General features: G+C 29.1%; 115 protein-coding genes and 2 pseudogenes (1 of these 117 running past the window's edge). 38 read left to right on the top strand and 79 right to left on the bottom strand.

What is annotated here, in order from left to right; genetic code table 11:
- From K354_RS0104695 to K354_RS0104670, 6 genes are all read left to right on the top strand, one after another.
- A protein-coding gene (locus K354_RS0104695; RefSeq protein ID WP_037940264.1) for a mechanosensitive ion channel family protein crosses the window boundary here: on the top strand, positions 1-20 show its 3' end. Its footprint begins 1057 nt before the window's first position; the window shows 20 of its 1077 coding nt (coding positions 1058-1077); its start codon lies beyond the left edge, outside the window; its stop codon occupies positions 18-20.
- 135 nt (positions 21-155) lie between these two features.
- Positions 156-362, top strand: a complete 207-nt coding sequence (locus tag K354_RS0104690; RefSeq protein ID WP_024954353.1) for a heavy-metal-associated domain-containing protein — start codon at positions 156-158, stop codon at positions 360-362.
- Positions 355-717, top strand: coding sequence for an ArsR/SmtB family transcription factor (locus K354_RS0104685; protein WP_024954352.1), 363 nt, complete (start codon positions 355-357; stop codon positions 715-717). The genes K354_RS0104690 and K354_RS0104685 overlap by 8 nt, the downstream gene beginning before the upstream one ends.
- Positions 699-2873 (top strand): heavy metal translocating P-type ATPase, encoded by a 2175-nt coding sequence (locus tag K354_RS0104680; RefSeq protein WP_024954351.1) that lies wholly within the window; start codon positions 699-701, stop codon positions 2871-2873. Before K354_RS0104685 ends, K354_RS0104680 begins: the two co-directional genes overlap by 19 nt.
- Positions 2874-2968: 95 nt before the next feature.
- Complete coding sequence (locus K354_RS0104675; protein WP_024954350.1) at positions 2969-3211, top strand: helix-turn-helix domain-containing protein; 243 nt, start codon at positions 2969-2971, stop codon at positions 3209-3211.
- A complete protein-coding gene (locus K354_RS0104670) occupies positions 3201-4358 on the top strand; it encodes a type II toxin-antitoxin system HipA family toxin (RefSeq protein WP_024954349.1) in 1158 nt (385 codons plus the stop codon). Before K354_RS0104675 ends, K354_RS0104670 begins: the two co-directional genes overlap by 11 nt.
- A 73-nt stretch (positions 4359-4431) precedes the next feature.
- On the opposite strand, the gene K354_RS0104665 is transcribed toward K354_RS0104670, so the two are convergent.
- The 6 genes from K354_RS0104665 to sodN form a co-directional block, all read right to left on the bottom strand.
- The gene (locus tag K354_RS0104665) at positions 4432-5379 is read right to left on the bottom strand and encodes a hypothetical protein (protein WP_024954348.1); all 948 of its coding nucleotides are present in this window, start codon (positions 5377-5379) and stop codon (positions 4432-4434) included.
- Entirely contained in the window at positions 5379-6530 is a 1152-nt protein-coding gene (locus K354_RS0104660; RefSeq protein WP_024954347.1) for a DUF3696 domain-containing protein, read from the bottom strand. The genes K354_RS0104665 and K354_RS0104660 overlap by 1 nt, the downstream gene beginning before the upstream one ends.
- The gene (locus K354_RS0104655) at positions 6531-7964 is read right to left on the bottom strand and encodes a DUF262 domain-containing protein (protein ID WP_024954346.1); all 1434 of its coding nucleotides are present in this window, start codon (positions 7962-7964) and stop codon (positions 6531-6533) included.
- Positions 7965-7973: 9 nt separating this feature from the next.
- On the bottom strand, positions 7974-9470 hold the full coding sequence (locus K354_RS0104650) for a phosphoadenosine phosphosulfate reductase domain-containing protein (protein ID WP_084607321.1): 1497 nt from the start codon (positions 9468-9470) through the stop codon (positions 7974-7976).
- A 243-nt stretch (positions 9471-9713) separates the two neighbouring features.
- Positions 9714-10007, bottom strand: coding sequence for a S24/S26 family peptidase (locus tag K354_RS0104645; protein WP_024954344.1), 294 nt, complete (start codon positions 10005-10007; stop codon positions 9714-9716).
- Positions 10004-10480 carry a superoxide dismutase, Ni gene (sodN, locus tag K354_RS0104640; protein ID WP_024954343.1) on the bottom strand — a complete coding sequence of 159 codons (477 nt, stop codon included), beginning with the start codon at positions 10478-10480 and terminating at the stop codon, positions 10004-10006. The genes K354_RS0104645 and sodN overlap by 4 nt, the downstream gene beginning before the upstream one ends.
- 223 nt (positions 10481-10703) lie before the next feature.
- Between sodN and der the strand changes: the two genes are divergently transcribed.
- From der to K354_RS0104615, 5 genes are read left to right on the top strand one after another with little or no spacing between them, the layout of a single operon-like run.
- Positions 10704-12101, top strand: a complete 1398-nt coding sequence (gene der, locus K354_RS0104635; protein WP_024954342.1) for a ribosome biogenesis GTPase Der — start codon at positions 10704-10706, stop codon at positions 12099-12101.
- Complete coding sequence (locus K354_RS0104630; RefSeq protein ID WP_024954341.1) at positions 12098-12607, top strand: shikimate kinase; 510 nt, start codon at positions 12098-12100, stop codon at positions 12605-12607. Before der ends, K354_RS0104630 begins: the two co-directional genes overlap by 4 nt.
- Complete coding sequence (trpS, locus tag K354_RS0104625) at positions 12604-13572, top strand: tryptophan--tRNA ligase (RefSeq protein ID WP_024954340.1); 969 nt, start codon at positions 12604-12606, stop codon at positions 13570-13572. Before K354_RS0104630 ends, trpS begins: the two co-directional genes overlap by 4 nt.
- 12 nt (positions 13573-13584) lie before the next feature.
- A complete protein-coding gene (gene serS / locus K354_RS0104620) occupies positions 13585-14823 on the top strand; it encodes a serine--tRNA ligase (RefSeq protein WP_024954339.1) in 1239 nt (412 codons plus the stop codon).
- Entirely contained in the window at positions 14823-17126 is a 2304-nt protein-coding gene (locus tag K354_RS0104615) for a tetratricopeptide repeat protein (RefSeq protein WP_024954338.1), read from the top strand. Before serS ends, K354_RS0104615 begins: the two co-directional genes overlap by 1 nt.
- 28 nt (positions 17127-17154) lie before the next feature.
- Here the strand turns inward: K354_RS0104615 and K354_RS0104610 are convergent, their stop codons facing one another.
- The 45 genes and pseudogenes from K354_RS0104610 to K354_RS0104390 form a co-directional block, all read right to left on the bottom strand.
- Positions 17155-18714, bottom strand: coding sequence for a 2-isopropylmalate synthase (locus tag K354_RS0104610; protein ID WP_024954337.1), 1560 nt, complete (start codon positions 18712-18714; stop codon positions 17155-17157).
- A gap of 269 nt (positions 18715-18983) precedes the next feature.
- Positions 18984-19682: a CDP-diacylglycerol--serine O-phosphatidyltransferase gene (pssA, locus tag K354_RS0104605; RefSeq protein ID WP_037940280.1), complete on the bottom strand. Its 699-nt coding sequence runs from the start codon at positions 19680-19682 to the stop codon at positions 18984-18986.
- 22 nt (positions 19683-19704) lie between these two features.
- Positions 19705-20361 (bottom strand): phosphatidylserine decarboxylase, encoded by a 657-nt coding sequence (locus tag K354_RS0104600; protein WP_024954335.1) that lies wholly within the window; start codon positions 20359-20361, stop codon positions 19705-19707.
- Complete coding sequence (gene ftsH / locus K354_RS0104595) at positions 20351-22333, bottom strand: ATP-dependent zinc metalloprotease FtsH (protein ID WP_024954334.1); 1983 nt, start codon at positions 22331-22333, stop codon at positions 20351-20353. The genes K354_RS0104600 and ftsH overlap by 11 nt, the downstream gene beginning before the upstream one ends.
- 3 nt (positions 22334-22336) lie before the next feature.
- Positions 22337-23161 (bottom strand): 50S ribosomal protein L11 methyltransferase, encoded by an 825-nt coding sequence (locus K354_RS0104590; RefSeq protein WP_024954333.1) that lies wholly within the window; start codon positions 23159-23161, stop codon positions 22337-22339.
- A gap of 6 nt (positions 23162-23167) precedes the next feature.
- Positions 23168-23533, bottom strand: coding sequence for a response regulator (locus K354_RS0104585; protein ID WP_024954332.1), 366 nt, complete (start codon positions 23531-23533; stop codon positions 23168-23170).
- A 67-nt stretch (positions 23534-23600) separates the two neighbouring features.
- Positions 23601-24317, bottom strand: coding sequence for a 1-(5-phosphoribosyl)-5-[(5-phosphoribosylamino)methylideneamino]imidazole-4-carboxamide isomerase (gene hisA / locus K354_RS0104580; protein ID WP_024954331.1), 717 nt, complete (start codon positions 24315-24317; stop codon positions 23601-23603).
- Positions 24318-24325: 8 nt separating this feature from the next.
- Positions 24326-24937, bottom strand: a complete 612-nt coding sequence (gene hisH, locus K354_RS0104575) for an imidazole glycerol phosphate synthase subunit HisH (protein ID WP_024954330.1) — start codon at positions 24935-24937, stop codon at positions 24326-24328.
- On the bottom strand, positions 24921-25841 hold the full coding sequence (locus tag K354_RS0104570; RefSeq protein WP_024954329.1) for a PDC sensor domain-containing protein: 921 nt from the start codon (positions 25839-25841) through the stop codon (positions 24921-24923). Before K354_RS0104570 ends, hisH begins: the two co-directional genes overlap by 17 nt.
- A gap of 70 nt (positions 25842-25911) precedes the next feature.
- Positions 25912-27642, bottom strand: coding sequence for a polysaccharide biosynthesis protein (locus tag K354_RS0104565; RefSeq protein WP_024954328.1), 1731 nt, complete (start codon positions 27640-27642; stop codon positions 25912-25914).
- Positions 27639-28589, bottom strand: a complete 951-nt coding sequence (locus K354_RS0104560; protein WP_024954327.1) for an MraY family glycosyltransferase — start codon at positions 28587-28589, stop codon at positions 27639-27641. The genes K354_RS0104565 and K354_RS0104560 overlap by 4 nt, the downstream gene beginning before the upstream one ends.
- A complete protein-coding gene (locus K354_RS0104555) occupies positions 28586-30706 on the bottom strand; it encodes an STT3 domain-containing protein (RefSeq protein ID WP_037940259.1) in 2121 nt (706 codons plus the stop codon). Before K354_RS0104555 ends, K354_RS0104560 begins: the two co-directional genes overlap by 4 nt.
- On the bottom strand, positions 30693-31562 hold the full coding sequence (locus K354_RS0104550; protein WP_024954325.1) for an NAD-dependent epimerase/dehydratase family protein: 870 nt from the start codon (positions 31560-31562) through the stop codon (positions 30693-30695). Before K354_RS0104550 ends, K354_RS0104555 begins: the two co-directional genes overlap by 14 nt.
- Positions 31559-32695 carry a glycosyltransferase family 4 protein gene (locus tag K354_RS0104545; protein WP_024954324.1) on the bottom strand — a complete coding sequence of 379 codons (1137 nt, stop codon included), beginning with the start codon at positions 32693-32695 and terminating at the stop codon, positions 31559-31561. The genes K354_RS0104550 and K354_RS0104545 overlap by 4 nt, the downstream gene beginning before the upstream one ends.
- Positions 32688-34586, bottom strand: a complete 1899-nt coding sequence (asnB, locus tag K354_RS0104540; RefSeq protein WP_024954323.1) for an asparagine synthase (glutamine-hydrolyzing) — start codon at positions 34584-34586, stop codon at positions 32688-32690. Before asnB (K354_RS0104540) ends, K354_RS0104545 begins: the two co-directional genes overlap by 8 nt.
- A gap of 199 nt (positions 34587-34785) precedes the next feature.
- Positions 34786-35739, bottom strand: a complete 954-nt coding sequence (locus tag K354_RS0104535) for a hypothetical protein (RefSeq protein WP_169733417.1) — start codon at positions 35737-35739, stop codon at positions 34786-34788.
- A 55-nt stretch (positions 35740-35794) separates the two neighbouring features.
- Positions 35795-37186, bottom strand: coding sequence for an MBOAT family O-acyltransferase (locus K354_RS0104530; protein WP_024954321.1), 1392 nt, complete (start codon positions 37184-37186; stop codon positions 35795-35797).
- Positions 37187-38404 carry a hypothetical protein gene (locus tag K354_RS0104525; protein ID WP_024954320.1) on the bottom strand — a complete coding sequence of 406 codons (1218 nt, stop codon included), beginning with the start codon at positions 38402-38404 and terminating at the stop codon, positions 37187-37189.
- Positions 38405-38410: 6 nt separating this feature from the next.
- Positions 38411-39466 carry an NAD-dependent epimerase/dehydratase family protein gene (locus K354_RS0104520; RefSeq protein ID WP_024954319.1) on the bottom strand — a complete coding sequence of 352 codons (1056 nt, stop codon included), beginning with the start codon at positions 39464-39466 and terminating at the stop codon, positions 38411-38413.
- A 15-nt stretch (positions 39467-39481) separates the two neighbouring features.
- Entirely contained in the window at positions 39482-40411 is a 930-nt protein-coding gene (locus K354_RS0104515; protein ID WP_024954318.1) for an NAD-dependent epimerase/dehydratase family protein, read from the bottom strand.
- Positions 40408-41352, bottom strand: coding sequence for an NAD-dependent epimerase/dehydratase family protein (locus tag K354_RS0104510; protein ID WP_024954317.1), 945 nt, complete (start codon positions 41350-41352; stop codon positions 40408-40410). The genes K354_RS0104515 and K354_RS0104510 overlap by 4 nt, the downstream gene beginning before the upstream one ends.
- Before the next feature lie 9 nt (positions 41353-41361).
- Positions 41362-43263 carry an asparagine synthase (glutamine-hydrolyzing) gene (asnB, locus tag K354_RS0104505; RefSeq protein WP_024954316.1) on the bottom strand — a complete coding sequence of 634 codons (1902 nt, stop codon included), beginning with the start codon at positions 43261-43263 and terminating at the stop codon, positions 41362-41364.
- 9 nt (positions 43264-43272) lie between these two features.
- Positions 43273-44064, bottom strand: a complete 792-nt coding sequence (locus K354_RS0104500; RefSeq protein WP_024954315.1) for a class I SAM-dependent methyltransferase — start codon at positions 44062-44064, stop codon at positions 43273-43275.
- 2 nt (positions 44065-44066) lie between these two features.
- Complete coding sequence (locus K354_RS0104495) at positions 44067-45320, bottom strand: hypothetical protein (RefSeq protein ID WP_024954314.1); 1254 nt, start codon at positions 45318-45320, stop codon at positions 44067-44069.
- Positions 45321-45325: 5 nt separating this feature from the next.
- Positions 45326-46447: a glycosyltransferase gene (locus K354_RS0104490; RefSeq protein WP_024954313.1), complete on the bottom strand. Its 1122-nt coding sequence runs from the start codon at positions 46445-46447 to the stop codon at positions 45326-45328.
- Positions 46444-47898 (bottom strand): lipopolysaccharide biosynthesis protein, encoded by a 1455-nt coding sequence (locus tag K354_RS0104485; RefSeq protein WP_024954312.1) that lies wholly within the window; start codon positions 47896-47898, stop codon positions 46444-46446. Before K354_RS0104485 ends, K354_RS0104490 begins: the two co-directional genes overlap by 4 nt.
- Entirely contained in the window at positions 47898-48584 is a 687-nt protein-coding gene (locus K354_RS0104480; protein ID WP_037940257.1) for a WbqC family protein, read from the bottom strand. The genes K354_RS0104485 and K354_RS0104480 overlap by 1 nt, the downstream gene beginning before the upstream one ends.
- Positions 48569-49108 (bottom strand): GNAT family N-acetyltransferase, encoded by a 540-nt coding sequence (locus K354_RS0104475; RefSeq protein WP_024954310.1) that lies wholly within the window; start codon positions 49106-49108, stop codon positions 48569-48571. Before K354_RS0104475 ends, K354_RS0104480 begins: the two co-directional genes overlap by 16 nt.
- Positions 49098-49823 (bottom strand): polysaccharide deacetylase family protein, encoded by a 726-nt coding sequence (locus K354_RS0104470; RefSeq protein ID WP_024954309.1) that lies wholly within the window; start codon positions 49821-49823, stop codon positions 49098-49100. Before K354_RS0104470 ends, K354_RS0104475 begins: the two co-directional genes overlap by 11 nt.
- The gene (locus K354_RS0104465) at positions 49820-50608 is read right to left on the bottom strand and encodes a methionyl-tRNA formyltransferase (RefSeq protein ID WP_024954308.1); all 789 of its coding nucleotides are present in this window, start codon (positions 50606-50608) and stop codon (positions 49820-49822) included. The genes K354_RS0104470 and K354_RS0104465 overlap by 4 nt, the downstream gene beginning before the upstream one ends.
- Positions 50601-52601 (bottom strand): asparagine synthase (glutamine-hydrolyzing), encoded by a 2001-nt coding sequence (gene asnB / locus K354_RS0104460; RefSeq protein ID WP_024954307.1) that lies wholly within the window; start codon positions 52599-52601, stop codon positions 50601-50603. Before asnB (K354_RS0104460) ends, K354_RS0104465 begins: the two co-directional genes overlap by 8 nt.
- Position 52602: 1 nt before the next feature.
- Positions 52603-53793 carry a DegT/DnrJ/EryC1/StrS family aminotransferase gene (locus tag K354_RS0104455; RefSeq protein WP_024954306.1) on the bottom strand — a complete coding sequence of 397 codons (1191 nt, stop codon included), beginning with the start codon at positions 53791-53793 and terminating at the stop codon, positions 52603-52605.
- A gap of 4 nt (positions 53794-53797) precedes the next feature.
- Positions 53798-54781 (bottom strand): NAD-dependent epimerase/dehydratase family protein, encoded by a 984-nt coding sequence (locus K354_RS0104450; protein WP_024954305.1) that lies wholly within the window; start codon positions 54779-54781, stop codon positions 53798-53800.
- A gap of 230 nt (positions 54782-55011) precedes the next feature.
- Positions 55012-56079 carry a non-hydrolyzing UDP-N-acetylglucosamine 2-epimerase gene (wecB, locus tag K354_RS0104445; protein ID WP_024954304.1) on the bottom strand — a complete coding sequence of 356 codons (1068 nt, stop codon included), beginning with the start codon at positions 56077-56079 and terminating at the stop codon, positions 55012-55014.
- Positions 56076-56336 carry a DegT/DnrJ/EryC1/StrS family aminotransferase gene (locus K354_RS0104440; protein WP_024954303.1) on the bottom strand — a complete coding sequence of 87 codons (261 nt, stop codon included), beginning with the start codon at positions 56334-56336 and terminating at the stop codon, positions 56076-56078. The genes wecB and K354_RS0104440 overlap by 4 nt, the downstream gene beginning before the upstream one ends.
- A gap of 2 nt (positions 56337-56338) precedes the next feature.
- The gene (locus tag K354_RS0104435) at positions 56339-56917 is read right to left on the bottom strand and encodes an acyltransferase (protein WP_024954302.1); all 579 of its coding nucleotides are present in this window, start codon (positions 56915-56917) and stop codon (positions 56339-56341) included.
- Positions 56917-57885, bottom strand: coding sequence for a Gfo/Idh/MocA family protein (locus tag K354_RS0104430; protein ID WP_024954301.1), 969 nt, complete (start codon positions 57883-57885; stop codon positions 56917-56919). Before K354_RS0104430 ends, K354_RS0104435 begins: the two co-directional genes overlap by 1 nt.
- A 1-nt stretch (position 57886) precedes the next feature.
- Positions 57887-59134 (bottom strand): Vi polysaccharide biosynthesis UDP-N-acetylglucosamine C-6 dehydrogenase TviB, encoded by a 1248-nt coding sequence (tviB, locus tag K354_RS0104425; RefSeq protein WP_024954300.1) that lies wholly within the window; start codon positions 59132-59134, stop codon positions 57887-57889.
- Between the two features lies 1 nt (position 59135).
- Entirely contained in the window at positions 59136-60461 is a 1326-nt protein-coding gene (locus K354_RS0104420; RefSeq protein ID WP_024954299.1) for a UDP-glucose dehydrogenase family protein, read from the bottom strand.
- Positions 60462-60638: 177 nt separating this feature from the next.
- A complete protein-coding gene (locus tag K354_RS0104415; protein ID WP_024954298.1) occupies positions 60639-61466 on the bottom strand; it encodes a DNA ligase in 828 nt (275 codons plus the stop codon).
- Between the two features lie 54 nt (positions 61467-61520).
- Entirely contained in the window at positions 61521-61772 is a 252-nt protein-coding gene (locus K354_RS0104410; protein WP_024954297.1) for a ComEA family DNA-binding protein, read from the bottom strand.
- Positions 61773-61837: 65 nt separating this feature from the next.
- Positions 61838-62645: pseudogene (gene galU, locus K354_RS13950) on the bottom strand (UTP--glucose-1-phosphate uridylyltransferase GalU).
- A complete protein-coding gene (locus tag K354_RS0104400; RefSeq protein ID WP_024954296.1) occupies positions 62632-63885 on the bottom strand; it encodes a glucose-6-phosphate isomerase in 1254 nt (417 codons plus the stop codon). Before K354_RS0104400 ends, galU begins: the two are co-directional and overlap by 14 nt.
- Positions 63882-64931, bottom strand: coding sequence for an NAD-dependent epimerase (locus K354_RS0104395; RefSeq protein ID WP_024954295.1), 1050 nt, complete (start codon positions 64929-64931; stop codon positions 63882-63884). Before K354_RS0104395 ends, K354_RS0104400 begins: the two co-directional genes overlap by 4 nt.
- Positions 64931-66298: a phosphomannomutase/phosphoglucomutase gene (locus K354_RS0104390; RefSeq protein WP_024954294.1), complete on the bottom strand. Its 1368-nt coding sequence runs from the start codon at positions 66296-66298 to the stop codon at positions 64931-64933. Before K354_RS0104390 ends, K354_RS0104395 begins: the two co-directional genes overlap by 1 nt.
- Positions 66299-66412: 114 nt before the next feature.
- On the opposite strand from K354_RS0104390, the gene K354_RS0104385 reads away from it, so the two are divergent.
- From K354_RS0104385 to rfbC, 15 genes are read left to right on the top strand one after another with little or no spacing between them, the layout of a single operon-like run.
- A complete protein-coding gene (locus K354_RS0104385; RefSeq protein ID WP_024954293.1) occupies positions 66413-67300 on the top strand; it encodes a lysophospholipid acyltransferase family protein in 888 nt (295 codons plus the stop codon).
- Positions 67297-68148 (top strand): ELM1/GtrOC1 family putative glycosyltransferase, encoded by an 852-nt coding sequence (locus K354_RS0104380; protein WP_024954292.1) that lies wholly within the window; start codon positions 67297-67299, stop codon positions 68146-68148. Before K354_RS0104385 ends, K354_RS0104380 begins: the two co-directional genes overlap by 4 nt.
- The gene (locus K354_RS13945) at positions 68145-69218 is read left to right on the top strand and encodes a glycosyltransferase family 4 protein (RefSeq protein ID WP_037940254.1); all 1074 of its coding nucleotides are present in this window, start codon (positions 68145-68147) and stop codon (positions 69216-69218) included. Before K354_RS0104380 ends, K354_RS13945 begins: the two co-directional genes overlap by 4 nt.
- 6 nt (positions 69219-69224) lie before the next feature.
- Complete coding sequence (locus tag K354_RS14600) at positions 69225-70190, top strand: glycosyltransferase family protein (protein ID WP_051505390.1); 966 nt, start codon at positions 69225-69227, stop codon at positions 70188-70190.
- Entirely contained in the window at positions 70183-71148 is a 966-nt protein-coding gene (locus K354_RS0104370) for a glycosyltransferase (protein ID WP_024954291.1), read from the top strand. Before K354_RS14600 ends, K354_RS0104370 begins: the two co-directional genes overlap by 8 nt.
- 2 nt (positions 71149-71150) lie before the next feature.
- The gene (locus K354_RS0104365) at positions 71151-72122 is read left to right on the top strand and encodes a glycosyltransferase family 9 protein (RefSeq protein WP_024954290.1); all 972 of its coding nucleotides are present in this window, start codon (positions 71151-71153) and stop codon (positions 72120-72122) included.
- Positions 72119-72634: a hypothetical protein gene (locus K354_RS0104360; protein ID WP_024954289.1), complete on the top strand. Its 516-nt coding sequence runs from the start codon at positions 72119-72121 to the stop codon at positions 72632-72634. Before K354_RS0104365 ends, K354_RS0104360 begins: the two co-directional genes overlap by 4 nt.
- Positions 72634-73827, top strand: coding sequence for an O-antigen ligase family protein (locus K354_RS0104355; protein ID WP_024954288.1), 1194 nt, complete (start codon positions 72634-72636; stop codon positions 73825-73827). Before K354_RS0104360 ends, K354_RS0104355 begins: the two co-directional genes overlap by 1 nt.
- Complete coding sequence (rfbD, locus tag K354_RS0104350; RefSeq protein WP_024954287.1) at positions 73824-74690, top strand: dTDP-4-dehydrorhamnose reductase; 867 nt, start codon at positions 73824-73826, stop codon at positions 74688-74690. Before K354_RS0104355 ends, rfbD begins: the two co-directional genes overlap by 4 nt.
- A complete protein-coding gene (gene rfbB / locus K354_RS0104345; protein WP_174377774.1) occupies positions 74690-75706 on the top strand; it encodes a dTDP-glucose 4,6-dehydratase in 1017 nt (338 codons plus the stop codon). Before rfbD ends, rfbB begins: the two co-directional genes overlap by 1 nt.
- Positions 75707-75850, top strand: a complete 144-nt coding sequence (locus K354_RS14965) for a hypothetical protein (protein WP_156928209.1) — start codon at positions 75707-75709, stop codon at positions 75848-75850.
- Positions 75840-76814, top strand: coding sequence for a glycosyltransferase family protein (locus K354_RS0104335; RefSeq protein ID WP_024954285.1), 975 nt, complete (start codon positions 75840-75842; stop codon positions 76812-76814). The genes K354_RS14965 and K354_RS0104335 overlap by 11 nt, the downstream gene beginning before the upstream one ends.
- Positions 76815-76874: 60 nt before the next feature.
- Positions 76875-77399 (top strand): CatB-related O-acetyltransferase, encoded by a 525-nt coding sequence (locus K354_RS15320; protein WP_037940276.1) that lies wholly within the window; start codon positions 76875-76877, stop codon positions 77397-77399.
- The gene (gene rfbA / locus K354_RS0104325; RefSeq protein ID WP_024954283.1) at positions 77396-78289 is read left to right on the top strand and encodes a glucose-1-phosphate thymidylyltransferase RfbA; all 894 of its coding nucleotides are present in this window, start codon (positions 77396-77398) and stop codon (positions 78287-78289) included. Before K354_RS15320 ends, rfbA begins: the two co-directional genes overlap by 4 nt.
- On the top strand, positions 78279-78830 hold the full coding sequence (gene rfbC / locus K354_RS0104320; RefSeq protein ID WP_024954282.1) for a dTDP-4-dehydrorhamnose 3,5-epimerase: 552 nt from the start codon (positions 78279-78281) through the stop codon (positions 78828-78830). Before rfbA ends, rfbC begins: the two co-directional genes overlap by 11 nt.
- Positions 78831-78837: 7 nt before the next feature.
- Here rfbC and K354_RS0104315 read toward each other — a convergent pair whose 3' ends face one another.
- The 6 genes from K354_RS0104315 to K354_RS0104285 all read right to left on the bottom strand — a co-directional run bounded on the left by K354_RS0104315 (position 78838) and on the right by K354_RS0104285 (position 84051).
- Positions 78838-79788 (bottom strand): glycosyltransferase family 9 protein, encoded by a 951-nt coding sequence (locus K354_RS0104315; protein WP_037940252.1) that lies wholly within the window; start codon positions 79786-79788, stop codon positions 78838-78840.
- Positions 79772-80338 (bottom strand): D-sedoheptulose 7-phosphate isomerase, encoded by a 567-nt coding sequence (gene gmhA, locus K354_RS0104310; protein ID WP_024954280.1) that lies wholly within the window; start codon positions 80336-80338, stop codon positions 79772-79774. Before gmhA ends, K354_RS0104315 begins: the two co-directional genes overlap by 17 nt.
- A gap of 76 nt (positions 80339-80414) precedes the next feature.
- Positions 80415-81830 (bottom strand): D-glycero-beta-D-manno-heptose-7-phosphate kinase, encoded by a 1416-nt coding sequence (rfaE1, locus tag K354_RS0104300; protein WP_024954279.1) that lies wholly within the window; start codon positions 81828-81830, stop codon positions 80415-80417.
- Positions 81823-82818, bottom strand: a complete 996-nt coding sequence (gene rfaD / locus K354_RS13935; protein WP_037940249.1) for an ADP-glyceromanno-heptose 6-epimerase — start codon at positions 82816-82818, stop codon at positions 81823-81825. The genes rfaE1 and rfaD overlap by 8 nt, the downstream gene beginning before the upstream one ends.
- Positions 82819-82826: 8 nt before the next feature.
- The gene (gene gmhB, locus K354_RS0104290) at positions 82827-83336 is read right to left on the bottom strand and encodes a D-glycero-beta-D-manno-heptose 1,7-bisphosphate 7-phosphatase (protein ID WP_024954278.1); all 510 of its coding nucleotides are present in this window, start codon (positions 83334-83336) and stop codon (positions 82827-82829) included.
- 13 nt (positions 83337-83349) lie between these two features.
- Complete coding sequence (locus K354_RS0104285) at positions 83350-84051, bottom strand: tetratricopeptide repeat protein (protein WP_084607317.1); 702 nt, start codon at positions 84049-84051, stop codon at positions 83350-83352.
- A gap of 139 nt (positions 84052-84190) precedes the next feature.
- Between K354_RS0104285 and K354_RS0104280 the strand changes: the two genes are divergently transcribed.
- Positions 84191-84487 (top strand): c-type cytochrome, encoded by a 297-nt coding sequence (locus K354_RS0104280; protein WP_024954276.1) that lies wholly within the window; start codon positions 84191-84193, stop codon positions 84485-84487.
- 4 nt (positions 84488-84491) lie between these two features.
- Here the strand turns inward: K354_RS0104280 and ccoS are convergent, their stop codons facing one another.
- Entirely contained in the window at positions 84492-84734 is a 243-nt protein-coding gene (gene ccoS / locus K354_RS0104275; RefSeq protein WP_024954275.1) for a cbb3-type cytochrome oxidase assembly protein CcoS, read from the bottom strand.
- 13 nt (positions 84735-84747) lie between these two features.
- Positions 84748-87123, bottom strand: coding sequence for a heavy metal translocating P-type ATPase (locus tag K354_RS13930; RefSeq protein WP_037940247.1), 2376 nt, complete (start codon positions 87121-87123; stop codon positions 84748-84750).
- A gap of 119 nt (positions 87124-87242) precedes the next feature.
- Here K354_RS13930 and K354_RS0104265 point away from each other — a divergent pair, with 119 nt between their 5' ends.
- The 4 genes from K354_RS0104265 (at position 87243) to K354_RS0104245 (ending at position 92265) form a co-directional block, all read left to right on the top strand.
- Complete coding sequence (locus K354_RS0104265) at positions 87243-87638, top strand: hypothetical protein (RefSeq protein WP_024954274.1); 396 nt, start codon at positions 87243-87245, stop codon at positions 87636-87638.
- A gap of 146 nt (positions 87639-87784) precedes the next feature.
- Complete coding sequence (gene rho / locus K354_RS0104260; protein ID WP_024954273.1) at positions 87785-89119, top strand: transcription termination factor Rho; 1335 nt, start codon at positions 87785-87787, stop codon at positions 89117-89119.
- A 186-nt stretch (positions 89120-89305) separates the two neighbouring features.
- Positions 89306-90982 (top strand): DNA polymerase III subunit gamma/tau, encoded by a 1677-nt coding sequence (locus K354_RS0104250; protein WP_024954272.1) that lies wholly within the window; start codon positions 89306-89308, stop codon positions 90980-90982.
- Positions 90983-91053: 71 nt separating this feature from the next.
- On the top strand, positions 91054-92265 hold the full coding sequence (locus K354_RS0104245; protein ID WP_024954271.1) for an esterase-like activity of phytase family protein: 1212 nt from the start codon (positions 91054-91056) through the stop codon (positions 92263-92265).
- 44 nt (positions 92266-92309) lie between these two features.
- Here K354_RS0104245 and K354_RS0104240 read toward each other — a convergent pair whose 3' ends face one another.
- Positions 92310-92633, bottom strand: a complete 324-nt coding sequence (locus K354_RS0104240; RefSeq protein WP_024954270.1) for a hypothetical protein — start codon at positions 92631-92633, stop codon at positions 92310-92312.
- A gap of 103 nt (positions 92634-92736) precedes the next feature.
- Positions 92737-93834 carry a peptide chain release factor 2 gene (prfB, locus tag K354_RS0104235; RefSeq protein ID WP_024954269.1) on the bottom strand — a complete coding sequence of 366 codons (1098 nt, stop codon included), beginning with the start codon at positions 93832-93834 and terminating at the stop codon, positions 92737-92739.
- Between the two features lie 54 nt (positions 93835-93888).
- Between prfB and panC the strand changes: the two genes are divergently transcribed.
- The 4 genes from panC to tilS are packed head-to-tail and all read left to right on the top strand — an operon-like array spanning position 93889 to position 97895.
- Complete coding sequence (gene panC / locus K354_RS0104230) at positions 93889-94710, top strand: pantoate--beta-alanine ligase (protein ID WP_024954268.1); 822 nt, start codon at positions 93889-93891, stop codon at positions 94708-94710.
- 1 nt (position 94711) lies between these two features.
- Positions 94712-95572 (top strand): DUF808 domain-containing protein, encoded by an 861-nt coding sequence (locus K354_RS0104225; RefSeq protein ID WP_024954267.1) that lies wholly within the window; start codon positions 94712-94714, stop codon positions 95570-95572.
- A 45-nt stretch (positions 95573-95617) separates the two neighbouring features.
- Positions 95618-96934, top strand: coding sequence for a 30S ribosomal protein S12 methylthiotransferase RimO (gene rimO / locus K354_RS0104220; RefSeq protein WP_024954266.1), 1317 nt, complete (start codon positions 95618-95620; stop codon positions 96932-96934).
- Positions 96906-97895, top strand: a complete 990-nt coding sequence (tilS, locus tag K354_RS0104215; RefSeq protein ID WP_024954265.1) for a tRNA lysidine(34) synthetase TilS — start codon at positions 96906-96908, stop codon at positions 97893-97895. The genes rimO and tilS overlap by 29 nt, the downstream gene beginning before the upstream one ends.
- Here tilS and K354_RS0104210 read toward each other — a convergent pair.
- The 7 genes from K354_RS0104210 to K354_RS0104180 form a co-directional block, all read right to left on the bottom strand.
- A complete protein-coding gene (locus tag K354_RS0104210; protein WP_024954264.1) occupies positions 97885-98415 on the bottom strand; it encodes a hypothetical protein in 531 nt (176 codons plus the stop codon). The two genes, tilS and K354_RS0104210, sit on opposite strands and share 11 nt — an antisense overlap.
- Positions 98415-98939: a hypothetical protein gene (locus K354_RS0104205; RefSeq protein ID WP_024954263.1), complete on the bottom strand. Its 525-nt coding sequence runs from the start codon at positions 98937-98939 to the stop codon at positions 98415-98417. Before K354_RS0104205 ends, K354_RS0104210 begins: the two co-directional genes overlap by 1 nt.
- Positions 98936-99988 carry a hypothetical protein gene (locus K354_RS0104200; protein WP_024954262.1) on the bottom strand — a complete coding sequence of 351 codons (1053 nt, stop codon included), beginning with the start codon at positions 99986-99988 and terminating at the stop codon, positions 98936-98938. The genes K354_RS0104205 and K354_RS0104200 overlap by 4 nt, the downstream gene beginning before the upstream one ends.
- A 77-nt stretch (positions 99989-100065) precedes the next feature.
- A complete protein-coding gene (locus K354_RS0104195; protein WP_024954261.1) occupies positions 100066-100518 on the bottom strand; it encodes a hypothetical protein in 453 nt (150 codons plus the stop codon).
- Entirely contained in the window at positions 100508-101095 is a 588-nt protein-coding gene (locus K354_RS0104190) for a lysophospholipid acyltransferase family protein (RefSeq protein WP_245600567.1), read from the bottom strand. The genes K354_RS0104195 and K354_RS0104190 overlap by 11 nt, the downstream gene beginning before the upstream one ends.
- Positions 101096-101126: 31 nt before the next feature.
- Positions 101127-102437, bottom strand: coding sequence for a tRNA (N6-isopentenyl adenosine(37)-C2)-methylthiotransferase MiaB (gene miaB, locus K354_RS0104185; protein ID WP_037940243.1), 1311 nt, complete (start codon positions 102435-102437; stop codon positions 101127-101129).
- 11 nt (positions 102438-102448) lie between these two features.
- Positions 102449-102691, bottom strand: a complete 243-nt coding sequence (locus K354_RS0104180; protein ID WP_024954258.1) for an HP0268 family nuclease — start codon at positions 102689-102691, stop codon at positions 102449-102451.
- A 318-nt stretch (positions 102692-103009) separates the two neighbouring features.
- Here K354_RS0104180 and nusA point away from each other — a divergent pair, with 318 nt between their 5' ends.
- Positions 103010-104125 (top strand): transcription termination factor NusA, encoded by a 1116-nt coding sequence (gene nusA, locus K354_RS0104175; RefSeq protein WP_024954257.1) that lies wholly within the window; start codon positions 103010-103012, stop codon positions 104123-104125.
- 42 nt (positions 104126-104167) lie between these two features.
- On the opposite strand, the gene K354_RS0104170 is transcribed toward nusA, so the two are convergent.
- The 6 genes from K354_RS0104170 to gap form a co-directional block, all read right to left on the bottom strand.
- Complete coding sequence (locus tag K354_RS0104170; protein ID WP_024954256.1) at positions 104168-104770, bottom strand: hypothetical protein; 603 nt, start codon at positions 104768-104770, stop codon at positions 104168-104170.
- 52 nt (positions 104771-104822) lie between these two features.
- Positions 104823-105788 (bottom strand): ABC transporter permease, encoded by a 966-nt coding sequence (locus K354_RS0104165; RefSeq protein ID WP_024954255.1) that lies wholly within the window; start codon positions 105786-105788, stop codon positions 104823-104825.
- Positions 105789-105868: 80 nt separating this feature from the next.
- Positions 105869-106693, bottom strand: a complete 825-nt coding sequence (gene fabI / locus K354_RS0104160; RefSeq protein WP_024954254.1) for an enoyl-ACP reductase FabI — start codon at positions 106691-106693, stop codon at positions 105869-105871.
- 21 nt (positions 106694-106714) lie between these two features.
- Positions 106715-107419, bottom strand: a complete 705-nt coding sequence (locus K354_RS0104155; RefSeq protein ID WP_024954253.1) for a triose-phosphate isomerase — start codon at positions 107417-107419, stop codon at positions 106715-106717.
- Positions 107419-108618 carry a phosphoglycerate kinase gene (locus K354_RS0104150; protein ID WP_024954252.1) on the bottom strand — a complete coding sequence of 400 codons (1200 nt, stop codon included), beginning with the start codon at positions 108616-108618 and terminating at the stop codon, positions 107419-107421. The genes K354_RS0104155 and K354_RS0104150 overlap by 1 nt, the downstream gene beginning before the upstream one ends.
- Before the next feature lie 8 nt (positions 108619-108626).
- Positions 108627-109625, bottom strand: a complete 999-nt coding sequence (gene gap, locus K354_RS0104145) for a type I glyceraldehyde-3-phosphate dehydrogenase (RefSeq protein ID WP_024954251.1) — start codon at positions 109623-109625, stop codon at positions 108627-108629.
- A 117-nt stretch (positions 109626-109742) separates the two neighbouring features.
- Between gap and nadD the strand changes: the two genes are divergently transcribed.
- A complete protein-coding gene (gene nadD, locus K354_RS0104140; RefSeq protein ID WP_024954250.1) occupies positions 109743-110627 on the top strand; it encodes a nicotinate (nicotinamide) nucleotide adenylyltransferase in 885 nt (294 codons plus the stop codon).
- Between the two features lie 22 nt (positions 110628-110649).
- Here the strand turns inward: nadD and K354_RS0104135 are convergent, their stop codons facing one another.
- The gene (locus K354_RS0104135; protein ID WP_024954249.1) at positions 110650-111675 is read right to left on the bottom strand and encodes a cytochrome-c peroxidase; all 1026 of its coding nucleotides are present in this window, start codon (positions 111673-111675) and stop codon (positions 110650-110652) included.
- 190 nt (positions 111676-111865) lie between these two features.
- Between K354_RS0104135 and K354_RS13925 the strand changes: the two genes are divergently transcribed.
- Positions 111866-112267, top strand: a complete 402-nt coding sequence (locus K354_RS13925) for a Fur family transcriptional regulator (protein ID WP_037940241.1) — start codon at positions 111866-111868, stop codon at positions 112265-112267.
- Between the two features lie 46 nt (positions 112268-112313).
- Here the strand turns inward: K354_RS13925 and argS are convergent, their stop codons facing one another.
- The 4 genes and pseudogenes from argS to K354_RS15090 form a co-directional block, all read right to left on the bottom strand.
- The gene (gene argS / locus K354_RS0104125) at positions 112314-113900 is read right to left on the bottom strand and encodes an arginine--tRNA ligase (protein WP_024954248.1); all 1587 of its coding nucleotides are present in this window, start codon (positions 113898-113900) and stop codon (positions 112314-112316) included.
- An 11-nt stretch (positions 113901-113911) separates the two neighbouring features.
- A complete protein-coding gene (gene tatA, locus K354_RS0104120) occupies positions 113912-114139 on the bottom strand; it encodes a twin-arginine translocase TatA/TatE family subunit (protein WP_024954247.1) in 228 nt (75 codons plus the stop codon).
- 89 nt (positions 114140-114228) lie between these two features.
- Positions 114229-114837, bottom strand: coding sequence for a guanylate kinase (gene gmk, locus K354_RS0104115; RefSeq protein WP_024954246.1), 609 nt, complete (start codon positions 114835-114837; stop codon positions 114229-114231).
- A gap of 48 nt (positions 114838-114885) precedes the next feature.
- Positions 114886-115343, bottom strand: a pseudogene (locus K354_RS15090) (hypothetical protein); the annotation flags it as partial.

The following is a 115343-nucleotide window of genomic DNA, read 5'->3' as shown; positions in this document are numbered from 1 at the left end:
CTGAAAATAAAATGATTTAACACATAAGAAGAATCTTTACATGTAAAGGTTCTTCTTCCCTCTTACTTTTGATTTGACTTCTCCTTTAACATATGATAAAATCTTCATATGTAAATTATTACATATGTTTTATTCTAAATTAAAGGAAACACCCAATGAAAAAAACGTTTAAAGCAGAAAATATTAACTGCATCAACTGTTCAAACCTTATTAAAAACTCACTTGAAGATGAATTTGGTGAGATTGAAGTAAACCTAGAAACAAGCCCAAAAGAAGTTACTGTTGAAATACCAGATGAGAAAAAAGAAGCTAGATTTATCAATGAGATGGCTGATATTGGATTTGATATTTTAGATGACTGAAAATCTTATTCGCTCTTGTTGTGAAGATGTAAGCTTCATACCAGATATCAAAAAAACACTTCCAAAAGAAAAAGAATTAGTCGATATCACATGCATATATAAGGCTTTGAGTGACCCTACTAGAGTAAAAATTCTTTTTGCTCTTTTAAAGTATGAGATATGTGTGGGAGAGATGGTTAATCTACTTGAACTCCCTCAATCTCACGTTTCTCATCAACTTAAAATTCTTAGAAAATACAACATAGTTACTTACAAAAAAGATAAAAAAATGTCCTTTTACAGGATAATAAATCCTCATGTAAAAGACCTTTTACAAATAGCATTAAAGAATGTACAATGTCAAAAGAAAAAATAAATCTAAACATATCAGGCATGACTTGTGTAAACTGTTCAAATGGAATAGAACGAGTAGTAAACAAAATGGAAGGTTTAGATAACTCTAAAGTAAACTTCACTTCTAATAGTGGGGAATTTACTATAGATACCCAACTTTTAGATAAAAACCAGCTCATAACAAAAATCAAAAAGCTAGGATATGGTGTAGAAGAAGATATACAAGCTTTAGAACTTGCAAAAAAACAGAGTTATATAAAACTAAAAAACCTCTTTTTAATCTCTGCTTTTATCACTACATGTATGTTTGTTTTGATGTTTTTCCCTATCAAAGACATCAATCCTTTTATTATCTTTGCTCTGGCTTCTATTGTACAATTTTACCCTGGAGGAAGATTTTATAGTCTTGCTTTTAAAGCTATTAGTCATAAAAACTATGACATGAATGTTTTAGTTGCCCTTGGAACAAGTGCCGCTTACTTTTACTCTGCTTTTGTGGTTCTTTTGCCAGACCTCTTCCCTGAACACCTCCGTTTTGTCTACTTCGATGGAGCAAGTGTTATCATCACTTTTATACTTCTTGGTCGTCTTTTAGAAGAGAGAAGTAAAGGTAAAGCAACTGATTTTTTGAAAAACCTTATGGATTTGGCTCCTTTGAATGCCAACCTCATAGATGAAAATGCAGAGATAAAATCAGTCCTTGCAAAAGATTTACATGTAAACGATATTGTGCTGATAAAACAAGGTGAAAAAGTCTCTACTGACGCGGTTATCATCGAGGGAAAAGCTGAAATCGATACTTCTATGATAACAGGTGAGCCAATGCCTGTTTATAAAACCATAGGCGATGAAGTCATAGCAGGAACCATAAACAAAACAGGCACTTTAAAAGTAAAAGTTTTAAAACAAAGCCACGATACAACACTGTCAAAAATCATCTCTTTGTTAAACGATGCGGGAAGCAAAAAACTTCCTATTGCAAGATTTGCAGACAAAGTAGCAAATATCTTTGTTCCTACTGTCATAGCTATCTCAATCATCACGTTTTTTGCTTGGTTCTTTATCGTTGGCGATACTTTGAGTGCTATCTTGGCTTCTATCTCTGTTCTTATCATCTCTTGTCCTTGTGCGCTTGGTCTTGCTACTCCAATTGCAATAGTGAGTTCAGTGGGAAAAGGTGCGCGAGAAGGTATCCTCATAAAAAATCCTGAAATCCTAGAAATCATCAAAGATATAAAATATGCTGTTTTTGATAAAACCGGAACTCTTACAAAAGGCGAAATCTCGGTAAAAGATATGTTTATCGATGAGCAATACCTTAGCATCATTGCATCAACTGAACTTCAAAGCGAACACCCAATCAGCCAAGCCATAGTCAAGTATGCAAAACAAAAAGAGATAAAACTAGACAAAAACATACAAGACTTACAAATCCTCGCAGGACTTGGAGTGAGTGCAGACTATGAAAATCAAAAAATCCTTGTAGGAAATCTCACTCTTTTAGAGAAAAACAATATCTCTATATCTCCTCAAATATTGGAGAGTTTTGAGGGTATCTTAAAACAAGGATATGGTGCAGTACTAGCGAGTATTGACTCTGTTTGTGTTGGAGTTATCTCTTTAGAAGATAGTTTAAAAGAGGGAGCAGAGCAACTCATAACTGACTTGAAAAAGAAAAACATCGTACCAATTTTACTCACAGGAGACAACGAAACAACAGCAAAAACACTCGCAAGTAAAATAGGGATTGAACTCGTTTACGCAGAAGTTTTACCAGATGAAAAGTACAAAGTCATCAAAGACTTACAAAATGATTCTAAAGTCATGTTTGTAGGAGATGGCATAAACGACAGCGTTTCTATAAAACAAGCTGACATTGGAGTGGCACTCAATAGCGGCTCAGACATAACCAAAGATGCAGGAGATATTATCCTCATGAACAATGAACTAAACTCAGTCATGAAAAGTATCAACCTCTCAGTCAAAACCATGAAAACCATCAAACAAAACCTCTTTTGGGCATTTTTCTACAATACTCTAGGAATCCCACTAGCAGCAGGTGTACTCTACCCAATCATAGGAGTCATGCTAAGCCCAATGTACGCAGGAATTGCTATGAGCTTTAGTTCTGTGAGTGTTGTTCTAAATTCGTTAAGACTGAAGTTTGCAAAGCTCTAATTTAAAGCCTTACATGTAAGGCTTTTTTGTACAAAATATTTGACATTTATATCTTTTTTATATAAAATGTACAAAATACTATACAAAGAAGAGTTATGGATACAAAAGATTTTGGAAAATACATCTCTAAACTTAGAAAAGATAAAAAGATTACACAAGAGCAGTTAGCTAAAGATTTAAATATATCAAGAGCAACTATAAGCTCACTTGAAAATGCAACAAGCTCTGATGTTGGAATCAAAAAAGTATTGCAAATAATCGATTATCTTGGTTTTGAGCTTACATGTAAAGAAAAATCTCCTTTCCCAACTTTTGAGGAACTAAAAGATGAGAGATAGTTTACATGTAAAAGTTTCAAATGAACAAGCAGGAACTCTCACTCTAGAAAATAGTGAATATGTATTTGATTATGCTACTCATGATAAAGAGAGTTTTGTATCTTTGAGTATGCCTGTTCGCACAAAGAGTTATGTAAACAACAAACTTCATCCCATATTTGAAATGCACCTACCTGAAGGCTACCTTCTTTCTATCATAAAAAAACACTTTTCTAAGATAGCTAAAACAGATGATTTTGGTTTACTAAAACTTATGGCAAGTAGCATCAATGGAAGAGTAAATTATGCATCAGATGCAAACGCTCAAGAAAAAACACTTAGTTTAGAAAATCTACTCCATCCTGAGAGTGAACATCTCTTTGATGAACTTGTAAGTAAGTTTGCGCTTAATTCTGCTTTGAGTGGGGTGCAACCAAAAGTTTTAGCAAAAGTAAAAGACAAAGTTACCATTCCTTTACAAGAGTACATAGTAAAGTCATGGGGAGAAGAGTACCCACACTTGGCTCTAAATGAGTACTATTGTATGAGTGTTGTAAAACTTGCAGGTATAGAAGTACCAGAGTTTTTTATCTCTGACGATAATCAGCTTTTTATTATGAAAAGATTTGATGTAAAAGAAGATGGAAGCTACATTGGTTTTGAAGATATGTGTGTACTCCAAGCAAAAAGTGCAGAAGATAAATACGAAGGCTCTTATGAACAAATAGCTAAAAGTATAAAAATATTTGTCAGCCCTAAACACAAAAAAAACTCTCTTTGTAATTTCTTTAAAATGATAGTGATAAATAATCTATTGCAAAATGGAGATGCCCATTTAAAAAACTTTGGCTTAGTTTACGAAGATATAACCAACATAAAAATAGCCCCAGCTTATGATGTGGTCTGTACAACTCTTTACATTAAAAACGACATCTCAGCTCTTTATCTTCTTGGAAGTAAAAAGTGGTGGAGTAGAAAATTTTTAATTCGATTTGCTAAGGAAAGTTGTGATTTGAGTACAAAAGAAGCAAATACTCTTTTTGATGAATGCTTAAATGCAATTGACCTCGTCAAAGAAAAAATAGAAAAAAGAATAGAAAGCGAAAAATCCTTACATGTAAAGGAATTTTTGGAAAAACTTAGAGAAAAGTTTGTGGTTTTACTATAAATAATTATTAAATTAAAAAGTTTAATGTTTAAACTAGTATTTGAAAATTTTTAGCAATAATTCTTATTTTTTATTAAACTTTTTTTTCATAATGAACAAAGCAAATATGATCTATTTCTCTTTCAAAATAAACTCTGTCATCTTTTTGAATCCATGTATGCCAATTAAGATTTACTCTTTTTCCTAAAAAGTTTTTTATACCAGAATGACTTCTTTTAAGATCATCAATTCTTGTTGAAGATTCTGGAGAATAATGTTTTTGACTTATTTCTTTAAAATCAATAGCTAATGGATTTCCACCATTTTTATCTACAAAATCATTAAGCCTTTGAACTTTATTTCTAAAATCTTTAGAATAACTATTTGTATAAGAATATCTATCTTTTAACGATTCAAGACAATGATCAGTTATTTTACAGTAAGAGAAGTTTTTATTTACAAAATCTTTATATTCAAACCAATTATCTATTTTATTTAATTCATTTAACTTTTTTTCTTTTTGATATATATATAGTTTTTTTATTGTTTCAGAATAAGGTACTAAATGAAAATTAGACAATATATATTCTTTACTATCACAAGAAATATTTATTTCTTCATTTAAAAATTGTTTTTTACTACATATATTATTAATCGTTAATATAGGACTTAAATAATACAAAGCACATGATAAAAATGTATAACAAATATCAGTTTGATCAACTTTTTCTTTACAATTATCAAATGCAAGTATTTCATCTTTCTCAAAAGAAGTATCTGTATCACTACAAAAAGGCTTTATTTTTGCCAATAAAGAAATTAATGATAACCTTGTATTAGAATCAAGATTTTTAATGTATTTATATAATGAATCACCTAAAACTCTTACGTTTGATAAATTTTGATTAATTATTAAGTCAATATTCTGTTTTTTTAAATTTATAAATAATTTTCCTAAGTTATCTAAAGCCTCAATTACATCTTTTTTACTTATTTCTTCATTTGGCTGATCAAAAGCATAATGATTAATAAATAAATACATTACATTAAATCCATTAAATCATTTTCATATTGATCAAAAAATCCTTTTGGCCATTCACTTAAATTACCATTTTTATCTATATTAATTTCTCGTATAGTATTTTGGCCTAATTTTTCGCCTTGTTCAAAGAAATTAAAAAGTACATTATTATTATCTATTGTTTTCTTTTTTATAGCTATTCTTATACCATTAATTATATGATCACTATGTGTCTCCAGAATAATTTTTAAACCTGCATTTGCCATTTCTGATAAAAATATCCCTAATCTTGATTGTGCTGATGGATGTAAATGAGCTTCAGGATTTTCTATTAAAATTGTTCCAATATTACTATTTAATTCTACTTCATGATGTAAATGACTCTCAGGTTCTTCAATAATGATAGTATCTGTCTCATCTAATACTTCTTTTTTATGTAACCTACTTAAACAGCTAACTATAATAGGTAAAACATAGCTAACTCCATAAGGCATATTAACAGGTGTTTTAAACCCTAGATTAGTGTCTTTTGTATTTCTGATTTTATACATAAATATATTTGCTTCATCAATTGACTTTGGTTCTATTTCAATATTTCCAAATATAAAAGACAATGTATTATTTAATGCTTCAACAAATGTTCCATTATTTATTTCTTTATTTAAAATAATACTTGTATACTCTCCAAATTTTCCAACTTTCATTTCTGAAAAATTTCCATCTGCATGATGATAATTTTTCGGCCCAAATCTATCAGCACTGATAAAGTCAAAGTTATATAAAAAACTAGTAGTTGTTTTCATAGATCTTTCTATTTCATTTGGAATTGATTTTATAATATTTAATTTATTACCTTTGGTTTGTCCTTTACATAAAAGTTCCCTAGTTGCATTATCATCATTATAAAAACTAAAAGACATTGTATCGTCTTCAAAACCTGCATATAAAACTTCTCCTACTGTTCCTAATTCACAATAGTAGTCATTTAAATATAAATACTTCATATTATCTAAACTAACACTATGAATATCATAAGATTGTTTCAGTAATAATAGAACTTGAATTACTGTAGATTTTCCTGCTCCATTTGCTCCAGCAAGAATTGTCAAGTTTTTAAACTCAACTTCTGTATCTTCAAAACATTTAAAGTTCTTAATAGCTAATTTTTTCATTTAATGTCCTATTGTCTCTTTGAAAATTTTATTTACTGCTTCAAATCTCCATTTTACATGATCAGTATTATTAGTTGCCTTTGATATCCATTCAATAAAATCATCATTTTTAAATAATTCAAAAAAACTATCAAAAATTTCGTTTTTATATTTTTCAATTTCTTCTACAGTATAATTGTCTAATGCACAATTTACAGTTTCAAATAAAGGTAAACTAATAGGCCATTTTTTCTTTTCATTTAAACTAAAAAACTTTCTAAATGATTTATCATTAAAAATGATATATGATTTTTTCATATTTTCATTGAATTTTTGAGTAATTTTATCTAATTTTAACTTTTCATTCTCATCTCTATCATTAATTTTATTTAACTTTTTCATAGCCTTATCTAAAAAATCATTCATATCATTTTTTAAATAATTCTCATATCCAAATAATTTAAATGCTAAATATCTTAATATCAAAGCCCTATCAGCCATTCTTTTTTCCATTGACTTATAATTCTTTTCTGAAATTGCTTTAATAAAATCTTCATCTTTAGATAATCTTCCCAATAGTCTAGTAGATGTGCCATCATTCATAGCATGTCTAATTTCTTGTGCACTTAAATTGGTTCCCAAAGTATTAATTCTAGTAAATATATTAAAAGCAACTTTATTTGAAGTTCCTGGATATACCATATTAAACAAAAGTGTATATTCTTCTATTCTTCTTTGATATTTACGATCCAACTCCATATATTTTTTACCTTCTAATTCTGTTAAATATTCCAATTGTTTTTTACCAGTTGGTGATTTTGATAAGGCAAACGTACCTTTAATAAAATTAATTATAGTACTTAATCTTTGAAGCCCATCAATTACATTCCATTTTCTTGGATTTCGTGCATCTATATAAAAAGCAGGTATGGGAATACGTATAAGGATTGATTCAATAAGTAGGCTTTTTTGTTGTCTACTCCATACTTCATTTCTCTGAAAATCTGGATTTAAATCTATCTCTTTATATTGATGTTTTTGGTAAACTTGATGAATTGTTAGATTTGTAGGTCTAATATCAATAGAATTAATATCATATCCATCACTAACTACTTCTTCCTCTTCCTCTTCCAATGAATTTGCATTATTAAATCCACAATCTTCCTGTACCCATTCTAAAGGTATTTTTTTTAGTAAAAAATCTGAGATAACTTGTGATTGTTCATCTAAACTTTTTACATTAAATTTTTCACAATTTTTTAAAAATCTATCATAAAATTCTTTTATATCACTAAATTCAGACAAAATCTCATCTTTATAATTTAATTCTATATCTAACTTATTTAAACTTTCTGCCATAAGCGTACCAAGATTTCGACCATATAATACAATAGCTTTTGCCTTAAGTGTACTAGCTTCATTAAACTTATTTTCATATTCAGGACTTAACAGCATATATAGCCTTTATATTTTATTTTGATTATAACAAAGAAAATCATATAATTTTATAAATACTTTTTTTGTATCTATTCGTTTTGCATTTTTCCATTCTTTTCTTATATGTTTTTCTTCATCTTTTGAAGGAAAGAACTTATTTGTGATTTTTTCTTTATTTATATTATATTGAACTGCAAAACGTTTTAATGTTAGAATCGAAAAATCTTTAGAAAAATTTTTTTTTAAAAGATTATTTTTATAATAAATTTTTGCGAGTTTAGATTTACCTTTTAAGTCCTTAATTGCATTAGTAAGTTCTATGTTTATATTATGTTTTCTAGCATATTTAAACGCTGTTAGTTCAATATCTCCTTCATCTAACCATCTTTTCTGAATTAATATAATTTCTTGTACAGTTATAATTTTTTCACTCAATCTGTCCTGCAAGTCTAGTAGTTGCTTAAATGATTTTTTTCTTAATTGAAGTTTTAAACCCTTAGGCATTGTCATTCCAAATTTAGGATTATCTTTTCCACCTTTATTATATAAATCTTTTACTTGTGTTCTATGGTTATAAACATCTCTTGTTTTCTCCCAACCTTGTTGAGTAAGATTCCAAAACCAATCTCTATACTCTTTATATAGTTCTACGTTGTTATAACCACTCTTCATAAGTCCATCAAGGCTTTTATCTGTATCACGAACCATATAACATTGCCAACAGCCAAAGCGAGATACACCACAGCCTAACTTACCATCATCTATATTTTTACCACCTGCGGCAACGAAAGAACATTCACTAGCATTTTTACCACTTGCATCACTATATAGTTGCCAAAGAAAATCAACATTTACTAAATCATTTGTTTGTTTAAAAAGATACTCCCAAACATCTTTTGTTGTCCAATCTTCAATAGGCATAAGATTACTAGCATTTGGATATCTATCATTGATCTTTAGATTTGTTCCTTTCACAGATAACTTTTCTATTCTTGTTGATCTACTAAAACTTTCATCTCTTCTTGTACCTATTACAGATATAAATTTGCCATCTGGAAAAATTTCTTTAATTTTTTTATCTATTGGATTTACTTTTAGTTTATCAGTACACCATCTAAAAGTATTTGATGGTGGTGGCATACCTACACCAAGAAATTGAACATTTAAAGTATCTTTTTGTTCAGGAAAAACTTCTTCTACGATTATAGGTAGATCATGTTTTAAAGCATATGATCTAACACTGTCAAGTGCTTTTTCTAAATGATCTAAAAGAGGTGGAAGTTCTGCTAAAGTATTGGAATTTATAACATAGATCTTTTTATCTAAATCTATATTTTTTTCTCTTAGTTGTAAAAGCATCTTACAAACCAAATAGACTACTGCTGTACTATCTTTACCACCACTAAAAGCTACACATAATGATCTAGGATCATTTAAATAGTAGTATTCTAACAATTCTATAGCAAGATTATTTATTGTTTTATTTGATTGTGTTGTGTTCATAGTCATTTTACATATTAACATAATTAGTATTTTATCTTTATAATAAAATATAGAAAAAAGTACGTTAATGGAAAATAGATTTTACATAAAAAACTGTGTCCGTAACGAGACAGTAAACACATTTATGAATAATGAAATTGTCATATTTTATGCGTAATAGTCGTAGTTAAAGTATTAGCTTAACTCGGCTTATGTTGTGTCTTGTTAATAATTAAAAATTTGCTTTTCAAAAAGTATATTATTTATTCGAATCCATCCCTATGCTTAATAAGAAAATTTTGGAACCCTAAAAAGTATTTTATAAGAGATTTCTTCAAGGGGTATAGTGCCAAACACTCTGCTATCTACACTATGGGGTGTTGTGCCTACTACAAAGACTTGGGAGTTTTCTATGGAGCGTACTTGTTTTATCATCACCCCTACTCCTTTACGAGTAAAGGTGACGATATCTTTTGGCTTTACATGTAAACCAAATTTTACTCGAATGCCAACGACTAAATCACCCTCTTTATACAAAGGGTAAAGTGAGTCGCCGACAATGCGAAAAAGCTTTATCATACAACAGGATAAACTACATCTTCATTTGGAAAGTATGGGCTTTTTGCTACTTTTGTTTCCACACCTTTTAGTGCCCAAAAGATTTCTGCAAACTTATTTACTTCAGCTAGAAAAGCCATCGCTTTTTCACGAGAAACGTGTTGTTTTGCAGCACCTCCAAGCACCATGATATTGTGTACAATGGTATGGAGTTCTGGGTATTTTTCTAATTGTGGACCTTTAATAAAATCTCCCCAAATAATACGGATTTCTTCTTTACATTTTATAGCTTCACTCTCTTTAACAGTTACATAACGTGCCATTGTGTTAAAATAACTAACATCATCACTCTTAGGAAGTGCAAGCATTTGATCGACCATACGAACAACACTTAAAGCTGCTATTTGAGCTACGATAGGATCATAGATACCACAAGGCACATCACAATGAGCATGTGCAACTTCAGGTTTAAATACATTTAACAATGATTTCATTAAAAATCCTTTCAAAATTTAGTAATATTTTATCATAGCAAAATAAAACTTGTGCAAAATTGACAAAATTTAGTTATCTTTTAAAAACTTCACCCTTTTTTTTCCCTAAATCTTCTCTCATTAAAGATACAGCAAATTAGTGCTATAATAGATACAAAAAATACACTCTTATATTAAAAGTACAAATTATTTATTACATGTAAAGAGATTTAAAAAGGCAGTTATGAAAACTATAGCATTTATAGGATTACCAAATGTTGGTAAGAGTTCTTTATTTAACAGGATAGCAAAAAAGCGTATTGCTATCACTTCTGATTTTAGTGGTACGACTCGTGATGTTCGTGACCATGAGGTACTCATAGGTGAAAAACCTTGTACTATCCTCGATACTGGTGGACTTGACAGCTCAAATGAGCTCTTTGAAAATGTAAGAGAAAAATCAATGGAAGCGGCAGTAAGAGCCGACATTATCATCATGATGGTAGATGGGAAAATGCTTCCAAGTGAAGAAGAGAGAAAGATATTTTATTCACTTCAAGGTTACAAAAAACCAATCGCCTTAGTTATTAACAAAATAGACAATGACAAAGAAATAGAAAGAGCTTGGGAGTTTGACGAGTTTGGAGCCCAAAATGTGTTTCCTATCTCAGTTTCTCACAACCGTGGGGTTACTGCACTTTTAAATTGGATTGATGGATTTTTACCTGAGCTTGAAGAAAATTTAGAACTTGAAATAGAAGAAGATGATGATGAAAATATTGATTTAGAATCTATCTTAGCGCATGATATTGATGAGAAAATCGAAGAAGAAGAGTCAAACCAAATCAACATAGGGATTATTGGACGTACAAATGTTGGGAAAAGTTCACTTTTAAATGCATTAGTAGGAGAAGAAAGAGCTGTTGTTAGTAGTGTTGCTGGAACTACCATTGACCCTGTTGATGAATACATTGACTATGAAGACAAAAGATTGAACTTCGTAGATACTGCTGGTTTAAGACGTCGTGGAAAAATAGAAGGCATAGAAAAATTTGCTCTTATGCGTACAAATGAGATGCTTGAAGGTGCGGACATTGCCCTTTTAGTTCTTGATGGAAGTGAACCATTTCGTGAACTTGATGAGCGTATAGCAAACCTTGCAGATAAAAACAACTTAGCAACTATCATAGTTTTAAACAAATGGGACAAAAAATGTGAGAGTTATGAAAAAACTCTTGATGAACTTAGATATAGATTTAAATTTTTAGCATATGCTCCTGTTATCACCGTTTCTGCTTTAAACAAAAAAAGAGTTTACAAGATAAAAGATTTGATTTTAGAAGTTTACAAAAACTATTCTCAAAGAATTTCTACTTCAAAACTCAATGAAGTATTTAAAGAAGCGACGATAAGACATCACATGCCAGCAGATCAAACTAAAGAAGTGAAAATCTACTTTGCAACCCAATACGATGTAAAACCACCTCGTATAGTTTTAGTAATGAACAGACCAAAGGCACTTCACTTTAGTTATAAAAGATACCTTATGAACAAACTAAGAGAAAAGTTTGAGCTTGAAGGTAGCCCTATTTTACTTTATGCAAGAAAAAAAGGTGAAAGAGATGAAAGTTTAGACATATGAGTAAAAACTTAGTTCTTATAGGTTTTATGGGTGTTGGTAAGGGTACAATTGCAAGAGCTCTCATGAAAGAGACTGGTCTAGTTGGGGTTGATTGTGATGACTTGATAGAGAGTATGGAAAACCGAAAAGTCAAAGCTATCTTTGAAGCTGAGGGTGAAGAGTACTTTCGAGCCTTAGAGAAAAAAACTGCAAAGTGGTTAGAAAAAAGCGTAAAAAACACCCTCATCTCAACAGGTGGTGGTTTTTATAAAGTAAAAAATCTCCATAAAATTGGAAAAGTGATATACCTCAAATCAAGTTTTGAAGGTATCTTAGAGAGAATAAAATCTTCTGCCAATAGTGAGAAAAAACTAGCAAAACGTCCACTTTTAAGTGACATGAACAAAGCAAAAGCTCTTTTTGATGAAAGAGATCCTCTTTACAAAGAAAAAGCTGACATAATCATAAATGTAGAAAACAAAAGCATAGACGAAATAATCAAAAATATATTACAGGAAATTAAATGACACGTGTTTTAACAGGAATACAACCTTCAGGTGCCTTACATTTAGGAAACTATTTTGGTGCTATCAAGCAGATGAAAGATTTACAAGATAGTAGTGATCTTTTTATCTTTATACCAAACTACCATGCACTTACTTCACTAAAAGATGGAAAAGCTTTAAGAGAAAACACTCTTGACGCTGCTATTAACTTTTTATCATTGGGCATCGACCCAAACAAAGCGACTGTTTATGCACAGTCTGATGTAAAAGAGGTACTTGAGCTTTACTGGATACTTTCAGGTTATACTCCTATGGGACTACTTGAGCGTGCTCATAGTTATAAAGACAAAGTAGCAAAAGGTATCGCTGCTAATCACTCTCTTTTTTCTTATCCTGTACTTATGGCAGCTGACATACTTCTTTATGATGCTGAAGTTATACCTGTTGGAAAAGACCAAATCCAGCACGTGGAGATAACTCGTGATATCGCTATAAAATTTAATAACGATCATGGAGATATTTTTACTATCCCTGAGTATAAAGTAGCCCAAGAGCTTCAAACTATCCCTGGACTTGATGGTGCGAAGATGAGTAAAAGTTATGGCAATACAATAGATATTTTTCAAACAGAAAAACAGTTGAAAAAAACTGTAGGGAAAATAGAGACTGACTCAACTCCACTAGAAGATCCTAAAGAGTGGAAAGACTGTAACGTATATGCTTTAGCTAAACTATTTTTAGACAATGATGGTTTGCTAGACTTACAAAAAAGATACGAAAAAGGTGGCGAAGGTCACGGTCACTTTAAAATGTATCTTAAAGAGTTGATTTGGGAGTACTTTAAAGAAGCTAGAGAAAAAAGAGAACACTATCTAAATAATACTCAAGAAGTGTACGATATACTTGACGCAGGTGCTGCAAAAGCAAGTACTATTGCAAAGAAAAAAATGGAAATTATTAGAGATGCCGTTGGCATTTATCGTTAAGGAAAAATACAGATGTTAGATATAAAATTACTACAAAATGATTTTGAAACAATTTGTGAAAAACTAAGAAAGAAAAAAGTCAAAGAAGAAGTTCTTGATACTCTAAGAAGTATCTCACTTGAACTAAAAAAAGAGAAAAAAGTATTAGAAGAGTTACAAGCTGAACAAAATGCTAAGAGTAAACTTTTTGGAGTTTATGCAAAAGAGGGAAAAGATATCAATGCTCTTAAAGCAGAACTCTCTGAAAATAAAACAAAAGTAGCAGAACTTAACTCTCTTGTAAAAGATTTAGAAGAAAAATTAAGTAGTATTGCAAGCGAAATTCCAAATATTCCTGATGAGAGTGTTCCTGAGGGTGAAGATGAAAATGAAAATGTAGAATTAGGGCTTATTCTTACTCCTCCCACATTTGATTTTGAAGCAAAAGAACATTGGGATTTGGATAATGGTTGGTTAGATTTTGAAAGAGGTGTAAAACTTGCTAAAAGTAGATTTACTGCTCTTCGAGGTGATGGAGCAAAACTAAGCCGTGCATTGATAAACTACATGTTAGACTTTAATGCAAAACGTGGTTTTAGTGAAGTTTGTGTACCTTACATAGCAAACCGTGAAACACTTACTGGGACAGGACAACTTCCAAAATTTGAGGATGATTTATTTAAAATTGATGGTGAAGACCTCTTTTTAATCCCAACAGCAGAAGTTCCTGTTACAAATCTTTTTAGAGATGAAATACTCAACGAAAATGAACTCCCTATAAAAATGACGTGTTATAGCGAATGTTTTAGAAAAGAAGCAGGAAGTGCTGGACGAGATACTAGAGGGATGATAAGACAACACCAATTCTCAAAAGTAGAGTTAGTATCGATTACGAAACCTGAGCAGAGTGAAGATGTTTTTAATCAAATGGTAGATTGTGCTAGTGACTTACTGACTTCTTTAGGACTTGCTCACAGAAAGGTTATGCTTTGTGGAGGCGACCTTGGTTTTAGTGCTGCAAAAACAATCGATTTAGAAGTATGGTTCCCTGGACAAAACAGATATAGAGAGATAAGCTCAATCTCAAATACTATGGATTTCCAAGCACGAAGAGCAAAAATAAGATATAAAGATGGCAAGAAAAACAAACTTGTTCATACACTAAACGGCTCATCATTGGCTGTGGGTAGAGCTCTTATAGCAATTATGGAGAACTACCAAAACGAAGATGGAACTATTAGAATTCCTGAAGTACTTAAGGCTTACATGTAATGGCTGAAGAAGAGATAATAATCCTTGAAGCAGGTGAAGACGAAACTCTTGAACCCAAACAAGAAAAGAGTGAGCAAACAAAACAACCTATAGATCAAAAGAAAAAACTTTTTATCATTGGTGGTGTTGTTTTTCTTATTCTTTTTATAATTATTATAACTGTTATTATCTCTTTAAATACTGCTAAAGAGCCAAAAGTACTAGATGTCAATACAACAAAACTTGCAGAAAAACTACACAAAAAAAATGAATTTGACCAATTTTCACCTTCTAATTTAGAAAATATGATAAAAAAAGCAAATATTTTATATGAACGTGGAAACAAAAAAGAAGCCTTAACCGTATACAAAAGAATTTCGACTTTCAATGAAGCGATATCTTACTACAATATAGGTGTTGCAAAGCTCAAGGAAAAAGCTTATAAAGAATCTCTTGATTCATTTAAAAAAGCAATTGACAACGAAGAACAAAGATGTGTAAGTGCTATTAATGCAGCAGTTTGTGCACTCCACTTAGGTAAGCAAAATTTATTTAAATATTATATTGATTTAGCATACACATATCTCCCTATGGAAAGTAATGCTCCTTTATACTCATACTATGTTGGATTAATTAACTATTATAAGGGTTATTATTACGAATCTTTAGCAGCTCTTTCACATGCTAGTTCAAGCTACTATAATTATGAACAGGATTATCTTGCTTCAAAAATTCTCTCTTCAATTAATATAAATACTCAAGCAATCAATAGATTAGAAAAAAGTGCAAAAACTAATGACGCTTTTACTTTGGGACTTTTATATGCTAGGATTGGAGAGTTTAAAGCTGCGAAAAAATACCTTCTAGCAGCCAATGGAAACACTGAACATCCTTTACATGTAAAAACAGCTCTTGCCCTTGTTTATAATAAACTAGGTGAACTTCCAAATAGTGCAAAAATAATGAATGAACTCTATAAACAATATAATGAAAAAGCTACAAAAATATACCCTATAAGAGTAACTCTAAAAGACTCTTTATTTAATGTAAATATTGCACAAGAAGAGTTTGATAAAGCACTATTTTTTGATGATAAAAGAACATATAGTCTACTATTTTATTTTGCTCCTTTTAAAGTTTTTAATGCAAAACAGACTATCAATTTTATAAGAAAAGGGAGTATGAATGTTTTTATAGATGAGATAGGTCCTGCTTTATCTTATCTCAAACAGAGCTCTACTATGTCAAAAGTCAATATTTCAATTAGCTCAGGGATAAAAAAAGCACTTAACCATCATACAGAACAAGCAAATCAAATCTTTTTAAAGATGATAGATACATATCCAAAACACTCTATTCTTCACTACAATCTAGCTCTGACATATGCACAAATTGGTGATTTTTCAAAAGCATATAAACATTTTGCTAAAAGTTATCACTTAGACAACAATAATTATACCGCTGGAGCATTTGCGATTATGTGTGGTAAACTCATAAGAACTGATATAGAAAAATTAAAAGAAGATGTAAAAGCAAGTATAACGAGTGAAGATCAATTGGAAAAATCTAACCTTTTTATTTCATTAGTCCACTTAACAGAAAACAACCAACTCTCTTTAACAAGATGGTTAGAACATAAAAAGGAAAAAACTCCACTTAATCTCATTTTTGACACTATTATTGCGCAAAAGATTTTTAACGAAAAAGCCTATAGACAAAAAGCTACTCTACTCAAATCTGTTCTTCCAAGAGATATTATGGCAAATATTATCAACTTTAATGTTAAACATAAAAAAACAGATATAAAAAAATATGCAAAAGGCATACAAATAGACTTCAAAAAACTAGATTTAGATTATAACTCTTTTTATTATGGTCCAAGAATAGTAAAAGAATCTTATATTAAACTTCTTCAAATTGGAGGACTTTTATATCATGAGAGAAATCGTCTTATAAAAAAGATGGAATTAGAAAAAACAGATGTTGCTGCGATTGTACAAACTTTAGCCTATACCAACATCTACACTCATAATTTTGAAGAAGCTTATGTACTTTATAACCAACTTATTGATGAATTAAAAAAGACTGATAGTGAAACAATCTTTTTAGCTGCAGTAGCAAGTATAGGAGCTCATCATGTAGAAAATGCTGTTGCACTTTTAGAATTATCTAAACTAACTAATCCAAAAAATCTTGAAGCAAGATATGGATTAGGATTGTTGTATCAAGAAATAGAAAACTGGGAAGGAGCTACTATCCAATATAATAAAATAGATGATAGTAACTTTGAATCTAAATATTTTGCCTTTAAAATAACTAGGTAGACCAATTAAATTTGGCCTACTTAAAAAATTAAATATTTGCCCCAGTTTTATTACTACTACTTCTTAAACCATCTTTCATAGACATATAACTATTTAAAGCCCCTATATAAGCTTTTGCTGTTGCTAGCATAGTATCTACACTCAAACCATGTCCCATAATAGCTGGTTTATCATCTTCAAAGGCAACTTTAACGATAACTCTTGCAAGCGCATCTTTACCTTCAGTAACAGCGTCAACTTGATAATCTCTTAGTTCTCCATTGACATTACAAACTCTATCAATCACTTTAAACACTGCATCCATAGTACCATTTCCAATAGCCGCGTCAGTTACTTCTTTACCATCATACGCAATCGTAACAGCTGCGTTTGCAACACCACCAGGGTTACAATCACTTAATTGTAAAGTTACTAACTTAAATACTTCATTGATTTTTGTGATCTCTGCTGAAATTAATGCTCTAATATCATCATCAAAAATCTCTTTTTTCGCATCAGCTAAAATTTTAAATCTATCAAATGCTTCATTTATCTCTTCATCTTTTAAACTAAAACCTAATTTCTCAAGTTTATCTTTAAACGCATGACGACCTGAATGTTTGCCTAAAACAATAGAGTTTTTATCTAAACCTATATCTGTAGCTTTCATAATTTCATATGTTTCCATATGTTTTAAAACACCATCTTGATGAATACCACTTTCATGAGCAAAAGCATTTTTCCCAACAATAGCTTTATTTGGTTGTGGCTCAATACCTGTAATGCTAGAAACCAATCTACTTGTTGGATATAACTCTTTTATATTGATATTTGTATCATAATCACCAAATATATCATGACGTGTACGAAGAGCCATTACAACCTCTTCTAAAGCTGCATTTCCTGCACGCTCTCCAAGTCCATTGATAGTACACTCTACTTGTCTCGCACCATTTAATATACACTCAATCGAGCTAGCCGTTGCTAATCCTAAATCATTATGATTATGAACAGAAAGAATAGCACGATCACCTACACTTTCATGTAAAGATTTTATAATAGCTCCCATTTCACTTGGCATTCTATAACCTACCGTATCAGGAATATTTAAAGTTGTGGCCCCTGCATTTATCACAGCATCCAATATCTCTTTCATAAAAACTATATCACTTCTACCTGCGTCTTCACAACTAAACTCTACATCATCACAAAATGTTTTTGCATATGTTACTGCGTCTACTGCTTTTTTTATAACTTGTTCTGGTGTCATTTTTAGCTTATATTCCATGTGAATTGGACTTGTAGCAATAAAAGTATGAATTCTTTTCATTTTAGCTTGTGCTACAGCTTCACCTGCTGCTTTTATATCTCTATCTAATGCGCGAGCTAAAGAACAAACTGTTGCATTTTTTACTTGCGCGGCAATTCTTGAAATTGCATCAAAATCACCAGGACTAGCTGCTGCAAATCCAGCTTCAATTATATCTACTCCAAGTTTTTCTAATTGTAAAGCTAATTGTATTTTTTCTTCTGTATTCATTGAAGCACCAGGGCTTTGCTCACCATCTCTTAATGTTGTATCAAATATTTTTATATTTTGTGTGTTCATGGAATTATCCTTATTATTATCACTATAATGCCTTTAGATCAATACTAAAAGCTACGCTAATTCATTATGGGTTATATTAAATTTTAGAGGCTGAGGAGGAAGAGAAGGAGAACGTTATTTCTCTTTTTTGTTGAAATATTTTTTACATGTACATATGTCATGACGTCTCCTTTTTATTTAATTTCTCAGATAATATGAATAAAATCCATACTATCTTCAATCACTGAAGCACGAAGTGTGACTTCTGTAATTTAATTTTGTTAATTATACTAGATTTTTTTTCGTTTTGCAACTATAAAAGTATATACACCTCTTAAAAGTCCATATAAAAGATAAGCTGTTATAAGAAGTGTTGTACTCTCAATAGGAAATAAATAAAGCAATGAAAACACTAATATAAGTGCTATTAGCACTTTTATTAAATTTGCTTTTTTTAAATCAATTTTTTTAAAACTTGGATACCGAATGTTACTGACCATAAGAAAAGACAATACTCCTAATGACAATAACATTAAAATTTCATAACCTTGCATTACTGGGTACTCAAGATAAGTCAATATCCACATAGTCAATACTACAGCTGCTCCAGGAATTGGAATACCAATAAATACTGATGGCTCTGTTGAAATACTCATAACATTAAATCTAGCAAGCCTAATAGCACCAAAAACTACATACATAGCACAAAAAAGTGCTCCTAGTTTTCCAAATTGATGCCCTATACTAAAGTAAAAAAGCATTGAAGGAGCTGCTCCAAATGCTATAACATCTGCCAATGAATCAAACTCTGCACCAAATTTACTTGTTGTGTTTGTAAGTCTTGCTACTCTTCCATCTAAACCATCAAATACTAACGAAAGTAAAATATAAATTGCTGCTTTCTCAAATTGCCCATTTGAAGAAGCAATAATTCCAATCATCCCCAAAAAAGCGCTAGCTGCTGTAAAAAGATTTGGAAAAATATACATAAGTTGTAACTTACCTTCACTATTAGTTTTCACTTATATTTCCTTTATGTGCAAAGTATCCTAATACACTCTCTCCAGCTTTTACTTCATCTCCAACTGCCACTTTAATTCTTGTATCCAAGGCTAAATATAATTCAACATTACCTTCAACCAAAATACCAAATCTTTGCGCTGATTTCAATGGTCCAACAGTTTTAAATAGCTCAATTTTTCTAGCAAATCTACCAGCATTTATATTCATAAAAAGTTCACTATAACTACTTTTACATGTAAGGGTAACTTTTTCACCTAACTCTTTACTTAAGTTTGAACTAGCTGCTAGAAAAAGACCATGTCTTCTTTGACACTCTTTTATATTCATAACCGTAGGAGCTCTCAAAATTGATACTTCTGTAAGAGTTTTTTGTATCTCTACTTTTATATATTCTTTCCCATCAGTGTATAAGAATTTTGAAATATTAGTTATTGTTCCATCACATGGAGAAAGTACTGCCATATCATCATCTTCAGCAGGAAGCCTTTCTGGGTTCCTAAATAAAAATCCTGTAAAGACTAAAAGTACAAAAAAGACCCATGAAAAAACATCAAACCACACAGATACAACAAAAAGACAAAATACAAATAATATATATTTCCATCCTTCTTTTGCTATTACCTGTGTTGATGTATTATTTTTCATTGTCTATTTCTTCATCTTTTGGAGTATCTTTTTTTGGATTAGACATTTGTTTGTTGTTTCTTACTATAGATACTATATTATGTTCATCTTCATACGCGTGTATAATTTCACGCAACTTATCACCATCTATAGTCTCATATTCTTTTAAAGTAAGGACTATATTTTCAATACAATCTTTATATTGATTTAATGTATTAAGAACAACATCATATCTTTCTTGAAGCATATTTTTTACATAGGCATCAAGATTTTCTGCCATTTTTTCACTATACTCATTAGATGTGCCACCTGCTAAGAATGTATTTCTTTGTTTAGTAAGAACCATTAGTCCAGCAACTTCACTCATGCCATACATACCAACCATAGATTTAATAATATCTGTTGCACGCTCTAAATCATTTCCTGCACCAGTACTTATTTCACCTATAAAAACTTCTTCAGCCGCACGACCACCCAATAAAACATCAACTTCTGCTACAAGTTCATGTCTTTGAGCTAAAAATTTATTTTCTTCAGGAGTATTTAGTGTATATCCAAGTGCTGCTAATCCTCTTGGAATAATAGAAACTTTAGATACACTTTTTGCACCTTTTGTAGTTTCAGCTATAAGAGCATGTCCACTTTCATGGTAAGCTACTATTCTTTTTTCTTCAGGATTTATACGTCTGCTTTTCTTTTCAAGTCCAGCAATTGCACGTTCTACTGCTTCAACCATATCTACTTGTTCCACATGAGATTTGTTTTTTCTTCCACCAAGTAAAGCAGCTTCGTTGATAATATTTGCCAAATCTGCCCCAGCAAGCCCAGCAGTCAGTCTAGCAATCTCTTCTAAATCAATATCTTTTGAAAGTTTAATACCATTAACATGAACCTTTAAAATGTCACGTCTACCCTGAAAATCTGGCTTATCTACTAATACTTGTCTATCAAAACGTCCTGGTCTTAAAAGTGCCGCATCAAGAACTTCTGGTCTATTTGTAGCAGCAAGTACAATGACAGGAGACTTGTCTGAGCTAAATCCATCCATTTCTGCAAGAAGTTGATTTAGTGTTTGTTCTCTCTCATCATTTCCACCCATTTGTCCATTTGCTGCACGGCTTTTACCAATAGCATCGATTTCGTCAATAAAAACAATAGCAGGAGCTTCTTTTTTTGCATTTTCAAAAAGGTCTCTTACACGACTTGCACCAACACCAACAAACATCTCTATAAAAGATGATCCTGAAACTGAAAAGAAAGGAACACTAGCTTCACCAGCAACTGCTTTTGCAAGAAGTGTTTTACCAGTACCTGGAGGACCTACTAAAAGAACACCTTTTGGAATTTTTGCTCCAAGATTTAAATAACGATCTGGATTTTTCAAAAAATCTACTATCTCTTTTACTTCTTCTTTTGATTCTTCCACACCAGCAACATCATCAAAAGTAACATCTGGTTTTTCTGAGTTTACAAGTTTTTTACTATTTCCCATTCCAAGGATTCCACCACCCATATTTTTTTGCATACGATTAGCAAGAAGCATCCATATACCAAAAAATATAAAAATAGGAATTACCCATGAAAAAAGTATCTCTGTAAACACATTTGTTTCATTATATCCACCATAAGGAATTTTTTTCTCATCTAAAAGAGGAATAAGAGTATTGTCTTCCCCTACTTTTTTTACTATATAAACTGTTTTAGAAACACCATTTTCAGAAATGGCTCTTAGTATAGTTTGTCCTATAGCTACATAAGTGACTTGATTCTTTTTCACTAATTCTTTAAAATCATAATAATTAATATTTTTTGTAACTGCTTTTGAGTTTCCAAGTATATTATCTCCACCAAAACCATCATCTGTTGCTAAAAAGCTTTTAAATATCATAATAATTACGATAGAAAATATCGCAAAAACTAAAAGTGGATTTTGGTTAAAAAAATTATTATTTTTATTGTTTTTATTGTCTCTATTATCGTTGTTTTGGTTCATTTATTACCTTTTAAGTACAAGTGTATACCACTCATCTTTTTTATATTTTTCTAAAACTTCTAAAGAACTATATCTTTTTTCTACTCTATCTATATACTTATCTAATATTCCTGAGAGTATCAATATACCCTCTTTTTTTGTTGTATTAATTAAATCTGAAGCTAACATAATAAGAACATCAGCTATAATATTTGCTATAACGACATCATACTGAGCTTCAGATTTTTGAACTGAACCTAGCCAAGAAGAATGAAATCTTTCTTTATTTAATTTAAAGTTTTCTTTTGCACTCTTTACTGCTAATTCATCAGTATCACACAAATCAACAACAGCTTCAAGTTTTGAACTAGCTATAGATAAAATTCCACTACCACATCCAACATCAAGAACTTTATCATTTTTTTGTAAATATTTTTGTAACATCACAAGACATCCATAAGTAGTCTCATGATGACCTGAACCAAATGAAAGTGCAGGATCAATTAAAATATTTAACTTATCTTTTTTAGGTTCTATCCAACTAGGATGTATGTAAAATTTTCCAACTACTATAGGTTGTACAGAATTTTGATAACTACTTATCCAATCAATATTTGGCTTTTCTTCTAGTTTTGTTGTAACGCTAATATCTTGATTTAAAGAAGCTGCAAGACTTTCAGCAAAAACTTTTACACCAAATTCAATAGTATCTAAGTCATCTTCACTACGCACGATTATTACACCATCGCACTCTTCTATAGCTTCATTTGTTAATGTTAGGATAAAATCGGCGAAACGGTCGTATTCGCCGATTGGGGTGATTTGTAATTCGTAATAGGTCTTCTTCATATATGATTAACCTAAAACATCCTCTAATTTTTCTTTTAAAACAGCAGGTGTAAAAGGTTTTACTATGTAGTTGTTAACTCCAGCTTTCAAAGCAACAATTACTTCAGCTTTACCGCCTTCAGTCGTAACCATAATAATAGGCATATCTTCATACTTTTTTTCAGCTCTTACTTTTTTTACTAACTCAAGCCCATTCATCTCTGGCATATTCCAGTCGGTAATAAGAACATCAATATCATCATTTTCACACATAATCTGCCACGCTTGCACACCATGTTCTGCTTCTAATACGTCTTTATAGTCCAACCTTGCTAATGTATTTTTAATTATGCGGCGCATTGTCGAGCTATCATCTACTACTAGCAATCTCAATGTCACTCCTTTTAACAAGTTATTTTGACTACATTTTAGCTAAATTTACTTTGAAATTACTTTAACTTCAATTAGTATTCACTAGTTTAAATGCATCCATTAAATCGAGTGTACCTTCATAATAGGCTTTACCAACTATTACTCCTGATACTTCTTTTGTGTCTAACAAAAGTTGAATATCATTCATATCCTTTACTCCACCACTTGCAATTGTATCAACTCCAGATGCTCTTGCAATTTCTAATGTAAAATCAACATTGACACCACTAAGTGTCCCATCTTTTCCTACATCTGTACATATTATAGCATCAACTCCAGCATTTGCAAAATCTTTTGCCAAATCAGTTGCTTTCATAGTGGATTTTTGGGCCCACCCTTCAACTGCAACATAACCGTCTATAGCGTCAATACCTACTACAATAGAGTAAGATTTACACATTTTTTTGACAAACTCTGGATTTTTAAGTGCAATTGAGCCTAAAATAACTCTTTGTATCCCTAAATCACAATATCGTCTTATTGTATCTTCATCACGAATTCCACCACCAAGTTCTAACTTTAAATTACAATTTTGGCGAATTTTTTCTATCTGATCAATATTTTTTGGCTCTCCTGCAAAAGCCCCATTTAAATCTACTAAATGAAGCCATTTTGAACCCATATCTTCAAACTGTTTTGCTACTTGCCAAGGTTCATTTGAATAAATCTTAGCTGTATCCATAAGCCCATGAGTTAATCTAACTGCAAGGCCATCTTTTAAATCTATTGCTGGTAAAATATCCACTTTTATCCTTATATTTTTGTAAAATTTTGTAAAATTTTCAATCCATTATCATGTGACTTTTCAGGATGAGGTTGTACACCATAAATATTGTCTTTTTCTATAGCACTCGCAAAGTCATAACCATAAAATGTTTTTCCAATAACATATTCATCTTTACATGTAGCATGAAAACTGTGTACAAAATAGAGATAAATCTCCTTACTCATTCCTTCAAAAAGTTTTGAATCACGCTCCACAAAAAGCTCATTCCAGCCCATATGAGGAACTTTTAATTTATGATCAAATTTTGATTTATCAAACTCTTTTACAATTCCAGGGATAAGTCCTAAACCTTGGGTAAAACCAAACTCTTCACTACTATCAAGTAAAAGTTGCATACCTAAGCAAATGCCAAGAAGGGGTTTACCGCTCTTAGAGAACTCAAGTATTGATTCTTTCATACCATTGCTGTTCAAATTTTCCATGGCATCTTTATATGCACCAACACCAGGCAATATAACTTTATCAAAATTTTTTAATTGATCAGGGTCTTTTATAACTTCTATTTTTGTATTTATTTTCTCAAATAAATTTATAACACTTCTCAAATTGCCCATATTGTAATCAATTAGAGCTATCATCGTCTTCTTCCTTTTGTGATACAGATTTTACGTAAAAAGCAAGTGCCACTAAAAGAACTGACACCCCACCTATAAGATAAACAGCAGAAACTATATGAGTAGGATCTGTAATAGCAAATTTAAATACTAACATCAATGCTTCTATTGCTAAGGCTATAATGATTGAGCCTAAAAACCGAACCATGGTCTTATGAATACCTGTGGTATGATCTCGTTTATGCCGTCCTAAAACTTCTTCTTCAAATATGGTTTTTACCAAATCAAATATGGCTAATGCTAGTGTCAAAAGAATTGTTGATTTAAACATCATTTCTATATTTTCAATTGCACTTACAAATCCATGAGAAATAAGACTTGCTAAACCATTGTAAAAAAGTAAAAATGCTACTAATAAAAGAGCCAATGAAAATGTACTATATGCAAACTTTATAAAATTATCAAATACGCCTTGAAGTGAAGATGGATGAGCTATCTTTAAAACATCTACTAAAGAGATATCCATACACGCTACATATTTTAAATCTGATTTATCGTCATAAATAGGATATGCCGCTGTAACTGTCAATGAATTGGTTAAAATAGAAGGATATGGATCAGTCAGTACACATCTTTTTTGACGAACTGCGCGATAAAAATAAGATTTATTACTTCTATTGGTTCCTAATCCACCTTTGTACTCTTGTTTATTCGTTAAATTTTCAGTAACTTGTTTTCCACTTGCATCAAGAACATACAATGCTTCAAAACTATCTACTTCATTTACTATTTTATCAAGTGAATTTTCTATTGTCTTTAAATCTGGACTAGGCAAACGATTAGGCATATTTCTGGTAAAAAGATAACAAAAATAAGCTCTTGCTCTTGGCCTAACTTCTGAAAACTGTTGTATTTCACGAACTACCATTAAAGTACCTTCTTTATTAAATATATGGCATTTTATCTAAAAAAGATTAATTTTAGTGTATAGTTTTTATTCAACCTTTATTATGATCAAATTCTGGAACAATTTTTTTAAGTTGTGTTAATTTATCTTTACATGTAAGAAGTTCTTTTATATCTTCATTTAAATCATCAATATTATAATCTGTATTTCTAGCCACCGTGATAGACTCATACTGTGTTTTTTCATCACTATCATTTATAAGTAATTCTTCATAAAGTTTTTCACCTGGTCGAAGCCCAGAGAACTCCACTTGAATATCTTTTTTACCTGATAATTCTATCATTTTATGCGCTAAATCAACTATTTTGATAGGTTCACCCATATCTAATATAAATATTTCTTTACCTTTTGCAATAGCTCCTGTCTGAAGAACAAGCTCACATGCTTCAGGTATAAGCATAAAATAACGTGTAATATCAGGATGTGTTACAGTAACTGGTCCACCTCTTTCTATTTGGTCTTTAAATTTTGGTATAACAGAACCACTACTTCCCAATACATTACCAAAACGCACAGAGGCAATCTCTGTATTTTTTGCATCTACATTACCAGCATAAAGTTCACAAATACGTTTCGTTGTTCCCATAACATTTGTTGGTCTAACTGCTTTATCTGTTGATATTAATATAAACTTTGTAACATTATATTTTATAGCTAAATCTATGCAGTTTTTAGTGCCTACAACATTATTTTGAATACCCTCTTCTATATTTTCTTCAACCAAAGGAACATGCTTGTAAGCAGCTGCATGAAGGATAATATCTGGTTTACATGTAAAAATAGTTTTTTCTAATGCTTTATAATTTAAAACACTATGCATAACTGATTTTACCATAGGTGCATTTAACTCTTCAGTAATTGAGTAAAGATTAAATTCACTATGATCTAAAAGTGTTAATTCTTTGACTTCATACTTTAAACACTGCCTACTTATTTCACTACCTATGCTACCACCAGCACCTGTTACAAGTACTTTTTTATTTTTTAAAAATTTTGATATAACATCTTTATCTAAGTCCTTTGGATGCCGAGCAAGTAAATCTTCAACGCCAATATTTTTTAACTGAGAAACAAATGATTTATCATCTAAAATTTTATCCATAGAAGGAAGTATACGTATATCTTCAAAATAACTATTTAGTCTCTCATAAATAACATTTATACGTCTTTGTTCTGCTGAGGGCATTGCAATGATAAGTAAATCATATTTATCATCTATTTTTTCTTTTAATTCCTTTTTGGCAATAATCTGAATTCCATCTATACTTCTTTTATGTAAAGATTTATCATCATCGACAAAATACTTAATTTTATATGCAGAGTTGCGATACTCTTCTTCTAGTTTCAACCCTGCACGTCCTGCTCCATAAATAACTAAACTTTTACTCTTTTTTACTTTACTTCTATTTATATAAAGATAATACATATACATTGAAAAATTTATAATAAACAAGTAGAAAAAAAGTTCTGAAAGAAAAAGTGCTATTCTCACTTCTCCATGATAAAAAGGCATATAAATACAAAAAGCTCCAACATAAACAAAACTCTTTATAATAAAAGTCTTTTGTGTGGCTTTACTCCAAGATAAAGAATAATCTTTAAAAAGTAAAATCGAAGCAAAAATACGAATTAAAATAACAACTAATATAACATCAACTTTTATTTCTTTATGAAAAACCCAAAAAGTCCAAGTAAATGTTAAAAACGTTAAAAATATAATAACTAGTAAATTTAAAACTCTCTTATCTAAATTAATATTCATATAAAAATTTTCTTCCTATCAATAAATTTTACAACAAAATATAATACTATAAGTGATATTAAAAAAGCCAAAATAATATTTGAAATAAAAAATACTAAACAAAATAAAACAATATTCACAATAATAGAATAAATAACCACTTTACTATGAGACCAACCACTTTGAGTTAATCTTTGATAAGCATGTTTTTTATGAGCTTGACTTAGTTTTTCTTTGTTTTTATATCTTCTAAAAAGTGTTAGTGTTGCATCAAACCAAAAAAGTCCAAAAAGCATAATCCATATCCATAAGTTAGTTGGCTCTTGATTTGAGTAATAAATAGTAAATATAGCAATATTGTAACCCAAAAGTGTGCTACCTACATCTCCCATAAATATTTTTGCTTTGTGCCAATTCCAAACTAGAAAACCTGCTACTGAAGCAATCAGGACTAAAAATAAGTTACTTTGAAACAATATAAAACCAGCAACCCCAAGAAAAATAGCTTCACTACCGGCATAGCCGTCTATACCATCTAAAAAATTATAAAGGTTAATAAACCAAATAACGAGTAAAATTGCAAAAAGATTTGTTACTATTTGATTTTCAATAAACAATACACTGTTTAACCCACCTAAAAAATACAAACCTAAACAAGCTACAAAAACCTGAACTAAAATTCTAAACTTAGCACTAAGATCAAAAATATCATCAAAAAAGCTCACTACAGAGATTACTACACCAACCAAAAGAGCATAAAATATATCTTGATTTATCATCTCGTACATGTAAAGATAAACGAGCCCTACAAACCAAGTAATAGCTAAAGCAATACCACCACCATGAGGAGTTGGAACACTGTGAGAACTCCGCTCATTTACTTCTGCTAAAAGTGATTTTTTTATAGCATAGTTTTTTATCATATACGTTAAACCTAAAGAGCTCAAAAAAAGTAAAAAATAAATCATATTTTTAACTTATAAACTTTCGCACTAGGATCTAAGATAACTGGTTCAAACAAATTTTTGTCATAATTTTCAAATACAAAAAGTTGTATATAAGTAGAATTAATCATATCTTCATCTAAAACTAAAAAAGTATTATATGAACGCATATATACCAAATATAAATTACCATCCTTATGTATGCTTTGTCTTTGTCTAATCAATTTTTTATTTTTATCATAAGCCGTTATTAAAAACTCTTTTACTGGAACTTCTTGATTTCCAATTTGTAATATTCCACTTTTTTTATTAAACAAAATTCCACGATCTAAATTTAAAACCTCTTTAGAGTCTTTAAACCTATTTGTTTGATATATAAAAGGTCTTCTCTTCATTTTTCCACTCATCAAATCTATATCGCTAAATTTTGCTACTGTTGGAAAAATACCAAGCATACGAAATGGGAGGTAAAAATATATGTCTCTAGTTTTTTTAGGTAATTTTATATTTGTAGATAAAGAAATCAAAAAATCATTTGCATCTTGAAAACCATTATCTAAAGTCATATTAGCTATATTTGTACGATTTCTATCTTGATTATTTATCTCCATCAAAAATCTTTGCTCAGTATATTCTACATCTAGTCTAGCTAACTTTGCTGAACTTTGTTGTGAATTTGTAAGCATATAACTGACTGGGAAGTTTACTGATCCACTGTGCTTTCCACCATCAATAAGAGTATCAACATTACTATAGTAGCGAATAGGGTATCCGTAGTCCCACCAAGCAACTACATAATCTTCTCTATTTGCTATATTTTTTAATTTATCTAAAACAGTAACTTCTTGTTTGTTCATCACAGTTGGAACTTTATAATTAATTATATGAATAAGATTTGGATATAAAACCGCTAAGGTACAAACTACGATAAACAAAGTTCTTATATAAAAACTACTCTGTTCATTTGCCAAAAATTTCTTAAGATAATCACTACATGTAAAGATAAGATAAGAAATACCAAAAGCCATCATAGGAACAGCATATATCGTGAACCTAAGTCCTCCTACATAAGCTAAAAATCCAAGGCCAATCATAGGAAGTCCTAAAAGTATAACCCTACGCCTAAAAACCAATAGAATATAACCTATTATAGACAATATAAATGTGATAGTATGTCCACTTATACGATTTGCAAAAGTCTCGAATGGAATCTTTCCTGCTTCTCTTACTGTTTGCATGACTGAGAAAAAATGAAGTTGCAAATCTTCTCCCATAACTTTAACAGTATCTTTAAAAACATATCCTTTTAATTGCGCCCAGATAGGAGAAAATCCGCCGGTAAACATAAAAAGTAAAAAAGCAAATCCGAAAAGATAATATATGTATGAATCAATCTTTTTATTTTTATATAAAAGGTATACTCCTATAACGGTAATAAATCTTACAACACCAGGTAAACCCATCATAGCAAAAAGCATAATAGATAGTAACTTGTACATGTAAAGGTTTTTTCTCTCAAACACTAGAACATAAAACAGTATCAATCCAAAAAATGCAAATTCTAAAGAGTAACTCTGAGGATACCACCATCTATAAGCTACTATCTCTAATGCTGTAAAAAGTAAGTACTTCTCTTCATGAGTTTTTATTGCTAAGATAAGTGACCATAAAAGAAAAGTTGGAAAGACTATATTTAACATATCAGTATCAAAATAACCTATCATAGTACGATTATAATAACTCCAAGCTATACTCGCCAAAAGAGCTGCAACAAAGCCAAACTCTACCCTTTTTAGACTCTGAGCTATCAAAATCATAGGGATAACAATAAGTGAGCTTAAAATAACTGGCATATAAAGTATAATTGTTTCAAAAGAGAAAGGCAGTATATAAGCAAAAAAAGCTGTTAGCTGAGAACCTGCTGTATTAACTGGAGAACGTGCAAACTCACTAAAATCCCAATTAAGTATATCTCTAGCTCCTTCTGCCCAGTAGTAACCATCATTGGTATTTATCATAAATTGATTATTCCACATAAAAGCATCATAATCACTAAATTGATAAACCCAGATAAGTCTTATAGCAACACTAAATGTAAATGCTATAAGTATATAAAAAATTGTTTGTTTATTGCTTATCATTTTTTTCACCTTGAATCATATATAAAATACCCTTTTCTGTAGTATATAGATTTTGTAAGTTTAACATCTCTTTGGTTTGAGTATTATCAACTTGCAAATCTCCATACAATCTTTTATGAAATGATGGCTTTATATACTTTAAAAAACTTTCAAAAAATGGTAATTTAAAAAGATATACTTTTTTGCCTAAACTTTGCGCGATAAGTTCACAAAGCTTTGAAGTACTTAGAAGTTTATTATCACTAGCTAAAAAAATACCAGATTTTTGTTGTATTATAATTTCATCTATCATATAACAAAGATTGCCTATATAAACCATGCTTCTTTTGTTTTGTATCTTACCAAATGGAAGAATAGGAATTTTTTTTACTAAACGCACAAGACTTTTTATATTTGCTTTAACTCCATATCCATATACTATAGGTGTTCTTATGATAACTACTTTAAAACTCTCATCTTCTAATTTAGACAGCTCAATTTCTGCTTTTAGCTTGCTTTTACCATACTCATCTTGAGGTTTACATGTAGAGGTTTCTTTATAAACTATATTATTTTCTTCCCCATACACTTTGACTGTACTCATAAAAACAAACTGTTTTACACCACTCTCTTTTGCTTTTTTTGCTAGGTCTAACGTCTGAGCAATGTTCACCCTTTCGTACTCTTCTAAACTTGCTCCACCCATTTGGTGAACCAAAGCTGATAGATGAAAAACCACATCTATATCTTTTACATGTAAAGATTTAAAATCATCTTTTAGAAAGCTAAACTTTTGGATGTCGTATCTATCTTTGTATTTATCTATGAAGTAGCTTCCTACAAAACCTGTTGAGCCTGTGATTAGTATTCTTTTCATAAATCACCTTCATATATTGCAAAATGTTTTTCAACTACTTTCTTTATATCAAACTCATTTTCAGCAAGTTTTCTTCCAGCTTTTCCCATACTATTTCTTAAGTCGTTATCTACTATCAACTTTTCTATATTTTTAACTAAAGACTCTGCATTTTTTACTTTACAAAGCAATCCTGTAATATCTGGCTTTATAGCATCTCTACATCCTGGTACATCAGTTGTCACAATAGCTCTACCACAAGCTGCTGCTTCTATAAGAACTTTTGGTAAGCCTTCTCTATATGATGGAAGCACTACTATATTTGAATCACTAAATACTTTTTCTATGTCACTACTAAAACCATATACTTTAACAAAATTATCTTCTTTTATCTTTTTTACATCATCATTTGTTAAACTTGCAGGATTATGCATATCTATATCCCCATATAGTTCAAATTCTACATTTGGCAATTTTTGTTTTCTTGTGTCATGCACTCTCTGTGAAAATATTTTTGCAACTTCAATGTATTCAAATACACCTTTATCTTTTAAGAGCCTACAAGCCATAGATACTTGTATATTCTCATTATTCTCTTCAATATATTTATATTGACTCAAATCTACTCCTGAGCCACTTATCAAAGTAATAGGTACTTTCAGTATAGAGTTTATAACAGCTTTATCATCGGGATTTTGAACTATCACATGAGAATTCCTTCCACAAAGTGCAAATCTATACAGATTTTTTATTACTATTCTTACTATTGAAGCCTTTATACCTTGTTTTATAAATATGAATCCAAGTCCAGATATAGAAAATACTTTTTTACCTATATTTAAAAACCTCGAAGCTATTCCTCCATAAAGAACAGGCTTTATAGTCACAAAATGAGCTATATCAGGTGAACTATCTTTTAATACTTTAAGTATTTCAAAAAAAACTTTTATTTCACTTTTTATTCCTGCACCACTTCTGGAGATATTTAGTAAATGTATTTTGAATCCTAAGTTTTCTAAATACTCTTTTTTGTCAGTTATACCACAAGCTAAATGAACTTCATAACCTTTTTTTAAAGCTTCTATTGCCAAAGGCAATCTATGAGATATAAAAAACCAATCTACATTTACTATAAACAAAATTTTCTTAGTCAAGCCATTTTTCCTTCCACATCTGATACATTAAAATAAACCAAATAGTTGTGCCTATATCTTCGCCTTCAAAAAACCTTTTCTTTAATATATTTATTTCTTCTGTAACAAAAATATTTTTATCAAGTATTTTATTATCTAAATACTTTAATACTAAAGGCTTTAATTCACCTCTAAGCCACTCATTAAGTGGTATTTGAAACCCTGATTTTGGTTTATCTACCATCTCTTTTGGAAGATATTTATATAGCACTTGTCTAAGTAAATATTTTCCTTGGTTATTTTTATACTTTATATTTAATGGTACTCTTGCCATATATTCTATAATTCGGTGATCAAGTAAAGGTTCTCTTCCTTCTAAACTTACACTCATAGTTGCTCTATCTACTTTTGTAAGCACATCATCATTCATAAATAATTTATAATCAATAGCCATCATCTGATTTAAAAGCTCTATTTTTCCTATTTTTTCCCATTTTTTAAACAGTTTTTGATTTTGTGCTACATTTAAGCACCTTACTATTTCTTTTTTATCCACATAGCTACTAGCATTTTCAAACATTTTTTCTAAACTGCTACTCTTAATAGCTCTTTGAAATTTTGTATATTTATCTTTAATATTTGTTTGTTTTAGCTTTTTTGGTAGTTTTTCATTAATATATTCAATACTTTGTGCACTAAATATATTTAAACCATTTTTTACAACTGCTTTTTTTAATTTATTTGAAAAAATATTTTGAAATTTATTTAAAAAGAAGTATTTGCTATATCCACAAAAAGCCTCATCTCCACCATCTGCGCTTAAGGCCACAATCACACTTTGTCTAGCTAACTTTGATACTATCATTGTAGGAAGAGCGGAACTATCGCCAAATGGCTCATCATAGTAAAATGGTAAGCTTTCAACTAGATTTAGCATATCATTATTTTTCATATAGTATTCAGTGTGATTTGTACCTAAGTATTCGGCTATTTTTTTTGCATGTTTTGCTTCATTGTACTTTTCATCATCAAAACCTATAGTGAAAGTATTGATTTTTTTACCTTGTTTTTTAGCAAGTATAGAAGCTACAAGAGAACTATCATATCCACCACTTAAAAACACTCCTACAGGCACATCTGATACCATTCGTAAATCAATAGCATTATCAAGTATTTTTTCAATGTCTTCTATTATTTCATCTTCATTTTTTGTAATTTTTTCTTGTAAATAATAATTATTTACATCCCAATACTTTGTAATTTCAAATTCAAAATTATCTATTTTCAATTCTAGGTAATGTCCAGCTTCTAGTTTAAAACAATTTTTAAATATCGTATATGGAGCAGGTATATATCCAAACTGAAAAAAGTAAGGTAGAGCTTCTAAATTTTGCTCTTTTTTAAAAGCAGGATGCTTATGAAATGATTTTATTTCAGATGAAAACATAAATTGGTTTTTATTTGTATAATAATAAAGAGGCTTAACCCCAGCTCTATCTCTGACTATTATTAGTTTATCTTGAATCTTATCTAAAATAGCAAAAGCAAACATACCTATAAACTTATCAATACACTTTATATCCCACTCTTTATAACTATAAAGTATCACTTCTGTATCACTATTTGAGATAAACTTATATCCTAAACTTTCAAGTTCACTTCTTAAACTTTTAAAGTTATAAACCTCTCCATTAAAGACTATCACATAATTTTCACAGTTGCTTAGAAAAGGTTGATGTCCATGAGAGCTTAAATCTTGTATTGATAATCTATTATGTCCAAAGTGAACTCCACTTTTTTCATCAAAATATACTCCACTGTCATCCGGACCTCGATATGATTGTATTTGAAGCATATTATTTAAGACATCTATACTTTTGTTTTTATCTATAAATCCAATTATTCCACACATTTATTTTCTCTTGCTTTTAGTTGATACATAAAATATAATCATTTTTCTAAACCTAATTAACTTTTATGGAGTAAGTAATCTTAAATTATACTTTTTTAAATATTCAATAGAACTTACTTTTCCTAAAGTAACATGTGATGTATCATATTAAGGTTAAAATTTTCCACCTCTCTTATTACTCATATATTAAAATAGGGAATTATCTCAATTTATTTTTTAAATACTTAGCTAAATAATCACTATATATTTTTCTTCCTTCAATATTTAAATGTCCATTATCAGCCCAAAAAAAGTCTTCTATCCTAAAATTTGTCAAATCTATATAATGTATATTTTGCATCCATTCTTTGACATGACGACTTTCATATAAATAGTGATTATGTGCTATTGGTTCAAAAACTATTATTGGATGAATTTTGTTTTCACTTATTATTTTTACCAACTCTTTAAGTATCTTAAATGTTTTTTTATTAATATTTTTTAAATTCTCTTTGTATTCTGATTTTTTATTGATATTAGAACCAAGTAAAATTCCATCACCGTTAATACATTTTAATATAATTTTATTTTTGTTGATCTTTTGCCTTCTAAAAACTTTACAATCATATTGCTCAGCTTTAGATTTTACTTTACTAATTTCATGTATCACTACTTTCTTCTTATTTTCAGGTTCGAAGCTATCATAAAATAATTTAAATTTAACCACTATTGCAGAAGAATAGCTCAAAAATATATGTCTATTTTTAAGCCAATAATATAAAGAATTATAAAATAGTTGTTTATTAGATATATGCTTATAAAAAAAGATATCCTCTAAAAATGGATTTTTGACTTCAGTTATATCGTTATATAAAGTATTTATTGGTATACTAATCACAATATTTTTGGGCTTTTGCTCAATTGCCCTTTTTACATAGGTAGGATAATCTACTAAAAAATTTCCACTTACACCAAAATTATATATATCCAAGTCATAATCTTTAAAAATTTTGGTCGATATATGAAAGATAGTACGACTACTACCTATAAATACAATATCTCTATTTAATTTTTTATTTAATGTAAAATGCTTTATTTTTGAACTTTTTTCTTCAATAAAACTATTGTTAGTTGTCCTTAAGTCAGAATACATAACTAAAAATATATCTATCATGAAGAAAGTAAAAATAACAAGCATAAATGTAAAAAAGATATTTTTTTTAATTTTATTAGAAGTTAAAGTATAAAAATTCACTTTGCCCTCCGAGAAGCCTCATTGCCACAAAAGAGCATACGAGTAAAAAAGAAACATAAAATATCATCATTTTACTGTATACAAATCGAACTAAATTGTAATTTGAGTTTCTAAAGAAAAAAACAATAATAAAACCCAATATAATGGCTAAAATCCAAATTGGATTTATCATATCTATTCCATTTTTTCCAACCATTCCATTTAAAACCTTAATCGCATCAGACAACCCATTAGCTCTAAAAAAAACCCAAGCAATATTCACAAAGTTAAAAGTTATAAACCAAGAAAGATATTTGTTCATGGTAAAGCCAAAATTTTTCCAAAGTCTATGAATAACTAAAGCAATCCCATGAAGTGTACCCCAAAAGATAAAAGTCCAACCAGCACCGTGCCAAAGACCACCAAGTATAAATGTTGCCATTAGATTATAATAAACTCTAGACTTTCCTGCTCTATTGCCACCAAGAGGAATATAAACATAATCTCTTAAAAATCTTGATAATGTTATATGCCATCTTCTCCAAAAATCTTGTATATTTCCTGCTTTGTATGGAGAGTTAAAGTTTATAGGAAGATTAATATTAAAAAGTAAAGCAGTGCCTATTGCCATATCTGTATAACCACTAAAATCAAAATAAAGTTGAAAAGTATAGGATAACGATGTTGCCCAAGCTTCAAGTAAAGTAAGGCTAATAGAGTGATCAAATCCAGTGGTTGCCCAAATAGCAAAAATATCAGCAATGACAACTTTTTTAAATAAACCAATTGAAAATATAAATAAACCACAAGCTATATTTTTATAATTTTTAGCCTTATTTCTTATCAAAGCAAACTGAGGCATCATTTCTTTATGATGAACAATAGGTCCTGCAATGAGTTGAGGAAAGAAAGTTATAAATAAAGCGTAATTTAAAAAATCATACTCTTTAGTCTCAAACCTGTAGCTGTCAACTAGATAAGCAATCTGTTGAAAAGTGAAAAATGAAATAGCAAGAGGTAAAGCTAATTTTATAAAGGTTATATTAGAACCCATAATAAAATTTACATTAAATATAAAAAAATCAAAATATTTAAAATAACCCAATAAGAATAAATTAGCCACTATACCTATAGTTAAAATAGACTTTTTATTAATCTTTTTTTGCTCACTTTTTATATTTAATGATTTTCCTATAACATAATTAAATAATAAGGATGACAATATTAAAGGTAAATATAGTATATTCCACCAAGAATAAAAAAATAGTGAAGTAAATACTAAAAATGATTTACTTGCTTCCGTTAATCGCTTTGAGTTTAAATAAAAATATACATAAAAGGTAAAAGGTAAAAATACAAATATAAATTCGTAGCTATTGAAAATCATTTATATGTCTAAAATAGATTTTATTTTATTAATTCTATGAAAATGTCTATGTCTATCTAAAACATATTCCAATGTGACTGATGCCATGTTTTCAATATATGAGATATCTTTAAATTTTTCTAATTGAGACTCTAAATTTGAATAATCTTTTTTTATTTCAATAAAATGTTCATTTGGAATTAATATATCATTATACCGTCCTTCTAACATTAATAATGAAGTTTTAGTTCCAATAGCATCAAAATGTCTTGAAGATATGGCTTTAGAATAAAATTCACATCTATCATAATTTTTAATAATATATAGATATACTTCATTGAATTTTTCTTCTTCTGATATTAAATATTCATATTTAATATTTAATGTATCAGAATACTTATAGTAAATATATTTGATAAACTCTTTCATTTTTTTTGGTAAAAAATGGTAAAAGTCAAATATTGAAGAATCTTTCTCTATAGTTATTCCACCTTCTTCTTTTCTTTTTTCCGAAAGAAATTTTTGTATTTCAATCACCATTTTATCATCTTTTTCAAGATAATAAGTTCCTGCTTCGGTTGCAATAGTACCTTTACAGTTATTTAAAAAATCTGCCCACTGAATTCTATTAAATCTTTTATTTGGATCACAACTTATATTACATAACAAGTTATACTTTTTTGAATTTTTATTAATAACATTAAAAAAATCATTTCTTTCTTTATCTCCCAAATGTATATCATATTTAAATGACCTAACACCTAAATCAATATTTCTGCTAGCAAGATTTTTGATGGGATAAAAAGCTTTATTATTTAAAGCATGAGGTATTGATATTACTTTCGAGTTTATACAGTCTTCATATAACCATGTACCTGTGTTTGCTAAAAGTTGAGTAAATATATAATTGGGTTCTAATTGTTTTAAAATAGAAATCCTATCTTTCATATAAGTATTGGGAACATTAACTTCATTTCCTACAAACGAAACTAAAAAACCTTTTCTTTTTTCTAATATGTAAAGTATATTCTTTAAATATATTAAATTGTCTGCATTAGTGGAGTGCAATAAGACAATTAATTCATAGGAAGTTATTTGCTGTAATAATTTCTCTTTTGAAAAATTACAAATATCATATGACTCGGTTTTAAAAAAAGAATCATTAACAAAAGCATCATACCAATCGTCATAATATGATGCTGTTGAAGAATAATTGGCATATAAAATTAATGTCCTCATAATAGTTTATATTTTATCCATATGACTAGAATGTTTTTGAATATTTTCATTGATCAAGTCTATATTATTTTTTGTCCAGTGAATTGTTGTTTTTAAGCCATCATCTATATTAATAACTGCTTTAAATCCCAACTCTTGTTTAGATTTAATGATAGAAGCAAATCTTTTTCCTGAATTATCCCAGTTTCTTTTAGGTAAATATTCAATTTCTGAAGTACTTTTTGAATACAATTTTATTTTTTCTGCCAATTCAGCAATCGTAGTTTCTTGCCCACTTCCTAAATTATAAACATCTCCTTCAGTTCCATTTAATGCACATAACATTAATCCCTTACATATATCATCTACAAATATAAAGTCTCGTGTTGCAATACCTTCATTTTCTAAAGGAATTTTTTCATTATTAATTGCTTTATAAATAAAAGTAGGAGTTACATTCCTCCAAACAGTCGCATATGTCCCTCTCCATTCTCCTGCTCCTAATACTTCACCTGGTCCATATACATTTTGGAATCGTGCTCTTACTGTAGGTAATCCATGTTGTCTAAAAAAGTAAACAGAATAAAATTCTCCAAATATCTTAGACATTGAATATGGACTATCTTGAACCAATGAAATTGGTGCTTCCTCATCTGTAGCACATGCTTTATCAAATGTTTTTTCAGCACAAGAACATCCTGCAGCAGAATAAACTAATTTTTTCAAATTTTTATAATCTTTAATATGATTCATAAGTTTTAAAGTAGTTAAAGTATTATTTTCATGATCTTTCAAAGGATCAAAAATTGAACTTTGATTTCCATGAAAAGTAGCAAGATGAAAAATAAAATCAAAACTATCATCAATATGTTTTAAAATTTCATCATCTACAATACTACCTTTTAAAAATTGTAGCCTAAAATCATTTGGTAAATTTTCTTTTTCTGAAGACATTAAATTATCAACAACTACTACTAAAACATTTTTTGTTTCATTTAAAATATTTTTTACTAGATTTGCTCCAACAAATCCTGCTCCACCAACAACTAGAACTTTACTATTTTCAAAATTTTCATATTTCATTAATAACCTTTTTATTTACTTAGGCGTTGATAAATGACTATAAATATCATTTATGCCATATTTTGCATACCAATCTAACTGATTTTTTACTGTATCTTTAAAAGATACTTTTGCTTTCCAATTAAATACTTTTTCTGTCTCTGAAGAATCTAATACTACAGCTTGTACATCATCATCACCTGCAGGCACTATTGGAACATCTATATTTTCTAAATTTAAATAATCTACAACTTCATCAAAAATATCTTTTATCGAATGCCCTTCTCCCGTTGATACATTGTAAACTCCTCTTGGAGCATTTTCATCAATAACAATATCCATCAATGATAAAAAATCACTCATATCTAAAAAATCTCTAATTGTATCACTACAAAAACAACTTTTATCTTCTTGTAATCTTTTATAAAATGTTGGAATAGGACCAATTGCAAGTCTTGGACCACAAATATTAGCTAATCGTAAAGATACAACAGATAATCCAGAGTTTAATAAAAAAGCTTCCCCAGCTGTTTTTGAAATTCCATAACTTGTAAAAGGTTTTGTTTCATGAGAAATAGAAATAGGAATACTTTTTGGTCGTCCATAACACAATGCTGTTTGAAAATTTACTAATCTCTTCACTTCAAATTTTTGGCAAAGTTTAACTACATTTATTGTACCTAATACATTTGTTTTTGTATCTTCTTCCCAATCAGATGGATCTTTATAAGAAGCAGCACTATGAATAACATGAGTAGGTCTAAATTTTTCAAAACAACTTTCTAATATGTTTATATCAGAAATATCCCCTTCAACAACTTCTAAACCCTTAATATCATTTGGTAAAGCTTCTTTTTTACCTGTTGCAAAATTATCTATTACAAATATTTCATTTCCATTAGGAAGCCAGTGTTCTATAAGATTTGTACCTAAACAACCTGCTCCTCCTGTAATTAAAAGTCTCATTTTTTGTTCTCTTTATTCATTTTTAAATGAGTAAATCCACCATAAACACCATGTTCATTGAAATATTTAACTGCTGCTTCTACTGTTTTTTTAATTGGAGTAAATTCAATTTTTCCAAAATCTTCAAATGTTCTTGATGGATCAAGTAAAATTGAAGGAGCATCATCTGGGTGAAGATCTTTAATTTCTGGCTCAGGATATTCTTCTAATCCCATTGCTTCTACAACTGCATCATATAGCTCTTTAATTGCTACATCACTTCCTGATGAAAAATGATAAGCACCACTTCCAGTACCATCACAAGCTCTTACTACCGCTTTTGCTAAATCTTCCACAAAAACGAAATCTCTTCTTGCTTTTGTTACAAAACATTTTTTACCTTCTGAAAGTCTTTGATAAAAAATAGGAAGAGGTCCACTAACATTTCTAGGTCCTACCACATTTGCAAGTCTAAATGTAACAAAATCTAAACCTGAAATTTCTAAAAAATCTTCATTTGCTGTTTTTGTTATCGCATAACTACTATTTGCAGGAAATTTTGGATGACTTAAAGTAATAGGTTGTTCTAAAGGTTTTACACCATAACATAAGGCAGTTTGAAAATAAATAAATTTTTTAACACCAAACTCTTTTGCTGCATGAATCATATTTGAACCACCAACACAGTTTGTCAAAGTATCATTGTACCAATCATCTGGATCCTTATAAGATGCAGCTGTATGAACTATAGCATCTGGTCTAAATTCAGATATAAGAGAATCCACCAACTCTTTATCAGAGATAGTATCGATTACAACTTTTAAATTTTTGTGTTCTACTAAATGTTCTCTTCTTCCTGTTGCTAAATTATCAATAACTAAAACTTCATCACCTCTTGCAAGTAACATCTCTGCTACATGAGACCCTATTTGTCCACACCCACCTGTAATTAAAACTTTCACTATTTTCTCCTATTTTATTAAATTTTTATAATCTTCATGTTTATCAATAAACTCTTGGTACCATAGTTCTAAAGATAAAAATCCCCAAACTTTTCTACCGAATTGTCCCTCGGATTGTACACTATTTTTAATCAACTCTTTATTAAAAAACTCTCGCTCTGGTCCACTATCAAATATGGATATTATAAAATCTTTTAATTCGTCTTTCATCCATAGGTTCAATGGTACAGGAAATCCCATCTTATCTTTTCTGTTTAAAATCTTTTCTGGTAAATATTCTTTTGTACTTTCTACTAACAACTTTTTCAATGTTCCGTTTTTAAATTTTATATCTGCAGGAATAGTTGCTGCAAACTCAACAATTTTATGGTCTAAAAAAGGCACTCTAGCTTCTAATCCATGAGCCATACTCATTCTATCTTCAACTTGTAATAATGCAGGCAATAATGTTTTAAAATCAAAGTGAGTCATCTTGTCAAAATAAGATTCTTTACCTACATTTTCACTATTAAATAATTTTGAAAAAGATTCAAAAGGATCATAGTCACCTAATTTATCCAAATAAATTTCATCACCTAAATTTGGTGCTCTATTTATTAGACTATAATACCTTTTATCTATTTCTTCAAACAATCCATCGCTCCAAAACTGTTTTAGCATCGGTTTATAGTTTTTTAAAGAGATCAAATTAGGAATAATTGATTCATAAGTAACTACATAATTCCCATTATCTAAAGTCCCTTCAACTGCTCCTTTGATACATTGTTCAAAATAAGCAACTAAATATCTCGTATATCCTCCAAATATCTCATCACCACCTTGTCCACCTAAAACTACTTTTCTAGTTTGTGAAGCAAGTTTTGATGTCATATATTGAGCAAATGAACCAGGTCCAGCAACTGGATTATCAAGATGATATGTTATCTTTCGTATAGTATCAATAAAATCTTGACTATTAATATCTATTTGACATAAGTTAATATTATTATCTTCACAAATACTTTGGGCATATACACTTTCATCAAATGTACTACTAATAGAAAACTTACCATGAAATGCATGAAGTTTTTTTTCTTCACTTTTTGAAGCAAGAATAGCCATCAAACTTGAATCTACTCCACCACTTGCATAAGCTCCAACAGGAACATCACTTCTTACATGATACTTCACAGATTCTTCAATCAACTCTTTTAATTTTTTCTCAAAATAAGAGGCTGAATGGTCAAAATCTATATCATAATAAACTTCCCAGTATTTTTTTATATCTATTTTGTTATTTTTTATTGTTAGAGTATGTGCTACACCCAGCTCCTTGATGCCTTTGAATAATGTTTTATTCTCAAGATAAAATTGAAAATACAAGTAGTCTTTTAATGCTTCTTTATCAACTTCCAGCTTTTCAAAAAAAGGTAATAGTGATTTTGCTTCTGATGCAAAATAAAAGTTATCTCCTATTTGTGCATAATAAAAAGGTTTTATTCCAAATCTATCTCTGGCACAAAATAGTTTTTTTTCTTTATCATCCCAAATTGCAAAAGCAAACATCCCTCTAAAGTGATTTACACACTTTTTACCCCATTTTCTATAAGAAGCTAAAATTACTTCAGTATCTGAGTTCGTTTTAAAATCATAATCATTTTTTAATTCTTCTTTTAATTCTAAATAATTATATATTTCACCATTAAATGTGATAGATAATTCTTTATCTATCATAGGCTGTTTCCCATCAGATGATAAATCTATAATACTCAGTCTTTTATGTCCAAAACCTATAGTTTCTTGACTATTTACCCAAATCCCATCGCCATCAGGTCCCCTATGAGCTTGTATTTCATTCATTATAGTAAGATGTTTTTCCAAATTTTTATATTTTTGACTTTTTAAATTAACTATTCCAACTATTCCACACATACTATTCCTTTACTCTTTAATTGCTTTAAAATATAAATCTAATCCCATTATTTTTCCAATTGTTTTCAAATAAAAATTACGAGGAAGCAATCTACCTATTCTAGGTAGTAAATCTGAGCTATCAAAATTTTCTATTTCAAAACTAAAGTCTTTGAAACCCCTAAATACTTTTTTTACATCTTTTTTACTGTAAAGTCTTGCGTAAGGATTTCCCACACCATCATACGCAGTAGCAATAGAATCTTCATAGTTTAAACCTTTATACTCTTTTAAAAATAATCTCTTCAAGTATATCCCAAATAATGTTCTAACAGAATACTTATAATATAACATTATATTTAATGTAGCACCTTTTTTTAAAACTCTATTTAATTCATTTACCACCAAATCAATATCAGGTATATGATGTAAACAACCAATAGAAACTAATGCATCAAAACTATTATCTTCAAAAGGCATATCTGTAGCAGAAGCACAAACTGTTTTTAAAGTTAAATTAAATACTTCTTTTCTTTTATTTGCAAGTTCAATTGTTTCATTAGAAAGATCTAGTGCAACTAACTTATTGGTTACTTGTGATATTTGTCCCAATTCATAACCACTTCCTAAGCCTATAAGTAACACTTTTTTATCTCTGTATTGTTCAACATCTAATATTTCATCAAAATAAGGATATAAAAGTCTAAATTTTGTATCAAAATCTTGAAAAAACTCATAAGAATATATTTTATAACTTGACATATATGAACCACATGGTTTAGTATTCCAAAAATCACGTGTTTCATTATATATTTCTTCCATTGTTATTTCCTTACCAATTTTAATACATATTTTACTATTTTTACAAGATATTTCCTTCCTATAAATTGCCTATACCTAAAAGATTTCAATTTAGCTAGTTGATACCTAAAATTTAAATCTTTATTAATCAACAATAAAATTTCATTTTTTGAATACTCACATACACTTTGTTCAACACTAGGTAAAGTTTTTTCAAACTCTTCTATAAAACTTTGATATGAATATTTTCCTGATAGTATCAAATCATTGTAAGCATTATCTATGATTTTATTCACTAATGTTTCATCTTTTATCATTGTTAATACCTCCTCAAAATTTAAAAAATCTTTTTTAAGAGGTATATAGTGAACCATTGGTTTTAATATCCCTTGATATTCCCCTTCAAATAGTACTTGCAATACCTTAAAAGAAGCAGCTTCGAACACTCTTGGACTAATGGTACGATAGTACATTTTACCTTCCCATGGTTCTAAAACTTTAAATATCTCTTCTTTTGTAGCTTTTGGATTGTTTTTTATAAAATTTTCATAAGTTTCTTGTGCCCTACCATCTATATCAAATATTGATACTCCTGCTTCTACACCAATAACTACTTTTGAATTTGCTATCAATTTGTACCATTCATCTCCATAAAGTCTAGATGATTCTGTATAATCAATATTTATTTTTAAATCTCTTTTTTCTAATCTTTTAATAAACTCTTTTGCAATATCAACTTTTTCTTGTGCTTCTTTTCCCATATAATATGGCAACTCTCTTGCTCTATAACTTATATCTATAGTTCTTTCATTATATGGTTTATAAAAAAATTTTCCTATATCAATATGCTTCTTATCTACATATCCAGTTAATGTCAAATAAACTGATTTTACATTAGTATATTTATAATAAGTCTCATCATAATACTTTGGATCAAGCAGTGTATATACACTATCTATTTTACAATCATTTAAAAATGAAAACCTCTTTTGGCAAAAATGATACTCATCTTGAAAAAATGCAACCTTATAAGCTTTTGAATTCTTTATATAATTAACATAATTATCATTTAATTCATATATTGCCCCTCTGCCAAATAGTGAATAATGCAAAATAATAACATCAAATTCTATATTGGATAATTTTTTTGGAAATCCTAATTCTGTATTAGTTTTCAATACATTATGATTTATATATTTTTCGAAAGATTCTACATGTTCACTAATTGTTGATGCATTTTTATATAAGTGTTGGTGGTATATTAACAATATTTTCATTTTACTTATAACTCCAATAATATTTTTTCAAATTCAATTACATTTTTTTCTATATCAAAAAAACTCTCCGCAAATAGTCTTGACTCTTTTGCTTTTTTTTCTCTAAACTCGTTATCCATAACCGTTTTTTTAAGTACTTCATATATATTTAATACATTTGCTTCAATAATTGGTAAACTATTATATTCTGGAAAATTTTTATAAAAATTATCTTTTGCATCCTCTCGAAGATAACATATCACAGGTTTTCCTAAAGCCATAGTTTCCACACCAGTTGAGCCCCACCAACCATATATTAACTGTTCAACTACGATATCTGCTTGAGCTTGATAATATCTCATATTTTTAGACTCTACATCAATTACATAAAAATACTCCACTTCAAAGCCTTCTTCTTTTAATATATCTATCGCATCAACTATAAAAGGGGATCCCTTTATATTTTTCCCATTATTTTCTCTATTTTCTTTGAAAAAACTATGTAGGATTCTTAGATTTTTTGTTTTGGGTAATTTAAATTTATCTGGAATTCTTATATCCGGTTTCCATAAATATAAATCAATTGATTTATATTTATATGTGATTTGTTTATACTGTGTTGATTCCATATCGGGGAAGCCCAAAAATAAATCAAAATATTTATTTAGTATATTAAATTTTTTAATATTACTTTCGTCTTTACAAACACTATCATCCCACCCACAATTATTACATATATTTCCATCGTCAATTTTTGAAATTTCTTTTTTTAAATCTATATCTATACATCCACTAGGTAAATAAATAAGTTTTTTATTTAAAAATTTTAATAAAAATAAATCTAAATAAAAATTTTTTCCAAATAAATTTTCAACAAAAACTGGCAACAATGGTAATAACCTATGTCCTCCATATATAAAAAAATATTTATATTTAAATAACCAAATACAAAATACAAAAAAATGATAAAAAGGTTTAAAGATTTTAACTACATTCTTAATTATTATAACATTATCAGTATATAATAATTTTTTAGGATAATTATTTGGTAAATAAATGTCAGCTTTCCAACCTCTTTTTCTTAAAGCATCTCTATAAAAAAAACTACAATGATAATCAGGTATAACAAATAAAATAGACTTATTCAATAATTTCTTCTCCTTAATTTAATTTTTAAAAAATTCTTTTCTTCTGTATCAAGGAAGAAATATAAGACAAATAAACAAAAGCAGATTAAAAGCGCAGAGAAAAAAACTTCAACAACTAAATTATCCAACATACTTATCACATAAGCTAAATATATACTTATAGAAAAAAACAATATTAAAATATATATCTTTTTCCAATTATAATTTACATCTAAATACTTTTGCCCTATATACCAAGACAATAACACCAATATAAAATAACTAATAAGCGTTGCATAAGCAGCACCAATCATTCCATATAAAGGAATCATCCATAAATTAAATCCTATATTAGATATTGCTGCTACCCATTCAATCATAGACTGATATTTTAATTTTTTTTCAAAATATAGCCCAGGCAATAAAATTAAATATACCCCTTTTAACATATAAGCTAATGCAACAAGACCAACAATAGTATAAGCATCATAAAACTTACTATCTGTCATCAAAACCACAATAGGTTTTGCAACCACAAAAAATAGAATAACGATAAAACCAAAAAACATTAAATAATAATTCAGCACATATCCAAAAACTTCTTTTGCTTCTTCTTTTTTATTGATAAAAGACATAAAAAAAGGTGGCCATGCACTTCCAAAAGCGCCTACTAATATTAACATCATCATACCAAAAGAGTATCCTACGGAGTAAATACCCAAATCTACTAATCCTAAAAATCTCTCTATCATTTGTCTATCTGCATAATCAATAATTAAAAAAGCAAATAATCCCCAAATAGATGGAAACCCTATCTTAACTAAAGGCTTAATAAATTCTAAATTAAAATAAAAATTTAATTTTTTCATAATAAATATATATATAAATAAAAACATTACAAATGAGCTACATAGAGAGGCCAAAAAAAATCCAAATAGACCCCACTTCCAAATAAGTACAAAAACTACACTAAAAACAATTGCAATTAAAGTATTTATCAATGTAATAATTACATATTTCTTAGCCATCCCCTCCATACGTAAATAATCTAAAAAAGGATTGTATATTACAGTCATACCTAAAGATATAATTGACAAATTAATATACTCACTATAAATGTGTGTTTGAAATATTAAAGTACTAATTTCTTGAGAAAAAAAGATAAATATTGAACACATTACTGTTGTATTAGAAGATAAAAGTAGAAAATTTGACCATATTACACTAATTCTTTTAATTTCATCTTTTTCTTGAAAATACAAAATTCCCATAGAACTTCCTGTTCCAAGATTAAAAAAACTAACCAAACCAACGCTGAGCAATCCTATCAATGCAACAACACCATATTCTTCAGGTGTCAAAACTGAAGTAAAAAAAGGAAGTAAAAATAATCCTATAAACTTTTGTAAAATACCACCTATCCCATATACAAATGAACCTTTTAATAATCTATTAAGATGATTTTTAATCATTAAAAGCTTTCATTTGTATTAAATATATAGTCTATAATACTCAACCCTTTTATAAATTCTTTTGTATTAGATTGTTCATACAAAGGATGTTCAAAGTCTTGATAGATAAAATTCAATCCTTCTTTTTCAAACAATGATATATCTTGATAATCACTAGCACCACCACCTGCCATATATGTGTCACATCCAGTAGCTTTTGTTAAATCTATAAGTAACTCATTGGAAGAAGATAAAAAATTATAATCAGAAGATATTACTAGTTTTTTTTCAATTTCAATATTTAAATACTTACAAATTTCCACTATAGCATTCAGATTATATTTACTAACATTGTTTTCATTATAGTTAATTAATTCGAATATAAAATCTCTATTTTCTTTAAAATATGAAGCTTTAGAATAGTTTGCTTGAAGTGTTTTAATTATTTTATCTCTCCAGTTTATATTTTGAAATGTGGTTTCATTGATATTCCACAAACCACTAGGACGATTTATAGGAGCTGTTATATATTGGCTTTTGCCTTGAATACTAATGGCTACTCTATTTGACCATGTTCCTCCCTTTTTTTGGTACTGAACATCATCTAGCACGACAAACTTATCGGATCTTTTTATCTTATCAAAATATCCTAACCATGGAAAAAAATTGGGTTGGTGTATTGCACAAATCATTATCTTATATTCCATTCCTCAGTTAATATACTCATTACATAAACATTTATATATTTTCCATTTAAAAAAATGTCTCTTCTCAAAATTCCTTCTTTTTGAAAACCCATTTTTTCATATAAAGAAATTGCTCTAGAATTAGTTTCAAAGACATTCAAATAAATTTTGTTAAGATTCAAATCATTAAAACCATAATCTATTAATATTTTCAAAGCTTCTTTTCCATAGCCTTTTGAAGAACTTTCAAGTTGTAATCGTATTTGCAGTTCTGCCTTTTTATGAATAGGATTTATTGAATGTAATTGACAAGTTCCAATTAACTCATTATCTTCCTTTTTTCTAATTCCAAATATTACAGTTGATTTATCTTTTCTAATATTTTCAAACCATTCAATATGATTTTTAAGATGAACAGGGAAAAAAGATGAATTAAAATTCACCAGTTCTTTATTATTTATCCAATAATACATTTTTGATATATCATTTTCATTTTCTATAGAAGATAAATATATTTTTTCATTTTCTAAATTCTTACTTGACATTTTCTCTCCCATACTTATTTAATAATACATCATATTTTTTGGCTGTATTTCTTGACCTTCCATCTATACATCTTTGTATTCTATCCCTTGGGCTCATAATTTCTTTTTGCCACCATGAAGGATGAGTTAAGACTTGAATTTTTGTGTGTTTTTCATTTAAAAAATCTTCTAACCTTTTATATCGCCAGTATCCATTACTATCACTACAATATTCTACATTTTCTTTGAAATATTTAGCATAAGTATTTATCATACTTGAATATTTAAAATCATCATATTTTAATATTTCTTTAGTTGGATTATGAAAAGAAAAAACTTTTATTTCTACTTGAAATAGATTTTCTAAAATTTTTTTTTCAAAATTTAGATATTTTTCTAAATCTTCTTTCGATTGAATATTGTACTGTGTTGGATCAAAATGCAATCCTATTTGATGACCTAAAGATAATATTCTTATAATTAATTCTTTTATTTCTTCTTCAAAGATATTATAAAAAAAAGAGCTTAATTGTAGAAAATAAGTAGCTTTTATAGAATACTTCTTTTCAATTAATGCTAATGTATATGCTCTATGAATTGAGTAATCAATATCATGTCTCCATAAGATAAATATTTCATTATAATGAATTTCATTATAAAAAATAGTAGTATTAATATTTTTTTCTAATATTTTTTTATAATTAGATTCTGTAAAATCTTCCATATAATAATTCATCCTAGTCTTGCCTTTTCTATAATTAATTTTTTACCATCTCTTGTTTCTATAAAAGCTCCAGGATATGGATCAGATTGAGCTCTAATAAAATCATATAATTCAATAGAAGATTTACTCAAATCAATTTTTCCATCTTCTGGTTTTCTTTGAGGGAAAATTTCAATTTTACTTTTATCTTGTGGAATAAATTTTATATTTTTAATATCTTCAAATAGCACTTCTAATAAAATTTCTTTTGAAGCTATAGTTGCTTTGTCATACACTTCTTTTATAGTATCTTCATGCTCTATAGTAAAAGATTTTTGGGCAATAATATCCCCATCATCTACACCATCTTCCATATGAAAAAGTGTAACTCCTGTTTCTTTTTCACCATTTATAATAGCCCAATTAAGTGGTGCTCCGCCTGCATATTTTGGCAATAAGGAAGCATGAATACCCCATGCTCCATATTTACTAAGTTTTCTAGTTGATTTAGGTAACATATAATACCAACCAAGTACTAATATTAAATCAAGATTTAATTCTTTAATAATTGGTTCATAATCTTTTGTTTTTTTCCCATTTATTGAATCTATTTCATAGTAAGGAATATTATATATATCAGCTATTTCTTTTAAATTACTATAGTTAGTATTTTTCACTTTTTTATCACTATATGAAATATTAAACTCTTGAGGTATAGAAAATACTACTTTAGGAAAAAAACTTTTTTCTATTAAAAAAAGTAATAATTCTTTACTATAATTAGTAGCACCAAAAAAGGCAAAAGATAATTTATCCATAAATATTACTCCATTCTTCAAAATTCAATAAACTCCAAATAAACAATCTTCTATTTTCTTTTCCTGTTAAGTGTTCATTTACAAGTTTTTGAACGGCATCTTTATCCATATATTTATATATGTTTGCATCGTTATTTAAAAGTTTTGCTTTTACAAACTCTATACTTTCTCCCTTAAACCAGCTTTGATCAGGAGAACTAAAACCTTGTTTTACAGCTTTATGAATATCTTCTGGTATATATTTACTCATAGCTTTTCGCAAGATTACTTTTCCGTCATTGGTCTTTTGCATTTTTCCTATTTCATTTTCATTCATCTTCATAACTTTATGCAAATCACCTAGTTTATATTTTGCAGGTATTTTTTGTGCGAAATCTACTAAATCATTGTCAAGAAAAGGAACTCTTGTCTCAAGACTATGCGCCATAGAAAGTTTATCATCTACTACTAGAAGCCCATGTAAAAATGTCTTTGCTTCAAAATATAGCGAATGGTTTATATACTCTTCTGCTGTTTGATTTTTTATAGGAGTTTTAAATACATTTGCAAATATATCTCTTGTCCATACATTTTTTGCTTCTTCCATAATTGGAGAAAATACATTTTGTATCTTTTTATTTGGTATAAGTCTTTTCCAAAAGCTATAATACTTATTTATATAGTCATCAAAACTATCATTGTTTACTGCTTTATAATATCGCCAAGGATACCCAGCAAAAAGTTCATCTCCACCAGCACCACTAAGCACTACTTTTACAAATTTACTAGCAAGTTTTGCCGCATAATAGTTTGGATAACTTTGTCCTACTCTTGGTTCTTCAAGATGATAAGAAAACTTATTCATGCATCTTTCCATATCACCTGATTTTAAAACCATCTCATAATGTTCTGTTTTAAACTTATAAGATATACATTCTGATTTTGCTCTCTCATCAAAGCTTAGTTCCATCCCACTTGCACTTGATAAATCAAATCCTACAGTAAAAGTTTTCAAAAAGTCGTTTGACTTTTGAAAATGATTTGATGCAATTGCAGATATGCTACCACTATCCATACCACCACTTAAGTAGCTTCCTACTTGAACATCTGCTACAAGTTGTCGCTCAACTGCTTGAGTAAAAAGTCTATCTAGTTCTTCTATATATTCTCTTTCATCTTTTATAGTTTCTGGCTCACTAAAATCAAAATCCCAATATTGTTTTTTTTCTATTTTTTTAGACAATAAATCAATTTCAAAGTAATGTCCAGCTTCAAGTATTTGTATATCTTTATGAAGTGTTTTATTTGTAAATATATTTTGAAATGTAAAGTATTCCAAAAGTGCTTCTTTATCTACTTCACTTTTATAATCTTTATATTCCAAAATAGACTTTATCTCACTTGCATATATAAAAGTTTTATCTTGTGTAATATGATAATAAACTGGCTTTATACCATATCTATCACGACAAAGATAAAACTTCTTTTGAAAGTTATCATATAAAGAAAATGCAAACATACCATTAAATCTTTTGATACACTCTATTCCCCACTCAATATAAGCATATATGATTACTTCTGTATCTGTATGACTTTTAAATCTATGCCCTAGTTTTTCTAGTTCTACTCTTAACTCTTTAAAGTTATATATCTCACCATTGTAAGCTATCCAAATATTTTTAGATAAGTCTGACATCGGTTGATGTCCAGCATAACTAACATCAAGAATTGATAATCTTCTATGGCCCATATAAAGGTCATAATCATGTGAATGTAACTCTCTTTGTGCTGAGTATGATTCTATAGCAGGAAGCATATCATCTATATTTTTAAATTTTTCATCTGTTAAATTTTGATAAAAAGAAACTCTTATATTATGACGAGAGCCCGTATGAAAACATAAATATCCTGCATCATCTGGACCTCTATGAGCTATCTTATCTGCCATAGGTTTAGCATAATCAACATTTATAGATGGTTTATTAAGTGATAAAGCTCCTACTATTCCGCACATATTATTTTAAAGCCTCTTTTATATTTGTGATAACATAATCAAACTCTTCATCACTCATACCAGCATAAAGAGGCAATGCAATAGAAAGTCTATCTGCTGCATAACTCATAAGGAAATCTTCATCTTTAAAATTATTTTTATTTTTATAATACCCTAGAGTATGAACTGCATGAGTACCTTGCCTTGTAGCTATTGTCATTTCCTCTAGTTTTTCCATAAAAATATTTCTTTTGATATTAAGTCTATCTATTTGTTCTTTTGTTAGATTTGATATATCTTCCCCATCTGTAAATATACAAACATACGATTGATATCCATGTTTATAGTTCTCAGGGATATACGGAGTTACTAATTGTGATATATCTTTTAGTGCTTCATCATACTTTACAGCAACTTCTCTTCTACCATTCATAATATATTCTTTTTTATCCATTTGACAAACACCAAGAGCACCTTGCATATCTGTCATTCGATAGTTGTACCCTCTCATGGTAAAATCTGGAAGTAGTGACCCACCCTTTTCTTTATGTCTTTGAAGATCAGATTTACTTGCACCATGGTCTTTTAGTTGAGATACTTTATTTGCAATTTTATCATCATTAGTAATTAGCATACCACCTTCACCAGTACATATTGATTTTCTTGGATGAAATGAAAAACAACCTACATCTGCAAATGTACCAGAGTGATTATCTCCTATCCAACCATCAAATCCACAAGCACTATCTTCAATAACTTTTAAATCATATTTTTTTGCTAAATTCATAATATATGGCATATTTGAACAAAGACCAAAAAGATTTACTGGCATAATTGCTTTTATTGAAGTATCGTTTTTTATTAAATCTTCTAATTTTGTTTCATCTATATTAAATGTTCTTAAATCAATATCACAAAATACAACTTCTGCACCTGTATATTCAACTGCATTTGCACTTGCTACATAAGTAAAAGATGGAACAATTACCTTATCCCCTCTTGTAATACCCATAGCTTCTAATCCAAGGTGCAAAGCAGTAGTACAGCTTGTAGTAGCATGAGCAAACTTTGCACCAGTAAACTCACTAAACATCTTTTGAAACTTTGCTACATTTGGTCCTTGAACTACCCAACCTGTTTCAAGGGGTTTTACCATAGCTTCTTTTTCTTCATCACCAAAAATTGTTTTAGTAATAGGTATATTCATTTTCATTTGATTAACCCCTAATTCCTTTTTCTGCTCTCCACTTAATTAGAGCACTTAAACCATCTTCTAAAGAGTATTTGTATTTAAACCCAAGTTCTTTTTCTGCTTTTTCTCTTGAACCTATCCTATTTTGTACAAGTTGTCTTGCATCATCGGCACTATATGGAATATAATTTATTTCCAAATCAGAATTTTTAAGCTTCAACATTGTATTGCAAAGTTGTTTTATAGTAGTTTGTACTTCTGTTCCTACATTATAGTAGCCTAGTTTTATATCAGATTTAGCTGCAGCTATATTACACCTTGCAATATCTTCAACATAAATAAAATCGTAAGCTTGAGAACCATCACCATTTACACTTGGTGCTTCATTTCTATCAATCTTATTTAAAACTATTGGTACTACTCCACTATAAACAGCATGTTGATCTTGTCCAGGACCATAAACATTCATATATCTAAGACCTACTATTTCTAAACCATATCTATCATTGTAAGCTGTACACATAGCCTCACCAGCTATTTTTGTAGCACCATAAAAATTTTTATTATTAAAAGGATGATCTTCAGTCATAGGAACTTGAACGGCATCTCCATAAACAGAAGCAGATGAACTATAGATTAGTTTTTTAACTTTGTGTTTTACACAAGCTTCTAAAACATTAAATGTACCAGCGATATTTACATCAAATGCAGTTCTAGGGAAATCTTTACAGTGTAATAACCACATAGCGGCTAAATGAAATACATAATCAACACCATCCATAGCTTTATCTAAAATATCTAATTCTCTTACGTCTCCACCATAAGGGAAAATAGAACATCTTGGGTCTTTTAAACTATCTTCAAGATTTTCCATTTTACCACGAGTAAAATTGTCATAAATAATTACTTCTTTTACAGGTTCTTTAAGTAATTCACTTACAACAAAACCACCAATAAATCCAGCAGCACCTATTACTAAAACTTTTGCATTATTTAATTTATTTGACATTTTTTATTTCCCTTTTTATTTTTTTCAATATATGTATTTTGCAAAAGCAAAATATATGTAAACTATACGTCCATTTTATTCCATGTTAAAACACAAAATCTTACACGAATTTATTAATATCTTTATTAAAAGTTGATACCTTATTCAATCGAAAATTAGCTTAAATTCATCTCTATATTTTTTCTATACCTATATATTTCTAAATAAAAATTCTATACACATGTGACACTTCATCTATACTCCAATAGCTTTTTTATGATAATTTCAGCAGCTTTTCCAGTGCCATATAAATTTAACTTTAAATTATCTATATTAAAGTCTGAATTATTTCTATATGAATTTAATATTTTTTCTTTATTTGCTCCAACTAGAGTGTTAGCACCACAGTTTACTAACTCAACCCACTCTGTTTCATCTCTTAAGGTAATACACTGTTTTTCAAAAAAGAAAGCTTCTTTTTGAAGTCCTCCACTATCTGTCATTACAAAATCACAATTATCTATTAACCATACCATTTTAAGATAACCAATAGGGTCTATTAATGTTAAGTTTTTTATCTCTAAATTTAAATTTTCTAAGAGTTTTTTTGTTCTTGGATGCACTGGTAATATAACTTGTTTATCTTTTCCTATTTTATTCAAAGCTTCAAATATACTTCTTAATCTATTTACATTATCTGTATTTTCTGCTCTATGTATAGTGCAAAGAATATATTCATCTTTTATTTCACAAGTAGGTTTTACTGCTAAGTTTTTATAAAACATTGCCCCATCTTGCATAACATCACCTGACTTAATAATTTTGCACTTAAAACTAGCAAAGCCTTCATCTCTTAAATTTTTTATAGCTACATCAGTAGGACAAAAAAGTATATTGCTCACTCTATCAGTAAGAATTCTATTTATTTCTTCTGGCATATTCATATTAAAACTTCTAAGCCCTGCTTCAATATGCGCCAATTTTATATGTAACTTAGAAGCAACTATAGCTCCTGCCAAAGTCGAATTAGTATCACCATATACCATAATCCAATCAGGTTTTTCTTTTAGTGCTACCTCTTCAATCTTTTCAATCATTTGCCCAGTCATCGCACCATGTGATTTACCACCAATACCAAGAAAATAATTGGGTTTGGGTATTTTCATCTCTTCAAAAAAAATATCACTCATATTTGTATCATAGTGTTGTCCAGTATGCACTATAATTTCTTTTATTTCATTATGTTTCGCAATTTCTCTGCTAACAGAACCTGCTTTTATAAATTGTGGTCTTGCCCCTAATATTGTAAGTATTTTCATTTTAAATTTTCTACAATATACTCGATTACTTCATTAATAACATAAGGATTCATAGGTAAGCTCATCATCTCTTTTGGTACTATTTCTGAAATTGGAAAATCACCTTTGTTATATCCCATATATGAAAAACTTTCTTGTAAATGTAATGGCATAGGATAATGTACCACTGTTGGAATACCTTGTTCTTTTAGTGTCACTTGTAATTCATTTTTATAAAGATTATATTGATATTGTAAATTTGCAAAATTTATTTTCATTGTTACTCTTCTATTAAAGTTAAATTGTCATTTTCTATTTTATATTTTGTAGTATCAAAATCATCTATAGCAATACTATTTTCATCAAATTTTAAGGTGTTTCCAGCTTTACTTACCCATCCAATTTGTCTTGCTGGAACTCCTACCACAAGTGCATATGGCTTTACATCTTTATTTACAACTGCTCCACTTCCTATAAGTGCGTATTCTCCAATAGTTACACCACAAACTACTGTAGCATTTGCACCAATTGAACAACCTTTTTTAAGAAGTGTTTGTTTAAACTCTTTACGTCTCACTATAAATGCTCTTGGATTTATAATATTTGTAAACACCATAGAAGGTCCAAGAAAAACATCATTTTCAATTTCTACACCTTCATAAATAGAGATATTGTTTTGTACTTTAACACCACTCCCAATTGTTACTTTAGGTCCAACTACACAATTCTGTCCAAAAGAGCAATTTTCTCCGATATGAGAACCTGATAAAATATGTGAAAAATGCCAAATCTTTGTATTATCCCCTATAGAAACATTATCATCTACATAGCAAGACTCATGTGTAAAATAAGAGGCCATTAACTTATCACCTTTTTACAAAAAGGATGATATTCACCATTTAATCCAAGAGGTACTAGCTTTCGTATAACTGAAACTATGTTGATAGACTTTCGAGCTTCTTCTAATCCAAATCCCCCACCACTTAAAATATGTTCATAGCTCCTTGTGTGTAAGTCTGTAAAACCTTCACTAAATTCAAACTCTTCACCATCAACAGTGATACTTCTATATGTAGTTTTACCAGTGGCTTTTATGTCTTTAGGTATATAATTGTAATTTACAGATAAAAACCATCTAACATTTGCATTTTTTAGTTTCATAAACCCAGCATTTGTGTCGGGGTCTTTTATATGAACAAAATTTTCTTCAATTGGTCCAAAAATCCAAGAGAGCATATCAAAAAAATGAACTCCTATATTTGAAGCAATTCCTCCTGATTTTTCTTCATTACCTTTCCAAGAAACAAAATACCATTTACCACGACTAGTGAGATACGTTAAATCAATATCATAAATTTTATTGGGATTTTTTTCTAACTCTTTTGAAATTTTTTCTTTTAAAGCTATGATAGATTCATGAAGTCTTAATTGTAAAATATTATAAACTTTTTTGCCCGTTTCTTCCTCTATAACTTTTAACTGGTCTATATTATGCGGATTTAAAACAAGAGGTTTTTCACATATTGCATGAGCACCACTCTTAAGTGTAAATCTTATATGTGCATCATGAAGATAGTTAGGAGTAGTTATACCTATATATTCTATTTTTTTATTACCATCTCTATGCCATTTATCTACAAATCTATCAAATCTTTCAAATTCTGTAAAAAAACTGGCTTGAGGAAAATTACTATCCATAATACCTATACCATCATATGGATCTAATGCAGCCACAAGTTCATTACCAGTCTCTTTTATGGCCCTCATATGTCGTGGTGCTATATATCCACTGGCTCCTATGAGTGCAAAATTTTTCGTACTTGCCATTTTATAACCTTCCATCAGAATTTTTCAAAATATTTTTTATATCATATATAACTTGCTTATCATTTTTCTTTATATGTAAAGATTTAAACTCAGCATGAGAGACAGCTAAAACAATAGCTTCATACTCTTTTAAGTTTTCTTCTTCTTTCAAATCTAAACCGTACTCTTTTTTAACTTCCTCTTTATCTGCCCATGGGTCACTTACACTTATATCACATCCGAATTCTTTTAGTTCGTTTATTACATCTATAACCCTTGAGTTTCTTATGTCTGGACAATTTTCTTTAAAAGTAATTCCCAATACTAATACTTTTGAACCTTCTATCTTATGACCTTTTTTTATCATAAGTTTTATTACTTGGTTTGCTACGTATATGCCCATATTATCATTGATACGACGACCTGCTAGTATAATCTCTGGATTAAAACCAACTTCCTGAGCTTTATGAGTAAGATAATAAGGATCGACTCCTATACAGTGGCCTCCAACAAGGCCTGGACGAAATGGTAAAAAATTCCACTTTGTTCCTGCCGCTTCTAAGACAGAATTTGTATCAATATTAAGTTTACTAAAGATCATTGCAAGTTCATTTACAAAAGCTATATTTATATCTCTTTGGCTATTTTCTATCACTTTTGCGGCTTCTGCTACTTTTATACTTGGTGCTTTATGAGTTCCAGCTGTAATAATACTTGCATATAAATCATCTACTTTATCTGCAATTTTTGGAGTACTTCCACTTGTCACTTTAAGTATCTTTGTTACAGTGTGCTTTTTGTCTCCTGGATTGATTCTCTCTGGACTATATCCACAAAAAAAGTCTTTGTTGAACTTTAAACCAGATACTCTTTCTAAAACAGGAACACAGTCTTCTTCAGTAGCTCCTGGATATACAGTACTCTCATATATAACAACATCATCTTTTTTAAGAATTTTACCTATACTCTCACTTGCTTTTATAAGTGGCGTTAAGTCTGGGCGTTTATTTTTATCAATTGGAGTTGGAACTGTAACTATATAAATGTTACATATAGAGATATCTTCAATTTTAGATGTAAACTTCATATCATTTGATATAGCTTCTTTTAACTGTTCTCCAGTTAACTCTAAAGTTCTATCGTGTGCATTTTTAAGTTCGTCTATGCGTGTTTGATATATATCAAATCCAACTACATCATACTTTTTTGCAAACTCTACTGCTAATGGAAGTCCTACGTAACCTAATCCTATAACTGCTATTTTATTCATATTACTTTACACCTATTTGGAAATACTCAAAATCTTGAGTTTCTAGCCTATTTTTATCATATTGATTTCTTCCATCAAAAATAATGTTATTTTTAAGTCTTTTACTTATCTCATCAAAATCTGGACTTCTGAACTCTTTCCATTCTGTTAAAAGTATCATGGCTTCACAGTTATCCAATGCGTCATATTTGCTATTCATATACTCTACATGTAAATTGTCTTTTAGATAAAATTCTTTTGCTTCATTTATAGCTTTTGGATCGTATGCTTTTATCTTTGCACCTTTGCTTGTAAGCTCATTTATAACTGTTATACTTGTTGCTTCTCTCATATCATCAGTTTCAGGTTTAAAGCTAAGTCCCCAAATAGCAAAAGTCATACCTGTTAAGTCGTTTCCAAATTTTTTGATTATTTTATCTGAAATAACCTTTTTTTGAGCATAATTTACATCTTCAACTGCATCTAATATTTTTGGAGTATATCCATGGTCTTTTCCAGTTTTTGCTAAAGCTTGAACATTTTTAGGAAAACAGCTTCCCCCATATCCACAGCCTGGATAAATAAAACTATATCCTATACGAGAATCACTTCCTATGCCATTTCTGACTTTATTGATATCTGCTCCAACTCTTTCACATATATTTGACATTTCATTTATAAAACTTATTTTTGTTGCAAGCATAGCATTTGCTGCATATTTTGTCATTTCTGCACTTTTTATATCCATAGTTATAAATCTATCGTGATTCCTTGTAAAAGGCGCATAAAGTTCTCTCATAACTTCAAAAGCTTTTTCATTATCTGCTCCGATGACCACACGATCAGGTTTCAAAAAGTCTTCTACCGCTGCTCCTTCTTTTAAAAACTCTGGATTACTTATAACATCAAAAGTTAACTTTGAATTTCTCTTATCAAGTGCTTGTTGAACTTCATCTCTTACTTTATCTGCTGTACCTACTGGAACTGTTGATTTATCTATGACATAAGTATGTTTATTTATATGTTCTCCTATACTTTTTGCAACTGCTAACATATACTTAAGATCTGCACTTCCATCTTCTCCCATAGGAGTTCCAACTGCAATAAAACATATATCACTAATATCAAGTGCTTTTTTTGTATCTGTAGTAAACTTTAAAGTTCCAGCTTGAAAATTTTCCAAAACCATCTCTTCAAGCCCTGGCTCATAGATAGGAATAATCCCACTCTCCAAATCTTTTACTTTTTTTTCATCTATATCTACACATACAACACTATTACCCATCTGGGCAAAACATGTACCACTTACTAATCCTACGTATCCTGTTCCTATTATACTTATCTTCATTTTTACTCATTTTTTCATACATTTTTAACAAGAATATTTTTTGTTTAAACTATAACATATCCAATTTTTATCTCTAACATAATTTAACATTATTCTATATTTTTATATCATATGCCCTACTACAAAATAAATATAACTTGATATTTTACTTTAATTTTAAATTATATTTAAATAGACTTACTTAATTTCATCTTTTACTCTCATAAAAACTGGAAATCTTGGTTTTCCATTTTTAGTTAATCCCTGATATTTAAAAGTTACTATTATACCTTTTTTAGGTGGATTTCTCCTTAATATATCACTTAAACCACTTCCTAGATTAATAATTACTCCATTTTTCATTTTACAAATAAGAGAACCTAGTAAATTTTCATATTTTCCTCTACCTTTTTTATATCCTATTACTTCACATTCACTGTCAAAAAAACTTTTTACTTTTAAAGCTTCTGCTGTTCTTTTATTTATATATAAAGCATTTTGATTTCTTATAACTACTCCTTCTCCACCTTTATCTTCTATCTTTTTTAAAAAAGATTTTAAGTGTTGTTTATCTTTACATGTAATTTGTTTTATTATTTTTATATATTTATTGGGTTTAACTTTTAAAAAATCGTCTAATACATCTAACCTATTTTTTAATCCACCTTTTTGATTTGGAACTTCAAAAATATTATAAGTTAGATTTTTCCAACCTTTATGAGGAGTTTGCTTTCTAACAATTCCTGATATATTATCAAAATCGTCCCTTTTACTCCAAAGTTCACCATCTATTTCAAATAGCGGGAAGTCTTTAGTAAACCACTTTGGAGCTTTAAATACTTTACCACCTCGTGATATAAGCTTTTTTCCATCCCAATACGCTCTTACTCCATCAAGCTTTTCACTCATAAACCATCCATCTACATGTAGACTTTCATTATATGTTTTTAAAAGCAATAAATCAGGCTTTTGAGCAAATAAAAAAAATGGTAAAAAAAGAATTAGTAGGTATTTACATATAATCATATATTATTTTATCAAAAAAGAATGTAAGACTTCATTAAAAGCCTTACATGTAGATTAATTTGGACATTTTCCAAGAGTAAGATTGCCTTTGTTCTTTTCAACAGTTTTTTTGCCTATTCCTTTTACTTTTGCTAATTCATTTATAGATTTAAAACATCCATTAGTTTTTCTAAATACTACAATTTGCTCAGCTTTTTTACTTCCAACACCTTTTAAGGTAGTAAAATCTTTTTGATTTGCATTGTTTATATCAACACTCGCAAATAAAAAACCAATAAAAACAAAAACTAATAACACAATTTTCATATATTCTCCTTTAGATTAAGATATTAAATCCTATCTAATAAAAAATTAAATAATACTTTAGAACACTATTTTTTATAAAAATAATTAGTAGCTTTAACAAAACCATCTACACTACCACAGTCAAACCTCTTACCTTTAAATTTATAAGCTATGACTTTACCCTGCTTAGCCATTTCTAAAAGAGCATCTGTTATCTGGATTTCTCCACCTTTTCCTGGTTTAGTTTTTTCTAAAATATCAAAAATATTAGGAGTAAGTATATATCTTCCTATAATCGCTAAGTTACTTGGAGCATCTTGAGAAGCTGGTTTTTCTACCATTGTTTCAACTCTATAAGTATCATTAGTCCATCAACCAAATTACCTGCAATAACACCATATTTACTAGTATCCTCTTTAGGTACTTCTTCTATAGTTACTACACAACAGCCATATTTTTATATACTTTTACCATTTGAGACAGTACACTCAAATTTCCACTATCACATAAATCATCAGCAAGTATCACAGCAAATGGTTCATTTCCTATTAAAGACTTGCCTGTAAGTATCGCATGACCTAGACCTTTCATCTTTACTTGTCTAGTATAAGTAAACGTACATTTTTCTATTACATCTCTTATTTCCGTAAGGTAATGCTCTTTTGATGTATCCTTAATCTGGTGTTCTAACTCATAACTTATATCAAAATGATCTTCGATTGAACATTTACCACGCCCTGTTACTATAGCCATAGTGTCACATCTTCAACACCATACTAAATAAGTAGCTTAGTCATAATTGGTAACATCTCTTTAGGCATTGATTTCGTTGCTGGTAAAAATTTTGTTCCGTACCCCAGCTGCTGGAAATAAACATTTTTTAATAGTTTTCATATAAACTTCTCTCTTTTGATAATTTATTTTTTAATATTATTTTACTCTCTTCAACTCCAGGTTGCCCATATGCTTCCACACCTATCAAATTAGCTACAAGTGAAGTTAACAATTCATAATAAAATATAAATTTTCCAATATTCTCTTCATCTATGCATTCTAATTCTATAGTATCTACTGGAATATCACCTTTATCAACTAAAGCTTCTATAACAGAATCTGCTTGTAAGTTTATAAGAGAGTTAAAAGAGAGTTTATTTATAGAATCCAAACTTTCAAGTTCTTTAAGGTTTATATCTGGAATTTTTATATCATAATTAAAATTTCTTATTTTTAAAACGGTGACACTTTTATCTCTAAAGCCATCTACGATAAGTTGTAAAAAAGAGTGCTGATCTTTTGGTCCAGTAATTCCCACTGGAGTAAGTCCCACATTAAAACTACTATTTAACTGTTTTTTACCCAGACTCTCACCCCATAGTTGAACATACCACTCTGTAAAATATTTAAAACTCTCACTATATACAAAGAGCGTATTGATATTATACTTCATAGAATTTTTTGCATAATATGTAGCTTTTTTCAATAATATGTCTTTTAAATATCCATTTTTTAAAAAACTATTTTTTATCTGTTTTGCACCATCTAATAGTTCTTTTATATCAACCTCTATGAGTGAAAGTGGAGCCAATCCAACGGCAGAGAGAACAGAAAATCTTCCCCCTACATTTTTTGGGATATTTAAACAAAATGATTTTTTAGATTTGGAATGAGCCTCAAGTAAACTTCCCTTATCTGTAACATATGTAAACATATAATCTTCGTCAATTTTTTGTTCACTTAAAAGCCCTAAAATATATTTATAAATAGCCGTTGTTTCTATCGTTGTACCTGATTTACTGATAACAAAAAAATGAGCAGATTCAAGTTCTACTTTTTCTAACTCTGATTTAATAGCAATGGGATCAGTACTCTCTAAAAAATGGATTTTTTTAGTAAATTTTTTAGTCGTTTTAAGTGTCCTATATATTGCCTTAAGCCCCAATGAACTTCCACCAATACCAATAATTACTAAATGTTTTACATTTTTATTTTTTGCATAAAAGTCTTTTTTGTATTGTTCTAAATAACCTAAATCTTGTTCAGGCAGACTATAATAACCTATTTCATTTTGTTCTTTACAGATAGCTTCAAAAGCACTATATTCAGGTTTAACTTCAAAAAAAAGTCTGTTTGTCATAATTTTACCTTGAAAAAATCAACATACCAATCAACAAACTTATCTATACCCTCTTCTATGCTAATTTCAGGTTTATAATCTAAATCTTCTATTAAATCACTTACGTCCGCATATGTACTAGGAACATCTCCTGCTTGAAGTGGAAGCATATTTTTTTTTGCAACCTTGCCTATCTTTTTTTCAATAGCTTCTATAAAATCCATAAGTTTTACTGGATTATTGTTTCCTATGTTGTACACTTTGTAAGGTGCTGTTGAATTTGAAGGATTCATATTCTCTTCTTTAACACCTTTAGGAGGATTATCTATAACTCTAACAACACCTTCAACAATATCATCTACATACGTAAAATCTCTTTGCATCTCTCCGTGATTAAAGACATCAATACTTTTACCTTCTAAAATTGCTTTTGTGAATAAAAACAGTGCCATATCAGGTCTTCCCCAAGGTCCATACACTGTAAAAAATCTAAGTCCAGTAGTAGGAATATCATAAAGATGAGAGTATGTATGAGCCATAAGTTCATTTGATTTTTTACTTGCCGCATAAAGACTAATAGGATGACTTACATCATCACTTGTAGAAAAAGGTTGTGATTTATTTAATCCATATACACTAGAACTACTTGCGTATGCCAAATGCTTTATTTTGTAATGGCGACAACACTCTAAAATGTTTAAAAAACCCACAATATTACTTTGTATGTAAGCATCTGGATTTGTTAAAGAGTATCTAACCCCAGCTTGTGCTGCTAAGTTACATACTTTATCAAACTTCTCTTCTTTAAAAAGTTTTTCTAAATTTTCTTTGTCTTCAAGATTGAGTTGAATAAATTTATAATTTTTTTGTATTGTTGATTGAATAAGTTTTCCATACTCTAACTCTTTTTTTTGTATACCACTTCTATCCAACCTTCCGTACTTTACATTGATATCATAATAATCATTTATACAATCAATTCCAATAACCTCATCACCTCGTTTTAAAAGATAATTCAACAAATGATATCCTATAAAACCAGCTGTTCCTGTTACTAAAATCTTCATTATAAACTCTCTTTCGCCTTTTTTAGAAGTGCATTTAATTTTTCTTCATACTCTTTAACTTTACTCTTGCTAGTTGATTCAAAACGAGTTACTAAAACAGGTGTTGTATTAGATGCTCTTACAAGTCCCCAACCCTCATCAAATATAACTCTAACACCATCTACATCAATAATCTCTTTTATATATGGAAAATCACTTGGAGGGTTTTTCAATAACTCTTTTACTTTCTCTATTAATCCAAATTTTTCTTCTTCAGTAGTTTTAACTTTTATCTCTTCAGTTGAATAAACCAAAGGAAGCTTTGCAATTCTCTCATCTACATTCAAACCATTTTTAACAAGCTCTATCATACGAAGAGTTGCATATATAGCATCATCATAACCAAAGTATCTATCATTAAAAAACAGATGTCCACTCACTTCTGCTGCAAAATCAGCATTCAATTCAGCGATTTTTACTTTTAAATTACTATGTCCTGTTTTATACATGTAAGCTTTTCCATACTCGTTTATCGTATCATACATAACCTGTGAGCATTTTACTTCTCCAACAACTGTTGGATTTTCCATAGCCTCAGAAAAAAATATCGCCATGATATCGCCTTTGACATTATTCTCTTTTGTCAAAAATGCTATTCTATCAGCATCCCCATCATAAGCAAATCCATAGTCAAACTCCCTAGATAATTCTTTTTTAATATCTACTAAGTTTTTCTCAACCGTAGGGTCTGGATGATGATTTGGGAAAGTTCCATCTGGTTCAACAAATAACCCCTTACATGTAAAGCCTAGTTTTTCAAAGATTTGAGGAGCTACAACTCCTGCTACACCATTGCCACAATCATAAACAAAAGGTGTATCAAAATCTTTTAAATGTTCAAACTCTTTAACTAAAAAATCAATATATCTATTTTTTGCATCTATTTTTTTACATGTAACATTATCTTCGATTGACATATCAAAATTTTTCATTATTTCTCTGCCCAAAGCATAAATATCTTCACCAAAAAAAGGCTTTTTATCAATAGTGATTTTAAAACCATTATACTCACTTGGATTATGCGAGCCTGTTATCATCACAGATGCATTTGGAGTTATACCATCGAAGCTTTGATAGTTTGCAAAATAATTTACTGGAGTTGCTACAAGTCCCATATTTAAAACTTCACAACCAGCTTTATTAAACCCACTAGTTAGATAATCACAAAGAATTGGAGAGTGACTTCTGGCATCATAACCAAGAGCTACAACACCACCAATTTTTTTTATATGTAAACCTAAAAAATACCCTATAAGTTTAGTTGTTCTTTCATTTAACTCTTTTTCATAAATTCCACGTATATCATACTCTCTAAAAATACTATTCATTTAAATAATTCCTATAATTTTTTTCAAAGTTATTATTATAACTAAACTCACCTAATTATCTATTTAGCTCTAATCTTGTATAATAATACTCTTAATTTAAAGGCTAAAATTAGAATGAGAGAAAAATTAGAATATTTTATTGTTAAACTTTTTATTTGGTTAGTTGGACTACTCCCAAATTCTGCACTATATAAAACAATGAAATTTATCGCTAAACTATTTTTTAAATATGAAAAAAGAAGAAGTGTATTGACTTTTAAAAATCTAAAAGCTGCCTTCCCAGACAAAAATGAAGAAGAGATATATAGACTTGCTATTGGCGCATATGACAATATAGCAATAACAATGGCAGAAATAATTCTTATGCTAAATGACAAACTTGACTTTGATGCTATGATAAATGGGAAAGAAGAATTTTTAGAAAAATTAAAAGAATATACAAAAGATGCTAAAAATGGAGTTATTATTATAACGGCTCACTTTTCTAACTGGGAGTTAGCAGCCCAATTTTTACCACGTAATGGTTACCCAATGGTTGCTGTGGGAAGAAAGGGAAACAACAAGTTAATAGAAAAACAACTCACTACTCCGTTTAGAGAAAGATATGGTAATAAAAATGTTTATAAAGAACAAGCCATCCTTAATATCATAAAAGCGTTAAAAGAATCAAAAAATGTTGGATTGTTGATAGACCAAAAAGCTGGTGGAAAAAGTAGTATAAAAGTAAAGTTTTTTGGATTGGATGCGGACACTACAAATTCTATAGCTGTGTTAAAATTAAAATACAATCCTCTCATAATTCCTATTTTTGCACCAAGAGATAAAGATGGAAAATATACCCCACTTATAATAGAACCTATTGAATACATTGCTGAAGAAGAGAGTGATAAAAACAAAAAAATTGAGAAAATGACCCAAAGATATAATGATATATTTGAAGAAGTTATCAGAACATATCCTGAACAATGGTTTTGGATGCACAACAGATGGAGACTTAGTTGAAAATCTTAATACTAAGTGACAAAAAAGCTGGACATGTTAATCAATCTATTGCATTTGCTAAATTAAAAAATCTTGAATATAATATTTTAGAAGTAGATAATAATTTAAAAATTTTAACTTATCTCCTTGATTTTTTTGGAATCTACATAAATCTTTTTGACTTAAAAGCAAAAAACAATAACTATCAAGCGATAGTCTCAGCTGGTTCTGCAACATACTATGCAAACAAATATTTAGCTAAAAAACTCAATATAAAATCAATTGCGATTATGCTTCCTAGTAGTTTTCGGTATAGTGATTTTGATTGTATTTTAGCGTGTTCTCATGACAATCCTCCAAAAGAAAAAAACATAATAGAACTTCCTATAAATTTATCTATAAGTGAGCCAAAAGGTTATATAAAACACAAAGATCAAAAGGCTTTAGGTATCATCGTTGGGGGAAGTAACAATATATTTGAAATGAAAAAAGAAGAAATAAAAAAAGAACTTGACTCTATTTTTAAAAAATATCCAAATCACTTAAAGTACATAACTACTTCAAGAAGAACTCCAAGTCAGATAGATACCCTTTTAGAAAATTATGATTTTGATTATAGTGTTATTTATTCTAAAAACCCTTCTATAAATCCTATACCTGATTTTTTACATGTATGTGAAGAGTTGTTTATAACTATTGATTCAACTTCTATGTTAAGTGAAGCAAAAGCAAATTCAAATGCATCTTTACATGTAATAAATTTACAAGCAAATAAACAAGATACAAAATACCATAAACTAGCAAATATTGTGCAAAATATAGATGGTAAGTTTGATTATACTCCTTATCTTCAAAAGGTTGCATTGTGAAAATAGTCCAACTTTTACCAGAACTTAATGAAGGTGGTGTGGAGAGAGGTACCATTGAACTTAGTCGTGAACTTGTTAAAAAAGGTTTTGACTCTATTGTCATTAGCCATGGTGGTAAACTAGTAAAGCAATTAGAGAAAGAAGGAAGTACTCATATAAACTTTGATGTTTGTAGCAAAAATCCTTTCACGGTCTTTTGGAGAGTTTGGGGTCTACGTAAGATTTTAAAAAAACTCAATCCTGATGTTTTACATGTAAGAAGTAGAGTCCCTGCTTGGCTAACTTACTATGCAAATAAATCCTTACATGTAAAGGTTGTTTCAACAGTACATGGGTTTAACTCTGTAAGTTCATACAGCCGCATAATGACAAATGCTGATAAAATCATCTGTGTGAGTGGTGCTATAAAAGAGTATATTCAAAAACACTATGCTGCAAAAGAAGAAAAAATAAGTATCATCCCTAGAGGAATTGATTTAGTTACTTTTAATCCAAATAATCTTGATGAAAATTTCATAAGTGAATTTAAAGAAAAATTCAATTTAAATGATAAATTTATTATTTCTACTATTGGAAGAGTAACGCAACTTAAAGATTTAGAAACATTTATAAAAGCTCTTGCGATTATCCAAGAAGGTACTCCCAATGTTACCGGCTTAATTGTTGGTGGAGTAAGAGAAGACAAACAGAAATATTTTGATGGCTTAAAAGAGCTAATACACTCTTTACATGTAAACGTTATTTTTACAGGAAGCCAAAGTCATGTAGCTGAAATATATCACTTAAGCGATATTGTAACAAGTACTTCTAAAAAACCTGAAAGTTTTGGAAGAAGTGTTGCTGAAGCCTTAGCACTTAATACACCAGTGATTGCAACTAATCATGGTGGCGTTTTAGATATAATCAACAAAAATAAAAATGGATATTTTGTTAAAATTGGTAATGAAAAAGAATTTGCAAAACAAATTATAAAAGCAAAAGAATTAAAGTTTGATGGATTTAGTTATGTTAAAGATAATTTTTCTCTTGAGCAGATGGTAGAAAAAACCATAGATGTATACAAAGGTTAGTAATTCATGAAAATAATACACTGTGCACCATTCAATACTATAACAAAAAGTGGTGGCGCTTTATATGCTAATCCTATAAAAATATCGTTAGGATTGATTCAAAATAATTGTTTTGTACATAACTTTGACTATAGAGACATAGCTAGATATTTCTCTTTTTTTAAAAACAAAAAAAGTGGTGCTAAAAAAATGAACATCCACTTTTTGAAAATAATAAATGATATAAAACCAGATTTAATTATTTTTGGACATGCCGAACTTATTTCCAAAGAAACTTTTGAATCAATTCAAAAACAAAATATAAAAATGATGTTTTGGTACAACGATATTCCTTTTCCTGAATATTTAAATGAAATTAAAAGCTATTTTTCACACTCTTTAGCTACTGCATATACTGAAAATAGTTATTTTCTTCCTAATTTAGTCCATCATAGTATTGAAAAACGAACTTCATTTACAAATAATTCATGGGAAAATGATCTTTTATTTTCAGGCCGAAATGATGAAGAAAGAAGCCAATTAATCAAATATATAAAAAATAAAATAAACTGTAAATCAAAATTTATAGGAGATACAAAAAAATCCGTTCTTATTGGGGAACAATATTTCCAAAAGATAGTAGATTCTAAAATATGCCTCAATCATAATCGAAATTTCACATTACAATATAAATGGTTCACCTCTGATAGACTTATGCATATTTTAGGAAATGGCTCATTTTCACTCAGTACTCCAATAATAAATGGGGAAGATTTTTTTGAAGATAAATTAGAATATTATTCAAATTTAGAAGAACTAAAACAAAAAACAGAATACTTTTTAGAAAACGCTGAAGAAAGATTGACTAAATCAAAATGGCTTCATGCAAGAGTTCATCAGCTTTTTAATGCAAAACGTATTGGAGAATACTTAATAAATCTTCATAAAGAAAATACAAAAAAATTAAATATATACGAGTGGTGGAATGATTAAATATATATCAAGACATGACAAAGATTACTCGAGATACAACATAATAAAACAGCTTCTTAAAGATACCACATGTAAAAATAATATTTATGTCCTTTTACCTTTTTCAAAAAATCAATTTATAAAACATTTTTTTAAAAGAAATAAAATAATAAATGATTTTTTTATTTCAAACTATGATACATATGTTTTTGATAGAAAAAAAATTTCCAAAATAAATCCAAGAGCTTGGTGGAAATATTTTCAAGATTGGATTAATTTTAGATTTTCTAAGTACTTACTTTCAGATACTCAAAAACATTTTGAGTACTGGGAAAAATTATTTGGTAAATTTTCTGGTAAACATTTTGTCTTGCCTGTTCTTGCAGATAAAAATATTTACTATCCAAATACAAAAGAAAAAAAACATGATATTATAGAAATTTTATTTTATGGTTCATTTATTCCTCTTCATGGAATAGATATAATTTTAAATGCATTTAAAATATTGGAAAATAATAATATATCTTTTAATGCTAATATTATTGGAAATGGTCAGACTTTTAAAGAGATGAAAAAGTTATTTGTAAATCTAAAGTTAACTAATGTGAAAATGGACGGCAATTTTATAACTGAAAAAAACTTAGCAAATAAAATAAGAGATACAGATATAGTGCTTGGAGTTTTTGGTAATAGTACAAAAGCAACTTCTGTTGTACCTAATAAAGTATACCAAGCACTTGCGTGCAAAAAAACCATTATAACTATGAAAAGTAGTGCTTTAGATGAGTTTTTCACATCAAACGATTTAATACAATGTGAAAATAAAGCAGAAATACTAGCAGAAAAATTAATCATAATTATAGAAAATGGATCACTTAGAAAACAGATATCTACTAATGGACACAATAGTTTTCTAGATCTATATAGTAAAACACAAAATAATTTTATTAACTTTATAGAACAATTGGATACAAAATAAATATGAATATATTAATTACAAGATTTTCTTCACTAGGTGACTTAGTAACTTTAAGCCTTATTCTTAGGGCAATTAGATATTTTTACCCAAAACATAATATTACTTTTTTAACTTCAAATATAGGAAAAGAATTATATCAAGATACAGATTTTGCTGATAATTATATAGTACATAAAAACTATTTGCAAAGTATAAAAGAAATAAGGAAATATAAGTATAATATTGTATTTAACCTGCATTGCAATAGTCTTTCACATTTTCTGTTACTATTTGCTAAAAAACAAAAAACAGTAAATTCCGCTGCAAATCTACTTCAAAAACTATTACATATAAAAGTCACTGTAAACTCAATTAAAAATACACTTATACAAAGTGGTTTAAACGAATACACTGTAGATAAATATATAAATAATGAAAATTATAAAAATATTTATCTACCTACAAAAGAGACTCAACTCATAAAAACAAATAAAAAAGTTATTGTAATTTCTACAGGAAGCAGTGAAAAATGGCAAAGTAAACAATGGGGAATAAACAATTATATAAACCTTATTGAAAAATTAATTTTAAATAACTTTAAAGTAGTTTTGGTAGGTACAAAACTAGAACTAAATGATGCAAATAAGGTAGTTCAAAAATTTCCAAATGTTATTAATTTTGTAAATAAAACAGATTTAACAGGCTTAAAGCAAATAATAAAACAAGCTGATATATATATAGGAAATGATAGTGGACCATCACATATAGCTGCGAGTGTTGGTACTTCAACAATAACTATTTTTGGATCTACAGATATAAAACATTGTGTAAAATTTGAAAAATATATAGGGAAACACCTTTATATAAAACCTAGTGAAGATATAAAATGTCATCCATGTTATAAATCAATTTGTCCAACAAAACATGAATGTATGGAAAGTATCACTACAAGTCAAGTTTATGATTTAGTACAAGAATTGAAAGGCTCAATATGAAAAATATAAAAATTGTTCATTGTGCAAATTTTAGTGAATCTAAAAATGGCTCTGTTTACTACTCAATTGATAGAAAAATGAGTAATGGATTAATAAGAAATGGTCATTTTGTTTATGACTTTAGTTATAGAGAGATAGCTAAAAACTCAACTTTTTGTAAAAATAAAAAATTTGGCACAAAACATGTAAATAGTAAACTAATTGAAACAATTAAAAATATTGAGCCTGACTTATTGCTTTTAGGTCATAGTGAATTAAAAAAAATGAATATAGAAGAAAGCATAATAAAAAAATGTGATTATCTGCCAAATTTTTGTGATGAATCAATTGATACTTTTAAAGCATATGAACAAAAAAATCATAAATATGACTTATTACTTATAGGACGATATGATAAAGAAAAAGAAACTATAGCAAGGAATAGTTGGGAAAAAGCACATTCTTGTTTTAATGAAAAAGTAATTAGAAAAAATATACAAAATAATATTTTCATATCTAAGGAACATCACTAATGTTAAAAGTAAAAAACTATAATCTTCAAGTTTTATTTAAAATATTTCTTTTTATTTGGATACTCTTCATACCTATGAAAACATCAATTTATCCAATGAGTTATGCTTTAATGATTGTTTTATTTTTAATATATATTTGTACTAAAAAAAAGATAATACAAGTTACTCAAATGATAAAAGAATATAAAAATCTTTTACTTTCATTTTCGTTAGTGATAGTGGCTATGACAATATCTAATAGTTTTAACAACATTTTTAATTTTACAGGATGGAGAGCTGAATTTCATTATATATTTAGGTATTTACTTCTATTTTTAATATTACTATTTTTATATAAAGAAAACTTTTTTACAAAAAAATTCTTAATTATTACTATATTATTTTCCTTATTCATTCAAGCGGCCGATGGTCTATTCCAAACTGTATTTCATTATGATTTTATTAAAGGAATCAAGTATAATCCTTCCGATGGTTTAGCAGGTGCTACTTTTAATAGAAATGCGTTTGGTATGTTTATGTCAATTGGAGCTTCTATTAGTGCTGGTCTTTTATTTCATTACAAATTACTTACTTTGAGAAAAAATGAAATATTTTTACTAATTGCACTTTGTATCCTTTTTGTATTTAATCTATTTTTTTCATACTCACGAGCATCTTGGTTATTTTTTACAATATTCTCATTAATTTTATTTTCTACAAATTGTAAAAAAATAGATAAATATCATATTGTTTTTTTTACTACTTTTTTATTTATATCGGTAACAATATTTTTATCTAATCATTCTTTATTACATAGGTTTTATAGTTTAATAGAAGGAAATAGTTCACATAGATATGAAATTTGGCTACACTCTCTTGAATTAATAAAGCAGAAACTTTTCTTTGGTTATGGATTAATGTCATATAGTCAGATAGGGATAAAGGGGATCAGTGGCGTTCATAATAGTATCCTTGAAATATTGCTTTTCCTTGGATTGTTTGGTTTCCTTGTATACACAAACCTACTATGGCAAATATTAAAAAAAGTAATCTCTAGTAAAAACACTATCTATATTGGGTTGTTTTTTGCCTTCTTGACTATAACACAATTTGACCATAGTATTATTAAAAGTATAGCTTCTCTATCTTCACTAACACTATTTGCCTTTTTTATTTTTTCTAAAAAAACGTATGATGGTAAGAAAATAATATGAAAAATATTTTAATAACAGGAAGTAACGGACAACTTGGTTTGGAGTTGAAAAAGCTTTCATTTAATTATGAAAATAACTATTTTTTCACATGTAAGTATAAATTGGATATTACTAAGGAAGAAGAGCTAATATCTTTTATAGAAAAAAATAATATAAATACAATCATCAATTGTGCTGCATATACAGCTGTAGATAAAGCAGAAGAAAATAAAAACTTAGCCAATAATATAAATAATAAAGCCGTAAAAAATTTGGCACAAATATCTAAAGAAAAAAACATTCAGCTAATTCATATTTCTACAGATTATGTTTTCGATGGTAAAAACTATAAACCTTATAATGAAGAAGATTCAACAAACCCTCAAAACATATACGGTAAAACAAAGTTGGATGGTGAAAAATCTATGATTGATATTAATCCTTTAAACTCAATCATTATAAGAACTTCATGGATATATTCGAGCTATGGAAATAACTTTTTAAAAACCATGATTAGCCTTGGAAAACAAAAAGAAGAGCTGAACATTATATTTGACCAAATTGGGACACCTACTTATGCCGGTGATTTAGCAAAAACTATTTTAGAAATATTACCAAAAATAAAAAATAAAAAAGTAGAAATATACAATTACTCCAATGAGGGTGTTTTAAGTTGGTATGATTTTGCAAAAGAGATAATGAAAATGGCAAAACTATCTTGCAAAATAAATCCAATAGAAACAAAACATTATCCAACACCCGCTAAAAGACCACACTATAGTTTATTAAATAAATTAAAAATTAAAAATCAATTCAACGTAACTATTCCTTTTTGGAAAGATAGTTTAGATATATGCCTTAAAGAATTAGGAGAAAGAAAATAATGAAAAATATATTACTAACAGGATGTGCTGGATTTATAGGAAGTAACTTTGTTCCATATTTCCTAGAAAAATACCCAGAATATAATATTATAAATTTAGATTTACTAACATATGCAGGGAATCTTAAAAACCTAAAAGAAGTAGAATCTAATCCTAGGTATAAATTTATCAAAGGTAATATTTGTAACCGTGAACTTGTAGAATTTATCTTTAATGAATATGATATAAAAGGAGTTATACACTTTGCAGCGGAAAGCCATGTAGATAACTCTATTAAAAATCCTGGTATTTTTATAGAAACAAATGTAAATGGAACTTTTACACTTATAGATGTAGCTAAACATTATTGGATGAATAAACCATTTGAATACAAAATAAACTATAAAGGGTGTAGATTTCATCATATCTCAACAGATGAAGTATATGGAACACTAAATAAAACAGACCTTTTTACAGAAGTTACACCTTATGCGCCAAATAGTCCATATAGTGCCTCTAAAGCATCAAGTGATATGATAGTAAGAAGCTATCAAGAGACTTATGGATTAAATACTGTTATAACAAATTGTTCTAATAACTATGGGCCTAAACAACATAATGAAAAATTAATACCTACTATCATTAGAAAAGCATTGGCAGGAGAAAATATCCCTATTTATGGTGATGGGAAAAACATTAGAGACTGGCTATATGTACTTGACCACTGTAAAGGCATAGACATTGTTTATCATATAGGTAAGGAGTCAAATGTTTATAACATAGGTGGAAGAAATGAGCGAACAAATTTGCAAATTGTTGACTCAATTTGTACCATCTTAGATAAAAAAATACCTATAAATAAAAGCTATAAAGAATTAATTACATTTGTTGAAGATCGAGCGGGACATGATAGACGATATGCTATTGATGCCACAAAAATAGAAAATGAACTTGGCTGGAAAGCTGATGAAAATTTTGAAAGTGGTATAGTTAAAACAATAAATTGGTATATAAATAAATATAAGGAAAGCAAATAAATGCTTAAAAACTCAATTAATATATTTGAAAAAGTTACAAAGTTTATTGTTATGGATAAGAACAATTTTTTTGATTCAAATCATTTTATACCGTATATTAGTGATATAATTGTCAAAAAACTAAAAAATGAACATGAAAAATAAAAAAATATTAATTATAGGAAAGCAGAATCATTTAGGCTGGATAGAACACACAATAAATGGTTTTTTATCCAATAACTACGAAGTAAAACACTTTTTTACAAATAAACTATCATTAAAAAACACTTTTTTGAAAAGTATTTATAAAGGTATTAAAAAAGATGACCTATCTCTACAATTAGATGAATTAGATAATCTTATAAAAAATTTCAAACCAAATATTGCAGTATTTGTAGGAGCATTTTTTGTGGATAAAGAGTTATTCGCTCTATGTAAAGAAAAAAAAATAATAACAATAGGTTGGGTTGGTGACCTTTTTTACGAAGATAAAACCACCTACGTAGATATTCTAGACTTTTTATACGTTAGTGATTCTGCTTTTATTGAAAATGCAAAAAATTATGGATTCAAAAATGTAAATTTATTACAATTTGGTTATGATGAAAACTTACATATTAATAACAATATAATTAGAAATAATTCTATCAATTTTGTGGGTTCATTTACACGAGAACGAGACTTAGCGTTCCAAAAAATTTCAAATTATCCAATGCAAATACATGGTACAAAATGGGAAAAACTCAATAATATCTCACAAAAATGGAATATTTCAAATAAAAAAGTTTCTCAACAAAAAATAGTAAATATATATAATTCAACTTTAGCTACATTAAATGTAGCTCAAAAAGAAAATATAATAAATATGGCAAATATGCGTTGTTTTGAAGCAACAGCTTGTGGAAGTTGCTTGATAAATGACAATGTTAAAGATATAGAATTATGTTTTGAACCAGAAAAAGAAATTCTTATTTATAACTCACTTGAAGAGTTAGAAGGAATAGTAGAAAAACTCCAAAAAGACAATTTTTTTGCAAAAAAAATTGCAAAAAATGGTGAAAAAAGAGTAAAAAATAGTAATTATTCTTATAAATATCGTACTGCAACAATAATGCAAAATTTTCAATGAAAGAATAAAATGTTAAAAAGAATAAAAAAATATATTAAGGAAAAAAGAAGGCCTTATTATATGAAAGATAATAAAAAATATAAAAAATATAAAATAGGAAATTATACATATGGTAAACCCAAAGCTTATGGTCATGATAATACTATTCAAATAGGCTCTTTTTGTTCAATAGCCGATGAAGTTAAAATCTATAGTGGTGCAGAACATCACTATGATTGGGTAAGTAGTTATCATTTTAGTGTAAAATTTAATTGTAAAGAGTGTTCTACAACAAAAGGTAATGTCATTATAGGTAATGATGTATGGATTGGAGATGGGGCTTTAATTTTATCTGGTGTAACTATAGGAGATGGTGCTGTTATAGCTGCTCGAGCTGTTGTTACAAAAGATGTAAAACCTTACTCTATTGTGGGAGGAAATCCAGCAAAACACATAAAATACCGTTTTAATGAAACTCAAATTCAAAGTTTGCTAAAAATAAAATGGTGGAATTGGCCTATTTGGAAAATAGAAAATAATTTTGACTTGATTTTAAATAACGATATAGATAAATTTATTAAAACACATATAAAGGAAATTGTATGAAAGGTATTATATTAGCTGGAGGTTCTGGTACAAGACTATATCCTATAACAAAAGGTGTATCTAAACAATTAGTGCCAATTTATGATAAACCTATGATCTATTATCCTCTTTCTGTTTTAATGTTAGCAGGAATAAATGAAATACTTATTATATCAACACCCCATGATTTACCTAGATTTAAAGATTTATTTGGTTCTGGAAAAAATTTAGGACTAAAATTTAGCTACATAGAACAACCTACACCTGATGGATTAGCTCAAGCATTTATATTAGGAGAAAAGTTTATAGGTAATGATGATGTATGTTTAGTACTTGGTGACAATATATTTTATGGTCATGGTTTAACAGAATTATTAGCAAAATCTGTAAAAAATATTAAAGAAGAAAGCAAAGCAACTATTTTTGGTTATTATGTAAAAGATCCACAAAGGTACGGTGTTGCTGAGTTTAATAAACAAGGTGATGTCATTTTAATAGAAGAAAAGCCCAAAAATCCAAAAAGTAATTATGCAATAATAGGATTATATTTTTATCCTAATTCTGTAATAAAAATAGCTAAAAATGTTAATCCAAGTGATAGAGGTGAATTAGAAATTACATCAATTAATCAAGAGTACTTAAAACAATCTAATTTAAAAGTAGAACTAATGGGTAGAGGTTATGCCTGGCTAGATACGGGTACACATGAATCCCTACTAGAGGCATCTACATTTATTCAAACTATAGAAAATCGTCAAAATTTGAAAGTTGCTTGTATAGAAGAAATATCTTATGAAAAAGGCTATATAACTAAAGAGCAACTTCTAGAATTAGCAGAGCCATTAAAGAAAAATCAATATGGGCAATATCTAATTCAACGAGCAAATCAAGGAAGAATCCATGATCTTTAAAAGAACTAAAATTGAAGATGTAATTATATGTGAACCCACTGTACATGGTGATAATAGAGGTTATTTTGTTGAAACTTTTAGAGCTGATAAGTTAAAGAATTTTCTAGGATATAATTTAAATTTCTGCCAAGACAATGAGTCAAAATCATCCTACGGAGTCCTTAGAGGACTTCATTATCAGTTAGAACCATTTGCCCAAACAAAGCTAGTTCGAGTAATAAAAGGTAAAATTCTTGATGTTGCTGTTGATTTAAGAAAACATAGTACTACGTTTGGAAAACATGTAGCTATTGAACTAACAGAAGAAAATAAAAGACAACTCTTAATTCCAAAAGGATTTGCCCATGGGTTTGTTGTACTAAGTGAAGAAGCAATCTTTGCATATAAAGTAGACAATTACTATTCACCAGAGCATGATAGAGGAATAGCTTTTAATGACTCAAGTTTGCAAATAGATTGGCAAATTCACAAAAATAACCTAAAATTATCACATAAAGATTTAGATCAACCAACTTTTAAAAAAAGTGAGTATTTTGACTAATACCTACCTATATATTTGTTAATTGCAGAAGCTTATCTTTGGCTTCTTTTACACTTATTTCATTAATTTTGGTATTTTTTATAAATAGTTTCTTATCTATTAATGCACCTGTATTTTCATCTATAGCTATTTCAAAAAATGTTAAAGTTGGCACACCAAATCCAGCAGCTATATGTGCTGGACCAGTATCATTAGTAACAAAATAATCACAAATTGAGATTGCTCCACAAAGCTGATTTAATGAAGTATCTTTTACTACATATAAATCTTTAAAAGTACTCTCAAATTTTTTCTCTGCAGGTCCTATAAATACTAAAATATTATATTTTTCTTCTAACTCTTTTGCCAATTTATAAAAATTTTGCTCACTCCATCTTCTACTATCTTGAGTTGAACCTATGTTTAAACCAATAATTTTTTTATTTTTATCTAATCTTTTTAAAAGAGAATTTTTATATTTTTCACCATTAGATTCTAAACAAAGTTTTGAAAAGTCTAAATTATCACTCACCTCTGCAATTCTACTAAAAAACTGGCTTCTATGTCCACTTTCATCTCTTTGAACTATTTTTGTATAACCATAATAGTACTTTTCTTTTTTTGGAGCACCTATTTTTTCAGTGGCTTTGGCTAAATAACTTATTGTTGCTGTTTCTCCAAAATTTTGAAAGTCTATAAGTAAATCATACTGTTTTTTTCTTACATTAAAAAAAAGACTTTGAAGTTCTTTTAAAAGTGCAATTATTTTTTTTTCTTTAAATACTTTCCGATTTATAGGGATAATCTCATCTATTACTCCACAGGTATTTTTTAAAATAGCACTATTAGAGTGGTCTGTTAAAAGTGTTATTGTAGAGTTATTGTATTTTTCTTTTAATTTTTTGAGTGTTTGAAGTAACATAACTATATCACCCAAACCACTATAGCGTATGACTAATATTTTATTTACATTCATCATCTATATCTTGACAAATAATATGTCCTATCATAATATGCATCTCTTGAATTCTTGGTGTATCATCACTTGGTATTACTAAGTTTATATCACAAAATTCATTCATAGCACCACCATTGCCTCCAGAAAAGCCTATGGTTTTACACCCCATATTTCTACCAAGAGATAAAGCTCTTAAGACATTTTTACTATTGCCACTTGTTGAGATACCTATTATCAAATCTCCCTCGCGAGCAAGTGCTTCTACTTGTCTTTCAAATACTCTATCGTATCCATAGTCATTTCCGACAGCTGTTAAAACTGATGTATCAGTCGTAAGAGCAATTCCTGGAAGTCCACGACGTTCTGTTTTATATCTTCCACTTAACTCAGCTGCTATGTGTTGCGCATCTGCAGCACTTCCACCATTACCACAAAGTAAAATTTTATTACCATTTTTAATTGTTTCACTTGCTATAATACATGCTGTATAAATGTGGTTTTGTAAATTCTCTATTGTGAGTTCTATCACTTCTTTGTGAGCATTCATCTCTCGTTGTATCATATCCATCATATTAATTGTTTCCTTTTTCCTGAGCAAAGCCCCGAAAAAATTCCTTGCACTAAAGCTAATGCTTCACATAGAATTTTCATAACTGTGCCTTTTTAATTATATTTGTAGTACTTTTTCCATCAACAAAATCAACCAATCTCACTTCTTTTGCAATATCGCTTCCAACTACAACTTTTCCTTCATAGTCTCCACCTTTTACTAAAACATCAGGTTGTACTATGCTTATAAGCTCATAAGGGGTATCTTCTTCAAACTCAACTACAAAACTTACTGACTCAAGTGCACTTAAAACATATGCCCTATCTTCACTAGGATTTATTGGCCTACTCTCACCTTTAAGTCTTTTAACTGAATCATCAGAATTTAGACCCACTATAAGCATATCTCCAAAACTTTTTGCAATTTCAAGGTATTTCACATGCCCAACATGAAGAATATCAAAACAGCCATTAGTAAACACTATTTTTTTATCTCTAAACTTTTCCAATAATTTACTAATTTCTTCTTTTGTTTTTATTTTACTATCTGCTTTAGCACTTCTTAAACTTTGTTCATACATATCTACTTCATCTAAACTCACAGTTGCACTTCCAAGTTTTCCAACTACAACTGCTGCTGCACTTGTTGCAAACAAAGCTGCTTCTTTTATATCTAGTCCACAAGATAAAGCATATCCAAAAGAAGCTAGTACAGTATCCCCAGCTCCTGTTACATCAAAAACTTCTCTAGCAACTGTTGGTACCTTAGTCACCTCTTCTCCAAATATAGCCATACCATCTTCACTAAGAGTAATAATCGTATAATCAAGTTCTAAAGAGTCTTTTAGTAACTCCCCTGCTTCATATAAACTTTGTTCATCTTGTATATCTATCTTTGTAGCTAAGACAGCTTCTTTTTTATTTGGTGTTATAAGCGTTGCACCTTTATACTTACTGTAGTCTTCTCCTTTTGGATCAACTAAAATAAATTTTTCATGTTTTTTTGCACACTTTATGAGTTTACATGTAAGAGATTCTGTCAAAACACCTTTTCCATAATCAGAAAGTAAAAGAGCATCAACATCTGTTATAATTTTTTTAAATCTATTAAAAAGTTCCATTTCACTTTTTTCATCTATATCATTTTTAGACTCACTATCGTATCTTATGATTTGTTGATGTGCTGCTATGACACGGCTTTTTTTACTTGTATTTCGACCTTTTTTCTTAACAAGTTGGCTTGCATCTGCACCAGAGTCACTAAGCATCTCTAAAAGCTCTTCCCCGTTACTATCTTCACCAATAACACTTAAAACATTTACATTTGCACCCATTGCTAATAGGTTATTGATAACATTACCTGCTCCACCAAGTACTGTTGTCTCTTTTTTTACATCTACTACTTGAACAGGAGCTTCTGGTGAAATTCTCTCACAATTTCCCCAAAGATAGTGATCAAGCATCAAATCACCAACAACTAAAATACGTGGCTTATAACTTTTTAATCTATCCATTTTTATCTATTCTTTTTATTTCATTTATATAAGATTTTATTCCCTCTTCTAAAGAAAATCTTGGTTTATACTCTAAAAATTCTTCACTTAAAGATATATCAGCCTCAGTAAAAAACTGATACTGTCCAATAAATGGATTTGGAATATACTCATCAGTTATTTGTATATTTAATTCATTTTTGATTGTATCTACGATGTCTTGAAAACTTCTTGCATTTCCAGTACCCACATTATATACACCACTTTTTTTAGGTTCACATGCTTTTATATTTGCTTGTATAACGTCTTGTATGTAGATAAAATCTCTTCTGATTTTATCGCTTCCTTCAAAAAGTTTTGCATTTTTACCACTTAAGAGTTGCAAACCAAATTGTAAAACCATAGAAGCTGTTTTATTTTTAAAAAATTCTCGCTCTCCATAAACATTAAAATATCTTAAACCTACAATAGAGATTGGAGACTTTTTCATATATTTATAGGCTAAATTATCCATCATTAATTTTGAAAATCCATATACATTATTTGGTTTTTCATATCCTATACTAAAAACATCACTATCCCCATAAGTTGCAGCACTTGAAGCATAAATCATATTTGCATTCATATCTATTGCCATATCAAGCAAAGTTTTAAATGCATTTACATTGGTTTGAACCATAATGGCTTGGTCCATAACAGTAGTATCAGAGATTGCAGCTTGATGAAAGATATAATCAAAGTTATATGTTTTTAGTTTCTCTATATCACTAGCACAATTTATATCTCCACTAATAATTTCTCCATGAAAACCAAGAAGATTTTTAAAATGTCCAAAACTTTTTAAATTACCATTTGAAAATGTCTCTTCACTTCTAAACTTATCAAACACAACTACTTCGCACTCAGGAAAATTTTCTTGAAAATAAAAAGCTAAATTACTTCCTATAAATCCAGCACCACCTGTAATCAAAACTTTTTTTGTATTAAAATCTATATCATTATATATCATTAATATTCCTATTTTTTTATGATGTCTATTGTATCTAAGATTGATTTAACATTATATTTAGCGTCTTTACATATAAGAGTGTTTACGAAGATTGTATTGGGTATATTTGCGTTTATTCCTGCTTGTATATCACTTGTTTTATCACCTATCATCCATGAATTGTGCATATCTATATCAAATTCATTTTGAGCTTGCTCAAACATGCCGATTTGAGGTTTTCTGCAACTGCATCCTTCTTGCGGAGAGTGTGGACAATGGTATACTTTTGTGATTTTTATATCTTTACATGTAAAAGCATCAATCATCCAAGAAGTAAGTTTCTCAAAATTTTCTTGAGTATAGTATCCTCTGCCTATTCCTGATTGATTTGTTACTATAAAAAGAGAGTAATTTAGTGATTGAAAATATTTGAGTGTTTGAAAAACACCTTCACAAAACTCAAAATCTTCTATTTTATATACATAAGAGTGGTCTACATTTATAATGCCATCACGGTCTAAAAATATTGCTTTTTTCATAGGGTATTATACCCTATTTGCCTAATTCTAAAGTTATATCTTTCATAAAATAAGGATACTCTTTAGCTGTAAAATTACCTTTTGAAGATATTAAAATTTTTTGTGCATCCATCAAATGTTTTTTTGCACTTTGTTCATCTCTTTGAGAATATAATAAAAGTTTACCTATATAATAATTCGCATAAAAATTTTCACTATTATGGCTTATTAAAGTTTTTAATTGCTCTATTGCTTTATCAATTTTATTACTTTTTTTATAACATAAAGCTAATTTTAAACTTACATCTACTTGATTTTCATCTAAAGCTAAACTATTTTTATAGGCAGAAATTGACTCTCCATAAATGCCCATATCAAAAAAAATGTTGCCTAATTTATTCCACAAATTAACATCATTATTCTGTTTTGCTCTTTCTTCTAGTTTTGTCATTTTCATAGCATAAGGTAGAATATTTGATATAGAACTATGCTCAACTGCATATGGATTTACGTTATACGCTTGTGTTACAAGTTTATATCCTTGGAGTAACTCCCCACTTTTTAAATAAATATCTGCTAGTTTTATGATACATTCTATATTATCTGGCTGACTTGCTAAAAACTTCTTAATATACTTTTTTGCACTCGTCGCATCCATACTTCCAGCTTTACAAACTATATTAACATTCGCTTCTAACACACCAAACAATAATAAAAACAATAACATTAATCTCATATTTACCTCACACTTATCTTAAAATAATTATAGCAAAAAAAAATTATATTTACCTCAGTCCTAGCATTAAAGCTAATAAGTAAGCAATGTTAAAGCCAAATGCGATATAATTTATCTCAAATTATATCTAGGAGTAAGAATGAAAAAATTATCATTAGCATTAATGATTGCGGCAGCTTCAACGCTTATGGCAGCAGATGGTGCATCACTTTATAAAAAATGTGCGGCATGTCACGGTGCAAAAGCTGAAAAAAAAGCTTTAAATAAATCAGAAGTTATCCAAGGTTGGGATGCAGCTAAAATAGAAGCAGCACTTCACGGTTATAAAAAAGGTACTTATGGAAAAGCAATGAAAGCTCTTATGAAGGGTCAAGTAGCTTCATATGATGATGCTCAAATAAAAGCAGTATCTGCATATATTGCTGGTTTAAAATAAATATTTAATCAGGAGGACGATAAGCGTTCTCCTTTTTCTCTTCTCTTTTTTCTAAAATGTCTTTTTTCTTATTTTCCATATCTATAGCATCATGCAAAGCTTCTTCACTGTCTAATTGAGCTCCATCTAAAAACTTTTTAGGATCATCAAATTGTCCTGTTTTTAATCCCCATAAAAGTGCCCAAAGACCAAATGCTCCAAGAAGTGTTGAAGCTGTTAACATCATTGCAACTACCCAATTATCCATTTAAGTGTTCCTCTCATTTTATCCTCATTGAATTTCCAACTACTATCAAAGAACTAAACGACATACTCAATGCAGCTATTAAAGGGATAACAAAACCTGCCATTGCTAAAGGAATTGTTATTACGTTATACAAAATAGAAATTGCTAAATTTTGTTTAACTTTTGAAAAAGTACTTTTTGAAATTTCAAACACGGTTTTTAATCCTTCAAAAGAATCATTTATAAGCACTATATCACTTACATTCACGGCAACATCTGTGCCACTGCCTAGAGTTATTGCTACTTCGCTATTTGCTAAAGCTAAAGTGTCATTTATACCATCTCCTACCATAACAACTTTTTCACCACTTTTTCTAAGATTAGCAATATATTCGGCTTTTTCTTGAGGCAAAAGAGAGGATTTATACTCACTGATTCCTACCTCATCAGCAATCTTTTTAGCAACTTGCTCATTATCACCTGTAAGCATTATAACCTTTAAGCCACTTTTTTTCATATATTCTATTGTTTTTAAAGCTCCATCTCTAGGTAAATCTTGTAAAGAAAATTGTGCTACTTCTATAGAATCATATACAACAAAAAGATGGCTATAGGAGTTTGCATTTTCTTTACATGTAAAGCCATTTTCTTTCATAAAAACTAAATTACCCGCATAAATATACTTTCCTTTATAAAGAGCTTTTATGCCTTTTGCTTCTACTGTTTTTACATCATCTAAATCATAAAATGAGAGTTTTTCATCAGTTAAAAACTCTTTGACACCTTTACTAATTGGATGTGTTGAAAGACATACCAGAGAATAGAGTATAGATTTATCAAAACTTTCTTGGATAAAAGAGCTTACTACTTTTGGAGTTCCATTGGTAATAGTGCCTGTTTTATCTAATACAACTGTACTACATTTTGCAATAGTTTCTAAAAAAGTTGCTTCTTTAAACAAAACTCCCTTTTTTGCAGCTTTTGAAATTCCTACTAAAGTAGCTACTGGAGTAGCAAGACCCAAAGCACAAGGACAAGCTATAACTACTACAGAAATTGCTACTATTAAAGCTGATTCAAAAGAGTTTGTATAATAAAACCAACCACAAAAAGTAAGTACTGCTAAAACCAAAATTACACTTGAAAAATATCCAGATATAGTATTTGCCAACTTTTCTATATATGGTTTTTTATCCATAGAGTCTTCAAGTAGTGAGATTATTTTACTCAGTGTTGAAGAAGCATAAGGCTTTAATACTTTATATCTTATAACACTATCCACACAAATAGAGCCACTTAATATTTGGTCATTTAAGCCTAATAAAACAGGCTCACTCTCTCCACTTAAAGTTGAATTATCAAAAGAGCCTTCACCACTCACTATAACTCCATCACAAGCAACTTTATCTCCACCTCTTAACTCTATAATATCCCCAACTTCTACAGCTTCTACACCTATAATAACTTTTTCATTATCCCTTATAACACTCACTTCATTTGGAACAAATGAACTAAAGCTATCCATCGTATCAACTGCTTTTTTCTTTGTAAGAACTTCAAGATATTTTCCAGCAAATACAAAAGTAATTATCATAGTAACTGATTCAAAATAAACTTCCCCATGTCCACTAAACATAGAGTATATTGAAAACAGATATGCACTTAAAGCTCCACTGACTACAAGTAAATCCATATTAACAAAACGGTTTTTTAAAGCATAGTACGAACCTTTAAAAAAGATACCTCCTGTATAAAAAAGAGCAGGTGTTGCTAAAATAAACTCTGCAAAATTTAATATACTTTTTATATCAGCCCTCATACCAGTAAAATAGCCTCCATATTGAGCAATTGCAATCCACATAATATTCATAGTAGTAAAAACACCTACTAAAAGTCTAGAATAATAATCTCTTCGTTTTGCATTAGCTTGTTCTTCTTGCATACTTGCATCATATGGATAAGCGTTATAGCCTATATTCCTTATAGTTTGTATAATCTCGGAGAGTTTTATGGTTTCATTGTCCCAAATCACCTTTGCTTTATTATTTGTATGATTTATAGAGGCTTCTACAACACCCGCTGTTTTATGCAATACTTTTTCATTAAGCCAAACGCAAGCAGAACAATGAATACCGTCAATAATAAGAGATATTTCACTAAAGCCATCCTTTTGTTTGACATACTTTTTAACAAAACCATCTAAATCAAACTTATTAATATCATCATGCAATTCTTTTGGAGGTTCTATGGAATTTTCACCCATTTTTTTATAAAAACTATCTAACCCTTCATCTTGTAAAAGGTGATAAATTCCTTGACAACCTTTGCAACAAAAATATTTTCCACTATCATTTATAAGAACATTTTCATCATATTCTAAATGACAATGATCACATTTTCTTTTGGACATTTATTTTTCTTTCAATTGTTTTTAATTTGTCATTATATCCTTGCTTCTTTTATATGTAGCTAATTTATGATAAAATTCATAAATTTTTTGAAATAATTATAATAACAAAGAAGCGATCAATGAGTCAAAACATACAACTATTTTTAATAATCCTAATATTTTTAGAAATCTTTGAGCTCTTTTGGCAAAGAGGTAAGAATTTTAGAGACTATGTAGGTAATCTCTTCTATTTTTACAAAAAAGGTGTGATTTTCTTTATATTACTCCATCCTAGCCTTTATTTTGTGATATTCGCACAAATGTCATTTCAAAACTACTCTTTTTTATCTTCTTTACTTATTTTAATTAAATTTTTAGATATTAGCTTTAAAATGTCACTTATGGATAAAATTTATAAGAAAAAAGATTTAGGAGCATTTGCCCCTCTTTTAAAAGCAAACTATCCACTCTCCATAGGTATTAAAGGGGCTGGATTAATTATTTATCCAACTATTTTCTTTTTTGCTTTTAATTAAAAAAGAGATTTTCTTGACAAAATTTCTGCTTTATTATAAAATTCTGTTTTAAGATTGATAAACTACATGAATCAAATTGCCTTAAAGCAATAATACTTCTGAAACTTAACAGCTTCAAGAACAATAAAATATACAAAGAAGGTAAAATGAGCGGTAACAGTACTGCGTCTAACCCCCACAAGACGACTAAACACCATAACAACAAAGCAAGAACTCACGTACCAGTGAGCGGTTACAAAATAGAAGAACTAAGAAACACTCCTTTAGATAAGTTACTTGAGATTGCATTAGAGCTACAAGTTGAAAACCCAAATGAATTAAAACGTCAAGACTTGATGTTTGAAATTTTAAAATCACAAGTATCACAAGGTGGTTTTATACTCTTTACAGGTATTTTAGAAATTACAAATGAAGGTTATGGTTTTTTAAGAGCTTTAGATGCTAACTTTTCTGATACTGCTAATGACTCTTATGTAAGTGCAACACAAGTACGAAAATTTGCTCTTAGAAATGGTGATATTGTAACAGGACAAGTACGTCCTCCAAAAGATCAAGAGAGATATAATGCTCTTTTAAAAATAGAAGCTATTAATTATCTTCCGTTAAAAGACAGTAAAAAAAGACCTCTTTTTGAAAACCTAACACCTCTATACCCAACAGAATCATTTAAACTTGAATACGAACAAATGAAAAAAACAGGTCGTGTACTCGATCTTTTTACACCTATTGGAAAAGGTCAACGTGCTCTTATTGTCGCACCTCCAAGAAGTGGTAAAACTGAAATCATGAAAGAGTTAGCTCATGGACTTGCTAAAAATCATCCTGATGTTGAATTGATTGTTTTATTAGTAGATGAACGTCCTGAAGAAGTTACTGATATGGAAAGATGTGTTAGAGGTGAAGTTTTTAGCTCAACCTTTGACCAACCAGCAAATAACCATGTAAGAGTAGCAAACTTAGTAATAGAAAAAGCAAAAAGAAGTGTTGAAATGGGTAAAGATGTTGTAATCTTACTTGATTCAATCACAAGACTTGCTCGTGCTTACAATACAGTAACCCCATCAAGTGGTAAAATCCTAACAGGTGGTGTTGATGCTAATGCTCTACATAAACCAAAAAGATTTTTTGGAGCTGCAAGAAATATCGAATTTGGTGGAAGTTTAACAATCGTAGCAACGGCACTTGTAGATACGGGTAGTCGTATGGACGAAGTTATTTTTGAAGAATTTAAAGGAACAGGTAACTCAGAAATGGTTCTTGATAGAAATATTTCTGATAGAAGAATTTATCCAGCAATTAACATTATGAAATCTGCTACAAGAAAAGAAGAATTACTTCAATCTCCAGAAAAACTCCAACGTGTTTGGGCTCTTAGAAGTGCTATAAGTCAAATGGAAGATGTAGAAGCTCTCAAATTTTTATATGCAAAAATGTTAAAAACAGAATCTAACGAAGAATTTTTATCTCATATGAACGAATAAAAAGGCTTATGCCTTTTTATTATTTACTTCTATGTAGTGGATGTTGATAATCATTTTTTTCACATCCACTAAAAGTTACCAATGCTAATAAAATTAATGTTCCAATAGCTATAAACTTTTTCAATTTAATATCCTCTTATATGTAATAATTGTAAAATTATACAATAAAAAATAAAGGGTTTTGATTTGTCTCAAGTACTAGCACTAAAATATCGTCCAAGTTCCTTTGATAAGCTTATAGGACAAGACGCTGTAACTCAAACTCTCAGTCTTGCTTTAAACCAAAATAGAGTATCACATGCATACCTATTTTCAGGTTTACGTGGGAGTGGAAAAACTTCAACTGCGAGAATTTTTTCAAAAGCATTAGTTTGTGAAAATGGTCCTACTGCAACACCTTGTGAAGTTTGTGAACATTGTAAAATGGCAAATGAAAGCAGACATATAGATATCATAGAAATGGATGCTGCTAGTAGTAGAAAAATTGATGACATTCGTGATCTAATTGAACACACAAAATATAGACCAAATTCTGCAAGATACAAAATATTTATCATTGATGAAGTTCATATGCTTACAAAAGAAGCATTTAATGCTCTACTCAAAACACTTGAAGAACCGCCAGAGTTTGTAAAATTTATCTTAGCTACAACAGATCCTTTAAAATTACCAGCAACTATACTTTCTCGTACGCAGCACTTTCGATTTAAACAAATTGCAAATAAAGATATAACACATCACTTATCACATATTTTGAATCTTGAAAATGTTAATTATGAGAGTGAAGCCTTAGATATGCTTAGTCGTGCAGGAAATGGCTCACTAAGAGATACTTTAACACTTCTAGATCAAGCAATTATATTTTCAAAAGGCTATATTACTCCTGAAGCTATAGCTTCTATGTTGGGATTGTTAGACCCTAAACAACTTGAAATGATCTTTGATACTATTTTAAAAGGTGATCGAACTAGACTCATAGAGATAATAAAAGAGTTAGAAAATTATGAATGTGAAGTTGTTATTGATGAGCTTATAGCTTATCTCAAAGAGTCATTTTTTAACTCTGATGGAAGATTCTCAACTCTCATTACTGAACGTTTTTTTAGAATTTTAAGTGAATCAAAAAACCTCCTCTTTTTAAATGCAGATAATGGTTTTGTGTTAACACTTCTGTTTTTTAAAATGATTGAAGCGTTACATATAAAAACTATTGAAGAGATGGTAGAGTCCCTTGAAGATGAAAAGTTTAGAGTACCAAAAGTACAAGAAATTGTGGAAGCACACAAAATAGATAAAGAACATGTAAGACCAATTATACAAGAACCGAGTAAGACTCCTGAACCTATACAAGAAGAGATAGAAAAAGTCCAAGAAAATATTCCTGAGCCTGTAAAAAATAAAGGAATGGAACTTTTTGCCCAACTTATTGTTAAACTTGAAGATAGAAGTTATGATTTAGCAACTTGCTTTAAAAACTATATAGAATTTATCTCATATGAAGAAGGAACACTTACTTGGTCATCTTCAGCACAAGGTGAAGACAAAAACTCACTTAAACATGGTTACCCTATCATAAGGCAATTTGTCCAAGAAATATTTGGAATTGACACAAAAATCAAAATGAGTCAAAACGAAGAAAAAAAAAAGGTAGATGACTCTCACGCAAACGAAGATACTTCTTCAATGATAGAGTCAATTGAGTTTAATCCAAATGAAGGGACAAATACAGAAAGTTGTATTTCAGGTCACATAACAGCAGATAAAAAAGAAGCTGAAGCAAAAGAGATACTCAATGACCCTTTTGTAAAAAAAATACAAGAAATGTTTGAACCTAAAGAGATAAAAATATACCCTAAGGTTTAGATTTAACTGATACCAATTTGTAATACTTCACTGATAACATTAACTAAAATTTATCTAATTTAGGAGTATTGATGATGAAAATAAAATCTGTTTTATTAGTTGGCATACTACTTACATGTAATGCTTTAGCATGGGATATAAAAAAGGTTCAAGTTGCTGAAGAACTTGATGTTATACAGTTAAAAAATAAAACCTTACATCTTGATATTGGTATTGGGAGTGGTGCATACCACTATAAAAATGACCCTGCTGATATATTTTATACTATTACTGATCGTGGTCCTAACATAAAATGTAAAGACTCTAAAAAACTTATGGGTGAAAAACTATGTAAAAAAGGTAAAATTTTTCCTGTAGTCAACTTTACACCAACTATCTATAAAATAAAACTTTTTAAAAATTATTATAAAGTGCTAGAAAAGATACAGATAAAAAATGCCAATGGAATCCAAGTAAGTGGTGTATCAAATGAAGGAACTGAAAACGCCTATGACATTAAAGGTAATCCAATCTCGTTTGATCCACAAGGATTAGATGCTGAAGCTTTGGTAAAACTCTCCGATGGAAGTTTTTGGATTGCTGAAGAGTATGGAGCATCTATTTTACATCTCGCAAGTGATGGAAAAATACTAAAAAGAGTTGTTCCCGCTGGATTTGAAAAAAATTTAAAAAATGCTCAATATAAAATAAGCTCATCTCTTCCTGCAATAGTTGCAAAAAGACCTTTAAATAGAGGCATTGAATCAATTGCTATAAGTCAAGATGAAAACTATTTATACTTTTCTATGCAAAGTCCTCTAGCAAATCCTGATACCAATGCATACAAGAAATCTAATATTGTAAGAATGTTTAAATATGACATAAAAAAAGATGAAGTCATTGGTGAATATCTTTATAAAATGGATAAAGCCCAATCATTTAAGCTAGATAATAAGAAAAAACAAAATGCTGTTAAAATTTCTGAAATGGTTTCAATTGGAGATGATGAACTTATAATTTTAGAAAGAGTATCAAAAACAACAAAGTTTTATAAAGTAAAATTCAAAAATTCAATTTTAGGTTCAAAATGGGACGATATAGCGACATCTCCATCCTTAGAACAAAGTAAAGATGTAAATAATATTATGCCCAAAGAGCTAGTTTTAGATACAAGTACTCTTAAAAATATGCCTAAAAAAATTGAAGGTATTGCTTATATTGATGAAAACAACTGGATTTTAATCAACGACAATGACTTTGGTATTGATAGATATAATACATATATTACAAAACTATCAAAATAACATTATGTTAGTTACAGCCTAAAAAATGGCTGTAACTAATAAATTTACTTGTATCCTATAATATAATACGTATTTTTACCATCTACTTTTTCTATCTCTATTTTAAATTTTTCAGACCACTTTTTTATTATTTCAGTTACTTCATTAATCATAGCATCACCTTTTGCTTCATTCTTAATTTTAAAATAGTCTTGGTTACTTGAAAGTGCCACGTAAGATAAATGAGATTTTAATTGATCATGAAGAGTAATAAGGTGTTTCTCTACATAATCAAATCCATTTGTATTTTTTTTAACTTTATCCAATTGCGCTAATGCACTTTGAGTTACAGTGTAGTCTAATTGCTTTAAAATAGCATCATTTGTCATTTGTTTCCTTTTTTATTTAATTGTTTCCTTTTTCAAGAACAAAGTCCTTGAAAAATTCCTTGCACTGAAGCACAACCTTTCGGTCGTACTACTCCTTTATGGTTTATTTGCTTTGCTGAGATATTAATACATCTTCCAACATTTTTGATATGTCACCATCGAGAATGCCACTTACATTTGAGTAAGCTATATTACTTCTTGTATCTTTTACTTGTTGGTATGGTGCCATAACATAAGAGCGTATTTGATGTCCCCAACCAATCTCACTTTTTTCTATCCCTGCTTTTTCTGCTTGCTGCTTTTCTAATTCAAGTTCATATAACCTTGATTTCAACATTTTCATAGCATTCGCTTTATTTTTATGCTGACTTCTATCATTTTGACATTGCACTACAATACCTGTTTCAATATGCGTTAAACGTACTGCTGAATCGGTTTTATTAACATGCTGTCCACCCGCTCCACTTGCACGATAAGTATCAAGTCTATAATCTTTATCTTCAATCACAATATCAATATCATCATCAACTTCAGGACTCACCATTACAGAACTAAATGAGGTATGTCTTTTTGCATTTGAGTCAAAGGGAGAAATTCTTACGAGTCTATGAATACCATTTTCTACTTTCATATAACCATAAGCATTCATCCCACGTATCACAAAACTCACATCTTTTAAACCTGCTTCATCACCTTCTTGAAAATCAAGTGTTTCAACTTTAAAATCATGCCTCTCTGCCCATCTTAAATACATTCTATAAAGCATACTAGCCCAATCTTGACTCTCAGTACCACCAGCCCCTGGATGTATAGAGATAATAGCATCTTTACTATCATCTTCACCACTAAGCATCATAGCAATCTCTAAGTCACTCACAAGCGTTTCTAAACTAGAAGCATCCTCAACAAGTTCACTAATAGTATCTTCATCACCCTCTTCACTTGCCATCTCATAAATGTCATTGGTATCATCAACAGCACTTTTAGCTTTTTCGTATCTATTTAAAATTGAACTTGCACTAGTTTTTTCTTTTGAAATACTAGCAGCATTTTTTGCATCACTCCAAAAATCTGGATTTTGTTCCAACTCTTCAATCTCACTCAATCTGGCTTTAATTGAATCAGGTTTTATAATTTGTGCGATATTGTCTATTTTAATTGCTAATTTTTTTAAAAGCTCGGTATATTCGTAGCTATCCAAATTATAATCCTTTTTTGATATAATAAGTTCTTATTTTACAACAAAGTGCCTAAAATGAAAATATTACAAACAACAGAAGAACTAATAAATTATAGAAAAACTTTAAAACAAGACACAGGATTTGTTCCAACCATGGGAGCCCTACATCAAGGGCATATCTCTTTAATAAAAACATCTATCTCAAATAATCAAAATACAATAGTTTCTATTTTTGTAAATCCAACCCAATTTTTAGAAGGAGAAGATTTTACAACTTATCCCAATAGATATCAAGCAGATTTAAAAATCTGTGAACTCGCAGGAGTAGATGCCCTTTTTATTCCAAATATAGATGATATATATTTCAAAAATGAACCATCAATCATCGCTCCAATGAAACAAAGTTATATCTTAGAAGGAGAAAGACGTCCTAAACATTTTGATGGAGTTTTACAAGTTGTCTTAAAACTACTAAATCTTACAAAAGCAACCAATGCTTACTTTGGTAAAAAAGATGCACAACAACTATTTTTAATACAAAATATGGTTAAAACTCTTTTTATTGATACAAATATTGTTCCTTGTGAAATAATAAGAGATGAGAATGGATTAGCTCTTTCTTCAAGAAATACCTATCTAAGTGATGCAGAAAAACAAAAAGCTCTTAATATATCAAAGTCACTAAAAATCGCTTCTAAAGAAATGATTAAAGGTGAATTAAATGTAGAGGTGATAAAAGAAAAAATGAGTGAAATTTTAAGTGAACTTCAAATTGAATATATAGAGATAACAAATAGAAAATTTGAAAAGATTGAGAAAATCATCTTAAAAGATAGTATAGTCTTAGTTGCTGCAAAAGTAGGAACTACAAGACTTATCGATAATATGTGGGTTTAAGATGGCATCAGGAATATTTGCACTCTTAGATGATATAGCAATGCTTGCAGATGACGTTGCTGTTGCGAGTAAAATAGCTACTCAAAAAACAGCTGGTATCTTAGGAGATGACTTGGCAGTAAACTCAGAAAAAGCTACTGGATTTGCGCAACATAGAGAACTTAAAGTTATTTGGGCTATTACTAAAGGTTCTTTAAAAAATAAAATTATTATTTTACCTTTGGCCTTTTTACTCAGTTTTTTTGCACCATTCGTTATCCCTTACATTCTTATACTTGGTGGACTTTATCTTTTATATGAAGGAATAGAAAAAATAGAAGAATTTTTTCACAAAAAGCATATAACAAGTGAAGATAAAAAAGTATTGAAAGCTTCAAATGAAAATATACTTGAAGTTGAAAAGAAAAAAATTAAAGCTGCTATTTTAACTGATTTTATTTTATCAATAGAAATTGTAATGATAGCCCTTGGAACCGTTTTAAATGAACCAATTATAATTCAAATCTTTGCTACAACTTTTGTTGCAATTTTAGCAACAATAGGAGTGTATGGTTTCGTTGCACTAATAGTAAGAATAGACAATGTTGGATTTTGGCTTATAGAAAAAAATCGTGTTAAAAGTGGAAATTTTTTAGTTTCACTTATGCCAAAAATCATTAAAACTTTATCGTTTGTTGGTACAATTGCTATGATTCTTGTAGGTGGTGGTATTCTCTCGCATAATATCAATGCCATACATCATTACTTTTTAGATTTTATCCCTGCAATGGCCAATGAGTTTTTAGTAGGTATCATCTTTGGGATAATAGTACTTTTAGTAGTAAAAACATTTGATAAACTAAAAAACGTAACTCAGCAATAAGAAGAAATTATATTGTATAATGCAAAAAAATTATAAAGATAAAAAATGAGTAAAAATTTATACCTAGTTTCACTAGGATGCAATAAAAACTTAGTAGATTCAGAAGTAATGCTAGGAAAATTAAAAAACTATACAATCATCAATGAGCCAGAAAATGCTGATGTACTCATCGTAAATACTTGCGGATTTATAGGACCTGCAAAAGAAGAGAGTTTAGATACTATTTTTTCACTTCATGAACTAAGACGTAAAGAGTCTTTACTTGTAGTAACTGGCTGTTTGACTGAGCGTTATCGTGAAGAGTTACAAGAAGAGCTTAAAGAGGTAGATCTGTTTACTGGTGTTGGGGATTATGACAAAATTGATGAAATCATTAATAAAAAAGAGAGTCGATTTACTCCTGCAACTTACCTTTTAAATGATGAAGAAAGAGTTATAACCGGCTCAAATTCACATGCATATATCAAACTTAGTGAAGGGTGTAACCAAAGTTGTAGTTTTTGTGCTATTCCAAATTTCAAAGGTAAACTTCACTCAAGAACGCTTGAATCAATAGAAAAGGAAGTAACAAATCTTGTAAAAAAAGGCTTTTACGATTTTTCTTTTATTTCTCAGGATAGTAGCTCTTTTATGAGAGATTTGGGTGAAAAGGAAGGTCTAATAAAACTTATTAAAACTATTGAGAATATAGAAGGAGTAAAAAGTGCAAGGATTTTATATCTTTACCCTACAACAACTTCTGATGCACTAATACAAGCTATAATAAACTCTAAAACCTTTCACAACTACTTTGACATGCCAATACAGCATATAAGTAATATGATGCTTAAAACAATGAAAAGAGGTGCAGGAAAAGCTAGGATTACTGAACAACTCACTATGATGAGAAAAGCAGAAAATAGTTTTTTAAGAACAGGTCTTATTGTTGGTCATCCTAAAGAGAGTGAAAAAGAGTTCAATGAGCTTTTAGACTTTGTTACTGACTTTGATTTTGACAGAGTATCATTATTTCCATACTCAGATGAAGAAGATACTGCTGCTTATGAGATGGATGAAAAGATAGAAGAAGATATTATTAATGAGAGAATTGAGAAAATTGAAGAGATAGTAAAACAAAAACACGAAAAATCTTTACAAGTAGAAATAGGAAAAACCTTACATGTCGTATGTGAAGGACCAAGTAGCGAACATGAGTTTTTTATGGGTGCTAAAAAATTACTTTGGGCTCCTGAAATTGATGGTGAAATCCTACTAAATGACTCTGAAGTTGGAGAGTTAGAAGTAGGAAAATGTTATGAAGCAAAAGTAAGTGAACTTGCTGGAGATAAACTAGTTGCAACAGTTACCAAAACTATCAGCTAACGCGATAGAAATATTAAAAACTACAAAAAATCTTTTAGCCTTTTCTGGGGGTAGTGATTCAACTGCCCTTTTTTTTATACTCAAAGAATTAAACATAAAATTTGATGTTGCCTTAGTAAATTACCAAACTAGAAAAGAAAGCTCTTTAGAAGAAGAGTATGCTAAACAACTAGCAAAACAAAATAACAAAGAGTGCTTTACTCTTACATGTAAACTTGAGAATAACAATTTTGAACATAATGCAAGAAGCACACGATACACATTTTTTCAAGAAATTATAGATAAAAATGCTTATGATGTCCTTTTAACAGCACACCATTTAAACGATAAATTTGAATGGTTCTTAATGCAATTAAGCCGTGGGGCTGGAGCTGTAGAACTTAGTGGTATGAACGAAGTAGAAGAAACGCAAAATTTTAAGACCATACGCCCTTTGTTACATGTAGAAAAAAAACAGATTGAAACATTTTTACATGTAAACAAAATAAAATACTTTTTAGATGCTTCTAATAATGATAAAAAGTATTTTAGAAATCAAATAAGAAATGAGTTTTCAAATGCTTTTTGTGAAAAGTATGCCAATGGCATTAAAAAAAGTTTTGACTATCTTCAAAGAGATACAAAAAGACTATTGCCTAAGAATACACAACATATAAAAAACCTCTATATTTTAGAAAATAACGAAGATGATTTAATCAATATTAGAGGAATCGATAAGATTGTTAAAAAACTAGGAACTCTTTTAAGTAGTGCTAGTAGAGAAGAGATACTACGAACAAAAGATTGTATTGTCTCATCAAAAATAGCTGTTGTTTTTTCTCAAAATAAAATCTATATTTGTCCTTGGATTAAAATAACTATGGATAAAAAATTTAAAGAAGCTTGTAGGGTAGAAAAAATCCCTTCAAAGATAAGACCTTACATGTATAAAGAAAATATTTCTATTGAAACTATTTTGTAGAATTTATATCATATACTTTAATCGTAAAAGCTGAACTTATTTTACTTGCATTTGATTCCATATGTATAGGAAAATCTGCTTGGACTATATTTTCATATCTATTAAGACCTTCTAAAAAAGTATAAAAATTTGTAGGACTCTTAAGGCTTGAACTGACTCTCAACTCATATTCTACAAACTCTTTTTTATAATCTTTTTTACTAACTTTGACTAAAGATACATCATTAAAAAACGTACCTGCATACTTTATGAAATTTTCTGTAGAAAACTTACGTACAAAGGAAGTTATTGCGCGTCTATTTTCTGTCTTTAAATTACTCAATTCTTTATTTCTATCAGCAAGGACATTTTCAACTCTCATTTTATGAATAAATGCCTTTTTATAAACACCTTTTGATGCACGATAATCTTTAATATTAGGAACAATAACTCCTAAAACCATAAACAGAGTTAATACAATAAAAACCAATAGATAAAGCAATAACTTTACTATATCTATTTTCTCCATACTTTTATCCATTATAAAAAGTCCTCTGGATTAATTATTTTATTAGTACTAACAAAATTATACCAACCTTTATCAGTAAGATAAAAAATTGTGTTACTTGTATGAAATATAGATTTTAAAGGTGCTGCTAAAAGAAAATTATACGCGTCTTTTGTAGGAGTTACCCCATAAATAACAAGTGAATTTTTTTCCATAATTACCTTATTTAAAGTAATTTGATCAGGAACTAAATCAAAAAGATTTTTCATGCTATCTTTTAAAATGATATTATTTGCATATATCTCTTCAGCAACTGCTTTTTGTCTTAAAATAAATCCTATTTTTTCGTCTATATTATCTATGTTTTTTTCTAATTTAACACGTTCTAAACCATACTCTTTTGCAGTATTTTTAAAATCATAATTTTTATAAATTACAAATAGATTAAATATATTTAATAAAACAACTATGGAAAATATAAAAACCATCCAAACTTTTGTAAACATAGTAAAAAAATATTTTTTTCGAGGCGTAATTAAACTATATTTTAATTTCATTGTAAAGCCTCTTTTATAGACATATCACAAACTACTTCATTGATATTGATTTTATTCATCTCAATATCCATCAAAAGCTCATCTTCAATCATCTCTATTAATTCCGAACTAATTTCATATCCATCAAAAATAACAACTTTTTCTATAAAGTTACTTTTATACAGTGGATTTTTATAAAATTCTTGTAATGAAGTGTTTAAATACTTATATAATAATATATCTCTACCAAATAATTCCAAATTACTCTCTTCTTCTATACTCTCTTCATCACCTTCAAAATGTCCTAAATTATGATCTCTTTCTGAGTCAATATCTTCAAAATCATTATCTTCCACATCATCTAAACTATCTAATTCATCTAAATTTTCTAATTCGTCCACACTACCAAGTTCATCATCTTCAATAGTATCTAATTCTATTAAATTATCAACGCCCTCTTCTTCGTCAACATTGTCCCAATCTTCTTCTCCACTTGAGAGATTATCATCTGTAGTTGTTTTAAAATAAGCACCAAATGTAAGTTCCTCATTTTCAAAAATACTAATTGTAACTGAATCTTTATGGTTCAAAATGTATAAAATAGGCTGTGTTATAGACTTTTGCTTCTTTATAAGTACATTTTGTATAACAAAAGGTGAATATATAAAATCTATTCCTGTAGATTGAAAAAGTTTTTTAACCCAATTTATATCTATAAATGAGGCATACACTGACCACTTTTTATCTATGTCAAAATGCACTACATTTTTCATATCAATACTATTTTTTTCAAAATCATTAGCACTAGTGCCACTTATTGCACCCTGTCCCATTGAATCTAAAAATACAGATACATATATAAAATTATATTTTGCATGAAATTCTTCTAAATATTTTTCCATTTTAGGAGGGATACTGCCATCTTCTGAGATTATAAAGCTTTCAGAAAATTTATCTTTTATAACTCCATTTTTAAGAATTTTTGAGTAGATAATCCATTCATTATTTTCTTGTACTATAGAGATAAATAAATTTGAAAAATATTTTTGAAAAACTTTTTTTAATGCCATATACACCCGTTTTTTACTAATTTGTTTGTATTATACCAAATATTCGGTATGATACTTTATTAAAGCAAAAGAAGTTCCTAAAACAATTCTTCATATAACTGTATAAACTTTTTTTGCATTTTTTGACTTGTTTCTTGAAGAGTTTTATCAGTAAGAGTTGATGGAGCCAAATTTTTATAACTTTCAATCATAATCTCACACATCATTTTTACTCTTGCTTTATCTGCTTGTGTATAATCTTTTTTTATACTAATTTCATCTATTTTTTGAAGATAATCATTTCCCTGCTGAATATACGATTCATACGTTTTAGCAATTTTACTTTGAATCATAACTGTATTTGCCATTTTATTGTACGTATCTTCTTCATAAGCTTTTTTTGCTAACTCATAAGCACTATCATAATTGCCTAAAAAATAATACACCCTTGCTTGAATAGAGTTTTGATAAGAAGAATTAGAATTAAAGTAGTAAAAACTTCCTGCAAAAATAACAATCGTAAAAATAATCAAATTAATCTTAGAAAGCATTTTTCATGAGCCTTTCTTTAATTTTTTCTTTTGCATCGTTTAAATTATCCTCTGTGATATAAAAGGGATCACTATAATAAAAATCTAATGTACAAAAAGGTTTTGGGATTGAAAACTTATCCCAACTATTTAATCTCCAAGCTTTTGTTGCTTTGCAATTCATTGTTACTATTGGAACATTTTTCTTTTGAGCTATTACGACTGCTCCATCAGCAACAGAGTATCTTGGACCTTTTGGGCCATCTGGAGTTATTGCAACATCTCTTCCTAGATTAAGAGATTTAAAAGCACTTTTTAAAGCCTGCATTGCACCTTTTGAAGAACTTCCTCTAATTGCCCCTGCCCCTAAAAGATTTAACAATCTCGTTGCTATCTCTCCATCATGATGTCGACTTACCATAGTATCTACATTTTTTGATCTTCTATAATCCATATATCCAAATGTCAGCATCAATAACTCACCATGCCAAAAAACAAATACACTAGGTGTATCTAAAACTTTTGTTCTATCAAAATGGTATCTTTTTTTACATGTAAAGTATATAAAATAAAGGAGAATATATAACAAAGGAGGCACCAAGAGGGCCTCCATTTTTCTTTTTGTAGTCTTATTGAACAATTTCGCCATAAAGTGCCAGACGTCTAGGGTTTGTTATTTTTACTTTTAACGTCTTTCCAAGTAACTCTTCATTGCCCTCAACTTGAACAAGTGCATTATTATCACTTCTTCCTGCTACTAACCCATTATTTCTTAACTCTTCAAAATACACATCTAAAACTTGACCAGATTTTTGACTTGCAATTTCATCAAGTATTTCATTTTGTCTATCTTGAAGCTTTTTAAGTCTTGCTGAACCAGTTTCCGAATCTATTTGATTTGTAAATTCTGCTGCTTTTGTTAATGGACGAGCAGAGTATTTAAAAGCAAATATTTGCTCAAATCTTACTTTTTCAATCACATCCATACTATCTTCAAAGTCTTTTTCACTCTCACCTGGAAATGCTACTATAATATCTGTACTAATAGATACATTAGGAACTAATTCTCTAAGTTTCATGGCTCTATTTAAAAACCACTCTTTTGTGTATCCTCTTTTCATCTGCTCTAAAATATGGGTAGAACCACTTTGAAGAGGCATATGCATAGACTTACAAACTTTGGGATTTTTAGCAAATGTCTCTAAAAATTTATCATCCATATGTAAAGGATGTGGAGAAGTAAATCGTATACGCTCAACTTCTTCTATTTGGCTTATTAAATTTAATAAATCTGAAAAGTCTATTTTTTCATCTCTTTTTGAGGAGAATCTTTTCCCATAATTATTAACATTTTGGCCAAGTAAAAAAATCTCTTTTGCACCGCTAAGTGCTGCTTTTTTAGCTTCTTTAATGATTAATTCAGGAGGAATTGATATCTCATCACCACGAGTATGAGGAACTATGCAATATGTACATTGTTTATCACAACCTATAGAAATATTTACATAAGCTTTATTCATAGAGTTTCTAAATTCACCAAAAGCATAAGTACTCTCATCATAATCTATATCAACACTTAAAAACTTATCTGTATTTACAGCTTCAACTACTTTTGATACATTTCTTGCACCAAGTACAAAACTAACAGATGGTGCACGTTTAAAAATCTCATCACCTAAATGGCTTGCAGTACATCCACAAATCCCTATTTTGGCTCCATCTTTTTTTAATTTATTAAAAACACCAATTTCTGAAAAAAGTTTATTAACTGGTTTTTCTCTAACACTACAAGTGTTTATCATAATCAAGTCTGCAATTTTTGCCTCATTGCAAAGCTCATAACTATCTTTTGAACTTAGTTCTGCAATGATATGCTCGGTATCACGAGTATTCATTGCACAACCTAAAGTTTCAATATATAATTTCTTTTTATTACTCAAAAAATCAAACCTTACAGTATATGTATCTCATACATATAATCCTCTTCCCCTAGTCCATATTTTACTTCACGAAGATAGACACTAAAGTCTTTTTCTTCAAAATACTCTACTAAAGCTACTAAGTCTTTATGCGAGTTTTCTTTATCAAAATAAAATATTTTGTGACCCTCTTTTGCTATTATCTCTTCTACTTTTTCTAAAAGAATTGTTTTTGGTTTTGCATTTATTTCATTTCTTGCTAATTTTAATTCCATGAGTCTTCCTCTTTCTCAAACATTATTATAATCGAAGAGTATAACAATATTTGAATAAATTTCGCATTAAAGTAACTAAAAGCATATTTAAGATATAATTCAGACCTTCTCCAGCAATCCCTAAAAAACATTAACATAACTTTTATATTGCGACAATAAAAAAGCTATGATTATGCTTGAATAATGATTAAATTATTTTAGTAAAAATAGAGTTTTTTAAAGAGAAATGAATAGAGTAAAAATACTCTATTAGTACAAAATTTTAATTACTAAATTATTTTTTAGTAATTATGAAAAATTAAAAATGAAGAGGAAAATATGGAAAAAATTATAGATATAATAGAATCAATTGCTCATGAAAAAGACTTAAATATTGAAGATGTAAAAAAAACTGTATGTTTTGCATTAACAAAAACAGCAAAAAGAATATATGGTGAAGATTATGATTATGAAACTATTATAGATACTGATACTAAAACATTAAACCTTTATCAAAAAGTATTAGTAGTTAAAGATGATGATGAAAGATTAGAAAATGAAAAAGACAAATATACTGCAATAAGTGAAGCAAAAGAAGTTGATCCAAATATTGAAATAGGAGATGAACTTACTTATGAATTACCTCTAGATAACCTCGGACGTACAGCAGCTGCTACTTTACATAGAGAATTGGAATTCCATATACAAAGATTATTAGAAAATCAAATATTTGAAAAATATAAAAATATGGTTGGTGATAGTATTGTTGGAACTGTAACAAGAATAGATAATGAAGAAGCAACTTATGTTGAATTTGATGAAGTTCGTGCAGTAATGCCAAGAAAAAACAGAATCAAAGGTGAAAAATTTAAAGTTGGTGATGTTGTTAAAGCAGTTATAAGAAAAGTTTTTATAGATAAAGCCCAAGGTATTTATGTAGAAATTTCAAGAACAAGTCCAAAATTTTTAGAATCTCTTCTAACTCTTGAAGTCCCTGAAATTAAAGATGAAATGATAACTATCAATAGTTCAGCGAGAATCCCTGGAGAAAGAGCTAAAGTAGCCCTGACTTCACTTCATCCAAATATTGATGCAGTAGGTGCAACAGTTGGAACAAAAGGTATGAGAATCAATGCTGTAAGTGGAGAATTAAATGGTGAAAATATTGACTGTATAGAGTACTCGTCAATTCCAGAAATTTTTATCTCACGAGCCCTTAGTCCTGCTATCATCTCAAATGTAAAAATAGTGGATGATAAAGCTATTGTAACTCTACCAAGTGATCAAAAATCTAAAGCTATTGGTAAAAGTGGTATAAATATTCGTTTAACTTCTATGCTTGTTGGAATGGATATAGAACTTGTAGAATTAGAAGGTCAAAGTAGTGGTAATGGGGAATCTACTGACTCAGCCAAAGATCCAAATGCACTTCAAAACCTGTTTGGTGAGAACTAATATATCTTTACATGTAAAGGTTAAACCTTTACATGTAAACCCCTAAATATTTGATATAAGTAACTTAGCTACCATATCTCCTTTTGCATTTTCTTCAATTTTTAATTCCGTATTTATTGAGCTTTTTCCTTTTGTTAACTCACCTTGAATCGTTCTTAATACATGCCAATACTTTTCATAAAATGGTGTATCAATCTCAGTTATTTTCTCTCGTTTTATCACTGATCCAATTTCATAAATATTGTGCATATAATATATTTTATTAATTGCTCTTTGAATTCTATATTCTTTCATAATTTTTAAATTATTCGCTAATATCTCTTTTTCTAATTCTGTCAGATTGTCTTTAGTACTGACATTGTATATCTCTTCATCGAGTTTTTCTTCATAAGATATTCTTTCTAAATTTGTATCTTTTTCAAGGCTTGGCTCGTATTGAAGCATGATATTTAAAATTTCTTCATTGCTTAATCTTTTTGTAGTAATATCATATGAGTAAGATTTTTTTTCACCAAAATCTTTATCGATTGCTTGAAGTATTTGTATACCAATCATAAGATAAACATATTTATCTTCTTTTCCATCTTTAAATGTTACTCCATGATGGGTTATAAAAGGCCTAGGTCCAGAATATTTTATCTTCATAATAAACCTTTATGTATATATGCTTACTAAAGATTACAATTTTTAAGCTTAATTAAACTTTATTTGAGTTTTTATAATGTGGATTTAACTTAAGTAAAACTAAATCTGCAACAATATTTCCTATTAAAGTTAAAAATGCAGATACAATAAGAATTCCCATAATCACAGGATAATCTCTACTAAGTGCACTTTGATAAAAAAGAAGCCCCATCCCATTTATTGCAAAAATTGATTCTAAAATAACACTTCCTCCAATAAGACCAGGAAGCGATAGACCCAAAATAGTTACAATAGGTGGCGAAATATTGGGTAATATAAAATACCTAAAAAGCTTATTACCTTTGATTCCACGTGAAAGTGCAAAAAAGATATAATCACTTTTTAAAATACTTAAAGTTAAACTTCTTATATACATAGTAAGACTTCCAATACCTCCAAAAACCATAACAAAAATAGGCAAAATCAAATGCCAAGCGAAGTCTATATAGTAACTAAATCCACTTTTAACATCAACTGAATGGAGCCCTGAAATAGGAAATAAATTAAACTTTACACTAAAAATTATGACTAAAAGAAGTGCTAAATAAAAAGAAGGCATAGCATAAGAAAAAAGGGAAAATTGTTTTACCAATTTATCAAATCTATTATTTTGTTTTAGTGCTGATTTTATCCCTAAAAACATAGATATACTAAAAACTAATACTAAACTGATTATATTTAAAAGCAACGTTATAGGCAAACGAGAAAGTATTTCATCACGAACGCTTTTCCCACTTGCAAAAGATATACCAAAATCTAGTTGTACAACAGCACTAAGCCAAGATATAAATTGTGCAGGTAAAGATTTATCTAAGCCATAAACTCTTTTTAACTGTTCTATTGACTCTGCTGTTATGTTTGGATTTAGTTCACCAGTTGCAAAAAAAGAATTTGGAGCTAAATGAATAGCTCCAAAAGATATTAGACATATTATTAAAAGCATTAACACTACATAAGAGATTTTTTGTAGTGCAATCATTTAACTGTCTTCTTTAACTTGAGCCAAGCCCAAGTCAAATTCATATCACTAAAGTACGAAACAAAGTTTCTGTATTTCATTTATTTATTTCTTAAATCCCAAGCGAGACTTGTTTTTCCCTCTTCATCTGTTTCAGCAAGACCCATACCCATAATATTATATCCGCTATCTACATAATGAATTTCACCTGTTACTGCAGATGCAAGATCACTTAAAAGATACATTCCAGAATTTCCAACTTCATCAGTAGTTACATTTCTACCAAGAGGTGAATTTGTTTCATTCCAATTTAAGATCATTCTAAAATCACCAATTCCAGCAGCTGCTAAAGTTCTAATAGGTCCTGCACTAATACCATTTACTCTAATTTGACGTTTACCACAATCAACAGCAAGATAACGAACAGTTGACTCAAGTGCAGCTTTTGCCACACCCATAACATTATAATGAGGTACATATTTAGGACCACCTAAATATGTCAGAGTAAGAATAGAACCACCATCATTCATAATAGGAAAACAAGCACGAGTTAGTGATACTAGAGAGTATACTGAAGTTCCCATAGCAATATCAAATGCTTCTCTAGTTGTATCAATAAAATTACCATCAAGAGCTTCACGAGGAGCAAATGCAACAGAATGAACAACAAAATCAATTTTTCCAAAATCTTTTTCTAAAGATTGTGTTAACTCAGCTAAATGTGCAGGATTATTCACATCAAGTTCATATACAGCTTGTCCATCAAGTTCTTCTGCAATAGGACGAACACGTTTTTCTAACTGCTCATTTAAAAAAGTAAATGCTAACTCAGCACCCTGTGCTTTACATGCTTTTGCTATTCCATAAGCTATTGATTTATTATTTGCTATTCCTACTATTAAACCTTTTTTGCCCTTCATTATCATCTATTACTTCCTCATTTTAATTTATTTTTTTGCAGCTTCTATCATTTTACAAAAATCTTCTGCTTCCCAACTTGCAGTTCCAACTAGAACACCATTACAATTTTGTATTTTTAAAATATCACCAACATTATCCACTTTAACACTCCCACCATATAAAAGTGGTTTTGTTATCTTTTCTCTTAGTCTTTGTAAAACTTCTTTTATATCATCATCACTAGCTGTTAATCCAGTTCCAATTGCCCAAACAGGCTCATAAGCAACAACAAGTTTTTTATAATCCAAATCAATTCCAGCAAACTGTTCCCAAACATAAGCCATTACTGCATCAATTCCAGCAACTCTTACCTCTTTAGGTTCACCAACACAATAGACTATTTCTAGATTCTGTTCTTTAGCAAAATTATATTTTTGCGCTGTCAGTTCATTGCTTTCTTTTAAAACATGACGACGCTCTGAGTGTCCAATAAGAACTGTATCTACACCAAACTCTTCAAGTTGCTCAAATCCAACTTCTCCTGTAAAAGAACCATTATAAGTTGGATAGAAGTTTTGTGCTCCAACTTTTATAGTTTTATTTACATCAAATTTATCTAAAGCAGTGGCTGTAGGATAAATACGAACCTCTACATCCAAATTATTTTGTTGCACAAAATTTTCTACTTTTAAAACAAACTCTTTTGTACTTTTTCTTGTATGATTAGTTTTAAAATTTGATGCAATTATCATTAGTCCATTTCCTTAGTATTTAAAGGTTTTACACCAGGTAGTTCTTTTCCTTCAATAAGCTCTAAACTAGCTCCACCACCTGTTGAAATAAATGTCATTTCATCGGCGTCCCCTGCACGTGCCACAACATCAGCAGTATCTCCACCACCAACAACTGTAGTTGCATGAGCTTCACTAATTGCATGAGAAATTTTAAAGCTTCCTTTAGCAAATTTTTCCAATTCAAAAACACCCATTGGACCATTCCAAAGAATTGTTTGTGCATCACTTAAAGCTTCTCTAAAAAGTCTTGAACTAGCAGGTCCAATATCTAATCCCATCCAACCTTTTGGAATTTCTTGTGTTGTTACAAATTTAATAGCAGATTCTTGAGAAAATGTTTGTGCTGCAACTACATCAACAGGAAGATACAATTTAACACCAAGTTTTCTTGCTTCTTCTAATACATTTAAAGCTTCTGGAATTAAATCATCCTCTACAAGGGAATTTCCAACATCTAAACCTTGTGCTTTTAAAAATGTAAATGCCATTCCACCACCAATAATTAGCTTATCAATTCTAGGAAGTAAATTTATAAGTGCTTGTAGTTTCCCACTTACTTTACTTCCTCCAACAACAGCAACAAAAGGACGTGCAGGTGCTTTTAATAAATTTTTCGAAAACTCTACTTCTTTTTGTAATAAAAATCCAGCTGCACTGTGATCTGTATCAAAAAACTTTGTAATTGCTTCTACAGAAGCATGAGCTCTATGACATACACCAAAAGCATCATTAATAAAAATCTCTGCAAAACTTGCTAACTCTTTTGCAAAATTCTCATCATTTTTTGTTTCCCCTTTATCAAATCTTAGATTTTCTAAAAGAAGAACTTCCCCATTTTCTAAAGATGCTACCTTTTCTTTAGCATCTACACCTATAACATCTTTTGCAAATTTTACATTACAATTAAGAATACGAGTGAGTCTTTTAAAAACAGGATCCAAAGAGTATTTTGCTTCAAAAATACCTTTTGGACGACCTAAATGACTAGCAATAACAACGGTACACTTTTGGTCTAAACAATATCTAATTGTTTGAATTGCTGAGCGAATACGTCTATCATCAGTTATATTCATAAACTCGTCTAAAGGTACATTAAAATCACAACGAATAAATACTCTTTTATTTTCTATATCTATATCACGAATAGATCTAACCATTATTTTCCTTATTTACTTACGTGTAGAGCCATATCAATTAAACGAGTTGAATACCCCCACTCATTATCATACCAAGCCATAACTTTAACCATATTACCTGCAATTACTTGAGTTAAATCACTTGCAACAATTGAGCTAATTGGGCAGCTTTGGAAGTCTTGAGACACTCTATAACTTTCATCAACTTCTAAAATACCTTTTAATTCTCCATTTGCTTTTTCTTTCAAAATAGCATTTATTTCTTCAATGGTCGTATCTTTTTTTACTAAAACATTTAAATCTACCATTGAAACATTTGGAGTTGGAACTCTTACACTTTGTCCGTGTAATCTACCTTTTAGTTGAGGAAGTACTAAACCGATAGCTTTTGCAGCACCTGTCGTTGTAGGTATAATATTCACAGCAGCAGCACGAGCTCTACGTAAATCTCTTCCGCTCTTATTATCTAAAATATTTTGTCCATTTGTATAAGCATGTACTGTTGTCATAAGGCCTTTATCAATACCAAAAGCATCATCAAGAACTTTTGCAACTGGTCCTAAACAGTTTGTTGTACAACTTGCATTTGAAACAATAGCCTGACCAGCATACTTGTCTTCATTTACACCAATAACAAATGTTGGTGTATCATCTTTTGCAGGTGCAGACATAACTACTTTTTTTACACCATTATCAATAAAAACTTGAGCTTTTTCAGTCGTTAAAAATGCACCTGTACACTCTAACACAACATCCACACTATAATCAGCAAAATTAAGTTCTTTTGGATCTCTTGTAGAAAACATTTTGACTTTAGAATTTCCTATTTGCATATAGTTATCTTCTAGACTCTTAATCTCTCCCGCAAATGTACCATGTACACTATCATATTTTAAAAGTTGCTCAGTCATCTCTCTACTAGCTGTGTCATTCACACATACTAAATCTACATCATCTCTAGAATCTATAATTCTAGCAACACATCTTCCTATTCTTCCAAACCCATTAATCGCAACTTTTAATGCCATAAATTTTCCTTGTAATTTAATTTGTATAACTAAAACCTCGCTATTGTACGGTAACTTTTGTTATACTACATTGTAAATTTAAGTATTTTATCTAAAATGAGATAAGGAAAATCTTTAATGAAAATAGCAGTATTTGGTGGCTCTTTTGATCCCCTTCATGTTGGCCATATTCAAATTATTAATGAAGCATTAAACTCTTTGCATATAGACAAACTTTTTATAGTTCCAACCTACTTAAATCCTTTTAAAAAAAAATCATTTGCATCATCTTCCTTACGATTAAATTGGCTTCAAAAAGTCTTTACATGTAAAGATAAATTAGAAATTTTAAATTATGAAATAGAACAAGAAAGATCAGTTCCTACAATAGAAACTATACAATACCTTAAAAAAAAATATGCAAATATACAAAAAATTTATCTCATAATAGGTGCTGATAATTTAGCTACTCTACATAAATGGTATAAGTATGAAGAACTCTCAAAATTAGTCCAATTTGTAGTTGCTTCAAGAGATAATAAAATCATTCCAGAAAACTTGATAAAATTAGCAATAAATGCTAAAATTAGCTCTTCAAACTTACGAGAAAATATGAACTCCTCTTTCATACCACAAATCATCGAAGATGAAATTAAAAGGCATTATAAAATGAAACAAAGAATAGAAAATATAGTTAATATTTTAGATAACAAAAAAGCAGAGAATATCCAAATTTTTGATATGAGTGATAAAGACTATTTTGTAGAACAAGTTGTTCTTGCAACAACTATGGGTGAGAGACATGGTATCTCTTTACTAGATGATTTAAAAAAAGGTTTAAAAGATAAAAATGAGTCTTTTTTACAAATAGATGATGAAAATGAATGGATTGTTATTGACTTAGGAGATATTTTAATTCACCTAATGAGTCCACAATATAGATCAAAATATAATATTGAAGAATTTTTATCAGAACGCGATGCTGAAATGAAAAAATTACAATTTGAAGCAGGAGAAGAGTAGATACTCTTCTCCCAACTTTAGCCTATTTAGAATTAGGCTTTGGTGTTGTATCTGTACTCTCAGGTAATTGAGGATAACTAATAACTGGTTTTCTTCCATCTAATGCTTTTAAGAAAGTAACAATCTTGCTAGCATCTTTATCATTAATCTTAATTCCAAGTTGCACACTACCCATCTCTTTAACTGCATCTCTTAGTGACCAAATTTGACCATTATGAAAATATGGAGCTGTTTGAGTAATATTTCTAAGTGTAGGAGTTTTTACCATACCTTGTTTATCACCTTTAAAATCACCAACTTTTGTAAATCTATATTTATTAGCAATTTCAAATGCTTGCATAGTTCCACCAAGAGCAATGCCATTGTGACAAGTTGCACAACCTTTATCTAAAAATATTTTAAATCCTTCTTTTTCTTGAGAACTTAAGGCTTCATCATCTCCATTTAAAAAATCATCATATCTAGATGGAGTCACTAATGTTTTTTCAAAAATAGATATAGTAGAAGTTATCTTTGCAAAATCTATTTTTACATTTGAGCCATATGCACTTTTAAACTCATTTACGTATTCTGAGATTGAATTAATTCTTGCTTCAACAAGCTTTGGTGGTGCTGCCATCTCTGGACCAGCTTGAACAGGACCTTGTGCTTGGTCAGCTAAATGAGGACTTCTTCCATCCCAAAACTGAGCTTTAAAAAATACTGAATTATAAACTGTTGGCGAATTTAGATGGTGAGGATTTACTGTCCAACCATGCCCAATAGCAGCACTAACTCCATCTGCTCCACCTAAACCTAGATTATGACAAGTATTACAGCTTATTAAACTACTTTTTGACATTCTAGGGTCAAAATATAATTTTTTACCAAGTTCTACCTTTTGAGATGTTATAGGATCTTTAGCATCATCAATAAGTTTTAAAAGCTCATAATTACTTTGCGGAATAGCTTTTAAACCATAATTCATTGCCTCACTCACTAAAGAGTTGGCTCCAAATAAAACTGTACTACCCAAAACACACAAACTTAAAACTTTAGAAATTTTCATTTCTACTCCTTTTTTTAAAGTAAAAAATTATACAGTATAAAATCTTAAATAGGATTTAATATCATTAAAGATTTTATACTGTTCAATATTTTTTATGAAATTTCTTTTTAACTAAGATAATTAATGTCTTATTTATATTATTTTTATATAATTAGGATAATTAATGTCTTATTAGCAAGAAAGGTTAAATATGGAAAAATATCAAAAATTATTAAAAAACAATAACCTAAAATCAACACACCAAAGATTATCTATACTACACAACATTGATAAAGCAGGACATATAGATATTGATTTATTGTATTCTCAACTTACCAAAAATTTTACTACCTTATCTAAAGCTACTCTGTATAGAAATATAAATGACTTAATTGCATCAAATATTATCGAAGAGATAAAATTACCTGAACTAAAACATCAATATGAAATAAAAAAAGAATCACATGTTCATCTTTTATGTAAAAAATGTAATTATGTACAAGATTACAATATAAATTTAGATAATGTATATAATGATATTTCAGTAGAAAACAATTTTCAAATAGAAAAAAGTTTTGTAGTTTTAAGGGGAATTTGTTCTAATTGTTCTTAAAAATTTTGAAATATAAGTAGATTTATTTCTACTTATATTTCAAGTTTTACATTTTATCTTTTGCTTTGATACCTATGAGATGAAGACCTAAACGGATACTTACTCCAACCATTGCAAAGAGTTTCAAATACTTCTCTTCATTAACTTCACCTACAACTCTATTTTCATTATAAAATTTATGTAGACTAGCAGAAAGAGACTTTAAGTACTCAGTTACTTTTTGTAATTGACGTGATTCAAAAGCGTCTTCTAAAACTTCTGGCAATAATAATGCACTGTATAAAAGATTCGCTGCATCATCATTTAAATCTTCTAATTTAACATCTTTAATATCTTCTACAGTTTTACCACTTTTGTTAAATACTTGATTTATTCTAGCATGTGCATAGTTTATATAGAAAATAGGGTTTGAACTATCTTCTTGTTTAAACATATCTACATCAAACTCTAAATGAGTATCGCTTTTTTTACTTAAAAATACAAATCTTAAAGCATCACTTCCAACATCTTTTACAACATCACTCATTAAGATAAAATTACCAGCACGTTTACTCATCTTATATGGTTCGCCTGCTTTTAACAAAGAAACCATTTGAGCTAAAATTACTTCTAATTTTTTTTCATCATATCCTAAAAAGTTGATTGCTGCTTTTACTCTTGAAATGTATCCATGGTGATCTGCACCCCAAATATTTATATAGTGGTCATATTCTCTTTGATATTTATTGTCATGATAAATAATGTCACCCGCAAGATAAGTAGGTCTTCCATCATCACGAATTACAACTCTATCTTTTTCATCACCTAAATCTGTTGAACGAATCCAAGTTTTTCCAGCTTCTTTATATGTTTTATTAGATTTTTGAAGCTTATCAAAACTATCATCCCATTTGTTATAAAGAGATTTTTCACTTACGAACTGTTCAAATTCTATACCAACAGCCGAGAGATTTGATTTTATAAGCTCTATCATTTTATCTTTGCCCCAAAATGACAGTTTTTCTATATTTTTTTCATCTTCAAAAATAGCTAAGCCAAGTTCATCTTTCGCCTCATGTGCCAAATCAACAATATATTCACCTCTATAAAACTCTTCAGGCCACTCAACATCTACATGTAAAACATTTTCACGACCTGCTAGATAAATAGAAAGTCCAAGCATTTCCATTTGACTTCCAGCATCATTCACATAATACTCACTAACTACTTTATATCCTAAATGATTTCCAATACGAACAAGAGAATCACCTAAAACAGCTCCTCTAGCATGTCCGATATGTAAAGGACCTGTAGGATTTGCACTTACGTACTCTAAAAGGATTGACTCATTTTTATTTGATTTTGCAAAATCTTTTTCATTCATAATTGCGAAAGTTGCATATTCATTTAAAAACTCTTCACTAAGTCTAAAATTGATATACCCTTTCACAGAGGTAACTTCTTTAAATATAACACTATTTTCAAATTTTTTACATAATTCTTCTGCGATTACCATTGGTGATTTTTTCAGCTCTTTTGCAAGTGAAAATGCGATTGGTGTTGCATAGTGACCAAAAGAGAGGTCTTTAGGTTTTTCTAAAATAAACTCTCTTTGTAATTCGTCTTTTATCGCTTGTATGACACGTTTTTTCAATACTATGTCTCTTAAGCTTGTTTAGTATCTTCTACTTTATCAGCAGATGTAGTTTCTTCTTTTTTTTCTATTTTTTCATCAGCTTTATTTTCAGCTATTTCATCTTCTTTCATTTCACTTTTGAAACTCTTAATACCTTTACCAATACCTTTTGCAAGATCTGGAATTTTTTTTGCTCCAAATAACAATACAACGATTGCTAAAATAATTAGTAGTTCTGGCATACTAGGAACGCCCATACTATCTCCTTTATCTCTTTACTTTAAATTTTTTAATCCGGATATTATACCATTATATTCTAAAGGTAAATTAAGAAGTACTTTGAGTTTTAATAAACCCAAGAACTTATAAAATCTTCTGTATCAATAGCACTTACTTTACATCTCGAAGATACGGCTATTGCAGTAAGTTTTTTTAACGTTTCATCAAAGTTATCATTAACCAAAATATAATCATATTCTTTAATTCTTGTCATTTCAGAAACTGCATTATTTATTCTTTTTTCTATAACTTCATCAGTATCAGTTCCTCTATTTGATAATCTATACTTTAAAATTTTTTGATTTGCTGTCGTTAAAAAAATAGAAGTAATAGAGTTACCAAATTTTTCTCTTGCAATTTTATGACCTTGCACATCTATATCAAGAACTACTAATTTACCATTATGTAAAGCTTGTAACATAGGCTTTAAAGAAGTTCCATAATAATTATCATGAACCTTAGCCCACTCTAAAAAAAGCCCTTCTTCTATATCTTGTTCAAACTCTTCTTTTGAGATATAATGATAATTAACACCATCAACTTCTCCATCTCTTATATCTCTTGTTGTAGTTGAGATTGAGAAATAAATATCTTCTATTTTTTTAAACATTTCATTCATTAAAGAACTTTTACCAGACCCACTTGGTCCAGATATAATTAACATGCTTCCTTTCACGTTAATATTCCTTTTTCAATACTTCTGCTTTACGTATTATTATCATATTTAATTATCCTCTTCAAACGTTATTGTTATATTTACTTTCATACCTTTTAAAGCATCTTTAATCGAACTTTCATTCAATGTATCTTTTACACTTTGACTAACTTTTTCTTCTATCTCATCTTCTATAGTTAATTCTTCATTAACCTCTACTGCTACAGAAACTTCTTCAGAAACTTCAGATTCATTTCCAAGTGCTGCTAAAAGATCATTTTCACTTAATTCATCTATATTTGAAATTTCGGTACTCATTTCAACAAGAGAATCGAGTGTTGTTTCTAATTCTTCTACAGAAGTATCTTCTAAATCCTCTTCTAGAGAAGCTATCTCTTCTTCGTCATCTTCATCTTCTAGTTTTAAATCTTCTTCTATCTCTATTGAATCCATTACCTTTTCAAGATCACTAATGTCTAAATCATCATCTTCTCTATTTTCTTCTAAGTCTAATTTTTCTAATATAT

The organism is Sulfurospirillum arcachonense DSM 9755 (genome assembly GCF_000597725.1).
In the GTDB taxonomy this organism is placed as follows: Bacteria; Campylobacterota; Campylobacteria; order Campylobacterales; family Sulfurospirillaceae; genus Sulfurospirillum_A; species Sulfurospirillum_A arcachonense.
Note: the sequence above shows the minus strand (reverse complement) of the source record. Positions and strands in the feature narration are given on the sequence as shown.

Bases quoted from the DNA above. Each gene is read 5' to 3' on its own strand.
- K354_RS0104690 (WP_024954353.1), top strand. From the start codon at position 156: ATGAAAAAAACGTTTAAAGCAGAAAATATTAACTGCATCAACTGTTCA.
- K354_RS0104685 (WP_024954352.1), top strand. From the start codon at position 355: ATGACTGAAAATCTTATTCGCTCTTGTTGTGAAGATGTAAGCTTCATA.
- K354_RS0104680 (WP_024954351.1), top strand. From the start codon at position 699: ATGTCAAAAGAAAAAATAAATCTAAACATATCAGGCATGACTTGTGTA.
- K354_RS0104675 (WP_024954350.1), top strand. From the start codon at position 2,969: ATGGATACAAAAGATTTTGGAAAATACATCTCTAAACTTAGAAAAGAT.
- K354_RS0104670 (WP_024954349.1), top strand. From the start codon at position 3,201: ATGAGAGATAGTTTACATGTAAAAGTTTCAAATGAACAAGCAGGAACT.
- K354_RS0104665 (WP_024954348.1), bottom strand. From the start codon at position 5,379: ATGTATTTATTTATTAATCATTATGCTTTTGATCAGCCAAATGAAGAA.
- K354_RS0104660 (WP_024954347.1), bottom strand. From the start codon at position 6,530: ATGAAAAAATTAGCTATTAAGAACTTTAAATGTTTTGAAGATACAGAA.
- K354_RS0104655 (WP_024954346.1), bottom strand. From the start codon at position 7,964: ATGCTGTTAAGTCCTGAATATGAAAATAAGTTTAATGAAGCTAGTACA.
- K354_RS0104650 (WP_084607321.1), bottom strand. From the start codon at position 9,470: ATGTTAATATGTAAAATGACTATGAACACAACACAATCAAATAAAACA.
- K354_RS0104645 (WP_024954344.1), bottom strand. From the start codon at position 10,007: ATGATAAAGCTTTTTCGCATTGTCGGCGACTCACTTTACCCTTTGTAT.
- sodN (WP_024954343.1), bottom strand. From the start codon at position 10,480: ATGAAATCATTGTTAAATGTATTTAAACCTGAAGTTGCACATGCTCAT.
- der (WP_024954342.1), top strand. From the start codon at position 10,704: ATGAAAACTATAGCATTTATAGGATTACCAAATGTTGGTAAGAGTTCT.
- K354_RS0104630 (WP_024954341.1), top strand. From the start codon at position 12,098: ATGAGTAAAAACTTAGTTCTTATAGGTTTTATGGGTGTTGGTAAGGGT.
- trpS (WP_024954340.1), top strand. From the start codon at position 12,604: ATGACACGTGTTTTAACAGGAATACAACCTTCAGGTGCCTTACATTTA.
- serS (WP_024954339.1), top strand. From the start codon at position 13,585: ATGTTAGATATAAAATTACTACAAAATGATTTTGAAACAATTTGTGAA.
- K354_RS0104615 (WP_024954338.1), top strand. From the start codon at position 14,823: ATGGCTGAAGAAGAGATAATAATCCTTGAAGCAGGTGAAGACGAAACT.
- K354_RS0104610 (WP_024954337.1), bottom strand. From the start codon at position 18,714: ATGAACACACAAAATATAAAAATATTTGATACAACATTAAGAGATGGT.
- pssA (WP_037940280.1), bottom strand. From the start codon at position 19,682: ATGTATATTTTTCCAAATCTTTTTACAGCAGCTAGCGCTTTTTTGGGG.
- K354_RS0104600 (WP_024954335.1), bottom strand. From the start codon at position 20,361: ATGAAAAATAATACATCAACACAGGTAATAGCAAAAGAAGGATGGAAA.
- ftsH (WP_024954334.1), bottom strand. From the start codon at position 22,333: ATGAACCAAAACAACGATAATAGAGACAATAAAAACAATAAAAATAAT.
- K354_RS0104590 (WP_024954333.1), bottom strand. From the start codon at position 23,161: ATGAAGAAGACCTATTACGAATTACAAATCACCCCAATCGGCGAATAC.
- hisH (WP_024954330.1), bottom strand. From the start codon at position 24,937: ATGATAGCTCTAATTGATTACAATATGGGCAATTTGAGAAGTGTTATA.
- K354_RS0104570 (WP_024954329.1), bottom strand. From the start codon at position 25,841: ATGGTAGTTCGTGAAATACAACAGTTTTCAGAAGTTAGGCCAAGAGCA.
- K354_RS0104565 (WP_024954328.1), bottom strand. From the start codon at position 27,642: ATGAATATTAATTTAGATAAGAGAGTTTTAAATTTACTAGTTATTATA.
- K354_RS0104560 (WP_024954327.1), bottom strand. From the start codon at position 28,589: ATGATTTATTTTTTACTTTTTTTGAGCTCTTTAGGTTTAACGTATATG.
- K354_RS0104555 (WP_037940259.1), bottom strand. From the start codon at position 30,706: ATGATAAGCAATAAACAAACAATTTTTTATATACTTATAGCATTTACA.
- K354_RS0104550 (WP_024954325.1), bottom strand. From the start codon at position 31,562: ATGAAAAGAATACTAATCACAGGCTCAACAGGTTTTGTAGGAAGCTAC.
- asnB (WP_024954323.1), bottom strand. From the start codon at position 34,586: ATGTGTGGAATAATTGGATTTATAGATAAAAACAAAAGTATAGATGTC.
- K354_RS0104535 (WP_169733417.1), bottom strand. From the start codon at position 35,739: ATGATAGATATATTTTTAGTTATGTATTCTGACTTAAGGACAACTAAC.
- K354_RS0104530 (WP_024954321.1), bottom strand. From the start codon at position 37,186: ATGATTTTCAATAGCTACGAATTTATATTTGTATTTTTACCTTTTACC.
- K354_RS0104525 (WP_024954320.1), bottom strand. From the start codon at position 38,404: ATGAGGACATTAATTTTATATGCCAATTATTCTTCAACAGCATCATAT.
- K354_RS0104520 (WP_024954319.1), bottom strand. From the start codon at position 39,466: ATGAAATATGAAAATTTTGAAAATAGTAAAGTTCTAGTTGTTGGTGGA.
- K354_RS0104515 (WP_024954318.1), bottom strand. From the start codon at position 40,411: ATGAGACTTTTAATTACAGGAGGAGCAGGTTGTTTAGGTACAAATCTT.
- asnB (WP_024954316.1), bottom strand. From the start codon at position 43,263: ATGTGTGGAATAGTTGGAATAGTTAATTTAAAAAGTCAAAAATATAAA.
- K354_RS0104500 (WP_024954315.1), bottom strand. From the start codon at position 44,064: ATGGAAGAAATATATAATGAAACACGTGATTTTTGGAATACTAAACCA.
- K354_RS0104495 (WP_024954314.1), bottom strand. From the start codon at position 45,320: ATGAAAATATTGTTAATATACCACCAACACTTATATAAAAATGCATCA.
- K354_RS0104485 (WP_024954312.1), bottom strand. From the start codon at position 47,898: ATGATTAAAAATCATCTTAATAGATTATTAAAAGGTTCATTTGTATAT.
- K354_RS0104480 (WP_037940257.1), bottom strand. From the start codon at position 48,584: ATGGAATATAAGATAATGATTTGTGCAATACACCAACCCAATTTTTTT.
- K354_RS0104475 (WP_024954310.1), bottom strand. From the start codon at position 49,108: ATGTCAAGTAAGAATTTAGAAAATGAAAAAATATATTTATCTTCTATA.
- K354_RS0104470 (WP_024954309.1), bottom strand. From the start codon at position 49,823: ATGAATTATTATATGGAAGATTTTACAGAATCTAATTATAAAAAAATA.
- K354_RS0104465 (WP_024954308.1), bottom strand. From the start codon at position 50,608: ATGGATAAATTATCTTTTGCCTTTTTTGGTGCTACTAATTATAGTAAA.
- asnB (WP_024954307.1), bottom strand. From the start codon at position 52,601: ATGTGCGGAATAGTAGGAGCTTTATCACTTAATAAACCATCTATAAAT.
- K354_RS0104455 (WP_024954306.1), bottom strand. From the start codon at position 53,793: ATGAAAATGAATATACCTATTACTAAAACAATTTTTGGTGATGAAGAA.
- K354_RS0104450 (WP_024954305.1), bottom strand. From the start codon at position 54,781: ATGTCAAATAAATTAAATAATGCAAAAGTTTTAGTAATAGGTGCTGCT.
- wecB (WP_024954304.1), bottom strand. From the start codon at position 56,079: ATGAAAATACTTACAATATTAGGGGCAAGACCACAATTTATAAAAGCA.
- K354_RS0104440 (WP_024954303.1), bottom strand. From the start codon at position 56,336: ATGAAAATAAATTTTGCAAATTTACAATATCAATATAATCTTTATAAA.
- K354_RS0104435 (WP_024954302.1), bottom strand. From the start codon at position 56,917: ATGGCCTCTTATTTTACACATGAGTCTTGCTATGTAGATGATAATGTT.
- K354_RS0104430 (WP_024954301.1), bottom strand. From the start codon at position 57,885: ATGGCAAGTACGAAAAATTTTGCACTCATAGGAGCCAGTGGATATATA.
- tviB (WP_024954300.1), bottom strand. From the start codon at position 59,134: ATGAATAAAATAGCAGTTATAGGATTAGGTTACGTAGGACTTCCATTA.
- K354_RS0104420 (WP_024954299.1), bottom strand. From the start codon at position 60,461: ATGAAGATAAGTATAATAGGAACAGGATACGTAGGATTAGTAAGTGGT.
- K354_RS0104415 (WP_024954298.1), bottom strand. From the start codon at position 61,466: ATGATTATATGTAAATACCTACTAATTCTTTTTTTACCATTTTTTTTA.
- K354_RS0104410 (WP_024954297.1), bottom strand. From the start codon at position 61,772: ATGAAAATTGTGTTATTAGTTTTTGTTTTTATTGGTTTTTTATTTGCG.
- K354_RS0104400 (WP_024954296.1), bottom strand. From the start codon at position 63,885: ATGACAAACAGACTTTTTTTTGAAGTTAAACCTGAATATAGTGCTTTT.
- K354_RS0104395 (WP_024954295.1), bottom strand. From the start codon at position 64,931: ATGAAGATTTTAGTAACAGGAACAGCTGGTTTTATAGGATATCATTTG.
- K354_RS0104390 (WP_024954294.1), bottom strand. From the start codon at position 66,298: ATGAATAGTATTTTTAGAGAGTATGATATACGTGGAATTTATGAAAAA.
- K354_RS0104385 (WP_024954293.1), top strand. From the start codon at position 66,413: ATGAGAGAAAAATTAGAATATTTTATTGTTAAACTTTTTATTTGGTTA.
- K354_RS14600 (WP_051505390.1), top strand. From the start codon at position 69,225: ATGAAAATAATACACTGTGCACCATTCAATACTATAACAAAAAGTGGT.
- K354_RS0104370 (WP_024954291.1), top strand. From the start codon at position 70,183: ATGATTAAATATATATCAAGACATGACAAAGATTACTCGAGATACAAC.
- K354_RS0104365 (WP_024954290.1), top strand. From the start codon at position 71,151: ATGAATATATTAATTACAAGATTTTCTTCACTAGGTGACTTAGTAACT.
- K354_RS0104360 (WP_024954289.1), top strand. From the start codon at position 72,119: ATGAAAAATATAAAAATTGTTCATTGTGCAAATTTTAGTGAATCTAAA.
- K354_RS0104355 (WP_024954288.1), top strand. From the start codon at position 72,634: ATGTTAAAAGTAAAAAACTATAATCTTCAAGTTTTATTTAAAATATTT.
- rfbD (WP_024954287.1), top strand. From the start codon at position 73,824: ATGAAAAATATTTTAATAACAGGAAGTAACGGACAACTTGGTTTGGAG.
- rfbB (WP_174377774.1), top strand. From the start codon at position 74,690: ATGAAAAATATATTACTAACAGGATGTGCTGGATTTATAGGAAGTAAC.
- K354_RS14965 (WP_156928209.1), top strand. From the start codon at position 75,707: ATGCTTAAAAACTCAATTAATATATTTGAAAAAGTTACAAAGTTTATT.
- K354_RS0104335 (WP_024954285.1), top strand. From the start codon at position 75,840: ATGAAAAATAAAAAAATATTAATTATAGGAAAGCAGAATCATTTAGGC.
- K354_RS15320 (WP_037940276.1), top strand. From the start codon at position 76,875: ATGAAAGATAATAAAAAATATAAAAAATATAAAATAGGAAATTATACA.
- rfbA (WP_024954283.1), top strand. From the start codon at position 77,396: ATGAAAGGTATTATATTAGCTGGAGGTTCTGGTACAAGACTATATCCT.
- rfbC (WP_024954282.1), top strand. From the start codon at position 78,279: ATGATCTTTAAAAGAACTAAAATTGAAGATGTAATTATATGTGAACCC.
- K354_RS0104315 (WP_037940252.1), bottom strand. From the start codon at position 79,788: ATGATGAATGTAAATAAAATATTAGTCATACGCTATAGTGGTTTGGGT.
- gmhA (WP_024954280.1), bottom strand. From the start codon at position 80,338: ATGATGGATATGATACAACGAGAGATGAATGCTCACAAAGAAGTGATA.
- rfaE1 (WP_024954279.1), bottom strand. From the start codon at position 81,830: ATGGATAGATTAAAAAGTTATAAGCCACGTATTTTAGTTGTTGGTGAT.
- rfaD (WP_037940249.1), bottom strand. From the start codon at position 82,818: ATGATATATAATGATATAGATTTTAATACAAAAAAAGTTTTGATTACA.
- gmhB (WP_024954278.1), bottom strand. From the start codon at position 83,336: ATGAAAAAAGCAATATTTTTAGACCGTGATGGCATTATAAATGTAGAC.
- K354_RS0104285 (WP_084607317.1), bottom strand. From the start codon at position 84,051: ATGAGATTAATGTTATTGTTTTTATTATTGTTTGGTGTGTTAGAAGCG.
- K354_RS0104280 (WP_024954276.1), top strand. From the start codon at position 84,191: ATGAAAAAATTATCATTAGCATTAATGATTGCGGCAGCTTCAACGCTT.
- ccoS (WP_024954275.1), bottom strand. From the start codon at position 84,734: ATGGATAATTGGGTAGTTGCAATGATGTTAACAGCTTCAACACTTCTT.
- K354_RS13930 (WP_037940247.1), bottom strand. From the start codon at position 87,123: ATGTCCAAAAGAAAATGTGATCATTGTCATTTAGAATATGATGAAAAT.
- K354_RS0104265 (WP_024954274.1), top strand. From the start codon at position 87,243: ATGAGTCAAAACATACAACTATTTTTAATAATCCTAATATTTTTAGAA.
- rho (WP_024954273.1), top strand. From the start codon at position 87,785: ATGAGCGGTAACAGTACTGCGTCTAACCCCCACAAGACGACTAAACAC.
- K354_RS0104245 (WP_024954271.1), top strand. From the start codon at position 91,054: ATGATGAAAATAAAATCTGTTTTATTAGTTGGCATACTACTTACATGT.
- K354_RS0104240 (WP_024954270.1), bottom strand. From the start codon at position 92,633: ATGACAAATGATGCTATTTTAAAGCAATTAGACTACACTGTAACTCAA.
- panC (WP_024954268.1), top strand. From the start codon at position 93,889: ATGAAAATATTACAAACAACAGAAGAACTAATAAATTATAGAAAAACT.
- K354_RS0104225 (WP_024954267.1), top strand. From the start codon at position 94,712: ATGGCATCAGGAATATTTGCACTCTTAGATGATATAGCAATGCTTGCA.
- rimO (WP_024954266.1), top strand. From the start codon at position 95,618: ATGAGTAAAAATTTATACCTAGTTTCACTAGGATGCAATAAAAACTTA.
- K354_RS0104210 (WP_024954264.1), bottom strand. From the start codon at position 98,415: ATGGATAAAAGTATGGAGAAAATAGATATAGTAAAGTTATTGCTTTAT.
- K354_RS0104205 (WP_024954263.1), bottom strand. From the start codon at position 98,939: ATGAAATTAAAATATAGTTTAATTACGCCTCGAAAAAAATATTTTTTT.
- K354_RS0104200 (WP_024954262.1), bottom strand. From the start codon at position 99,988: ATGGCATTAAAAAAAGTTTTTCAAAAATATTTTTCAAATTTATTTATC.
- K354_RS0104195 (WP_024954261.1), bottom strand. From the start codon at position 100,518: ATGCTTTCTAAGATTAATTTGATTATTTTTACGATTGTTATTTTTGCA.
- K354_RS0104180 (WP_024954258.1), bottom strand. From the start codon at position 102,691: ATGGAATTAAAATTAGCAAGAAATGAAATAAATGCAAAACCAAAAACA.
- nusA (WP_024954257.1), top strand. From the start codon at position 103,010: ATGGAAAAAATTATAGATATAATAGAATCAATTGCTCATGAAAAAGAC.
- K354_RS0104170 (WP_024954256.1), bottom strand. From the start codon at position 104,770: ATGAAGATAAAATATTCTGGACCTAGGCCTTTTATAACCCATCATGGA.
- K354_RS0104165 (WP_024954255.1), bottom strand. From the start codon at position 105,788: ATGATTGCACTACAAAAAATCTCTTATGTAGTGTTAATGCTTTTAATA.
- fabI (WP_024954254.1), bottom strand. From the start codon at position 106,693: ATGATAATGAAGGGCAAAAAAGGTTTAATAGTAGGAATAGCAAATAAT.
- K354_RS0104155 (WP_024954253.1), bottom strand. From the start codon at position 107,419: ATGATAATTGCATCAAATTTTAAAACTAATCATACAAGAAAAAGTACA.
- K354_RS0104150 (WP_024954252.1), bottom strand. From the start codon at position 108,618: ATGGTTAGATCTATTCGTGATATAGATATAGAAAATAAAAGAGTATTT.
- gap (WP_024954251.1), bottom strand. From the start codon at position 109,625: ATGGCATTAAAAGTTGCGATTAATGGGTTTGGAAGAATAGGAAGATGT.
- nadD (WP_024954250.1), top strand. From the start codon at position 109,743: ATGAAAATAGCAGTATTTGGTGGCTCTTTTGATCCCCTTCATGTTGGC.
- K354_RS0104135 (WP_024954249.1), bottom strand. From the start codon at position 111,675: ATGAAAATTTCTAAAGTTTTAAGTTTGTGTGTTTTGGGTAGTACAGTT.
- K354_RS13925 (WP_037940241.1), top strand. From the start codon at position 111,866: ATGGAAAAATATCAAAAATTATTAAAAAACAATAACCTAAAATCAACA.
- tatA (WP_024954247.1), bottom strand. From the start codon at position 114,139: ATGGGCGTTCCTAGTATGCCAGAACTACTAATTATTTTAGCAATCGTT.